This window comes from Mangrovibacillus cuniculi (assembly GCF_015482585.1).
Lineage (GTDB): Bacteria > Bacillota > Bacilli > Bacillales > R1DC41 > Mangrovibacillus > Mangrovibacillus cuniculi.
Genome location: NZ_CP049742.1, coordinates 1,776,616 through 1,891,958, shown reverse-complemented (window position 1 = coordinate 1,891,958; position 115,343 = coordinate 1,776,616). Strand labels below are relative to the sequence as shown.

Here is a 115,343-nt window from a genome sequence, read left to right as displayed (position 1 = left end):
CCATCAAATGACGCCTGATTCCATTGGTTTGTTACTAGGATACTTAACTAATCGATTTACTACTAACTTGGAAACGGTGCGTTTGCTAGACCCTGTAGTTGGAACGGGAAATCTAGTAGTTTCTTTGCTAGAACAATGGAGTGACCGTAGCCAACAAGTTCACGCTGTTGGAATTGATTTAGACGAAGTGCTTCTTCAATTAGCCTACGTAATGGCTAATTTATGCCAACAACCAGTTGAATTAGTAGCTCAAGATACATTAGAAAACTGGTTTATTGATCCAGTTGATTTAGTAGTTGCAGATTTGCCAGTTGGGTATTACCCCAATGATGAAAAAGCAAAAGAATTTACCTTGAAATCAACAAAAGGACATTCCTATGCTCATCATCTGATTATGGAACAGTCCATGCGCCATACCAAAGAAGGTGGCTATCTATTTTTCCTTGTGCCTAACACTTTATTTGAAAGCGAAGAAGCAAAAAAACTGCAAGAGTATCTTCATCATGAAGGACACATTCAAGCGTTTATGCAACTACCACAGACATTATTTACTTCTGAGGCTACTGCCAAAAGTTTGTTAGTCATTCAGAAAAAAGGGGAAGCAATTCAAGCTCCGCAAGAAGTTCTGTTAGCAAAAGTACCGTCTCTTTCTAACCAAACAGCCATGCAACGCTTCTTAGCAGATGTAGAAAATTGGTTCCAGCAATCTAAGCAGTGAGGTTTTTAGGATACTATGTACTATCGATTGATAAAAATCAGAAGAAGGCGCATTCTAATTTAGAGTGCGTCATTTTTATTGTATAATTCAGAAAATAAACACTTATTAAAGGAAGCGTTATCATAACAAGGTCTGTCTTGAAATGGGTAACACTCAATGATTAAATGGTTAGTTGAGAGATAAAATAGTTTTGAACGATATAGATGCATGATGCAAAAGAAGGAGCGAAACACAACATGTCTAAAATTATTGCTATTAACGCAGGAAGCTCTTCACTTAAATTCCAGCTTTTCAATATGCCTGAAGAGTCCGTTATTACAAAAGGACTAATTGAACGTATTGGCTTAAACGATGCGGTATTTAGTATCTCTGTGAACGGAGAAAAGCAAGAAGAAGTAACAGACATCCCGGATCACACTGTGGCTGTTTCATTATTATTAGATAAGCTAGTTACAGCGGGTATTATTTCCTCTTTAAATGAAATCGAAGGAATTGGTCACCGTGTTGTACATGGCGGGGAAAAATTCAATGACTCAGAATTAATTACAGACGAAGTATTAGAGCAAATCAAAGAGTTATCTGACCTTGCTCCTCTTCATAATCCAGCAAACGTTACAGGAATTGAAGCGTTCCAAGCGGTTCTTCCTAACGTTCCTGCAGTTGCAGTATTTGATACAGCTTTCCACCAATCTATGCCAGAAAGCTCATTCTTATATTCTTTACCGTACTCTTTCTACAAAGAATTAGGTATTCGTAAATATGGATTCCACGGTACTTCTCATAAGTACATTTCTGAGCGCGCAGCAGAGTTATTAGGTCGTCCAAAAGAACAAATTCGTTTAATTTCATGCCACCTTGGTAATGGAGCATCAATTGCTGCAATCGAAGGTGGAAAATCTATTGATACTTCAATGGGATTCACTCCTTTAGCAGGTGTAACAATGGGTACTCGTTCTGGTAACATCGATCCTGCATTAATTCCATTCATTATGGAGAAAACAGGGAAGAACGCTGACGAAGTATTAAACGTATTGAACAAAGAATCAGGAATGTTAGGTGTTTCTGGTTTCTCAAGCGATCTACGTGACATTACAGAAGAAGCAGGAAAAGGGAACGAGCGTGCAGAGTTAGCACTTGAAGTATTTGCTAACCGTATTCACAAATACATCGGTTCTTATGCTGCTCGTATGAACGGTGTAGACGCAATCGTGTTTACTGCTGGTATTGGTGAAAACAGTATTGTTGTTCGTGAAAAAGTTCTAAAAGGATTAGAGTTCATGGGAATCTATTGGGATCCAGCTCTTAATAATATCCGCGGGGAAGAAGCATTCATCAGCTATCCTCATTCACCTGTTAAAGTTTTAGTAATACCTACAAATGAAGAAGTAATGATTGCTCGCGATACTATGGACAAAGCTTCTCTATAATTACCTTAGGCTGCCTAGATTTTCTGGGCAGTTTTTTGTTACGTGACGTAACAACTCATCGTTAGCCACGTGACGTGGCTTGTAATTAGATGAGTCTCCTTACCTAACGTAATCAAATAGTGCAAAAGCAGAAAAAGAGGCCAAGGGTCCTTTAATCCACCAAAGTTGCCATTATTCCAACACCAAACCAAAACATATATGCGTCCAATCACCCATTTAAAAAGGGTTTCTCTCATTTATATCGAATTAGAGAAGGGAGACGATATGTTAGGAGGATTCAAATGGAGTGGACGATAGAGGACCAAAAGAATTGGAATAACTTGAAGAAATGGGAAGAATCCCTTTATGAATATGAAAAGAATGATTTTGAAAGGATTTACGAGACAGTCATACAACAAGTGATTGAGCGAGTACCGGAACATATTAAGAAAGAAATTTTCTCTAAGATGGACACATGGATGTTTTATTTACATTCGTATATCCAAGGAAGTCAATATCAACAAGATGCAAAAGCTCGAATCATTCAAGCTGCAAAAATTTTCGATTCTAGTGTAGAGAATATTGAAGATCTTCAACGACTGCCAATCCATCAGTTGCAGTATATTAGAGACCAACAAGTATCTAGGCTACGTTTATACTCTTTAGTGCAAGGTTCTGTTACAGGAACTGGAGATGTACTTGCTCTATTAAGTGATGTGCCAGCAATGATGATTATTAATCTCCGAGCAATTCAACTAACTGCTATGTGTTATGGCGTTAATCCACAGTCTCCTTTTGACATGTCAGCCTCCCTACAGGTGTTTCATGCAGGAACTTTGTCCAAGCGTCATTGTGGTTCTGCTTGGAAAGAATTAGTGGAAGAAGCGGAGAAAGTTGATCATCCATATCTTTATGATGGCCCAGAAGTAATTGCAGATGAAACTTGGTTTGAAAAGCCAATTAAGCAAATCATTAAGAGTTATGGCATCTTCTTGTTCCGTCACCAGCAAGTATCTGGTGCACCTCTTTTATCCATGATGATAGGTGCAACAAGTAATTATCAGTTCACTAGAAATGTTACTGATTTTGCAAAACATTACTATGAATTTAGATATTTACTACAAAAGAAAAAAGCTTTGTTACCTGATTCGGTACCAAAGCCATAAGTCATTTACGATGGAAGCTAAATTCGACAAAGCATCGTTCCATTCACAAGCTTTTTTGAATGATTCTTCTTTCGATAGATATTCTTGTATTCTTTCCATTTTTTGATCCAATGACTTAATTTTAGTAGGGATTTTACCTCTTTCTGTTTCCCAAAATACTTCTATAGCCTTTGTTTCATCATTAGATAATTTTTCCCATGGAATAGTTTTTAATGGTACATGGAGGTCAAGGCGTTGATCATAAACAAAATACTTTTCCATTCTTTACTCCTTTCTGTATAGGAAATGCCTTCTTTTCTCATAATAAGGTGACCAATTATAGGGAGGATGAGAAACATGAAAAAGCGCGAACCAAAAGAATTTTTAACGTACAACGAGCAAGGTGCAGAAGAAACAAGTCGTCAAATTATGGACTCTTACAGCTCTGGAATGGTGCAAGAACCACTTCATGCAGAAGAAAAAAATATGAATGACCTTCATTAAAAAGACAACTTCCAAGGGTGAATAACTCTTGGAAGTTCTTTTGTTTTATCATGTGGTATATGAAATCCTCTAAACAATCTTCGCTATGCACTTACTACATTCTTTTCTGCAAGCCTAAGTTCATTCCTCTTCCCAATTAGATAAAAAGTAAAAGTAATAATAAAGGTTACAAATCCTGGTGAAATAGAATCCGGAAGTAAAATATAAACAACCGCTCCGAATAATAAAGAGAAGACGGAAATCCTTTTAGTTGGTACGTTAGTTGTTAATTGTAATACTTCTTGCTCTGTTAGACGTAGTCTTTTTACAATGCTATATTGGGCAACAATTATTGCGGATACTGGTATGATAACATATCCGAATAATTGAATAATTCCTTGTGCTTCTGTAACAAGAGGAGTATATAAGCTTGTTAACGTAGCAATTATTCCGAAAACAGCTGCAGATGTCATTCGACCAATTTGTGGAAAAATATTCAATAAACTGAAACTTCCAGTGTATGCATTACTAAGGTTAATGGATACCATGGATAATACGGCATAACATCCCAATATTATAATTATCCAAACTGAAGTAGCCTCATCAATTAGGGAAACAAATGGATTGCTAGTTTGATACACCGTTGCACATAAAATTGCGATGACTGCAGTTATCGCAAATCCTATGATATTCCCAATTCCTACTCCAACGGCCCCTTGAGTGGGACTTTTTGCATATCTAGTAATGTCAGAGGAAGCACTTACTCCTGATACATATTGAACAAAAGTCAGACCGACATACAACATAAACATAGACCATGAAAAAGGACCTTCTGAAGCTGAGACAGAAGTTTGGTAGGAAGGAACTAATAAGAATAACATTAAGAGTTGCCCAGTCAATAATAAAGGTAAAAATAATTTTATAGCATTTTTTACTGCATGAAATCCAACAACGGCAAGCACGGACATAATAATCGCTAGTAGAAGAGCAATTGGGATGAAGGGAGCTTTTTTTCCTAATACGATCTCCGTAATAGATTGAATGACATATGTACCACCAATTGTTTGAACACTAAACCAGTATAAAGATGTGATAGATCTAACTGGAGACGCAAAGAAACGAGAAAGCTTAGTACCAAGGAGTAATCGCATTACATATTGTGCTGGTAAACCTAAACGAGAACCAGGTAGAGTTAATAAAGAAACTAGGATAAATGCTAGTGTAGCTCCAATAAAAGTAGAGCCAAAAGCTGCTAATGGAGAAAGGCCTCCATGAAGAACTGCTAAAGCAGGTAATAAGAAATTTCCAGTATTGGCTGAAAAGGATAGTTGCATAATTGCGTATTCGAGCCAAGAAGTAGTTTTTTGTTCTTGAGGCACACGTTCTAGTCCTATTTTTTCTAGTAAAGCTGTTGCCATATTGTGACCTCCTTTTCCTTCACATTTACTTATTTTAAACTAGGGAGGTCCATTTGCGTAAGGGACTAAATAGAAACTTTTGTGAAAACGATTACAAAATTTTATTCCGTTATCGATTTTTTTAATTCATAGTGTTATAGTAAAGATTGAATTTTGACGAAATGAGGGATTCTTCATGCGTATTGGAGTACCAACTGAAATTAAAAATAATGAAAACCGCGTGGCAATGACGCCAGCTGGTGTAGTAAACCTAGTTCGTTCTGGTCACGAAGTATATATTGAAAGTGGAGCTGGATTAGGTTCTGGCTTTACAGACGAAACGTATGTAGCAGCTGGAGCTAAAATAGTTGATACAGCTCAAGAAGCTTGGTCCATGGATATGGTAATGAAGGTAAAAGAGCCATTAAAGAGTGAATATGAATATTTCCGTGAAGGATTAATTTTATTTACCTACCTTCATTTAGCAGCAGAGCCTGAGTTAACAAAAGCTCTAATTGAGAAAAAGGTTATTGGTATTGCTTATGAGACTGTTCAAGTTGGTAATGCGTTGCCTCTTCTAACGCCTATGAGTGAAGTCGCTGGTCGTATGTCAACGCAAATCGGAGCGCAGTTCTTAGAAAAAATCCATGGTGGAAAAGGAATTTTACTTGGAGGAGTTCCAGGTGTTCAGCGTGGAAAAGTTACGATTATTGGTGGGGGAGTTGCAGGTACAAATGCTGCAAAAATGGCTGTTGGTCTAGGTGCAGATGTTACTATTCTAGATTTAAGCCCAGATCGCTTACGTCAGTTAGATGATTTGTTTGGGAAAGATGTTACTACTTTAATGTCTAACCCTTTAAATATCGAACAAGCTGTTAAGCAATCCGATCTTGTGATTGGGGCTGTACTGATTCCAGGTGCAAAGGCGCCAAAACTTGTAACAGAAGATCTTATTAAGCAAATGACTCCAGGATCAGTTGTAGTAGATATTGCTATTGACCAAGGTGGTATTTTTGCGACAACGGATAAGATTACAACGCATGATGATCCTACTTATGTAAAGCATGGGGTAGTGCATTATGCTGTAGCGAATATGCCAGGAGCAGTGCCTCGTACGTCTACGATTGCTTTGACGAACGTAACGGTTCCTTATGCTGTTCAAATTGCATCTAAGGGATATGTTGAAGCGCTTCGTTCTAATGCGGCGTTGTTAAAAGGGTTGAATACGATAAATGGATATGTAACATATCAAGCGGTGGCGGAAGCTCATGATTTATCTTATGCGGATGCTTTAACTCAATTACAACAGGTTTAACACTTATTTAAGTTAGAAAAAATTGAGATAAAGCAGCGTAGTGACTGCAAGGGGATTTCCGCTCCAGGGGGGACGCGTTCCGCGGGGCGGTGCCGAGCCTCCTCGTCGCTAAAGAACGCGCTCCTGTGGGGTCTCGGCTTACCGCTTTTATCCCGCCGGAGTCGCCCCCCTTCCGCTCCAATCCCTAAATAAATTTTTAAGACTTAACGTTATATCTGCAGAAATATGATTTTCATTTTTTAAAAAATCAAAAGCAGGTGCATTCATGATGAATCGCACCTGCTTTTGGTTTTTATACCTATTTTTTTATAATCCTAAGAGATCTATACCAACTTCTTCGGATATTTTGTTAAGATCTCTATGCCGCCCTTTGTTATTAGGATGTCGTCCTCGATTCTTACTCCTGCTACTCCCGGGACATAGATTCCTGGTTCTACTGTTAAAACCATTCCCTCTTCTAGTACTAATTCGTTTGTTGATGTTAATGATGGATACTCATGGACGCTTATACCTAGGCCGTGGCCAAGGCGATGTGGGAAGTAGTCTCCGTAGCCCGCTTTTGCAATGTGTTCTCTTGCAACTAGATCAAGATCTTTTGCCTTCACTCCAGGTTTAGCTATGGCTAGTGCTTTTTCTAGGGCTTCTAGCACAACAGTGTAAATTTCTCGTTGTTTTTCATTTATCTCACCAAAGGGAAGCGTTCTTGTGATGTCAGAGCAATATCCTTTGTACACAACTCCAAGGTCAAATAAGACTAAGTCTCCATTTTTAATTTCTGTGGTCCCAGGAACACCATGTGGAGACGCCGCGTTGGCTCCAGTTAGAACCATTGTAGAGAAGCTCATTTTGTTAATTCCTTTTTTCTTTAATTCATATTCTACCAGTCCAAGAATATCCATTTCTGTTTTACCTTCTGCTAATGCATTTGCTCCTACTTCAATTGCGTAGTCTGCTAGAGCAGCTGCTTCACGTAAATACGACAACTCTTCTTGATCTTTTTTCATACGAAGGATGTTTATTAATTCATCAGAAGAGTATACATTAGTCCAGCTTAATACTTCTTGTAAACGTAGATAGCGTTCAGCGGAGAGTTGCGATAATTCTAAAGAGACAGTTTGGACTGGTACTGTTAATTCAGATGGTAATGCATTTACTAACAATTCAATAGAGTCTTCTGTATCGGAATAACCAATTATGGGTCCAGTAAACCCAACATTTTTTACATCTTCTATTTCCATTGATGGGCACACGAAGTACACTTCATTGCTCGTAACCACTAATGCATTGAGACGTTCATGGGGATCATTTAAGAATCCAGTAAAATAGAATACGGATTCTTTTGATGTAATGATGGATAAATCAACTTTTCTTTCTGTCATCCAATTTCGCAATTTAGTAATTCGGTTTGTTTTCATCATTTTTCCTCCAGGTACCTTTTTTTCTACACTATCAAGCTTTTCATCTGATGTAAACCGATTTCACATGCATATCAAGTGTAGATCATCCTACTTTAGGATAAGATAGATGAGTGAATTATCAAATTTTTTAGGGGGAAACGGTATGAAGGTATCTTTTCATGGACATTCAGTAGTACAAGTCGAAGTAAAAGGAAAGAAGTTGCTTTTCGATCCATTTATTACAGGTAATCCACAAACAGATTTAGTTGCTGATACTGTGGAAGCAGATTATATTCTTTTAACGCATGGCCATAATGACCATGTTGGTGACACCATGGCTATTGCTAAGAGAACTGGCGCAACGGTGATTGCTTGTCATGAACTTGCTACTTATTTAGGAAGACAAGGATTAACAACTCATGGTATGTCTATCGGCGGAGGTTATCATTTTGAGTTTGGTAGAGTAACACTTACTCAAGCTTTTCATGGAAGTGGTTATGAAACCGAAGATGGCCAAATTTTATATATGGGAATGCCTGCAGGAATTATTGTAGAGTCAGAAGGGAAAACGGTCTACCACGCTGGAGATACTGGATTATTTACAGATATGAAATGGTTAGGAGAACGTCATTCTATTGATGTTGCATTCTTACCTATAGGAGATAATTATACAATGGGGCCAGAGGATGCGATGACCGCTGCGAAGTGGTTAAATGCGAAAAAGGTGGTTCCTATGCATTACAATACCTTCCCGCCAATCCAACAAGACCCACAAAATTACGTTTCTTCTTTACCAGAAGGAGTTGGCGTTGTATTAGAAGCTGGACAAGCTTTAGAACTTTAAGCATGAACCTTCCTTGTGTTGCATAGGTTGTTGTATAGGATCTTATGGGACAAGGGGGTATTTTATTGAACAGACGAATTAGGTATTCCATTAGCTTTGTGGCGTTACTCGGTATGGTGTTTTGGTCTTTACCGTATTTAGGATTACAAGCTGGGGGGGTGCAGCAAGTATTCGCAATTTCTTGGGTTTTATTTGCATTCGTTGCTATTGGTGCGAACTTACATGGAATGTTAAATAAACCTTCCGTTGCGGTAGCGAATAACGTTCGTAAGGTAGAAAAGAAAGTAAAAGAGCGTCAGAGAGTATATGGATAATCTACGAAACACAGACAAGTGTTCCATTCTTGTCTGTGTTTCTTCTTTTTGTCCAAAGATATGTAAGACTTAAGACGTAGAGGAATTTCGTACTTCTGATCATTGAGTGGTTTAAGGGATTATCATACAATAAGTGTATAAATTAGGAAAAGAGGAGAAGAGATGAAAAATCTAGGAGCTATTCTCTTGGCAGCTATTACACTTGGTGTATTTTATTTTGTCGTATACGGGGAAGGTATTGGAAAAGAAACGGAACAAGGAAATCCTATTGAGTTGGATAGTAATATAAAATCACTTAATCTGCGTCTAGAAAGTAGCGATACAACCATTATTCCAGTAGAACAAGATTTTATAGAAGTAAAGATTGATGGAAAAGGAGCTTTATATGTAAAAGGTAATAAGAAGGAGCTAATAATAGAAGTAAGACGAAAATGGTATGAACGCTTCGGTTTAAATGCTAAATCAAATGTAACAGTTAATGTCCCGAAGGATTTTCAAGAAAAATTATCTGTATCAATTGGATCAGGAAATCTAACGTTTGATGGCGGAAGGATGGAGCTAGAAGAATTATCTTTGAATCTAAGTTCAGGAGATATGGAGTTAGATAACATTACAGCGAAGACTCTGAAGCACAATGGTTCTTCAGGTGACTTACATGCTAAAAAAGTGATAACAAAAGAAGCAGAGTTAAATATTAGTTCAGGAGATGTACGATTAGAGGACTTTGAAGGGGCACTATCTGGGGATGTAAGCTCTGGTGAACTAAAAGTAACAATCTCTCAACTTCTTGGAGATATAGACCTTGATGTTAGTTCAGGGGATGTTCAGTTAACACTGCCAGATAATGCTGATTTTACTTTGAACGGTAAGTACAGTAGTGGAAATATTGCGAGTAATAAAATATTGAAATTTGAAGATAGTGAAAATGGTGTCATTAAGGGTGTAAGTGGGACTGGTAAATATGAAATAAAGCTTTCTGTTTCAAGTGGAAGTGTTCATCTAAATTAAGTGAAAAAAGTCAGGTACTTTCGCCTGGCTTTTTCCTATGTAATCTGTAGTATAATAGGAAGATAAAGGATGACAAAGGGTGGAATGAAATGCCGACAAAACATGAACAAATACTTGCCTATATTGACGGACTACCAGTTGGAGAAAAAATCTCTGTTCGATCAATAGCCAAAGCCCTTTTGGTAAGCGAAGGGACTGCTTATCGAGCCATAAAAGACGCAGAAAATAAAGGATATGTCAGTACTATAGAACGGGTAGGTACAATTCGAATTGAAAAAAAGAAAAAAGAAAACATTGAAAAGCTAACATTTGCTGAAATAGTTAATATCATAGATGGTCAAGTTTTAGGAGGTAGAACAGGATTACATAAAACGTTAACAAAATTTGTCATAGGTGCCATGCGAATCGAAGCGATGATGCGTTATACCGGTGCTGGTAACTTACTCATTATCGGTAACAGAACAAAGGCGCATGAAGAAGCGCTAAAAGCAGGGGCGGCTGTGTTGATTACAGGTGGTTTTGACACAGATGATGAGGTAAAACAATTAGCAGATCGTTTAGAGTTACCGATTATCTCAACTACATACGATACCTTCACTGTTGCAACAATGATTAATAGAGCAATATATGATCAATTGATCAAGAAAGAGATCTTATTAGTGGAAGATATATTAACACCTTACGAAGATACAGCTTTACTTTTTGATAAGTCTACAATAGAAGATTGGATAAAACTTAATCAACATACGACCCACAGTAGATTCCCAGTAGTAGACTCTTCCAATAAAGTGGTAGGTGTCGTAACGTCAAAAGATATATTAGGGCAGACAAAAGACTCAAAGATAGAACAAGTCATGACGAAACACCCTATTAGTGTTCAACCTACAACAAGTGTGGCATCTGCAGCGCATGTAATGATTTGGGAAGGTATAGAAATGTTACCTGTCATTGATGAACAAGGAAAACTCCTTGGAATCATTAGCCGACAAGACGTGTTAAAAGCGCTACAAATGAGTCAAAGACAACCTCAAGTAGGTGAAACAATAGATGACACGGTGACAAAACAGTTGCAACTAATTTCCTCAGAGGGGGAAGCTCCAATATTTCAATTTGACGTTACACCGCAAATGGTCAATAACATTGGTACCATCTCCAATGGGGTATTTACTACAATAATTACCGAAACAGCTAATAGGACACTTCGAATGTTGAAGAAGGGTGACCTAGTTGTGGAGAATATGACAGTATATCACTTGAAACCGGTACAAATGGAAAGTACATTACTTGTAAAACCACATGTTCTTGATGTAGGAAGAAAATTCGGAAAAGTGGATGTAGAATTATATAAAGATCAACTATTAGTTGGGAAAGCGATGTTAATGTGTCAATTAATTGATCGCCATTAGAAACGAAACTTAAAAAGATTAGGCTAAAGCTGGTCGTTTAAATTGGTCAGGAGATTTAGTTAACAGTAGACCATATTACGTGATGGATGGTTCGTCATGAAGAGGCACAAAAGAAAAACCGCTATCTGTTTCTAGATAGCGGTAATCTGGAGTTAACTCATCTATTATGCCCATTCTGCTTCGGCTTTAGAACGAATTTCTTTAAGGCGTTTAAATGCATAAAAAGCACTAAAAACACCAACTAAGATAAACAAAAGAGAAATAAAAACGGAGACGGTTGTAATTCGTACAAATAATTGGTTAACCCCAAATAGAAACATTGTTAGACCAAGTGAAATACTTGCTTTCGAAGACCAATATAATTTGGTATACGGAAGGGTTGCTCGTATGGTACGTACTTTGTACATGATGTAGGCGAAGAATGATAAAATAATTAAGAACGCAAATATAGGCATAACGTAAGCTCCTTCAAATATAGATAAATCTAATGCATATGTTTATTGTACAAAATTATTCCACTATATTCTACCTAAATAGAAAGGGGTTTCAAAAGAATGAAAAAGAACATTCTAGAAGAAATAAAAAAGCACGATACGATTATCGTACATAGACATGTTAGACCAGATCCAGATGCGTATGGTTCGCAAGGTGGAATGGCGGAAATTATTAAATCCTCCTTTCCAGATAAAACAGTTTATGTAGTTGGGAAAGAAGAGCCTTCTCTATCTTTTTTAATGAGTTTAGATAATATAGAAGATGGCGAATTTGAGAATGCACTAGCCATTATATGTGATACGGCAAACAAAGAAAGAATTTGTGACCAACGTTATGCATTAGCGAAGACAGTCATTAAATTAGATCACCATCCTAATCAAGACCCTTACGGAGATCTACTATGGGTTGATACGACTGCCTCTTCGGCAAGTGAAATGGTTTATGAATGGTATACAAGTGAAAAAGAAAATGGTCTTGTCTTATCTGACAAGGCAGCAAGATTAATTTATGCTGGAATAGTTGGTGATACAGGTAGGTTTTTATTCCCTAGTACATCACAGAGAACTTTTGATGTAGCTGGTGAATTAATTCGTTACGATTTTGATAGAACAGATTTGTATAACCAAATGTATGAAATGAAACCGCATGTCGCTAAATTACAAGGATACGTGTTACAAAACTACGAGATGACTAGTGATGGAGCAGCCTTTATTAAATTGCCTTTACCCGTTTTGAAAGAATACAATGTTGAACCAACAGAAGCTAGTCAATTAGTCGGTTCTTTAGGTAACCTCGCAGGAATGAAAGCATGGTGCTTCTTTATTGAGGAAGAAGATCAAATAAGAGTAAGGCTACGTTCTAAAGGTCCAATCATTAATGAATTAGCATCTCAATACAATGGTGGAGGCCATCCGTTAGCATCTGGTGCTTCTGTTTATTCTTGGGAAGAAGCAGAAGAAGTAAAAGAGAAACTCATGCAGATTTGTGAGGACTCGCGTTAAGGGAAAAGGTAATAATGATTTCGGGAATATCATTACTAGAACTTGTAAGCTGAAAGTAATATCTTCAGAAAGAATTTGGGACAGTACTAAAAAGGTACATTCAAAAAACGAATGTACCTTATTTGCGTTGAATTAACTTTAATAATATTGCAGGATTAATGCTTTTATACAATATATTTTTGGGATTGAAGCGGAAGGGGGCGACTCCTACGGGAAAGGTGGGTTACTGAGACCCCACAGGAGCGCGAACTATCGCGACGAGGAGGCTCAGCAACCCGCCCCGTGGAAAGCGTCCCCCTGCAGCGGAAATCCCTGTGCAGTCACTTTTGTCTTTTGCAACTTCCTCTTCTTTGTTTGGTTAATTTTAGATTAGTTAACTAGCCAACTGCAATTCAAGCGTTATTTGGACCCTCGTATACATGAACATTTCTCTTACAACAAAGGAATAACGGCGATCGTTGATTACTACTGTTTTATTTTCTATCACTCTCTTAACGAGGTCTCTATTTTGATAAACAGTTAACACTCTCTTCGTCAAAAGTGGCTTCAAATCTTCCTTCACTAGATCTTGTGCAACTAGGCTACTATCAAGTGCCAAAATACCGTACTTTTTAGCATTTAAAATCTTCACTTCAATATCTTCCACTAACAAATCTTTCTCTGTTTGCTCATTTATTTTCGTATATTCATCTTGCCATATTGCAATATCATTCGTTAAATCCTGAATCTGATCTTTTTGAAACTGTAGTGTTTTTGTTTGATACTCTTGTAACTCACCATGGATATAGATAAAAATAGCCCAGCTGACAAAACCACCTATAATTGCTCCTGCAAAGAAACGGTGCCACTCTTTTCTTTGATGAACAGAAGGTAGTCTCATGAGATATGCTCCTGTAGCCACCAAGTGAACAATTGATTTGCAACTTGCGCTCCACCCATTGCTGACAAAATTAATAAAAATTGCTTAAACAAATCAATCGTTTCCCCTTGTAAGAAACCTCGCTCGAAACTATACAAAGTATCAAACGTGCCACCAATAGCAGCGATAATCGCCCATATACGAAGCTTAGACACTAACCGTCCCATCTCTGTTAACGGAGGATCTCCTAATAAATACGCAGCTAAGCCACCTAATAAAACCCCTCCAATTAAAACCCCTAGAGCAATAAAAAAACTATAAAAAAATGCAGGGAAAAACCCCTCTGATGCGCTCATCCTATCACCTCATTTAGTCTTCTAATTGATTCATTATATGGTCTAATGTCTACAGTTATGAAAACTTGTCCCAACTTATAAAACAGAAGGAGAAGTTCGAAGTATTTCTTGCATAAGGTGATATACTAGAATTATATGAAAGGGGGAAGTCTTATGGCATTTAAAGGAACTGTACTAGACCTCCAGACTTCCTACAGTCTCTTGTCTAGTACCATAACCATTCCGACATTGATAGATCACTACAAACATCATGGAATAAAGGCCGCGGCAATAGCTGATGAAGGTGTGTTAAGCGGTGTAATTCCCTTTTATAAAGCTTGTAAAGAAGCAACTATTAAACCTTTAATAGGTATGCGGGCAACAGTGCAATGGACAGAAGAATTCTCTGCTTCTACGTTACTTTTTGCTGAAAACAATAGAGGTTACGAGAATTTACTGAAAATTTCTAGTGCCCTTCAAACAATCTCATCTAAAGGTTTGCCATTAAACTGGTTAACAGCTTATAAAGAAGGTCTCCTTTTGGTTGATCCAACGAATAATGGATTGATGATAAATCATCTAAATCAACATGTAGAAAGAGCAATTGTTGAAAAGATAGCAAATGAGTTTTCGTTCTTTGTTGGAGTCCCACCAAAGAACGATGAAGAAAAAGATAACTCCATTCGAACAAGCATACTAACATTAGCCAAGGAATTAAATATTACAACTATTCCTACACCAATTGTTCGTTATACGAACGAAGAAGAGAAGCTCGCGCATTCTGTTTTATCTTGCATTAGAGATAATGAGAAACTTTCGGATCGGCACGCATGGCACCAAATTCCTGACCAACACATGTGGACGGAGCAAGATTGGGAACAAGGTTATTACGATATTCCTGAACTTTTAGAGAACCTACTGGACTTTATAGAAAAATGTGAAGTAGAAATAGATCTAACTAAAACTTATTTACCGAAGTATCCTATTGATAATGACCTGACACCATCGAATCTATTGAGAAATTTATGTCGAGATCGGTTGAGTTCCATCAATTTAGCAGACAAAAAACAATATGAAGAGAGATTAAATTATGAAGTAGAGATTATTGAAGAAATGGGCTTTGTTGACTATTTCTTAATCGTATGGGACTTCATGAAATTTGCAAGAGAATCTTCAATTATCACAGGACCAGGTCGAGGGTCTGCTGCAGGTTCTTTAGTTGCCTATTTGCTGCAAATAACAAAAGTAGATCCACTAAAATATGGTTTGCTGTTTGAAAGGTTCCTTAACCCTGATCGAGTTTCTTTACCAGACATAGATATAGATTTTCCAGATCATAGACGAGACGATGTTATCGAATACGTTGCAAATAAGTACGGAAAAAAACACGTAGCCCAAATTGTTACTTTTGGTACATTAGCTGCTAAAGCTGCCATAAGAGATACCGGGAGAACCTTTGGCCTTTCTACAAAAGAATTAGAACAATGGTCTAGACTCATTCCTTCTAAACCTGGAACAACATTAGAGGACGTTTACCAGCAATCAAAGGAACTACGCAGTTTCATTCAAGAAACAGATCAGAATCAACAAATGTGGCATGTGGCAAAGACAATTGAAGGTCTTCCTAGACATGCTTCTACCCATGCAGCCGGAATTATTATCTCTCCATTCCCTTTAGTCGAGAAAGTACCGTTACTGCATGGCGGTGAAGACATTCCCCTTACGCAGTTTACAATGGATATACTAGAATCAATTGGACTACTAAAGATGGATTTCCTTGGGTTACGAAACCTGTCTTTACTAGAACGAATGCAATCCTTAATTAGACAAACGACCAATACAACTATTAATTGGGACGAGCTTCCACTTGAAGATGAGCGTACGTATAAGCTTTTACAAAGAGGGGACACAACAGGAGTCTTTCAATTGGAATCGGAAGGTATGAGGAAAGCTTTACAATTAATCAAACCAACTGAATTCTCGGATATAGTAGCAGTAAACGCTCTTTACCGTCCTGGTCCGATGGCGCAAATTCCTCTGTATCAAAAAAGGAAAGAAAAGATAGAAAACTATCAAGAAAATGAACCAGTATTGAAGGAAGTTTTACAAGAGACGTATGGAATTATTGTGTACCAGGAACAAATTATGCAAATTGCTCACAAGGTCGCTTGTTTCACACTAGGAGAAGCGGATTTATTGAGAAGAGCTGTTTCCAAAAAAAGCGTACAGGTGTTACAACAACAACGACAAAAGTTTGTGCAAGGTTCTGTAAACAACGGCTACAGTCAAGAAAGGGCTATACAATTATATGATTTAATCGTCCGTTTCGCACAGTATGGATTTAATAAAAGCCACGCTGTAGCATACAGTATGATTTCTTATCAACTTGCATATGCGAAAGCTCATTTTCCATTGGAGTTTTTATCTGTATTGTTAACTACATCTATAGGTAATCAAGATAGATTAGCTATGTTACTTATGGAGGCTAAAGAATCAGATGTAACAATACTTCCCCTTCTATCAACAAAAGTCATTTTCCTTTCATGATAGAGGGGAGGAAGTTGAGATATAGTTTAGGTGCATTAAAGGGAGTGCCATCTTCAGCATTAAAAGAGATACTATCTAAAAGAGAAGATGGTCCTTATAAAAATATATTTGACTTAGTGTTAAGGGTTTCATCTAAATTAGTTAACCGTAAAACACTAGAATCACTAATATTATCGGGAGCACTGGATGAATTCAATTTAAATAGAGCAACACTACTTGCTACGATCGATGTTGCATACGAACACAAAGAATTTGTACAACCTTTTGAAGATGACTTATTCGAAGGAGACGACACTTTTATCCCTGAACCGAAAGTATTGTCAGTCGAGCCCATGCCTCTAATGCATAAACTAGCACATGAAAAAGAAGTGTTTGGATTTTATTTTTCTGATCATCCCATAAAAATGTACGCAAAGGGGTTAAGGAAAAAAGGTGCCAAATCATTGTCAGCAGTTCTAAAAGAAGGGTCAGGTACCGCAGGGGTCTACGTAGTAGATGTAAGGAGAATTCGAACGAAAAAAGGAGATCAAATGGCTTTTCTTCGAATAAGTGACGAATTTTCTGAAGCGGAAGCGGTTGTTTTTCCTGATGTTTATAAAAAAATTGGAACGCACTTAACAGATCAACAACTACTTTTGATTAAAGGAAAAGTAGAAACTAGAAATGACAAGAAACAAATTATTATGCAAGATGCAAACTTACTGACAAATATTCTTGAAGATGACAAAGAAAGTGTTTACATTAATATTAAGGGAGGACATGATGCCTCTGTGAAAGAGAAAGTAAAAGAGCTTATCAACTCTTTTACAGGTCCCCATTCTCTCTACATTAGACAAGAGTCTGATGGCAGGATATATGAGTGGAAAAACGGAGTATCTTTACAAGACTCATTCCTTCAACAATTAAGAAGCTTAATTGGAAATGAAAATGTAGTAGTAAAATAAATCGAAATACTTTACGACTTGGTCTTAATGCTTTATGCTAAGTATAAGTGTGGTCAGACCAATTCAGAGGTATCAGAATGGAGTGTCTTGCATGTCATTACGTGAAGAAGCATTACATATGCACAGAGTAAACAGAGGAAAGCTAGAATCAAAATCAAAGGTAGAAGTTCGTAATGCGCAGGATTTAAGCTTAGCGTATTCACCTGGTGTTGCAGAACCTTGTAAAGCAATCCATGATAAGCCTGAATCTGTATATGAATATACAATGAAAGGAAATATGGTTGCTGTAGTCTCTGATGGGACAGCGGTATTAGGATTAGGGAATATTGGTCCTGAGGCAGCACTTCCAGTAATGGAGGGAAAAGCAGTTCTATTTAAGAGTTTTGCTGGTGTAGATGCATTTCCGATCTGTCTAGGCACTACGGATGTAGAAGAGATTATCCGTACTGTGAAATTATTAGAACCAACATTCGGAGGCGTTAACTTAGAGGATATTGCTGCTCCTAACTGCTTTGAGATTGAAGAGAGACTTAAAAAGGAAACGAATATACCAATATTCCATGATGATCAACACGGTACGGCTATCGTGACGGTTGCTGGATTAATGAACGCTTTAAAATTAGTTGATAAATCCTTATCAGAAATTAAAGTAGTAGCTAACGGTGCAGGAGCTGCAGGTATTGCTATTATCAAATTATTATATCGTTATGGCGTTAGAGATATTATTATGTGTGACACGAAAGGTGCCATCTATGAAGGTAGGCCAACCGGTATGAATGCAACAAAAGCGGAAGTGGCAACTTACACAAATCGTTCAAAAGTTGATGGTACTCTTGCGGATGTTATCCAAGATGCAGATGTTTTTATTGGGGTATCCGTTGCTGGTGCCCTTACAAAAGAAATGGTTGCTTCCATGAAAGAAGATGCCATTATTTTTGCTATGGCTAACCCAGTTCCAGAAATCATGCCAGAAGAAGCGAAAGAAGCAGGAGCAAAGGTGATTGGAACAGGACGTTCAGATTTTCCTAACCAAGTAAATAATGTTCTAGCGTTCCCAGGAATCTTCCGCGGAGCACTAGATGTTCGTGCAACGCATATCAATGAAAAAATGAAACAGGCTGCTGTAGAAGCAATAGCAAGCTTAATCACCACGGAAGAATTGAGTGAGGATTATGTAATTCCTGCACCTTTTGATCCTCGTGTTGCACCTGCAGTAGCAGCGGCAGTGGCTAAAGCAGCAATGGAAACAGGGGTTGCTAGATTAAAAGTAGATCCTGAAGAAATTCGAGAAAAAACAATGAATTTATCTTTAATTGGAAAGAGTGATAGTGAAAGTGGCGCTTGAGAGGACGAATAAAGTTTACTTAGATATTGTAAATCAATTGCGAGATATGATCGCGAAAGACGGCTTAGTTGCCGGAGATAAATTACCTTCCGAAAGAGAGTTATCTGACAGGTTAGAAGTTGGTAGATCATCTGTCCGCGAGGCTCTACGTGCTTTAGAGTTATTAGGTTTAATTGAGACACGAAGAGGTGAAGGTACTTTTTTAAGAGATTTTCGTGATCATCATCTTGTTCGTCTTTTAAGCACTTTTATTTTACAAGATGAGAATGTTGTTTCTGACTTAAGTGAGATGAAAACACTTTTAGAACATAATGCTCTTCGATTGATACTAAATAAACATACTGATTTGAGTGAAGTAGAAAGACTACTTCGCTCCAATCGCTATGGACATGTTGATCATGTATTTAGTGACATCTTAAAAACAGCAGATAATAGACTACTATTTAGAATTTGGACTATTTTATATGATTATGCATTACAAGTTGGTCAACAAAAGTCTTTGACGGAAGAACGTGTAGAAACACTGCTCCAACTATTGCATGCACTTAATCAAAAGGAATCAGCTAGAGTATTTGCATTATATGATCAACTAGTTTAATTTTCGTTTGGAGAATTTTGACGAAAACACCTCGACATGCTTTGACACACACTGAGCAAAAACTTCTGTAAAGTAGATAGATAATCGTTACGAAAAGGAAGGAGTAATAGAGGTGCTAAAAGATTTATTTGTGAAATCTAAGAAAAAGAAATATGCTACGATCCCTTCAGAAGCAGCTAAGCACGATGTTCCAGAAGGTATTATGACGAAATGCCCTTCTTGTAAAAAAATTATGTATTCTAAAGAACTAAAGAAAAACGAGAAGGTTTGTTTGAGCTGTGGCTATCATCATCCGATGTCTTCACGTGAAAGAATAGATTCTTTTGTAGATGCCCATTCCTTTGAAGAATTATACGGAGACTATACCTCCAGCAATCCTTTAGGGTTCCCTGATTATGAAGACAAGGTACGAAAAGACCAACAAAAAACAGGTATTAACGAAGCGGTAGTAGTTGGTTCAGCTAGATTAGGTGGGAACCCTTTGATGATTGCAGTAATGGATAGTCGATTTAGAATGGGAAGTATGGGTTCTGTTGTTGGAGAGAAAATCACACTTGCTGTAGAAGAAGCAGAAAAAAGATCTATACCTTTTATTATTTTTACTGCTTCCGGCGGTGCTAGAATGCAAGAAGGTGTCTTATCTTTAATGCAGATGGCTAAAACAAGTGTTGCCTTACAATCTTTTGGCCAAAAAGGAAATCTCTTTATATCTATAATGACTCATCCAACTACTGGTGGTGTGTCTGCAAGTTTTGCTTCTTTAGGTGATATGAATTTCGCTGAGCCAGGAGCATTGATTGGTTTTGCTGGTCGTCGTGTTATCGAGCAAACGGTTCGAGAAGAATTACCAGAGGACTTTCAAACGGCTGAATTTCTGTTAAAACATGGACAACTTGATGCGGTTATTCCTAGGACAGAATTAAAGGAGACCATCTCTAATATAGTATCCATGCACACAGGGGGAGTAAACCATGGTTAGTACATTAGAATATGAAAAGCCAATTATAGAATTAAAACAAAAAATAGATGAATTAAAGCATTTTACTTCGGAAAGTGATGTTGATCTCACAGCAGAGATTAAGAGGTTAGAAGAGAGATTAACAAAGCTTCAAGAAGAAGTTTATGCATCGATGAAACCATGGGATAGGGTACAAGTTGCAAGACACGCAGAACGTCCTACTACACTTGATTATATTCAATTGTTAATGGAAGATTTTGTGGAATTACATGGTGACCGTTTGTACGGAGATGACGAGGCAATAGTGAGTGGAATTGCACGATTTGATGGTAGACCTGTTACAATTATTGGACATCAGCGTGGTAAAGACACAAAAGAGAATATTAGACGTAACTTCGGAATGCCGCATCCTGAAGGTTACCGTAAAGCGCTTCGGTTAATGAAACAAGCGGAAAAATTTAATAGACCTGTTATCTGCTTTATTGATACAAAGGGAGCATATCCGGGTAAAGCTGCAGAAGAGCGTGGACAGTCAGAAGCGATTGCAAGAAATTTGTATGAAATGGCTGGTCTGACCATTCCTGTCATCTGTGTTGTTATTGGTGAAGGAGGAAGTGGTGGAGCATTAGCCTTAGGTGTTGGAAACCATTTGCATATGTTGGAAAACTCCACGTATTCCGTCATCTCTCCAGAAGGCGCAGCAGCGATTTTATGGAAAGATGCATCAAAAGCAAAAGTAGCTGCAGAAACGATGAAGATCACTGCTCCAGATTTAAAGCAACTTGGAATTATTGATGAAATTATTCCAGAAGTACGCGGTGGAGCGCACTTGGATGTTAAAAGACAAGCGGAGTATATGAGAGAAGTACTTCGTGCATCATTAGCTCAATTAATCTCCATGTCAAAACAAGAGCTTGTACAACATCGTTACGAGAAATTCAAAAAGATCGGTGCATATCAAAGCGAATAGAATATACATTCTAGAAAAGGCACATACTAAATGTGCCTTTTCTTTGTTGAGAGATCTGCAACAACTTGATGTCGGCAACATAACGTATCAAGGACGGAACTGGGCCTTTTTGAAAAGTTATTCATAAGCTAACAGGTAAGCTTGACTAGTTTTAAGTTTACTAAATATGATGTACAGAAATAATATAAAATATCTGTGAAATATTTCACATGATAATATTTGGGAATTTATACTAAGTAAAACGCTTTCACTTGACGGACTATTTTGTCTATTTGTTCAATGTTTCGAGAATAGTTGAGAAGATGCGGGCTTCATGGTATTTTAGAAATATTAGTGAAGACCCGAACATACTACATTTTTTGATAAGTTTCGACATTTCTATTTAATGGGTCATAAGTACTTACTAAATACAAAAGTGTATAAAGAGTTTTCTTCTAAATAGATGCTCATGAGAATACATAATGAGGTGAAAATGTATGGTTAAACGTATTGGTGTATTGACAAGTGGTGGAGACGCACCAGGTATGAATGCTGCTGTTCGTGCTGTTGTACGTAAAGCAATCTATCATAATATTGAAGTCTATGGAGTCTACCAAGGTTACCAAGGATTAATAAGTGGTAACATCAAGAAGCTAGAATTAGGTTCTGTTGGTGATATCATTCAACGTGGTGGAACGATGCTATACTCTGCTCGCTGCGAAGAATTTAAGACACTAGAAGGCCAACTAAAAGGTATTGAACAATTAAAGAAGCATGGCATTGAAGGGCTAGTAGTAATCGGTGGAGACGGCTCTTATATGGGTGCGAAAAAGCTTACTGAGCATGGATATCCATGTGTAGGTGTTCCTGGTACAATCGATAACGATATCCCTGGTACAGAATTTACTATTGGTTTTGATACTGCATTAAATACTGTCCTAGATTCTATCGATCGCATCCGTGATACTGCTACTTCTCATGAACGTACATTTATCATTGAGGTAATGGGACGCAATGCTGGAGATATTGCCTTATGGACTGGTCTTGCTGGTGGAGCTGAAACGATTATCATCCCTGAGGAAGGATTCAGTATGGATGATGTGGTTGCTCGCTTAAACAAAGGTCAAGAGCGTGGTAAAAAACATAGTGTAATCGTAGTGGCTGAAGGTGTAATGAGCGGAACTGAATTTGCTGAGAAATTAAAAGAAGCAACAGATATGGAAACTCGTGTATCAGTTCTTGGTCATATCCAACGTGGTGGCTCTCCAACTGCAGCTGACCGTGTACTTGCTTCTCGTCTTGGTGCTCGTGCTGTGGAACTTCTACTAGATGGCAAGGGTGGACGTGCTGTAGGAATTGAAGCAAATAAGCTAGTAGATTACGATATCATTCAAGCTTTAGCGATGAAACACCAAGTGGATTTAGATATCTACCGTTTATCGAAAGAATTATCCATTTAATATACGAGGGTAAATTTGAGGAGGAAATATAAATGAGAAAAGCAAAGATTGTCGGTACTATTGGACCAGCTAGTGAAAGCATTGAAATGTTAACAAAGTTATTTGAAGCGGGGTTAAACGTAACACGCTTAAACTTCTCACATGGTGATTTCGAAGAGCATGGTGCTCGTATTATTAACATCCGTGAAGCTGCAAAAGCAACGGGTAAGAACGTTGCAATCCTTCTTGATACAAAAGGACCGGAAATCCGTACGCATAGCATGGTAAACGGTGGATTTGACCTTGTTGCAGGTACGAAAACAATCGTATCAATGACGGAAGTGGAAGGAACTCCTGAAAAGTTCTCTATCTCTTATGAAGGTTTAATTGACGATGTAGAAGTAGGATCTAAAATCTTACTTGATGACGGTCTAATTGGACTTGAAGTAACAGAAATTGATAAAGCAAACGGAGAAATCCACACACTTGTAATGAACACAGGAACACTTAAAAACAAAAAAGGTGTTAACGTTCCAGGCGTATCTGTAAAACTTCCTGGTATTACAGAAAAAGACGCTGCTGATATCAAGTTTGGTATCGAGCAAGGTGTTGATTTCATTGCTGCATCTTTCGTTCGCCGTGCATCTGACGTGTTGGAAATCCGTCAACTATTGGAAGAAAACAATGCTACTCATATTCAAATCATCCCTAAGATCGAAAACCAAGAAGGTGTGGATAACATCGATGAGATCTTAGAAGTATCCGACGGCTTAATGGTAGCTCGTGGAGATCTTGGAGTAGAAATCCCAGCAGAAGAAGTACCTCTAGTACAAAAAATGCTTATCAAAAAGTGTAACGTATTAGGTAAACCAGTAATCACCGCTACACAAATGTTAGATTCTATGCAACGTAACCCTCGTCCTACTCGTGCAGAAGCGTCTGACGTAGCGAACGCAATCTTTGATGGTACAGATGCAATTATGTTATCTGGTGAAACAGCAGCAGGTTCATATCCTCTAGAATCCGTAGCAACAATGTCTAGCATTGCAACACGTGCGGAACAAGCTTTGAACCATACAAACCTGCTTTCAGACCGTAGCCGTTCTACTGAACCAAGCTTAACAGATGCAGTAGCTCAATCTGTTGCTCACACAGCGTTAAATCTTAACGTTGCTGCTGTTGTAACACCTACAGAAAGCGGTCATACAGCTCGTATGATTTCTAAGTATCGTCCTAAAGCTCCAATCATTGCTGTAACAGCTAATGAATCCGTATCACGTCGTCTTGCACTTGTTTGGGGAGTATACCCAACTGTTGGACAAGAAACTAGTACTACTGATGAAATGTTAGCTATGGCTGTTGAGCAAGCTGAAAAAACAGATGTAGTTTGCCAAGGTGATACAATTATTATCACAGCTGGAGTACCAGTTGGTGAGTCTGGTACAACAAACATGATGAAAATCCATGTAATTGGTGACAGCATTCTTAAAGCACAAGGTGTAGGTCGTCGCTCTGCATACGGTCGCGTAGTAGTGGCAAAAACTGCTGAAGAAGCGAACAGCCAAGTAAAAACTGGTGACATTCTAGTAACTGTTGGAACAGACAAAGACATGATGCCTGCTTTAGAGAAATGTGCAGCAATCATCACAGAAGAAGGCGGATTAACAAGTCATGCTGCCGTAGTAGGAATTAACTTAGGGGTTCCTGTTATCGTAGGTGCTGACCAAGCAACTTCTGTATTAAAAACAGGTCAAGAGATCACAGTAAACGCACCACGAGGAATCGTTTATAACGGTCGTGCGAGCGTACTATAATTAATAATCTATTTATTAAAAGTGTTAATTGTGCAGTATCAAGATTTAAATAAACTATAAAGATAATACCCAAAAGGTACATTCCAAAACGAATGTACCTTTTGTATTTTCCTAGCATTGTTCTGTTTTCTTTTAATTAGCTCATAAATTAGGTACAATAGTAGTAGGATTCCTTAAAGGAGTTGTATAAATGAGATATTTACTACCATTTTTAATTATTATTCCTGCATTGGAAATTTGGGTGTTATTACTAGCGGGGACAAACATTGGCGTTATGAATACCATTTTACTAATTATTGCTACCGGAGTATTGGGTGCTTACTTGGCCAAACAACAAGGTAAAAAAACATGGATAGCCTTGCAACAATCAATTGCTTCTGGACAACAACCTGCTGACTATATAGTAGATGGTTTATGTGTATTAGTAGGTGGAGTACTTCTATTAACTCCTGGATTTATCACAGACTTCATAGGGTTTTATTTATTGTTACCAGTAACAAGGAAAACATTAAAGAAGCCAATATACACTTTTTTTAGAAATAGAATGCAAAATGGAAACACGATTATTATAAATGGAAATAAAAGGTGGTGACGCATTTGCGTCACCACCTTTTTGTGGCGTTACCAGTAACAACTCATCGTTAGCCACGTGGTGTGGCTTACTCTTAGAAGAGTCCCATACTATCACCTAATATTAGAACCATGATAGATGTAGCTCCATACATTTCCAAAAACATTTGCTCTCCTTAAAGAACTAAATAGGACTAATACAACAGGCCCAGCTACAAGACCCAAAAAACCAAACAATTGAAAACCGACAAAGACAGCAATTAATGTTGCTAATGGATCAAGGCCAATACTAGAAGATAATATCTTAGGCTCCATAATTTGTCTTTGAACAACAATAATTACATATAAAACAGATAACCCTATCCCCAGTGAGATGTTTCCCATAATAAATGAGTAGATAATCCAAGGAACGAATAAAATTCCAGTTCCTAAATAAGGTAAAATATCAACAATTGCACTAATTAGAGCGATTGTAAAGACGTACTCCACCCTTAGAATTAGTAGGCCTACCAACACGATAAAACCAGTAATCGAAACCAATGTTAATTGAGCACGGATGAAACCGAAAAACGCTTTCCTCAAATCTGTCACTACTTGCATCGTTCCACTTTTCGCCTTTACAGGTATCCATCTATGTACTTTTCTTGAGTAAGTGTACCAATCTTTACTAATAAAAAAAGTAGCAAGTATGGCGAAGATAAAAACGGTAGCCACATTAGGGATCCAAGCAAATAGACTAGGTAATTTTTGCAAGAAACCTTGAGTGAATTGGCTTGCTTGAGCAATTACCTGGTTGCTTAAATTTCTTAGTTGGTCATTGAGAGATTGGTCATCAGTAGCAGATAAAACGTTAATTTGATTAAACATTTGTTTGAAAAAGGGTATGACGGTGTTCATAATCCAATCTTCTATAGAATTTACGAGTGTCTCTATATGGACAGGTACCATATGAGAAAGAACATTTGCACCTTCTACAATTTCAGTTATAAGAAAAAATAGTATCCCAATAAGTGAAAAACCTAAAAAGCAAAGAACTACTATGACAGATAACGTTCTCGGTAGTTTTTGTTTTTCTTGTAAGTATGTCACGACAGGATTTACCAAAAACGCTATTCCTAGTGCGATATAAAAAGGATATGCAAGTTTTGCGCTCCAAAAGAATAGATATAAGAGTAGTAGGAATCCCCCTACAACAAGAATTAATCTACCAAGGCGTTGTAGAACAACTGTATTCATTTAATTCCACCTTCCAAACACGAACTATATCAAAAACATTCCACGTAAAAGCGCTGATTCCTCTAGAAGAATTACGACATGCAATGCGTAAAATGATAGTTATTGTCGAAGTTAAGTAGAGAGACAATTCTTATTGCGCGAAAATTTATTGTGAATAATTTGTGTGTTTTCATTCACAAAAATCTGATAATTGTTTATAATAGGAAATGTAAGCGTATCCCTTGAAAGATGGTTCGCTATTATTTATCATTAGTGGTGGTAACGCTTTCAATAATAGTGCTTTGCTAAACTGAGCGAGCGTTCGGTCAGTTAGATGATTTTTGTTAGATCAAGTGGGGAATGTAAGAAAGTGGAGTTAGTTAATAAAATTTAGCTAGTCCATCAAAACTTGGGGAAATTTAGCGGTAAAGGAGAGGTTTTTTATGACAGCAACAAGAGGTTTAGAAGGGATTGTAGCAACTACTTCGTCAATCAGTTCCATTATTGATGATACTCTTACATATGTAGGGTATGACATCGACACATTAACAGAAAATGCTTCTTTTGAGGAAGTCATTTATTTATTATGGAATCGTACACTTCCTACCTTAGAACAACTTGAGGCATTTAAAAAAGAATTAGCTTCTAATGCATCCTTACCTGAACAAGTAATTCAACATTTTAGAACGTATCCTATTAATGATGTTCATCCGATGGCTGCGTTACGTACGGCAGTTTCTTTACTTGGACTATATGATGAAGAAGCGGACGTAATGGAGAAAAATGCAAATGTACGAAAAGCAATTCGTTTACAAGCGAAACTGCCAACTTTAGTTACGGCATTTGCTCGTATCCGTAAAGGATTAGAGCCTGTAGCACCTAAACCAGAATTAGGTTTTGCTGCCAACTTCTTATACATGTTAACAGGTAAAGAACCTGAAGCAATTGCTGTAGAAGCATTTGATAAAGCATTAGTACTTCATGCCGATCATGAATTAAATGCATCTACCTTCACTGCGCGTGTTTGTGTTGCTACTCTATCAGATGTCTACTCGGGTGTTACTTCCGCAATTGGAGCTCTAAAAGGTCCATTACACGGTGGAGCAAATGAGCAAGTAATGAAGATGCTTTCTGAAATTGGTTCTCTAGAAAATGTAGAGCCTTACATTCGTGAGAAATTAGCAAACAAAGAAAAAATAATGGGCTTCGGTCATCGTGTATATCGTAAAGGTGATCCACGTGCAAAACATCTAAGAGCTATGTCAGAAAAATTGACAAGCCTAACTGGTGAGCCGCATTGGTATGAGATGTCAGTGAAGATTGAAGAAATCTTTACAGCAGAGAAAAAACTTCCACCAAATGTGGACTTCTACTCAGCTTCTGTATATCACAGCCTAGGTATTGATCACGATCTATTTACACCAATCTTCGCAGTAAGCCGAGTGTCTGGATGGTTAGCACACATCTTGGAGCAATATGATAATAATCGTCTAATTCGTCCTCGTGCAGACTACAATGGACCAGGTATTCAGACATTCGTTCCAATTCAAGAACGTTAAGCTGATAGTTTACAAGTTTTAAGTTTGTGAGATAAGCTAAAGAAAAGAGGGGAATTTTATGTTCCCCTTTCATTTACATATTCAAGGAGGCCTTTTTATGACGCAAGCAGAAAAAATTTCCGTATCAAATGGTGTACTAAACGTTCCTAACAATCCTATCGTTCCTTTTATCGAGGGAGACGGTATTGGTCCAGATATTTGGGCAGCATCTCAACGCGTATTAGATGCAGCGGTAGAAAAAGCATACGATGGTGAGCGTAAAATTGAATGGAAAGAAGTATTAGCAGGTGAAAAAGCGTTTAACCAAACTGGTGAGTGGTTACCAGAAGCTACGTTAGATGCTGTTCGTGAATACTTTATCGCTATAAAAGGACCTCTAACTACTCCAGTTGGTGGTGGTATTCGTTCTCTTAACGTTGCTTTACGTCAAGAATTAGATTTATTTACATGTCTTCGCCCAGTTCGTTATTTCCAAGGTGTTCCTTCTCCGATTAAACGCCCAGAAGATACAGACATGGTAATCTTCCGTGAGAACACAGAAGATATTTATGCTGGAATTGAGTATGCAAAAGGTAGCGAAGAAGTAGCTAAGCTTATCAGCTTCTTACAAGAAGAAATGGGAGTGAAGAAAATTCGTTTCCCAGAAACTTCAGGTATTGGAATCAAGCCAGTTTCTGAAGAAGGAACTAGCCGTTTAGTTCGTGCTGCTATTAACTATGCAATTAAAGAAGGTCGCAAATCTGTAACATTAGTTCATAAAGGTAACATTATGAAATTTACAGAAGGTGCATTTAAAAACTGGGGTTATGAATTAGCAGAAAAAGAATTCGGAGATCAAGTATTTACTTGGGCTCAGTATGACCGTATTAAGGAAGAACAAGGTACTGACGCTGCAAACACTGCTCAAGCAGAAGCGGAAGCAGCAGGAAAGATTATTGTAAAAGATTCTATTGCAGATATCTTCTTACAACAAATTTTAACTCGCCCTCGTGAGTTTGATGTAGTAGCAACAATGAACTTAAATGGAGATTATATCTCTGACGCTCTTGCTGCTCAAGTAGGTGGAATTGGAATTGCACCAGGTGCAAACATCAACTACGAAACTGGTCATGCAATTTTCGAAGCAACGCACGGAACAGCTCCTAAGTATGCAGGACAAGATAAAGTAAACCCTTCATCCGTTATTCTATCTGGCGTTCTATTACTTGAGCACCTGGGTTGGAACGAAGCGGCTAACTTAATCACTGCTTCAATGGAAAAAACAATTGCTTCTAAAGTTGTAACGTACGACTTCGCACGTCTAATGGACGGAGCAACAGAAGTTAAATGTTCAGAGTTCGGAACAGCATTAATTGAAAACCTATAAGAAATAATTTAGAGGCTGGTACGAACATACAAAACAGGTGCATTCTTTCTAAAAGACGCACCTGTTTTTATAAGTTAGGAAGTGAACCAAGGAGAAAAAATAATAGTTTTGCAGATAAATTGCAATCTCTTTTGGTTTTGTCCCAGCCTCTTACTAAAGGGAGGAAATGCAAATGGCGAATAAACGTAAAAAGGTTTCTGTTATTGGAGCAGGTTTTACTGGAGCGACTACGGCATTTTTATTAGCCCAAAAAGAATTATCTGATGTGGTATTAGTGGATATTCCACAACTAGAAAACCCTACAAAGGGGAAAGCATTAGATATGTTAGAAGCTAGTCCCGTACAAGGGTTCGACGCATCTATTATCGGTACATCTGACTACGCAGATACAAAAGACTCTGACATTGTTATCATTACAGCTGGTATCGCGCGTAAACCTGGTATGAGCCGTGACGATTTAGTCCAAACAAATCAAAAAATCATGAAGAGTGTTACACAAGAAATTGTGAAATATTCTCCTAACACTATCATCATTGTTCTGACAAATCCTGTTGATGCTATGACGTACACAGTGTTTAAGGAATCTGGATTACCGAAAGAAAGAGTAATTGGTCAATCAGGAGTTCTTGATACAGCACGATTCCGTACTTTCGTTGCACAAGAATTAAACCTTTCTGTTAAAGACGTGACAGGATTTGTTCTTGGTGGACATGGTGATGAAATGGTACCACTTGTCCGTTATTCTTACGCAGGTGGAATACCTTTAGAAACACTTATCCCGAAAGACCGCCTAGATGCTATTGTGGAACGTACACGTAAAGGTGGCGGAGAGATTGTAAATCTTTTAGGAAATGGATCTGCTTATTATGCTCCAGCTGCTTCATTAGTGGAGATGGCAGAAGGAATTTTGAAAGACCAACGTCGAGTTCTACCAACAATAGCTTTCCTTGAAGGAGAGTATGGATTTGATGGTATTTACTTAGGAGTACCAACCATTCTAGGTGGTAACGGCTTAGAGCAAATCATTGAATTAGACTTAACAGAAGATGAAAAGGCAGCTCTTCAAAAGTCTGCAGATGCCGTTAAGCAAGTAATGACGGTATTAGCATAAAGTAAGCTGTTTAGGAAAGGTGCATAGATTGATACGTGCACCTTTTTTTATATCTAGATGTAGTTAATCGATCTTTACTTTGAAATCCAAAAAGAAAACGTTTACAATTATAGTGGGGGTGTTGTCAAGATGTTAGGGAAAAAGCGAAAGCTTGGAAGGAAATTTTCTGAAATACAAGTTGGGGAAAAGCTTCAGTTAACAGAAAAAATAGAAGATAAAGATCTTCTGTTGTACCTTGGCCTTACAAATGATTCAAATCCATTATACATCCAGCATGATTATGCTTCGCAAACAGACTTCGGTAAACCAATCGTTCCATCAATTATGCTTACAGGTATTATTACTTCTGCAATCTCAAAATATTTACCTGGACCAGGATCACATCTAACGGAACAACAAATCACTTTTGTGAAACCAGTTTATCACTATGAAACGATACAATATCATTTTGAAGTAAAAGAAAAGATAGACTCTACAAAGAAAGTGATTATTCAAGTTCATGCAAATAATCAAGGCGGAGATCAAATCCTTCATGGAGAATTTGTTGTGATCCCACCAGTCCCTGTGAAACAGTTTACTGGTACGGCCCTAGATAATTTTTAACAAATACATATTAGTGATAGTTTAATCAGCGCAGTGGATTCAGGTAATTGAATTCATGCGCTTTTTTGCTACGTGATAAGTAACAATTCATTGTTGCCACATTATGTGACTTGTACTTAGAGGAATCTCCATAAGTTAATAATGGCGCCGATATTCAGGACGGAAATCTAATTGATGAATTGCATGTGAATTATTTAACGAAAAAAAGTATAATAGAAGCAGTAACTTAAACTGGACAACTATTTCCACTTTGTTTATCTTAAACATGAACGTAAATCCATTTGTACATATCGGAGGTTAACATGAGTAAAAGAATATTAGTAGTTGACGATGAACCGTCTATTGCAACATTACTTCAATATAATTTAGAGCAAGCTGGTTATGAAGTATTTACAGCTGAAGATGGAGAAGAAGGAAGAGAAAAAGCACTTTCCTTAGAACCAGATTTAATTGTGCTAGATTTAATGCTTCCTAAACTTGATGGGATAGAAGTATGTAAACAGTTGCGCCAACAAAAAATAAATACTCCGATTTTAATGTTAACAGCTAAAGATGACGAATTTGATAAAGTTCTTGGCCTAGAATTGGGTGCAGACGATTATATGACAAAACCATTTAGCCCGAGAGAAGTTGTAGCAAGGGTTAAAGCTATATTAAGACGAACTCAGACAATTATATCTGTAAAAGAGACGGTTGAAGAAGAAGTTGATTTTATGCAAGTTGGAGAACTTAAAGTGTTTCCAGAGCATTATGAAGCATATTTTGCATCTAAACACCTTGAGCTAACACCGAAAGAGTTTGAGCTATTAATGTATTTGATAGAAAACAAAGGAAGAGTACTAACAAGAGATCAACTCTTAAGTGCTGTTTGGAACTATGACTTTGCAGGTGATACCCGAATTGTAGATGTTCATATAAGTCATTTACGTGAAAAGATAGAAGCAAACACGAAAAAGCCACTATATATCAAAACGATAAGAGGTTTAGGATACAAACTTGAGGAGCCAAAAGAGTCATGATTCGATTTCGAACAAGGCTTCTATTCGCCCTTGTTACGTTAATTATGGTCGTTCTAATAGGGCTTGGAGTACTTTTAGGACAACTTTTTAAAAGTTATTACTTTACGACGTTTAACGATCGTCTTGAAAAAGAAAGTTATTATTTAGCAGATTTAATCAGAGAAGACGGTGGTTTAGGTAACATTGATGTTCAAAAACTGGATAGTGCTTCCGATAAATTAGACTTACGAATATCCATAGCTCGTGCGGACGGCACAATGCTATATGACAGTGGGTTAGAAGATTCAAGTTCATCTGTTGATCACAAAAAGTTAATAAAGGAAATTCTAACAAATGAAGATAATACACAAACTCATCGAAAAAGTGTAAACAGCGGATATGATCTTCTCTATGTATGGAGAGATATTTCTACAGAGATGAATGGAGAAGAAGGAATACTAGTCCTAAGTACAAAAATATACGCGTTGAAGAAAATCTATAATCAAATATGGATAATATTAGGGATATCATTGGGGTTAGCTTTAGTAGTAATCATTCTACTTGGTACAAGGATTACCTCCCGATACACAAAGCCAATTGAATCTGCTACAAGAGTTGCTATAGAGTTAGCGAAGGGAAACTATCGTGCTAGAACTTATGAAAATCACTTAGATGAAACAGGAATGCTAAGTACCTCCATTAACGTTCTAGCCAGAAACCTTCAAGAGATGGTAAAAGCGCAGGAAATGCACCAGGATCGACTGGGAACACTTGTAGAAAACATGGGAAGTGGACTTGTACTAATTGATAGTAGAGGGTATATAGTCCTGATTAATCGAGCTTACAAAGAGATATTTCAAGTAGATCCTTCAGAATTCCTCTATAAACGTTATCATGAAGCAATGAACCAATCAGATGTTGTTCAATTGGTAGAAGAAATTTTCATGACAGAACAAAAGATTAGAAGACAAATTCATTTATCTATGGGGATAGAGCGCAAGCATTTTGAGGTATATGGTGCTCCTATTATTGGTACAAACGATGAATGGAAAGGGATTTTATTAGTTTTTCATGATATATCTGAATTGAAAAAATTAGAACAAATGAGAAAAGACTTTGTAGCCAATGTTTCGCATGAATTGAAAACGCCAATAACATCTATTAAAGGATTTTCTGAAACTTTGCTAGATGGTGCAATGCACAACGAACAAGCTTTGACTCAATTCCTATCTATTATCTTGGAAGAAAGTGAACGGCTTCAATCTTTAATACAAGATTTATTAGACTTATCTAAAATGGAACAACAAGGTTTTCAAATAAACATAGGTGATGTAAATGTTTCTGGTATGTTAGAAGATATTAAGCTTTTAATGAACGGAAAAGCGGAAGACAAACAAGTGAAATTAGTTGTCGAAGCACCTACTAATATTTTCATCAAAGGAGATACTCACCGATTAAAGCAAGTATTTTTAAACCTAGTCTCTAATGCATTAACGTATACTCCACCAGAAGGTCAAGTAGTAGTTACGGCAAATGACCTAGGAAAGAACATGGAAGTGGTCGTTAGTGATTCAGGGATTGGAATGGAAAAAGAAGAGTTATCTCGTATTTTCGAAAGATTCTATCGTGTAGATAAAGCTAGAAGCAGAAATTCAGGCGGGACAGGACTTGGACTTGCGATAGTAAAACATCTTGTAGAAGCGCATAAAGGGAAAATTGAGGTAAGAAGCACAGTTGGGAAAGGTACAACTTTTACCGTTACTTTTCCAAAAGAGTAAAGGAACGGAGAAATATAGTTAACGATTGCCTTAATTTACAAAACATTTACAACAGGTTTATGATGAGTTAATAATCTATTGATACTATAACTATGAAAACCCCTTCATCCAAGGAGCAACAAGAAGCGAGAACTGACCCCGTTCTCGCTTTTTTCTGTTACGCGAACAGTAACAACTCCATGTTAGCCACGTGATGTGGCTTGCACTTAACGGAGTATCCTTATTATCCTATTTATATTTCCACAATTAAATGTGTGCTAGATTGTAGTCCTAAATATCATAGTAAAAAATACACCCAATAAATATCCTTAATCATAAGAAAAATGAAACTATTTACTTCTCATTCCGTAAATATATACGAGGAAAAGGAGGAGTACAACATGTCCGCAAAACAACTTATGCAAGGAACAGGATTTCTGTTCGGAGCAGTCATTTTAGGTATTATTATTTTTACTTCTTGGTACACGGTAGATGAATCCGATCAAGCTGTTATTTTAACGTTTGGTAAAGTTGATGAAACGCATCAAGAATCTGGTTTACATTTTAAACTACCATGGCCAATCCAATCTGTTGAAAAGGTCTCTAAAGAAACATTTAGTTTACAGTTTGGTTATAAACAAAAAGATGGTGAAGTGGAATCGTTTCCTAGTGAAACAAAGATGATAACTGGTGATGAATATATCGTATTAGCAGATATGGTGGTTCAATGGAAAATTACTGATCCAGAATCATATTTATTTCAAGCAGAAGATCCTGATAAAATTCTTTACGATGCAACATCAGCTTCCCTTCGAAGCATTATTGGTAGCTCCTTAATTGATGATGCACTAACATCAGGGAAAGCAGAAATTGAACAAGAAGTATATAGTCTGCTGTCGGAGCTAATTGATGAGTATGGTATAGGTATCTCTGTGATTACTGTAAAGTTGCAAGATGTAGAACTGCCGAGTGCTGAGGTCAGAAAAGCATTTACGGATGTGACAGATGCACGAGAAACGATGAATACGAAGATTAACGAAGCACAAAAGTACCAGAATAAACGTAAGAACGAAGCAGAAGGGGAAAAAGACGCAATTATCTCTAAGGCGCAAGGAGAAAAAACTGCTCGTATCCAAGCTGCACGTGGGGATGTTGCCGTTTTTAATGAACTTTATGAACAGTATCGTTTAAATCCTGAAATTACACAAGAGCGTTTGGTGCTTGAAACATTGGAGCAAGTATTGCCGAATGCAGAGTTATATATTATGGATGATAACCAAAATACCATGAGTTATTTGCCTATTCGTCCCATTGAAAAACAAGCTCCTAAAGAAAATCAATCTGGAGGTGAAGGCCAATGAGTAACGAACAGGTGGTAAATTTGAACACAAAAAATAAAAAGATTAATAATAGACAATTGGTAAAGTTATCCATCTTCTTCACTTCCGTAATTGCTATAATGCTAATCTTTCTCACAAACGTTTATATAGTAAAAGAAGGTGAATATAAAGTTGTACGTCAGTTTGGAGAGGTTGTACGTATAGATGACCAACCTGGGTTAAAGGTAAAGATACCTTTTATTCAAAGTACGACAACGTTGCCAAAAGTAAAAATGACATACGACGTAACAGAAGAGGAGATAAACACAAAAGATAAAAAACGAATCATTATTGATAACTATTCTGTTTGGCAAATTACAGACCCTAAACTAATGATTACGAATGTTCGTTCCGTTACTGGAGCAGAGTCAAAAATGGAAGAGTATATTTATTCTGTTGTTCGCTCGGAACTTGGAAGCCTAGAGTATAAAGAAATTGTGAATGATGAAAAATCATCTCGCGGAAGTTTGAATGAACAAGTGACACTGAAAGTAAATGAATTACTTCAAAAAAATTCAATTGGTATTACAGTTTTGGATGTGCGTATGAAACGTACAGATCTTCCATCAGAGAATGAGCAGGCGGTGTACACGCGTATGATTTCAGAACGTGAGTCAAAAGCGCAAGAATATCTTTCTAAGGGAGATGCATCGAAGAATAGAATCATTGCAGAAACAGATCGAGAAGTAACGGAGCTGTTAGCACAAGCGAAAGCAGATGCATCTGTTATTCGAGCAGAAGGAGAAGCAGAAGCAGCGTCCATCTATAATCAATCATTCTCAAAAGATCCAAATTTCTATTCCTTATATAGAACGTTAGAATCTTACAAAAAGACAATTAATGACGAAACGGTCATCATGATTCCATCAACTTCATCATTTGCTAAGTATCTTCAAGGGAATAACTAAGAGGATATTGATTGTAAATTTAAAGAAAAACAGATGCATTTATTTAATAAATGTTCATCTGTTTTCTTTTTTTTTTTTGGCCAGTATTTTAATAATAATGTATTGCGAAACAGAGATATTGCAGAAATAATGCTTAAATTAAATAATATTTAGGGATTGGAGCGTAAGGGGGCGACTCCTGCGGAATAGGTGGGTAGCTGAGACCCCACAGGAGCTAAGAGCGTTACTCAGCGACCGCGACGAGGAGGCTCAGATGCCCACCCCGCGGAAAGCGTCCCCCTGTAGCGAAAATCCCATTGCAATCATTTTGCTATTTGCCCAAGCATCTTTTTGTTTCTACATATAAAAAATGTTACTATTAAACCAAAACAAGCGTTCTATTAACGCGTGCAATGGAGGATTTATATGACGAAGAAGTTAGTGTTGATTGACGGGAATTCCATCGCGTATCGTGCTTTCTTTGCACTACCTTTATTAAATAATGAAAAAGGTATTTACACGAATGCTGTTTATGGTTTTACTACCATGCTAAACAAAATTATTGAAGAAGAAAAACCTACACATATGCTTGTAGCATTTGACGCGGGTAAAACCACATTTAGACATGAATCGTACAAAGAATATAAAGGTGGCCGCCAAAAAACTCCACCTGAATTATCAGAACAATTTCCGATGATCCGTGAATTATTAAATGCTTACGATATTAAACAATACGAACTCCCAAACTATGAGGCTGATGATATTATTGGGACACTTTCAAAAGAAGCGGAAGCAGCAGACTATGAAGTAAAGGTAATCTCCGGAGATAAAGATTTAACACAATTAAGCTCGGAAAAAACAACAGTTGGAATCACGAGAAAAGGGATTACAGATATTGAGCCGTATACACCAAGTCATATTCAAGAGAAGTACGGATTAACTGCTGATCAGATTATTGATATGAAAGGTTTAATGGGTGATTCTTCCGATAATATACCTGGCGTACCTGGAGTAGGAGAAAAAACAGCCATAAAATTATTGGCTCAGTTCGGCACTATCGAAAAGATATACGACCATCTAGAAGATGTCAGTGGGAAAAAATTAAAAGAAAAACTAGAAACAAATAAAGAACTTGCGATTCTTAGTAAACAATTAGTAACTATTGAAAGAAATGCACCAATAGAAGTGAAAGTAGAAGACCTTCGTTATATAGGAGCGAATGACGAAAAGTTAATACCGCTGTTAAAAGAACTTGAATTTAACACTATTCTAGAAAAAATGAACGTGGAAGTAGAAGAAGATACACAAGAGTTAACAAACATAGAGGTAACAATACTTTCGAATTTTGAACAAGAGCACTTAGCATCTCCAAGTGCACTTCACATTGAAATAGCGGGAGAAAATTATCATCGTCAAGAAATATTAGGCGTTACCTTACATAATGAAAAAGGTACATTTTTTGTAGGTGGAGATAAGGCATTTGAATCAGAAGCCTTTACCACATGGTTCACAGACGATTCCAAAGAGAAATGGGTATACGACGCAAAGAAAACGTTTGTTGTTGGGAAACGATTTGGTTGTGAAGTAAAAGGTATTACATTTGATTTATTTTTAGCTTCTTATATTCTAAATCCTTCAGAAGCAGCGGCTGAATTTGCCGGAGTCGTTAGTAGACATGGCTTTACTAATATCTCCTCAGATGAGCAGGTATACGGAAAAGGTGCTAAATGGACAGTACCTGCAGAAGATGTGTTAGCAGATCATCTAGGACGAAAAGTGTATGGTGTATTTGCTGTAAAAGGTGAATGTACCGATGAGCTAGTTAAAAATGAGCAAATGGAACTGCTTGAAGAATTAGAGCTGCCACTTGCGCTTGTACTAGGTGCGATGGAATCTTATGGTGTAAAGGTGGATAAAGAACGATTAAATCAAATGGGGACAGAATTGTTATCGCGTTTAAAAGATATCGAGGAGAAAATCTATAGCCTAGCTGGTGATACTTTCAACATCAATTCTCCAAAACAATTAGGTGTAATTCTTTTTGAGAAATTAGAATTGCCTGTTTTGAAAAAAACGAAAACTGGATATTCGACTTCAGCAGATGTTTTAGAGAAATTAGAATCAGAACATGAAATTGTAAAAGAGATTCTTCATTATCGACAGCTATCTAAACTACAATCGACTTATGTAGAAGGATTAACAAAAGTTATAACCGACGACACTTCTAGAATTCATACCAGATATAATCAAGCGCTGACACAAACAGGTCGTTTAAGTTCTATTGACCCTAACTTACAAAACATCCCTATTAGGTTAGAAGAAGCCCGTAAAATTAGACAAGCCTTTGTGCCTTCTACAGAAGGATGGACCATTCTTGCTGCTGATTACTCTCAAATTGAGCTTAGAGTGTTAGCGCATATTGCTGATGATGAGGGGCTCAAAGAAGCTTTCTTAGAAGATCGGGATGTTCATACGAAGACCGCAATGGATGTCTTTGGTGTCAAAGAAGAGGAAGTTACCTCGTTAATGAGAAGACACGCGAAAGCTGTTAATTTTGGTATTGTTTATGGAATTAGCGATTACGGGCTATCACAAAGTTTATCTATTTCGCGTAAAGAAGCAGGAACGTTTATCGAGAAATATCTAAACAGTTTCCCAGGTGTAAAAGAGTATATGGATGAAATTGTGAAGGATGCGAAGAAACAAGGATACGTTTCAACATTACTTCACAGAAGAAGGTACTTGCCAGATATCACTAGCAGAAACTTTAATTTAAAGAGTTTTGCTGAAAGAACGGCTATGAATACTCCAATTCAAGGAAGCGCAGCAGATATTATTAAAAAGGCAATGATTGATATGCAAAATGAATTAGATGAACAAGGATTAACATCTAAGATGCTACTACAAGTACACGATGAATTGGTATTTGAAGTTCCAGAAGAAGAACTAGAACTAATGAAGGAGCTTGTACCAACAGTGATGGAGCGAGCAGCAGAACTATCTGTACCATTAAAAGCAGATGTCAGCTTTGGTCCTTCTTGGTACGAAGCAAAGTAGAAAGGAGCAAATATTTTGCCAGAATTACCAGAAGTCGAGACAGCCAGACGTACACTTCTTCATTTAGTGCAAGGGAAGAAAGTTCAATCTGTTGACGTTAGGTGGCCGAAAATTGTCAAGGAGCCTGAGTTAGACCTATTTCGTTTACAACTAGATGGAGAAGTAATTGAAACAATAGAAAGAAGAGGGAAATTTCTATTATTTGAATTATCCAATTGGACACTTATCTCCCACCTTAGAATGGAGGGGAAGTTTTCCGTTCATGACCAAGGAGATAAAGAAGAACCACACACACACGTTGTGTTCACTTTTACAGATGGAACGGAACTAAGGTATCGAGATGTAAGGAAGTTTGGTACCATGCACCTTGTAAAGAAAGGAATGGCATTACATCATTCCTCTTTAGTAGATTTAGGTCCTGAGCCTTTTTCTGCATTGTTTCAACCAGAAGTTCTACAACAAGCATTTGAAAAAACGTCTAGGTCTATTAAAGCAGTTTTATTGGATCAAAAAGCAGTAGTAGGATTAGGAAATATTTATGTGGATGAAGCATTATTCCGTGCAAAGATTCATCCGTTACGAGAAGCAAAAAGTTTAACAGAAAAAGAAATTGCCTTACTTTATCAAGAAATTATCGATACCCTTCAAGAAGCGGTAGAACTTGGAGGTAGCACGATACGAACATATGTTAATTCTCAAGGGAAAATCGGAACCTTCCAAAAAAGATTATATGTCTATGGAAGAACAGGAGAACCTTGTTTAGTTTGTGGAAAACCAATAGAGAAAATAAAAGTTGCGGGTCGAGGCACACACATATGTCTCTCTTGCCAAATCGTGCCTTAAAAAGGACGCGGAACACCTGCCCAGGCCGTCATCATATACTGGTTTAACATGACGTGCTTGGAAGGGGTTGTAAGTTTTGGCGGTTCTATTAATTTTAGCCTTTGCAGTAAGCTTAGATAGCTTTAGTGCGGGCTTTACGTATGGGTTAAGGGGAATGAAGTTACCGATAAAGTCGATAGCGATTATTGGTTTGTTTTCTGGGATAACATTAATAGTTGCTATGCTTTTAGGAAGATGGTTGAGTCAATTTTTCGACCCTACTATAGGGGAAACTTTAGGAGGGGTAATCCTCGTATTACTTGGGGCTTGGGTATTATATCAATTTTTTAGACCTGAGAAACTAACGGAAGAAAAGTTACCTCATGAAAAAGTGATTGTAAAATTAGAACTAAAGTCTATCGGATTAGTAATTCAAATTTTAAAAAGACCAACGGAAGCTGATTTTGATAAAAGTGGAACAATTACAGGAATTGAAGCAGTAATGCTGGGATTGGCCCTTTCATTGGATGCGTTTGGAGCAGGTATTGGTGCCGCACTGTTGGGTGTCTCTCCTTTAATGCTATCCACATTAGTGGGATGTATGTGTTTTATCTTCCTAGCCAGCGGACTGAAACTAGGGAAATGGTTTTCACACATATCATGGTTACAAAGACTTTCCTTTCTCCCAGGTGTGATACTGATAGTGATAGGAATTTTAAAGTTATAAGAGATAAAGGAGTACGCGAATGATTATAGGTATTACTGGTGGAATTGCTTCTGGTAAGTCTACTGCGTCTAATTATTTAGAGGATCAAGGGTACCCTGTGGTAGATGCTGATAAAATTGCAAAAGAAATTGTAGAGCCTAACAAGCCAACGTTAACCCAAATTGCAGAGCATTTTGGCCAAGGGATGCTTCATGAAGATGGTAGTTTGAATAGAGAGAAATTAGGATCTATAGTGTTTCAAAATGAAGAGGCAAGGCTTACTCTTAACTCCATTATGCACCCAGCTATTAGAAGAGAAATGCTCTTTCAAGCAGATGAATACCTAAAAGAGGGAAACCAAATAGTTTTTTTAGATATACCATTACTATTTGAAAGTAAATTAACTTCTATTGTAGATCAAACGTTATTAATTTATGTTCCAAAGGAGATACAGCTAGAGAGATTGATGCGAAGAAATGGCTATTCTCAAGAAGAAGCGCTAAGTAGAATTGCATCTCAAATGCCAATTAATGAGAAAAAGAAATTGGCAAATGTGACGATAGATAATTCAGGAAGTAAGGAAGATTTATCTATTCAATTAGATAAATACTTAAGCAACTTAAGGTACTAAGTTCAGTCTTGTCATTTAAGTTAAAGCTGCACGTTGTATGAGCGAAAGCCACTACACGATGCAGCTTTTTTGTTGTAATTAGGTACAACACAAGGGCATTCACATGATGTGGTTTGTACTGGATGAGTCTCGATTAGTACAACAGAAATATTCAGTAATTTTGCAAAAATAGATGAAAATATAGAAATATTTAAGCGCTTTCAAAATATTCTATATAGTATAGTCAAAAAAGTCCTAATGTGATATACTAATTACATATTAAGGGGTATATATGTGTTACACTAAAAGGGGGAGCAATCATGAGAATAGCGATAAACGGTTTTGGGCGTATCGGAAGAATGGTATTTCGTAGAGCGATGACAGAAGGTGACATGAACATTGTTGCAATTAATGCAAGTTACTCTGCAGAGACGTTAACACACTTGTTAAAATATGATTCCACACATGGTCCGTTTATAGGGTCTGTTGAACCGTGTTCAGAAGGTTTGCTTGTAAATGGAAAAGTGATTACATTGGTAAACGAACGAAATCCAGCCCTTCTTCCTTGGAATGAATTAGAGGTAGATATAGTTATTGAAGCTACTGGTAAATTCAACGATCGCAAAAATGCGGCACTTCACTTGGAAGCTGGAGCACAAAAAGTAATCCTTACTGCACCTGGGAAAGAAGAAGATATCACCATTGTTATGGGAGTTAATGACGAAAAGTTAAATATAGAACAACATGATATTATTTCAAATGCATCGTGTACGACAAACTGTCTGGCACCTGTGGTAAAAGCGTTACACGAAGAGTTTGGAATTGTAAATGGTTTAATGACTACAGTTCATGCTTACACGAATGATCAAAAAAATATCGATAATCCGCATAAAGATCTACGTCGTGCAAGAGCGTGTGGTCAATCCATCATCCCAACATCAACAGGAGCTGCAAAAGCTTTAGCTCTAGTACTGCCTGAATTAAAGGGGAAATTACATGGAATGGCATTACGTGTTCCAACACCAAATGTGTCATTAGTTGATCTAGTTGTAGATGTAGAAAGAGAAGTTACTGTTGATGAAGTAAACAGCATGTTTAAACGCATGTCTAGAACTTCCTTAAACGGTGTGCTAGAAGTCTGCGATGAGCCATTAGTATCCATTGACTTTAATACAAACCCTCACTCCGCTATTATTGATTCTTTATCAACAATGGTTATGGAAGGGACAAAAATCAAAGTATTAGCATGGTACGACAACGAATGGGGCTACTCATGCCGTGTAGTAGACCTAACGAAAAAAGTAGCAAGTGAAATGGGTTTGCTGGCTAAGGTGAAGATTAGTTAAAATTACTTGTGATATGAGCATTTGGAACAAACGTACGAAAGACAGGTAGATGGATGAATCTACCTGTCTTTGTTTTGTTTATAGAAATTATGGGTTAAGAAATAAAGGATTGCAGAAACCTAATCTTTGATTTAATGTTTTGTTCTAAAATTTAACAAAGGTTTTTATTAACAGTGTACACACTTGATTTTTAGGGGATGCTTCAAAAGGACATATAACAAATTGAAAAAACTCATTGCAATTCAATTTTAAACAAAGTATACTATGATTCGTGAACTTAGCGCTCACGTAGTTGAATATAGTATCATAACTACTTAAAGGGTTAGGACCTCTTCGGACTAACTTTCCCCCGTGGTAGTTATACAAAACCCAATGTCGATTGTCTTTATATTTAATTCTAGTAAAGGGGGAAACAATCAATGGAAACAATGGGTCGTCATGTCATCTCAGAGCTTTGGGGCTGTGATTTTGACAAGTTAAACGATGTTGTAGGAATTGAAAAAACGTTTGTAGATGCCGCTTTAAAGTCTGGTGCTGAAATTCGCGAGGTAGCATTTCATAAATTTGCTCCTCAGGGTGTAAGTGGTGTCGTCATTATTTCTGAATCACACCTTACGATTCACAGCTTCCCAGAACACGGCTATGCAAGCATCGATGTGTATACATGTGGAGATTTAGATCCGAACATTGCAGCGAACTACATTGCTGATGCATTAGGAGCTGAAACACGTGAAACAGTAGAGATTCCACGTGGTATGGGTCCAGTTCAAGTAAAAGCAAATTCAGAAGCTAAAGCTCTTTAAGAGTAAAAAGCTCCCCGTTAATGGGGAGCTTTTTTGTGCATTATGCATAATTGTTTTACAATTGTGTGATACGTTTTAAACTAGAATCTATTTCTTTACTTGAACTAATCGCTTATTAAATTTATCATTAAGAGAACAATATAGAACGAAAGCAGGGTTGACTGATGGGGATTTTTAAACGATTTTCAAAAGAGTGTGAAACGAGCGATGCACATGAAGATGTAACGCTACAAACACGTTATTATAAAGAATCAGGCAGAAAAATGGTGGAAGAAATAAAAGGATTAATTGAAAAGGTAGGATACAGAGTAATTTCTGTTTCTGTGGATCGCGGTGAAATCATGGCTCAAAGACCAAGAGATAAATCTGGGTTATTGGTGGTTTCTGTTGTCCAACTTACACCGATAAAAACAGCTGTAGATGTAAAGAACTCCACAGATCTCTTTATTCCAACTGGTGCTCAGCCAAAACTTAAACAAGAGATACTTTCTATATATGCAGAATTGAAAAAGAAATTTCAAGAGATTGATGGATAAGAGAATTGTTCTAAAAGGAGGTATGGAAAGTGAAGTGTCCTAGTTGCTTTCATAACGGAACAAAAGTAGTTGATTCACGCTCTACAGAAGAAGGACGTGTTACTAGACGACGAAGAGAATGTGAATCTTGTAGCTACCGATTTACAACATTTGAAAAAGTAGAAGAAGCTCCTTTAATTGTTGTGAAAAAAGAGGGAACAAGAGAAGAATTTAGTCGAGAAAAGATGTTGCGTGGATTAATAAAAGCTTGTGAGAAAAGACCGGTACCTCTTCAAGAGCTAGAAAACTTAGTTTACCAGGTAGAAAATGATTTAAGAAATCGAGGTTTATCGGAAGTAAAGTCCGTGGAAGTTGGCGAACTTGTCATGGATCGGTTGGCTAAAATTGATGAAGTTGCGTACGTTCGCTTCGCTTCTGTCTATCGTCAATTTAAAGACGTACACGTATTTATCGAAGAATTAAAAGAACTAATGAAAAAGGACTAACAGTAGAGCTAAGACACCTTAAGAGACGTCTTGGCTCTTCTCGTTCCTTTGAAGGAGAGAGCAGGACATGATTTGGAAAGACATTCAGCCTTCTGATACATATGAAGTATATCTATCCGGTTTTCTACAACCAGAACACTATCGATTGCTTACGTTATTATATCAACCTCTAATTGGTTCACTTAGTGCAGCGTTATTTCATCACCTTTCGTATGAACCTTCAATGAATCGATTGCGTAGTGAACCAACGATGCATTATTCCTTATTAGATATTCTGCAAGTCCCGTTAAGTGAATTAATATTGGCAAGAAACCGGTTAGAAGCGACGGGACTTGTGAAAGTATTTGAGAAAAAAGAAGATCAAAAAAGACATTTTCTCTATCATCTTCATGCCCCTTTACAAGCTAAGGATTTTTTTGAAGAACCAATATTGAGCGTACCGTTATATCGGAAAGTAGGACAAAGTAGATTCCAAACGTTAAAATCTCTACTTACGGACCAAGCTCCAATGAGAAAAGATTGGCAAGAGGTTACAAGATCGTATGACGATGTGTTTTCCATTGATGTTTCCAGGACGATATTAGACCCTGTCTTTCAACAAGTATCTTCTTTGGAAAAAGAGCAAAGATTTGTAACAGAAGCACAAAAAGGATCGGTTCAGTTGACGGACCAGCATATAGATCTAGATTTGTTACGATCAGGCCTAAAAGGTAACTTACTTTCGGATAAAGCAATTACATCTCAAGTATTAGCGCATGTGCAGAAGCTTGGCTTTTTATATGGAATAGATACTTTATCCATGAAAGATGAAATTTTACACAGTGTTACAGAAGAAGGGGCCATTGACTTAGAGATTTTATCTAGAAACGTGAAAGAATGGTATCGATTTAATCATAAAAAATCAGAACCATCCATGGTTGAAAAAGTTCAAAAGCCTACTAATCGTACAGTCGAGAAAGAACCAATGACACCTGAAGAAAAGCATATTCAATATTTAGAAACTGTTTCTCCTAGAGAATTATTACAAGCTCATGCAGGAGGAGGAACTCCAACTCCAGAAGATTTATCCTTGATTGCAGAAGTGATGGACTCACAAAAACTAGAACCTGGAGTAATGAATACACTAATTGAATTTGTTTTATATCGAACGAATATGAAATTAAACCGCAACTTTTTAATTAAAATTGCCTCTCACTGGGCTAGAAAACAAATAAAAACAGTTCCAGAAGCGATGAATTTGGCGAGAGAGGAACAAAAGAAATACCAAGAATGGGCAACACAGAAGAAAGACACTACTATGAAGCAACCTAGAAGGTCCAAAGCCCCTATAAGAGAAGAAAAACTTCCAGAGTGGTTAAAAGAGTATAACGAACAAAAAACGAGTCCTTCAGAACATGCAGTGATCTCAAATGAAGAACTAGAACGTAAAAAACAATTAGAAGAAAGATTGAAGAAATATAAGAAATAAGGAGGTGTCCAAATGGAGCCAATTCAACGTTCCCTACAAAAGATGATGACAGAAGATCGTTTTCAAAAACGTCTTCAGGCAATGAAAGAAGAATTATTCGAGAACGAAGATGTAAGAAAATTTCTAGAGGAAAACCAAGGCAATGTGACGATGACCATGGTGAATCAACAAATGTCTAAGCTTTATGAGTACGGTCAGGCGTCAAAAAAGTGCGAAAAATGTCCTTCATTAGGAGAGTGTATTAACACACTCCCAGGATATGCACCTACTGCTAAAATACGAAATGAATCCATCGAGCTTGATTATCGACCGTGTCCGCGACAAGAACAGGCAGTCAAATCAAGGAAGTTAGAAAAGTTAATTCAAAGTTTTCATATGCCAAAAGATATCGTGCAAGCGAATATGGCTGATTTAAAAATGGATTTTGCAGGACGATATGATGCAATTGAAGCGGCAGAAGCTTTTATTTCACAATACGAAAAAGGTAAATCAGTAAAAGGGCTTTACCTATTTGGTCAATTTGGTGTAGGTAAATCCTATTTATTGGGAGCTATTGCAAATGAACTTGCGGAAAGAAAACAGGCATCATCCCTAATGGTCTATGCACCTGAATTTTTCCGAGAAATGAAACAATCATTAGCGGATAAGACCGTAGATGTAAAAATGGATGCGCTAAAAGAAGCAGAAATTCTCCTGTTAGACGATATTGGAGCAGAATCGATGTCCAGTTGGATTCGCGATGAAATTTTAGGTCCTATATTGCAGTACCGAATGAATGAAAAACTTCCAACGTTGTTCTCTTCTAACTTTAACTTTGAAGAGCTTTTACATCATTTAACCTACTCTCAACGTGGAGAAAAAGAAGATATGAAAGCTAGAAGAATTATGGAGCGTATAGAGTATTTATCGGAACCTGTACAAGTCTCGGGTCCAAATTTACGTTCTCGTAAATAATTTTGTTCACTCAGACGTCTAAATGGTCCAAGCTTCCCATATATATCAAGTAGATTGACCTTGATTCTACAGGGAGGGATTCGTTTGGATCTATTATTAAAAGACGTTCGTGATGTCGAATGGTTTCAATCGAAGCTCTCAATTCAAAGCATTCCCTACCAATTAGATTCATCCGTGTTATATGCTAAAACACAAATGCTTTTGTCATTTCAACATAGAGATCTTGGCTGGGACGGATTAACGGATTTGTTAACTTCGTTTATCCATGAGCGTAAACGCTTGGATTGGGTTCTTCACATTATTAAAGATGTTTTCCTTTACAAAGATGAATTAGAAATAGAGAGAATTTTTTCTATAACTGATGAATTAATGACTGGTGAAAGAGAAGATTTGCTCCCTTTTATTAAAAAGAAATTCCCAAAAATTCCAGAAGAGATTATTACGTTTCTTTGGTCATACGAGGGCGCTTTATCTCTTGATTCTTTCTTTTCCTTTAGAGGTAGACCTTTTTTAGACTCGGTTACACAATATGTAGAAGTAGCGATTGACGAATATAAAATGGAGCAGGAATATCAAAATTATTTGGATTGGATTAGAAGGTATGTTGCCGATAAATCTTCTGTGGAAGAGACAGTCCATGTGCACTTAACGGGAAGTCCTGTTTTATACGACGCAAAAGGTAATTATTTTAAAGAATCTGATTTACAAAAACACATTGATAGAAGGTTGATGAGTCATCATCCTATCTATGTTGATTCTCAATTAATTGCGCCTTTATTAAGCCTATCGCCTAAAAGAATCTATTTTTACACGGATTCACCTAATCAGCCGATAATTCGAACATGTTTAGCTATTTTCGAGGAAAAATTAGAAGTATTAGCTATGGAGTCTTTTCCTTTTCGTTTAGATATATCAAAAGCAAATTTTTAGGTGAATGACTATTGCATTTTAGTGGCAACCTCTCTATAATACGTTACATAACATTATCTAATCTCAATGTAATGATGAGGACATGATAGCGATGTACGGTTTCTAGAGAGGGAAGCATTTGGTGAAAGCTTCCTAACACGACATATGCTGTTACCACCTTTGAACACTAGCCCGAAATGTATAGTAGGCGCTAGCGGCTGCAGACCGTTATCTGAACTGGAGTCAAACAGCTTAGTCTGTTTGAAAACTAGGGTGGAATCACGATTTCAAACTCGTCCCTTTTATAGGGGCGGGTTTTTTATTATTTATTGGGTTAAATTCCCAATTATTCTGAAGGAGGCTACCGAAAATGGCAGAAAACATTCAATTAGTATTTCCAGACGGCGCGGTAAAGGAGTTTCCTGTAGGGACAACAACAGAAGAAGTTGCTGGATCTATCAGCCCTGGACTAAAGAAAAAAGCATTAGCTGGTAAAGTAGATGGTGAGTTATTTGATTTACGTACTGCTTTATCAAAGGGCGGAGCATTTGAAATTGTGACACCTGATCATGGAGATGCATTAGAAATTCTTCGTCACAGTTCTGCTCACCTTTTAGCACAGGCACTTAAACGTTTATATGGGAATGTAAACTTAGGAGTAGGGCCTGTAATTGAAAGTGGCTTCTATTATGATGTTGATGTAGAAGAAGTAATTTCTGCAGAAGACTTCCCTAAGATTGAAAAAGAGATGAAGAAGATTATTTCTGAAAATATCTCTATTGAGCGTATTGAAGTATCTCGTGATGAAGCGGCAAAACGCTTTGAAGAAATGGGAGATCCGTACAAAATTGAATTGCTTGAAGCGATTCCAGCAGATGAAACAGTAACACTTTACGAGCAAGGAGAATTCGTTGACCTTTGCCGCGGTGTACACGTCCCATCAACAGGCAAATTAAAAGAGTTCAAACTGTTAAGCGTTGCAGGTGCTTACTGGCGTGGAAACAGTGACAATAAAATGCTTCAACGTATTTACGGAACTGCTTACTTCACTAAAGATGATCTAAAAGAACATCTTCGTTTGTTAGAAGAAGCGAAAGAGCGTGACCACCGTAAATTAGGAAAAGAACTTTCCTTATTTACAAACTCTCAAAAAGTAGGGCAAGGTTTACCGCTTTGGTTACCAAAAGGAGCAAAAATCCGTCGTGTTATCGAGCGCTACATTGTAGACAAAGAAGAAAAACTTGGTTACGACCACGTTTATACTCCAGTTCTAGGTAGCGTTGAGCTATACAAAACAAGTGGTCACTGGGATCACTATCAAGATGGAATGTTCCCAGCAATGTCAATGGACAATGAAGACTTAGTACTTCGTCCAATGAACTGTCCACACCATATGATGATTTATAAAAATGACATTCACAGCTATCGTGAACTTCCAATCCGTATCGCAGAATTGGGAATGATGCACCGTTACGAAATGTCTGGAGCACTTGCTGGATTACAGCGTGTACGTGGAATGACGTTAAATGATGCACATATCTTCGTTCGTCCTGATCAAATCAAAGCAGAGTTCCAACGTGTGGTTCGCTTAATTCAAGAAGTGTACAAAGATTTCGGTTTAGAAAACTACTCCTTCCGTTTATCTTACCGTGATCCAGAAGATACTGAGAAATACTTTGATGACGATGCGATGTGGGAACGCGCGCAATCGATGATCAAAGAAGCGATGGATGAGCTAGATCTTGACTACTTTGAAGCAGAAGGCGAAGCGGCATTCTACGGTCCAAAACTAGACGTGCAAGTTCGTACTGCTTTAGGAAAAGACGAAACTCTATCGACTGTTCAATTAGACTTCTTGTTACCAGAGCGTTTCGACTTAACTTACGTTGGAGAAGATGGAAAGCAGCACCGTCCGGTAGTAATCCACCGAGGTGTTGTATCTACAATGGAACGTTTTGTAGCCTTCTTAATTGAAGAATACAAAGGTGCACTTCCAACTTGGTTATCACCAGTTCAAGTAGAAATCATTCCGGTATCGTTGGATGTTCATGGTGACTATGCAGAGCGTGTTCGTGAACAACTTCAGGCGGCAGGATTACGAGTAGAAGTTGACGTGCGTGATGAAAAATTAGGATACAAAATCCGTGAGGCGCAAATGCAGAAGATCCCTTACATGCTAGTAGTAGGAGATCAAGAAGTAGAAGGAAACGCAGTAAACGTCCGTAAATACGGAGAACAAAAATCAGAAACAATTTCATTTGATGCATTCCTTGAGCAACTTTTAGCTGAAGTGAAGCGTGGATAATGATTGATAGGTGACCCTCCAGCTTGGCTGGGGGGTTATTTTTTGTGTGGGCTGATAAAAAGTGAGCATAAGTCGACGAAAGTGTGCAGAGGCAAAGGAAAAGTGAGCAGAAGTCCATAAAAGTGTGCAGAGGCAAAGGAAAAGTGAGCAGAAGTCCATAAAAGTGTGCAGAGGCAAAGGAAAAGTGAGCAGAAGTCCACGAAAGTGTGCAGAGACGAGGGAAAAGTGAGCAGAAGTCCACGAAAGTGTGCAGAGACAAAGGAAAAGTGAGCAGAAGTCCATAAAAGTGTGCAGAGACGAGGGAAAAGTGAGCAGAAGTTCACGAAAGTGTGCAGAGACGAGGGAAAAGTGAGCAGAAGTCCACGAAAGTGTGCAGAGGCAAAGGAAAAGTGAGCAGAAGTCCATGAAAGTGTGCAAAAGCAAGAAAAAAGTGACCACATTTCCCAAATAGTGTGCAGATACTACCTTTCATATAAAATATAGTAAACCTAGCAGGAGTTTTGACAAATTTCACGAATCCATACAAAAAAGGAGTGATCATTATTATTAGAAAAAAACCCTACGCACTTCAATATCTAGAAGCACTGTCTAGAAGAGTTCCAGAAGACTACAAGTTAACAAAGGAGCTAATGAACGAACTAAGGAACAGAGAATCAGGTTATATAGGTGAGAAAAATATGGACTTTTACGTAGCGAGGCTTCCTTTTCAACATACGTACTTAATTGATTTGTATTTACCTTCGCTTGGACTGACACAAATTGATGGGCTGCTGATTTTCGAACAATTTATTCTTGTGCTAGAATCTAAACATATAAGTGGAGTAGTTTCATATAACCCATCTACTCGTCATCTTATCAGAGAATATGCCAACCAAGTGACACACTTTTCAGACCCGATAGCACAAGCTGAATTTGCTGCAGTTCAAGTTCAAAAGATGTTGAGTAAAGTGACGGATAAAGAAATTGTTGTTGAACATTTGGCGTTATTAACTTCTAAACATTGCGTGGTTACAAGTGAGCTTCCAGAGAACATTTGTCGTGTAGAACACTTATATCAGAAAGTCATGAGTTATCTAGTCAAACACAAAGATAAGCTGATATTAAATGAAAGTGAGATAAAAGCAAGTTTACTTCAGTTAAATCGACCTTTTGAAAATAACCTCAGTAATGCCTTTCCCATAGATCCCCAAAACTTACGCAAAGGAATTATTTGTCCCCTGTGCAAAAAGATTGTTAAACAGATCCCATATAAAATTTACCAGTGTAATTCATGTGATAACTCTGAGGATAATCTATTTCTTCTAGCCATAAAAGATTATGCACTGCTTATAGATAAGCAACCAATTAACCTTCATTTACGTCAATTCCTTCAAATTCCATGCAGATCAAAATTTCGACGTACACTCCAAAAATATAATGTCCCTAAAACAGGTCACTCACATGCAACTCGAGTAAATCTCACTCAACTATTAAAATTGTAAAATTCCTCTTGTCAGACACCAACAATCATGCTATTATTATTTTTGTTGCGAAAGACATGCTATTGACAGGCCCAGCCTGTTATGATAAAGTTACTAAGGTATAATTGAATACTACTTGGTTATCCAAGAAGGAGCACCCGCTTCTCACCTTAATTGACGCCTTTGGTTGTTGATAGGTAGAAAAACCAGTTCGACTTTTTACATTTACGTATTTGGTATGAACATACGCGGGTTCCGGTTGTGGGCTCGCTTTTTTTATGCGTGCATAAGCAATTTGGATGCTACTAACGTATTCTTGATTAAACCTTGGAGGTGGCTAATTATTAGCAAAGACATGTTCGTTAACGATGGTATTCGTTCTCGTGAAGTTCGCCTGATTGATCAAAATGGAGAACAGCTTGGTGTCAAGTCAAAGAACGAAGCACTTGAGATTGCTGCTCGTGTTAACTTAGATCTTGTTCTTGTTGCACCGAATGCGAAACCACCAGTAGCACGTATTATGGACTACGGTAAGTTCCGCTTCGAACAACAGAAAAAAGAAAAAGAAGCACGTAAGAATCAAAAGGTCATCAATATCAAAGAAGTACGCTTAAGCCCAACAATTGATGAACATGATTTCAATACGAAACTTCGTAATGCTATCAAGTTCTTAGAAAAAGGCGACAAAGTTAAAGCGTCTATCCGCTTTAAAGGACGCGCGATTACACACAAAGAGATTGGTCAACGTGTACTAGATCGCTTTGCGGAAGAATGCAAGGGCGTGAGTACGATTGAATCCAAACCAAAAATGGATGGTCGTAGCATGTTCTTAGTATTAGCACCTATTAACGAAAAGAAATAATCGGAGGAGGAGTCCCCAATGCCAAAAATGAAAACGCATCGCGGTTCTGCGAAACGATTCAAGAAAACGGGTTCTGGTAAATTAAAACGTTCACATGCTTACACAAGTCACTTATTCGCTAACAAGTCTACTAAAGCGAAACGTAAACTTCGTAAAGCAGCTGTAGTTTCTAAAGGCGATTTCAAACGTATTCGCCATATGTTAGACAACATTAAGTAATATTGAAGGAAAGATTAGGAGGGAACTAATATGCCACGCGTAAAAGGCGGTACAGTTACACGCAGACGTCGTAAGAAAGTTATAAAATTAGCAAAAGGTTATTACGGTTCAAAACATACATTATTCAAAGTAGCTAACCAACAGGTTATGAAATCTCTAATGTATGCATTCCGTGACCGTCGTCAAAAGAAACGTGATTTCCGTAAGCTATGGATCACACGTATCAATGCGGCAGCACGTATGAACGGACTATCTTATAGCCGTTTAATGCACGGTTTAAAACTTGCAGGTATCGAAGTTAACCGTAAAATGCTTGCTGAGCTTGCAGTTAGCGATGAGAAAGCATTCGCTGAATTAGCAAACCAAGCAAAAGCAAAACTTTCTTAATGAACAGTAAAAACCACCTAGAAATAGGTGGTTTTTTTGCCATTACATTAAAGGAGCCAAGCACATGATTTTATTAGTTTATATCATGGCATTAAGCTATGTTGGAAATATCTTGATGAAACAAGATAAAAAGAAAGCCATGAATAAGGAATGGCGTACTTCTGAAAAGACACTTTGGACGGTAGCAATACTTGGTGGAGCATTTGGTATGTGGATAGCTATGCGAGTAGTTAGACATAAAACAAACCATACCTCCTTCAAATTGGGAATCCCATTTTTGACCGTGGTATGGTTTTTAATTTGGTTATGGGCTGAGCAAAATAACCTACTTGGATGAATCCAATAAGTCATCCCAACGTTTATTTTTTGACGCTAGGAAATCTTGAATAGGCTTTTTCCAATCGAGCTTTGCGTTAGGATATACACTTTTGATTTGCGCTTCCATGAAGGTAAAATCATCATACGTAAATCCTTTTAATTTCTCTGTTTTATGAGGCCATATGAAAATAGAGACTACATCAAAAGCATTTTTAGTGGTGCCGAGGTATTTTTCTCCTTCAAATAAACAACCTTTGTACGTCATCAAGAAATTATGGCGTACATTTTTTTCATCATCATAAAAGTAAAATGCACCTGATTCGACAGCTGCTTCAAGCTTTCTTTTGGGATGAAAGAAATACCGAATTCCAAGATAAATAAAATAGCAAAAAGCGATAAATAGTATGAACCTTAAAATCATATACACCATCCTTCCTAAGGTTCCCAAAATGTTTGCATAAGGGTAGTTACTTATTTACGTATGTGAGAGTAAAAATGTTTCATTTTTTTATCAACTATTTTTAGGAGGAGTAAAAGTGACGCTAAAAAATTGGTTTGAAAAGCAAAGAAAATTAGACCATTACATCGAAACAACTCAAGCTGTTACACAAGATTCTCTTTTTACAAAAAAACAAGTTGCCTTTCTAGTAGAATTAGGTGAACTAGCAAACGAAACAAGGTGTTTTAAATTTTGGAGTAAGAAACCTGCTTCTGAAAAAAGTATTATTTTAGAAGAGTACATAGATGGATTTCACTTTCTTCTTTCACTAGGAATAGAACTTGGTTTCGAAAATGAAACAGAGTGGAAAGAGGAACAAGTAGACACTGACCTGACTTCCCTATTTAAAGGAATGTATCAAGAATTAGCTGTTTTATCACCAGAAGTTAATATAGAAAAGTACCAACACTTATTCAGTATGTACATATCTTTAGGCTCAGCTTTAGGTTTTACTAGAGCGGAAATGGAAGCTGCATACGATGAAAAAAATGCAATAAACTATCAGAGGCAAGAGAGCGGTTATTAGAATATTTGTGCAACTAGGGTGTAGTTCGATATAATAGTATCTATACATAAAAATAAGCTTTTGGAGGGGTCTCAATGACGACAAATAACGAAACGTTAACAATGTTAAAAGAGTTAACGGATGCTAATGGTGTTCCAGGTAATGAGCGAGCAGCTCGTGAAGTGATGAAAAAGTGGATTGCTCCATATGCTACTGAAATAGAAACGGATGGATTAGGAAGCCTAATTGCTAAGAAAATTGGAGAGGAAAATGGACCAAAAATCATGGTAGCAGGACACCTTGATGAAGTTGGTTTCATGGTTACTTCTATTACAGATAAAGGATTTGTTCGTTTTCAAACAGTTGGAGGCTGGTGGTCCCAAGTTATGCTAGCACAACGTGTAACTATTACTACTCGCTCTGGTGAGGAGATTACTGGTGTTATAGGATCAAAACCACCTCATATCTTGCCTCCAGAAGCTCGTAAAAAGCCTGTAGATATTAAAGATATGTTTGTAGATATTGGTGCAACTTCTAAGGATCAAGTGTTGGAGTGGGGCGTACGTCCTGGAGACATGGTTACTCCATACTTTGAATTCACAGTGATGAAAAACCCTGACATGCTTCTTGCGAAAGCGTGGGATAACCGCATCGGTTGTGCTATTGCAATTGATGTATTAAAACAATTAAAAGACGAGAAACATCCAAACGTAGTTTACGGCGTTGGAACTGTTCAAGAAGAAGTTGGTTTACGAGGAGCGCGCACATCTGCTTCACAAATTAAGCCAGACATAGCATTTGGAGTAGACGTAGGTATCGCTGGTGATACTCCAGGTGTAACAGAGAAAGAAGCGCTAAGTAAGATGGGGGACGGTCCACAAATCGTTCTTTACGATGCGTCTATGGTATCTCATAAAGGTCTTCGTGATTACGTAACGGATGTAGCGGATGAGCTGAATATCCCTTATCAATTCGATGCAATGCCAGGTGGAGGAACGGACTCTGGTGCGATTCACATTACGGCAAACGGAGTACCTTCTCTTTCTATCACGATCCCAACTCGTTACATTCACTCCAATGCAGCAATGTTGCACAAAGGTGACTACGAGAAGGCAGTTAAGTTGATTGTAGAAGTAATTAAGCGTCTAGATCGCAAAGCGGTTGATACAATTACATTTGATTAATGAAAAAGAGGCGGATAACTCCGTCTCTTTTGCTGATTTAGTGGGGATGCTGATGATAAGTGCAGAATATCTTAAAACGTGATTAACCTTCTGAAAAAACGACCGAACTTAGGAGAAAGCGACCAAACTTCGGGGAAAGCGACCAAACTTCGGGGAAAGCGACCAAACTTCGGGGAAAGCGACCGAACTTTGAAGAAAGCGACCAAACTTCGGGGAAAGCGACCGAACTTTGAAGAAAGCGACCGAACTTCGGGGAAAGCGACCGAACTTTGAAGAAAGCGACCAAACTTCGGGGAAAGCGACCAAACTTTGAAGAAAGCGACCAAACTACGGGGAAAGCGACCGAACTTTGAAGAAAGCGACCAAACTTCGGGGAAAGCGACCGAACTTTGAAGAAAGCGACCGAACTTCGGGGAAAGCGACCGAACTTCTGAGAAAGCGACCGAACTTAGAGGAAAGCGACCGAACTCCGAGGAATGCGACGACCCTCCAAGAGAAACACCATCAAAAACAAACACCATAGAACAACAAGTCCTACGGTGTCAGCATAAAAGATTTACTTCACTTGGTCTGCAATCGTCTCTAATACAGCTGTTTTCTCGTCTTGAGGTGCGCTGTTCCAGAAGATTTCAAATAGAACGCCAAGACCAGGTAGCATTTTTTCTTCGCCACTTTGGATTGCATCTACAATAGTTTCTTGTAGTTGGCTTTCGTTATTTCCAGAAATGTTGTTTAATATAGCTTGACGTAAATTTAAATTCATGGAAAATCCTCCTTTTAAAATATAGGGTCAATCATTAGTAGTTTTACCCGAGTCTTGAGGATTATGTGAGGAAAGAGAGGGTATTATGACCACGGTTATACGATCTGCACAAAATGAAAAGTTAAAACAATGGAAGAAACTAACACAACGAAAAGAAAGAGAAAAAAGGCAACAATATATACTAGAAGGATTTCATCTTGTGGAGGAAATGCTACTACATGCTAAAGATGAAATCGTAACGTTATTAGTTTCAGAAGAAATCCGTATCCCAAGCAAATGGAATGTAGATGGAGTCGAGATTACCTATCTTTCTGCTATTGCAGCAGAGTCACTAGCAGAAACGGAACATTCACAAGCTGTATTTGCTGTTTGTGAAATGCCAAAACAAAACAAGTATCAAACAGCTTGGAAAAAAATCTTACTACTTGATTCTGTTCAGGATCCAGGTAACGTTGGGACATTGATTAGAACAGCTGATGCAGCAGGCTTTGATGCAATTGTTTTAGGAAAAGGTTCTGCGGATTTATACAATGGAAAAGTGTTGCGTTCTGCCCAAGGAAGTCACGTACATTTACCAATAATACGAGAAGATTTAGAAGCGCTACTAGATGACTTACAGGAGAACGATGTTCCTACTTTTGGAACGTCTTTACAAAACGCTACTTCTGTATTTTCTGTTACACCTCCAGAGAAGTTTGCATTAATTGTAGGGAATGAAGGTCAAGGTGTGAAAACAGAAATTTTAGAGAAGACAACTGCCAATGTCTATATACCTTTAGCTGGTAAAGCAGAATCCTTAAACGTAGGTGTAGCAGCTGGCGTTTTAATGTTCCATTTTACAAAATAAAATGGATTTTTATCCAACGACTAGACATTGTACAGCTTTTAACATACAATGTCCGTAGGTAAAACATATACAGGTAATACGTAGACGGAGAAAAGTACGTTGTGTTTATCTTTTTAGGGAATGAACGCCTTGACTGGAAGCGTTCTAAAGATTAAACAATGGAAGTTCACCTCCAGAGTGAGTTCCGGGACCTCTTTTTAAAAGGGTAAAGGAATTCCGACTTGCCTCGTTAACGGCAATCGAGTGAAGGCTATTTACTAGCCTTAACAAGGGTGGTACCGCGAATTCAAACCTCGTCCCTTTTTTGGGAGGAGGTTTTTTATTGTTTTCCAAAGGTTGATAAGGAGGAATTTACATGGAAATGCAACAAAAGTTAGACCAGCTTAAGCAAGAAGCTCTGGCAAGTATTGAACAATCTACAACATTAAAAGAACTAAATGATGTTCGTGTTGCTTATTTAGGGAAAAAAGGACCGATCACGGAAGTACTTAGAGGAATGGGCAAACTTTCTGCAGAAGAGCGTCCGAAAATGGGAGCTTTGGTAAATGTCGTTCGTGAAGAAATCACAGAAAAGTTAGAAGCGAAAAAAGAATTGTTAGAAGAAGAAGAAGTAAAAGCACAACTTGCTTCTGAATCGATTGACGTTACTTTACCAGGTCGTCCGGTTTCAAAAGGTTCTCGTCACCCACTAACGCAAATTGTTGAAGAGATGGAAGATCTATTTATTGGAATGGGCTACAGCGTAATGGAAGGACCAGAAGTGGAAAAGGATTACTACAACTTTGAAGCGCTAAATCTTCCAAAAGGTCATCCTGCTCGAGACATGCAAGATTCTTTCTATATCTCAGATGATTTATTAATGCGTACACATACTTCTACCGTTCAAGCAAGAACAATGGAAGGAAATGTAGAAAAAGGACCAATTAAAATTATTTGTCCTGGTAAAGTGTATCGACGTGATAGCGATGATGCTACGCACTCACATCAATTTATGCAAATTGAAGGGTTAGTAATCGGAAAAGACATTTCGATGGCGAACTTAAAAGGGACGTTAGAAGTTTTTGCGAAGAAAATGTTTGGAGAAGAGCGTGAAATTCGTCTTCGTCCAAGTTTCTTCCCATTCACTGAACCATCAGTAGAAATTGATATTTCTTGTAAGATGTGTAATGGAAAAGGTTGTTCCGTTTGTAAAAACACTGGATGGATTGAAGTGTTAGGCGGAGGAATGGTGCATCCAAACGTACTAGAGATGAATGGATACAATGCAAAAGAATTATCTGGGTTCGCTTTTGGTATTGGAGTGGAGCGAATTGCGATGCTTCGATATGGTGTAGATGATATTCGTCATTTCTATACAAATGATAGCAGATTCTTACAACAGTTCTCGGTACACGAATAAGGAGGAGTTCACATGTTTGTTTCATATAAATGGCTACAAGAATATGTAGATGTGCAAGAAGTTTCTGCCGAAAAACTGGCTGATTTAATTACTCGTGCTGGTGTTGAAGTGGAAGGTGTGGAAGTTCGTAATGAAGGTATATCTGGTGTCGTGGTCGGTCACGTGTTAGAAAAAGAACAGCACCCAGATGCCGATAAATTAAATAAATGTCTTGTGGATATCGGTGCAGAAGAGCCAGTGCAAATAATTTGTGGTGCTCCGAATGTCGATAAAGGACAAAAGGTTGCTGTAGCTACTGTAGGCGCAGTGCTACCAGGTAACTTTAAAATTAAAAAAGCAAAATTACGCGGGGAAGCTTCGCACGGAATGATTTGTTCTCTTCAAGAGCTAGGAGTAGAAGGAAAATTAGTTCCAAAAGAATATGCAGAAGGAATCTATGTTTTCCCAAGTGATGCTCCAGTCGGGGAAGATGCATTAGAGCAATTGCATTTAAATGATGCTGTATTAGAGTTGGGTCTTACACCTAATCGTTCGGATTGCTTAAGTATGCTAGGGGTAGCGTACGAAGTCGCAACAATTCTAGGTAAAGAAGTGAAGTTGCCTGAGTTTACTATTAGAGAAGCAGCGGATCAAGCAAATGAAGCGGTAAAAGTAATGCTTCAAGACCATGAGTCTAACCCACATTACGTTGCGAAAGTAATTAAAAATGTAACAGTAAAACCTTCTCCAGTATGGATGCAAGCTCGTTTAGCAGCTGCTGGAATTCGTCCTATCAACAACGTAGTAGACATTACAAACTATGTATTGATGGAGTACGGTCAACCACTTCATGCATTTGATTATGATCGTTTTGGTTCTACTATTGTAGAAACTCGTAAAGCAAATGCTGGAGAGACGATTGTTACATTAGACGGAGAAGAGCGTAAATTGACGGAAGAAGACTTCGTTATCACAAATGGTAAAGAAGCTGTGGCGTTAGCTGGTGTCATGGGCGGGGAAGCGACAGAAGTATCTGATAGCACAACTACAGTTTTACTAGAGTCTGCTTACTTTAATCCACAATTAATTCGTCAAGCGTCTAAGCGCCATGGTTTACGCAGTGAATCAAGTGCTCGCTTTGAAAAAGGTGTAGATCCTAATCGCGTGAAAGCAGCTGCAAATCGTGCGGCATACTTATTACAAGAGCTTGCAGGTGGAACAGTTTTAGCTGGAGAAGCAGAAGTACAAGTAGAGCAGCCGGTAGAAGCTACGGTTCAAGTTACGATGAACCATATCAACTCTTTATTAGGAACAAGTTTAACAGTAGATGAAGTGAAGGACATCTTTACACGTCTTCAATTCACGGTGAAAGAATCAGATGGTACGTTTGACATTACGGTTCCTACTCGTCGTGGAGATATTACTATTCCACAAGATCTAATTGAAGAAGTGGGACGTATCTATGGGTATGACGTGATTCCTTCCGTATTACCAACAATGGTTGCGACAACTGGACAGCTTTCCAAGCGTCAACGTTTACGTAGAGAAATTCGTTCCACATTTGAAGGAGCGGGTTTAAAGCAAGCTATTACGTATTCTTTAACAAGTGAGTCGAAATCTCTTCAGTTTGCTCTAGAGAAAAGAGAGCCAGTGAAATTAGCTTTACCAATGAGTGAAGAGAGAAGTCGACTTCGTTTAAGTATCGTGCCACAATTGTTAGAAGTCGTTGCCTATAACCAAGCGCGTCAGCTAGAATCTGTTGCTGTCTATGAGTTAGGTTCTGTGTTCTTATCAACTGGAGCAAACCAGTTACCAGAAGAAAAAGAGCGTCTAGCAGTAGCAGTATCAGGTAACTGGCATGAACATGCGTGGCAAGGTGAGAAGAAAGCTGTTGATTTCTACGTTGTAAAAGGAATTGTGGAAGCATTATCCACTAGATTACAACTAGGAAATCGTATTAGCTTTGTTGCAAACACTTCACTAAAAGAATTGCATCCTGGTAGAACAGCAGATATTCTTTTAGACGGTGAAGTGATTGGTTATGTGGGGCAAGTACACCCAATTGTCCAAAAAAATATCGGTCTAAAAGAAACGTATGTGGTGGAAATGGATGTAACGGCGTTAGAATCAGCAGCGGTTGAAGCTTTATCTTTCACAACTGTGCCAAGATATCCTTCTATCACACGTGACATTGCATTGGTTGTAGAAAGTGATGTTACAGCTGGTTCCTTACAATCGATTATTTTAGAAGCAGGGAAATCACTTCTTAAAGAAGTGAAACTGTTTGATTTATATGAAGGAGAAAAAATGGAAGAAGGCAAAAAGTCTTTAGCATTCTCTCTTAAATATATGGATCCAGAAAGAACGTTAACAGATGAAGAAGTAGTAAAAGCGCATGACCGCGTGCTTACTGCCCTTCAAGAAAAAGCAAACGCAGTGTTAAGAGGATAAGTATGGAAGCCCACCTAACGAAACTTGATTCGTTAGGTGGGCTTTTTGTTACGTGACAGTGGGAGAGCATTCCTACTAAATTTTATAAATCTAGTAATAACCCTCATCAAGCTCTCATACGTTGTAGAGAGGTACATTGCTGATAGGCTGTGGACTTATTTTACTAGAAAAGGTGAGAGACGATGAAAGTAATTTCCTACGTAGAAAACCGAGTTGTACTATTATGCCAACTAACGAAGCAGGTTCCTGCTACAGGTGCGACTGTAAGAATCAAAGGGAGAAATGCAATAGTTGAGCAAGTTTTAGAATTGGATGAAAAGACAGTACAAGTGCAAGTGATAAGAGAAGCTATAGTAAAAAGTAAAGTTGCGCTTGATAACTCTAAAAAGAAAAAGCGATAAAACCACGGACTCACGTGGTTTTATCGCTTTTTATATAATAAATTCTTCGCTTTTTGTGTATTGGCAAAATGGACTTTGGCGTATCGCCACAAAGCTTCTTCCCCATGTTTCCGTATTAATTTAGCTGCAGCTTCATCCACCTTGTTACTTGCTCCCTTCGGTAAAATGATACCAGCTTTTTCACTTAACTCATCCCAATGTTTTAAAAATGCGTAACGAGCAATAATGGAAGCAGCTGCAACTGATAAATGTAACCCTTCCGCTTTTGTTGAGAAATAAACATTTTCTCTCACTATTTCTTTTTCTGTTTGAATATGACGGTAGTAAATATTTTTTTCCGCAAATTGATCTATTAAAATGGCTTCTGGTTTCACAGGAGATATTTTTTGTAAGACATTCCTCAAAGCTCGATTATGTAGCAGTGCTTTAATTTTTCCTTGAGAATATCCTTTTGCTTGAATTTCATTGTATTTATCATTTGGTAATACTAACAAGCTATAGGGAATTACATGAATTAATTCTTTGGCAATCGTAATAATTTGTGGATCTTTTAAGTCTTTAGAATCTTTTACTCCGAGTTCTTTTACAAGTGCCAATTTATCTTTTGGGACATAGGCGGCTACAACTGTTAATGGTCCAAAATAATCTCCTGTCCCAACTTCATCAGATCCTATCACGGACCAACCTTCGAATCCTTTCGGTAAAGAAGCAGAAGCAGTAGAAGCTTTTGCTTGAGAAGGTTCTACCTTTCCCCATTTACTCGCTTCGACTTCAGCGCCAGATCCTTGGAACATGACTTTCCCAGATTGATAAGCAGTGATCGTGCAAGAACCAACCTTTGCTGAAAAAGCAGTGTAAGGTGGAGAAGGTGACTTTAACGATTTTTGATAATACTCTTTCATTTCTTTTATTGTATTGGTAGATACTTTTAATACTAAGTTCCCCATTTTGTCGTTCCTTTCCATTTATGGATTTAATAGTTAGAATTTTTTGTTTTCATAGACAATCATTTTCAAATCATGCTAAGATAAATTGAACCTTTTGTCGCATTTAGTCGTGTGGTGTTTAGGTTTCGCGAAAGTTTTTCGTAAAGGACTGAAAATTATGGTAGATATTGGTTTATTGGTGTTACTTATTATGGGATTCCTCATTGGATTAAAAAGAGGATTTATCCTTCAGTTTATACATATGACTGGTTTTATCATTGCATTTATTGTTGCTGCTGTCTATGATGAGCGTATTATTCCTACTCTTCAGTTATGGATTCCTTATCCATCCTTTGGTTCATCTGAAGTGGAAATGCTTCTAGGTAATGGTTCATTCGAAGATGCTTATTATCGCGTCATCGCATTTTTCCTCATTTTTGTGTTAGTAAGAATTGTATTACAAATTATCGGTTCTGCTTTAGACTTTGTCACGCACATCCCAATCGTTCGAGGAGTAAATGTATGGGCAGGTGGTGTATTAGGATTTATCGAAGTCTATTTACTAACATTTATCGTACTATATGTAGCCGCATTATTGCCAATTGAGCCTATACAAGTTGGTCTACAAAGTTCAAATGTAGCAGCGTGGATATTAGAACATACCCCAATTCTCTCTAACCAGGTAAAGGAATGGTGGATTGACAACGTCCAATAAATGCTTAAGACTGTCCAGCAGGTGTGAGTTGCCGGACAGTCTTTTTTTACATGATCTGTAATAGCTCCGTGTTGTGTCATCCTCTTAACCGAGTCTCCTTGTTCAGTGTCTTATCTTCACATTTTTACTACTCTATTCTCTCGGCTTTTAATCCCTAATTAACTCCGATATAATAACTATATATGACATAATGTACGGTAGGTGGAAACATGAACAAAAAAGAAGTAATTAAGCACTTGGAATCTATTGCAATTTATATGGAATTGAACGGGGAGAATGCATTTAAAACATCTGCATTTCGTAAAGCAGCAGCAGCCCTTGAAAATGATGATAGGTCATTGGATATGATTGACGATGTTACTAAATTATCGGGTATTGGTAAAGGAACTGCTGCTGCTATTAATGAGTTTATTTCTACAGGAACTTCTTCTGTATTAGAGGAATTAAAAGAGAAAACTCCTAAAGGGCTATTACCATTATTACAGTTACCAGGTCTTGGTGGAAAAAAGATTGCGAAACTTTATCAAGAATTAGGGATAACTTCTATGGAACAACTAAAAGAAGCGTGTGAACAGAACCGTGTTCAGACCCTTGCAGGCTTTGGAGCAAAAACAGAAGAAAAAATACTAGCGGCTATTGAAAAGGTTGGACAAAGACCAGATCGATATCCGTATTATGCGGCGTTGCCGGTAGCGACGTTAATAGAAGAAGCTTTGCAACGCATGGAAGATATAACTCGCTATTCTAGAGCTGGAAGCTTACGAAGAGTAAGAGAAACAGTAAAAGATTTAGATTTCATTATCGCAACTAATCATCCGGAAAGAGTTCGCGATCAATTAGTGAAAAAGCTACCAGTTCAAGAAGTTATCGCTGCAGGTGATACAAAAGTATCAGTAGTAATGGAAGTGGAAGACGTCAGTATATCCGTCGATTTCCGCTTAGTAGAACCTAAGGCGTTTATTACGACACTTCACCATTTTACTGGTTCAAAAGATCACAATGTTAGAATGAGACAACTGGCAAAAGAGAGAGATGAAAAGATTAGTGAGTATGGAGTAGAGGTACTAGAAACGGGAGAGGTCTTAACGTTTGAAACAGAAGAAGCGTTTTATGAACATTTCGGCTTACCTTTTATTCCACCAGAAGCTCGTGAGTCAGGAAAAGAAGTGGATGAAAAGCTGGGAGAAGACAAATTAATTAAGCTTTCAGATATTCGCGGCGATGTTCATATGCATACTACTTGGTCTGACGGTGCGTATTCGATAAGAGAGATGGTAGAGGCTTGTAGAGCAAAAGGGTATGAGTACATTGCCATAACGGATCATTCGCATTATTTAAAAGTCGCAAACGGCCTTTCACCAGAACGTCTTCGTGCGCAAATGGAAGAGATCCGTCAACTGAACGAAGAATTCGATGACTTTCATATATTTACAGGAACAGAGATGGATATTTTACCAAATGGAGACTTAGACTTTGATGAAGATTTACTTTCCGAAGTAGACTTTGTTATTGCGTCCATTCATTCCTCTTTCCAACAGCCTGTGGAGACAATTATGGAGCGATTAAAGAATGCGTTACAGAATGTACATGTGGACTTAATTGCACATCCAACTGGTCGAATCGTTGGGAAAAGAGAAGGCTACTCCGTTGATATTGACCAACTATTACAATTAGCGAAAGAAACAAATACGGCTGTTGAATTAAATGCAAACCCATATCGTTTTGACTTAAACGACGAAGTTTTACGCAAAGCGAAAGAACTAGGTGTTTCCGTCATGATTAATACGGATGCACACGATACTACTCATCTTGACTTTATGGAACTAGGTGTTTCCATTGGTAAAAAGGGATGGTTGTCTAAAGATAATGTTATCAATACAAAATCAAAAGATGAATTCCAAGCTTATTTAAATAGACATCTTACGTAAAGAGATACGGGCAAAAGAAAGTAGGGAATACAATGCATGCAAAAATGTTACGAACGTTAGAATTCGATAAAATGATTCAATTATTATCTTCACATGCTTCCTCCTCCATTGCAGAGGAGGCTAGTAAGAAATTGATCCCTTCCACTAATTTAGAAGAAGTGGAAAAACGTTTAGCAGAGACGGATGAAGCGGTACGAGTATTAAGAATTAGAGGGAATGTACCTCTTTCAGGGATATACGCAATTAAACATCATGTAAAGCGAGCGGAAATTGGTGGGATGTTAAATCCGATGGAACTTCGCCAGATTGCTAGTACATTAGCTGTCTCCAAAAATTTGCGCTCTTTTGTGGAAGGGTTAGTCGAAAATGAAGTAGATATTCCTTTCTTAGAAGAGCAAGTAAATACTTTACCAATCTTAACTGCTTTAGAGCATACGATTAAAGATGCTATAGATGAAGCGGGGGATGTATTAGATTCAGCGAGTGACGTGCTTCGTGCTATACGTCAACAAATTCGTCAAAATGAATCAAAAATTAGAGAGAAGTTAGATTCCTATGTACGTTCGAGCAATGCAGCCAAAATGCTATCTGATGCAATTGTAACAATTCGTAATGATCGATATGTTATTCCAGTTAAGCAAGAGTACCGATCTCATTTTGGTGGAATTGTACATGATCAGTCCTCTTCTGGACAAACATTATTTGTTGAGCCACAAGCGGTTGTACAATTAAACAATCAATTGAGAGAAGTGCGTGCAAGAGAATCGGTCGAAATCGAACGTATTCTAATGGAACTATCCAATGAAGTTGCGCTTGTCGGACCAGAAGTTATGTTAGTTCAAGATATTGTTGGTCATATTGACTTTGTATTTAGTAAAGGGAAACTAGCCCACGTCATGAAAGCTTCTTTACCTTCTGTGAACCAAGAAGGTAAAATTAACCTAAAGCGTGCAAAACATCCGTTATTAGACCAAGATACTGCTGTGGCTAATGACATATATCTTGGAAACCCACATTCATCTATGGTTATTACAGGACCAAACACAGGAGGTAAAACAGTTACGTTAAAAACGGTTGGACTGTGTACCTTAATGGCGCAAGCGGGTCTCTTTGTTCCAGCGTTAGATGGCTCTGAAGTTGCAATCTTTGAACAAGTATTTGCCGATATAGGTGACGAACAATCAATTGAACAAAGTTTAAGTACGTTTTCTTCTCACATGGTAAACATCGTAGAAATCATGAAACAGGTAAATAATCGTAGCTTAGTTCTTTTTGATGAGTTAGGAGCAGGTACAGACCCACAAGAGGGAGCAGCGTTAGCCATCTCTATTTTGGATGAAGTGTATAGCGCAGGTGCGACCGTTATTGCGACTACCCATTACCCTGAGCTAAAAGCCTACGGATATAACCGTGAAGGAGTGGTAAACGCTAGCGTGGAATTCGATGTTAACACATTAAGTCCTACGTATCGTTTACTAATAGGCGTTCCGGGTCGAAGTAATGCATTTGAAATATCTAAGCGACTTGGCTTATCTGATACCTTAATTGAACGTGCAAAAGGAATGGTTGGATCAGACCGTCATGAAGTAGAAAACATGATTGCATCGCTAGAAGAAAACCGCCTTCGTGCAGAAAAAGAAGCGGATGATGCACATGATCTTCTAACGGATGCACAGAGATTCTACGATGACATGCAAAAACAAATGATGGAATACTATGAATACAAAGATCAGCTGTTTGAAAAAGCAAAAGTAAAAGCTGCTAAAGTAGTGGAAAAAGCACAAGAAGAAGCGGAAGAAATTATGTCAGATTTACGTTTCTTAAAACAACATCGTTTAACAGATGTCAAAGAGCATGAGTTAATTGATATCCGGAAACGACTAGAAGAAGCGGCACCAAAGAAACCAGAGAAGCAACAAGTAGAAGTGAAGAAAACGAATCGTGTTCTCCGTGAAGGAGATGAAGTGAAAGTACTTTCGTTTGGACAAAAAGGTACTTTACTAGAGAAAGTCTCTGAAAAAGAATGGAACGTACAAATTGGTATTATGAAAATGAAGGTAGAAGAGAAGCAACTCGAGTTTATTAAGGGAGAAAAGAAGGCTGAACCAAAACCTTTAGCTACGGTGAAAGGAAAAGACTTTCATGTTAGTTTAGAGTTAGATTTACGTGGTGAGCGCTATGAGTCAGCTCTAATGAGAGTGGAAAAATATATTGATGATGCAGTACTTGCTGGATATCCTCGAGTAAGTGTTATTCATGGTAAAGGAACTGGTGCACTTCGAACTGGTGTGCAGGAGTACTTGAGAAATCATCGCTCGGTTAAAAAGATTAGATTTGGTGAAGCGACAGAAGGTGGTACAGGTGTTACCATCGTGGAACTAAAGTAAGGGGGAAATAGTTTGGCGGAATTTTGGGGAAATCCTTACGTAGAAACAGCCGGTTATTTTAGTGTCGTCATTTTATCAGTAGTTCTATTCCTTGCTTTGTTTGAGTTAGTGACAAAGTATAAGAATTGGGAAGAGATAAAAAAAGGAAACCTGTCCGTTGCAATGGCAACTGGTGGAAAGATCTTTGGGATTATGAATATTTTTAGGGCTTCAATTGCACAACATGATGAGTTAGTAACGATGCTCGTTTCTGGAGTGTATGGTTTCTTTTTATTAATGATTGGGTATTTCATTTATGAGTTTTTAACTCCAGCGTTTAAAATTGATGAAGAGATAGAAAAAGATAATCGAGCTGTAGGATTTATATCGCTAACTATTTCCGTAGGCTTATCCTTCGTCATTGGTGCAGGGATCTGAGGTGAGTGCAAGTGGAGACATTAGCAAAAGTGTTATTGGTAGTCTGTAGTTTGTTTTTAATATTTGGTGTTTATTTTTGGATAACTAACACGTAAGAAGAAAGAGTTATGTTTATTTAAATAGGAATTATATTTAGTGAGAATTAACCCTCTGTTCTAATTGGAAACAGGGGGTTATTTGCGTTTGGAGCATGAGCTTGTAGAGTGTGGTCACATTTCCGAAGTTCCGCACACATTTTGGAGGAGTCCGGTCACATTTCCAGAGATCTGCACACATTTTGGAGGAGTCCGGTCACATTTCCGGAGTTCTGCACACATTTTGGAGGAGTCCGGTCACATTTCCAGAATTCTGCACACAAATTCGCGGAGTCTGCACATATTTCCAAAAAGTTATGTATTTTCCTTAAAAATGAGCACTCCACCTAAATCTAGGACAATAGTCATTATCTTTTTGTTGTTTACTAGAATGTAAGCGCATACTATAATGTAGAAGAGACGTAATTTTCAAAATTTTTTCATGACGAGGGGGAGAGTTATGACGAAAGTATGGTTAGATCAATACCCACCCGAGATACCTACGGAGCTTTCATTGCGTTCTGTACCAGTACACACGTATCTAACGGAAGCTGCTGAGTTATATGGGGACAAAGTAGCGGTTCACTTTATGGGCTTTGAAATGACGTATAAAGAATTACATCAACAGGCATTGCAATGCGGTAGAGCACTTGTAGATAGTGGGATAAAACAAGGAGACAGAGTCGCAATCATGCTACCAAACTGTCCACAGTCCATTATTTCTTATTATGGCATTCTCTATGCTGGTGGAATTGTTGTGCAAATGAATCCACTTTATGTAGAGAGAGAAATTGAGTACCAGTTAAAAGATGCAGGGGCAAAAGCTATAATTACATTGGATATTCTGTATCCAAGGGTAATGTCTGTTAAAGCACAAACGGATGTGAAACAAGTAATTGTAACTGGTATCAAAGATTACTTACCATTTCCGAAAAACATGTTATATCCATTTGTGCAAAAGAAACAATACGGCATTGTTGTGAAAGTGACGCACGGTGAAGAATCAAAAGTTTGGAAGACCTTCTTAAAAGAAGGAAAAGGGGAACTTCCGAAATTAGATTTAAATTTTGAAGAAGACCTAGCACTACTTCAATATACTGGTGGAACAACTGGTTTTCCAAAGGGTGTAATGTTAACGCATAAAAATTTAGTTGCTAATGCTTCTATGTGTGACGCTTGGTTGTACAAATGTAAAAAAGGGGAAGAAGTTGTACTAGGATTACTACCGTTTTTCCATGTATACGGAATGACTGCGGTACTAATTTTGTCCGTCATGCAAGGATACAAAATGGTCCTATTACCTAAATTTGATCCTGAAACGACGTTAAAAACAATTCAAAAACAGAGAGCTACTTTGTTCCCAGGTGCACCAACAATCTATATAGGACTGTTAAATCACCCTAATTTAAAAGAGTATGATATTACATCAGTTCATTCGGGTATAAGCGGTTCTGCTCCATTACCAGTGGAAATTCAAGAGCAATTCGAAAAAGTGATTGATGGACGTTTGGTGGAAGGCTATGGGTTAACAGAGACTTCACCAGTTACTCATTCTAACTTTTTATGGGGAGATAATCGTAGAAAAGGTAGCATTGGTGTTCCATGGCCAAGTACAGATGCTCAAATTTGGAGCCTTGGTGGAACAGAAGTTTTACAACCGAAGGAGATTGGAGAAATTGTGGTAAGTGGACCGCAAGTAATGAAGGGGTATTGGAACAGGCAAGAAGAGACGGACGCTGTTCTATTTGATGGATGGTTACGCACAGGGGACATTGGATACATGGACGAAGATGGTTTCTTCTATGTTGTTGATAGAAAGAAAGATATGATTATTGCTGGTGGGTACAACATTTACCCGCGTGAAATAGAAGAAATATTATATGAGCATGAAAGTGTGCAAGAAGTAGTGGTTGCTGGTGTTCCAGATCCATATCGAGGTGAAACAGTTAAAGCTTACGTTGTGGTGAAGAAAGGACATTCCGTAACGGAACAAGATCTAGATGCATTTACTAGGAAAATGTTAGCTGCATACAAGGTTCCAAGAATTTATGAATTTAGAGAAGAGCTTCCGAAAACAGCTGTAGGGAAAATCCTCAGACGAGTGTTAATCGATGAAGAGAAAAAGAAATTGACGGAAGAAGAAATCAAATCATCTTGATTTACACTAGTACAAAAGTAGTTACGGATTGATGTTGCGTATAAATGTAGAAGTATAATTGATATCAACTCAGCTCCGGCTATGAAAGAAGGCGGGTATATAGCTGGGTTTTTCTTTGCATCTTATTCGGACAAGCGGTATGATGAAAAAAATGTCTTTTACTCGTTGACATAACAGTATTTCGGTATTATTATTGAATTATGAATGAATCATCATTCATAATTTAATACACGGCAGGTGACCACACCATTGAATAAAACAAAACCTAAATATAAACAAATTATTGATGCTGCCGTGGTAGTCATTTCAGATAATGGATACCATCAAGCTCAAGTATCTAAAATTGCCAAACAAGCCGGTGTAGCCGACGGTACAATCTATCTTTATTTTAAGAACAAAGAAGATATATTAATATCTATGTTCAGAGAGAAGATGGCGGTATTTAGTGAAAGTGTTCAGCCACTTATTGAAAAAGAAACAAAAGCTGCTAATAAACTACTCAAGCTAATTCAAAATCATTTTTCCATTCTAGCTCAAGACCCAAATCTAGCGATAGTAACCCAGTTGGAATTGAGACAATCTAACAAAGAAATCCGTTTACTAATTAATGAAGTATTAAAAGAATACTTGAAATTAGTAGATACTATATTAAAAGATGGTATGGAGACAGGGGAATTTGCTCAGGACTTAGACGTTCGTCTAGCACGTCAAATGATTTTTGGCACAATAGACGAGACAGTTACTACTTGGGTAATGAATGAACAAAAATATGATTTAGAAGAATTAGCACCTAAAGTACATCAATTATTACTAAAAGCTTGTCAATCATAGTGAGTATAGGTAAAGGAGGAAGTCCATTGGGAGAATTACTAAGATTAGAGAAAGAACAAGGTGTAGCGACAATTATTTTTGACCGACCGCCTGCTAATGCTTTAGCTTCTTCAGTTTTACTTGCTCTAGCAGAACACTTAAACAGCATTGAAAACGATGAAGAAGTTCGAGTAATTGTTATTCGAGGAGAAGGCAGATTCTTTTCTGCTGGTGCAGATATTAAAGAGTTTACTACTATTGAATCCAAAGAAGGCTTTTCTAATCTAGCAAGACAAGGACAGCAGTTATTCGAAAGGATGGAAACGTTCTCCAAACCAATTATTGCTGCAATACACGGCGCAGCATTAGGTGGCGGATTAGAACTTGCTATGGCATGCCATATGAGATTTGTCACCAAAACGGCAAAGTTAGGTTTACCAGAACTTCAACTGGGCTTGGTACCAGGATTTGCAGGTTCTCAACGTCTTCCAAGATACGTTGGGATGGCAAAAGCAACAGAAATGCTCCTAACAAGTGATCCGATTACAGGGGAAGAAGCAGTGAAGTGGGGATTAGCTAACGCTGCTTTAGAAGAAGATCAACTAGTAGAATATGTTTCAAAGATTGCTAGAAAGATAGCTTTAAAAGGTCCACTTGCTGTAAAACATACACTTAATTTAGTGAATTATAGCAAGCATGAACGCTACGCAGAGGGTGTTGAGCAAGAAGCTGATGCGTTTGGGAAAGTTTTCGTCTCAGAAGACGGACAAGAAGGAATTAAAGCGTTTATCGAAAAGCGTCAACCAGTTTTTAAGGGGAAATAAATTCGAACAAATATGGGATTGGGGGAAATATAGATGAACATTTATGTTTTACTAAAACGCACGTTTGATACTGAGGAAAAAATCACACTTTCTGGTGGCAAAATAGCAGAAGACGGTGCTGAGTTTATTATTAATCCGTATGATGAATATGCAATTGAAGAAGCGATTGTTCAACGCGATCAACATGGGGGAGAAGTAACTGTTATTACAGTTGGTTCGGATGAGAGTGAAAAACAACTTCGTACAGCGCTAGCAATGGGTGCTGACAAAGCAGTTTTAATTAACATTGAAGATGATGTAGAAGACGGCGATGAGTTCACGACTGCAAGAGTTCTTCAGCAATACCTAAAAGAGCAAGAAGTAGATTTAATTCTTGCAGGTAATGTAGCGATCGATGGTGGATCAGGGCAAGTAGGTCCTCGTGTAGCGGAGTTATTAAACATTCCATACATCACTACTATTACAAAACTTACAATCAACGGTGATCAAGCAGAAGTCGTCAGAGACGTAGAAGGAGATAGCGAGACAATCCAACTATCTTTACCACTTTTAGCTACTGCTCAACAAGGATTGAACGAGCCTCGTTATCCATCACTACCAGGAATAATGAAAGCGAAGAAAAAGCCATTAGAAGAATTAGAATTAGATGATTTAGATCTTGAAGAAGATGATGTCGAAGCAAAAACAAAAACGATTGAAATCTTCCTACCACCTAAAAAAGAAGCGGGTCGCGTGTTAACTGGAGATGTATCAGAACAAGTACAAGAACTAGTAACATTATTACAAAAAGAAGCGAAAGTAATCTCGTTTTAATTACAGGGGAGGAGATCAATCATGACAAGAAAAGTATTAGTTTTTGCAGAGGTAAAAGATCAGCAGTTACGTAACGTATCATTTGAAGCTATCGCAGCAGGTAAGACAGTTGCAGAGGGCGGAGAAGTGGTTGTCGCACTTCTTGGTCAAGGAGTAGATGGACTTTCTGAATCCTTATTCCAATATGGAGCTGACCGAGTGGTGGTAGTGAACCATGAATTATTAGCTCAATATACAACAGATGCGTATACTCAAGCGGCTCTAGCTACTATTGAAGCAGAGCAACCAGAAGGGATTGTAATTGGTCACACTTCTATCGGGAAAGATGTAAGTCCTCGTTTAGCAGCACGCTTACAATCTGGATTAATATCTGATGTAACTGCTATTGAATTAGCTGGTGGTAATGTAGTTTGTACACGTCCAATCTATTCAGGTAAAGCTTTTGAAAAGAAAATTGTAACGGATGGTAAACTGTTTGTTTCTATACGTCCTAACAACGTTCCTGCATTAGAACTTGATACATCTCGTTCTGGTCAAGCAGAAGTATTGTCAGTAGAAATTACAAATTTACGCACAATTATTAAAGAAGTAGTAAGAAAAGCTACGGATGGTGTGGATCTGTCTGAAGCAAAAGTAGTAATCGCTGGTGGACGTGGAGTGAAGAGTGAAGATGGATTTGCTCCATTAAAAGAACTTGCAGATGTATTGAATGGTGCTGTAGGAGCTTCACGAGGAGCTTGTGATGCAGAGTACTGTGATTATTCGCTACAAATAGGTCAAACAGGTAAAGTTATTACTCCAGATCTATACATTGCTTGTGGAATTTCCGGTGCTATTCAACATTTAGCGGGAATGTCTAACTCTAAGGTAATCGTGGCAATCAATAAAGATCCAGAAGCGAACATCTTTAAAGTGGCAGATTACGGTATCGTAGGCGACTTATTCGAAGTAATTCCTCTATTAACAGAAGAATTCAAGAAATTAAAAGTAGCCACTTCATAAGGGAAAGCATAAAGATGAAGTATCAATTGATGCTTCATCTTCTTTTTGTCGCGTGACGCGACAACTAGGCGTTGGCCACGTGATGTGGCCTGCCCTTAGCGTAGTGCCCTCTAATGTCTAAGATTTACGGCGACAACTAGGCGTTGGCCACGTGAAGTGGCCTGCTCTTAGCGTAGTGCCCTCTAATGACTACGGTTTAACGACGCGACAACTAGGCGTTGGCCACGTGAAGTGGCCTGCTCTTTGCTTAGTCTAAGCAACAAAATGTCGCGGAGCACTTATCTAGCATTTCTACTTAACAATGCTTAAACTAATAAAAAAACGGGTAAAGTAACATGAAGACTTTAAGATAGTGGTTACAAAATGTGAGCAAAATTGTCGCATAGGAAAAAAAAATAATGGTATACTGTAACCAGTTTCAATTCAAGGAGGTAACGTAAAATGGCAATTACAAATGCAACGGATCAAACATTCACAACAGAAACAAACGAAGGTTTAGTACTAGCGGATTTCTGGGCACCTTGGTGTGGACCTTGTAAAATGATCGCTCCAGTACTAGAAGAATTAGATGCGGAACTTGGTGAAAAAGTTAAAATCGTAAAAGTCGATGTAGACGAAAACCAAGAAACTGCAGGGAAGTATGGTGTTATGAGTATTCCAACGTTAATCCTTATGAAGGATGGCGAAATCGTTGATAAAGTTATTGGTTATCAACCAAAAGAAGCATTAGCGGAACTTGTTTCTAAACACGCATAATTCAAAAAAGCTACTAGGGGCATTTGCTTCTAGTAGCTTTTTCTTTCTGTTTATTTTAGTTAGTAAAAAATAGTAGGCAACCAAATCCTATTGTGAAAATCCACTAAATCAGGCACAATATAAGAACATATATTTGGTAATGAAGAGGTGAGTTTTGTGAATGAACACCTGAAAAATAAATTAGCGATTCTTCCTGATCAACCAGGTTGCTACCTCATGAAGGATCGTCAGGGAACGGTTATATATGTTGGGAAAGCCAAAGTATTAAAGAACAGAGTTAGATCTTATTTCACAGGAAGTCACGATGGAAAGACGCAACGACTGGTTAGTGAAATAGAAGATTTTGAATACATTATGGTCTCTTCTGATATTGAAGCACTAATACTAGAAATGAACTTAATTAAAAAGTACGATCCTCGTTATAACATTATGTTAAAGGACGACAAAAGCTATCCTTTTATAAAAATTACCAATGAACGACATCCTAGACTAGTTACAACACGGAAGGTAAAAAAAGATAAGGCACGATACTTCGGACCATACCCAAATGCGCAATCCGCTAATGAAACAAAAAAGTTATTAGACAGACTATATCCACTTCGTAAGTGTACTACACTACCAGATAAGGTTTGTTTGTATTATCATATTGGTCAATGTTTAGCTCCTTGTGTAAAAGACGTAGAACAAACAACATACAAATCTATGATTGATGAAATTGCAAGGTTTCTGAATGGTGGGCATACAGAAATTAAAAAAGAACTACAAACCAAAATGCAATCAGCAGCGGAAAATTTAGAGTTCGAACGAGCAAAAGAATATCGTGACCAAATTGTGCATATAGAGGCAACAATGGAGAAACAAAAAATGACGATGACAGACTTAGTAGATCGTGATGTATTTGGTTTTGCGGTCGACAAAGGATGGATGTGTGTACAAGTATTCTTTGTTAGACAAGGAAAGCTCATTGAAAGAGATGTTTCTGTTTTTCCGATATATGATGAGCCAGAATCTGAATTCTTAACATTTTTAGGTCAATTCTACACAAAAGCAAATCATATTAAGCCTAAAGAGATCTATCTTCCTAAAACAATTGATAAAGAGCTTGCGGAGAAGTTTATGGAAGTAAAAATAGTTCAACCGCAAATTGGGAAGAAAAAAGAACTGGTGGAACTTGCGATTAAAAATGCACAAGGTGCTCTATCTGATAAATTCTCTCTTATTGAGCGAGATGAGGAACGAACGATTAAAGCAATAGACACACTTGGTGAAAAAATGGGTATTGCAACACCAACCCGAATTGAAGCATTTGATAATTCTAATATCCAAGGTTCTGATGCTGTTTCTGCTATGATTGTATTTTTAGATGGTAAACCAGCAAAGAGTGATTATAGAAAATTTAAAATTAAAACGGTGGAAGGGCCAGATGATTACGGTTCTATGCGAGAAGTTGTTCGAAGAAGGTACTCTAGGCTTTTAAAAGAAGAAAAACCCTTGCCTGATTTAATCCTAATTGATGGTGGGAAAGGACAAATCGAAGCTGCACGAGAAGTAATAGAAGATGAGTTAGGGCTCTGGATTCCTATTGCTGGGCTAGCCAAAGATGATAAACATCAAACTTCTCAATTATTGTTTGGAAACCCATTAGAAATTGTACCCTTGGATAGAAACAGCCAAGCGTTTTATTTACTTCAACGTATACAAGATGAAGTGCATCGATTTGCGATTACTTTTCACCGACAAGTTCGAGGTAAATCAGCATTTCAATCTATCCTAGACGATATTCCAGGTGTGGGACCAACTCGTAAAAAGCAGCTCCTAAAAACCTTTGGATCCATTAAGAAAATGAAGGAAGCGACTTTAGAAGATTTACAGCGAGCAGGACTGCCTACAAATGTTGCAGAAAAAGTTTTTGAGAAACTTCAGGATTAGCATTGTCAGTTAATTTTATCCGTGCTATAATCAAACACAAATTTCATATAACATTTACACATTTGTGTAGATAGAGGTGCGAGAAATGAAAAGTACTTGTTTGGAGAAGGATAAGCTTCGAAGAAAAACAGGGAAAGGCATGATCGCCGAAGAAACAAAGAACTTATCACTACTGTTTCTGGTAAAACGCTGAATAAGCTATTTACTGTCAAGGGCTGACCTTGGAGTGCTATCACACCTGACAATAGATTTTATCATTCAGGCCATGAGTAGCGCATACTCATGGCCTTTTCTATTGGGAAGTGACCAGGATAATTTTAGTACCCTTTGTTTATAAAAACGTTAGCACGGTTGAAATGAGATGGGAAAGTATCGAGGAGGAGAAATAATGGGACTTATTGTTCAAAAGTTTGGCGGAACTTCTGTTGGGTCTGTAGAAAGAATCCAAAATGTGGCACGTAGAGTAATACAAGAAAAACAAAATGGTCATGACGTAGTAGTTGTTGTGTCTGCGATGGGAAAGACAACAGATGAACTGGTATCGCTAGCACAACAAATTACAGACCAACCTTCGAAAAGAGAAATGGATATGCTTCTAATGACAGGGGAGCAAGTGACAATTTCCTTACTAACAATGGCATTGCAACAAATGGACCAAGATGCGATTTCTTTCACGGGATGGCAAGCAGGTATGCGAACAGAGGCGGTACATGGTAATGCTCGAATTTCCTCAATTGAGCCAATCCGTATACAAAATGCTCTAAAGGAAGGGAAAGTGGTAGTTGTAGCTGGTTTCCAAGGGATGACGGAACAAGCGGAATTAACTACATTAGGACGTGGTGGTTCGGATACAACAGCAGTTGCACTGGCTGCAGCACTAGAAGCTGACAGGTGTGACATTTATACAGATGTTACCGGCGTTTACACAACCGATCCTAGATATGTTGCAAAAGCACGTAAATTAAGTCAAATTTCGTATGATGAAATGTTAGAACTAGCTCATCTTGGTGCGGGCGTTTTACATCCAAGAGCAGTGGAATATGCAAAGAACTACGATGTAACGTTAGAAGTTAGATCTAGTATGGTGGAAGAAGAAGGAACGAAGATTAAGGAGGAAGCGGAAATGGAACAGAATTTAGTCGTTCGTGGGGTAGCGTTTGAAAAAGATATTACTCGTGTAACAGTGAGAGGACCTAAAGCTCAGTGGAGTGGAATTTCCTCCATCTTTAGTTTGTTAGCAAAACATTTCATCAATGTTGATATCATTATTCAGAGTTTAACAGAAAAAGAAGAAGCGAGTGTTTCTTTCTCTATCAAGTCAGAAGACCTTGAAGAAGTGCAGTCGATTCTGAAAACTGCTGAGAATGAAATTGGATTTACAGGATTAGAATTAGAATCTGGTTTAGCAAAAGTGTCTATCGTTGGTTCTGGTATGGCATCCAATCCTGGAGTTGCTGCACAAATGTTTGATGTGTTAACGGAAAATGGCATGGTGATTAAGATGGTTAGTACATCTGAAATTAAAGTATCTACTGTTATTGATGAGCACGACATGCTTCGAGCTGCAGGAGTGTTACATACTGCATTCGGATTAGATATGTTTGTGGAAGAGACAGTATGAATTAAATAAAATTTAAAAATTCCGGGGCTAAAGCCAAAAGTGACTGCACAGGGATTTCCGCTGCAGGGGGACGCTTTCCACTACGAAAAGCGAAAGGCGCGCGTTCAGCCGCGGCAGAAAAGTTTGGAAGACCGAGGAGGCAGCTCTTCAGCCACCGGAGGGCTTTTGGACTTTTCCGAGCGGTTGCGCACCTGCAGCTGGACACGGCATCACTTTGCGAACGCTCCTGGGGGGTCTCAGTAACCCACCTTTCCTGTAGGAGTCGCCCCCTTCCGCTCCAATCCCAAAGTTATAATCTACAAAGTTGCTAATTCTGCAGTTTTATAAATTAAAATTCGACGCACAAAAGGTACATTCGTTTTTTTGAATGTACCTTTTGTGTTATGTACAAGCATTATGTACTTTTCTTATGTAAGAAAGAAATTTATTTAACGAATTCTTCCCACTTCAACGTGAATGTTACTTTTTTCTTGCGCTTTTCAATCGTATACGTTGATTCTGTTCTTCGTTTCACTTGTTGCTCGACCTGCAACGCTAAGAAACCCGCTTCTAACGAGAAGGACGGTGTCTCCTTTAAGGAAAGTCTCTTTTCTATGTATTCACCTGAACATTCAAAAACAACACCCGTTCGACTTTCGGATTGTTTTGTTAAATATCCCCAAGTTGCTTCATGAAAAAATGAGACCAATTCTGCTTCGTCTGCTACGGGGAATTTTCTTGCTAGATGTTTTCCAGACCAATACATTACTTCTTCCGAGTGTTTACCTAAGATTTCAGGTAATAAAACGTCGCGAAGTAATTCTACTCCAAAAGTAGAAACTTGATGCGAGGTAACCTCTTGTTTTTCTTCTACTGTCATTGTATATGCCCCTCTCTTCCAACCATAGTATACACGATATGTGTTTTAAGCTTAAGCCATAACTTATTGGAAGAAATAAATAGGGAATATGCTCTAGACTATGGAAAGATATGTTTGTGAATGAATACTCATTTTAGTAAGATATAAAATTTGTGATATAGCCTCATAATTGATAAGGTTTTTCAATTAAATAATATGTTATCAGTATATTAAAAATAGTTAGCACATAATAATTATTTTATGTATACGTTTTCTTGACGGTACCAGCAAGTGGGAGTACAATGAACATGACAAAGAAAATGGCTTCATCTCAACGCTCGTTTTACTAGATTAAGAGGGGAATATTTCTAGTAGGGATTGAGAATTGCTGAACAATAGGGGGTAAATCATGGCTGGTAATCGAGAGTTTTGGCTTCGTAGAATTCACTCTTTACTCGGAGTCATTCCAGTTGGTCTGTTTCTTACACAGCACTTAGTAGTTAACCACTTTGCTACAAAGGGTGAACAAGCATTTAATGATGCTGCGCATTTTATGGAAAGTCTTCCATTTAGGTACGCATTAGAAATTTTCATCATTTTTCTTCCTCTTCTTTTCCACGCGGTTTACGGAATTTACATTGCATTTACTGCGAAAAATAATACATCTCGTTTTGGTACATTTCGAAACTGGATGTTCGTTTTTCAACGAATTACAGGTGTTCTACTTGTTATTTGGATCACATGGCATGTATGGGAAACGCGTGTAGCTGCCGCTTTTGGAGCAGAAGTTAATTTCCAAATGATGGAGAATATCTTGAGTAATCCATTAATGGTTGTATGGTATGTAATCGGAGTGATTGCAGCAATCTTCCACTTTGCAAATGGATTGTGGTCTTTCGGGGTAAGTTGGGGATTAACGTTATCACCAAAATCTCAATTAATCTCGACTTATGTAACTATGGGTCTTTTCGTAATATTGAGTGTAGTTGGACTTAGAGCAATTTTCGCATTCGTGTGATAGATAGAGAGCATGAATGTTTGGTAGTCAGAAAAGGGAGTGAGAGAATTGGGTAAACAAAGAGTAATCGTTGTAGGTGGCGGACTTGCTGGACTAATGGCCACGATTAAAATAGCAGAAACTGGTACACCAGTTGATTTATTCTCACTTGTACCGGTGAAACGTTCCCACTCAGTTTGTGCGCAGGGTGGTATAAATGGAGCGGTAAATACAAAAGGGGAAGGCGATTCTCCGTGGGAACACTTTGACGATACAGTTTATGGAGGAGATTTCTTAGCGAATCAGCCCCCTGTAAAAGCAATGTGTGAAGCTGCACCTGGAATTATTCATTTATTAGACCGTATGGGAGTTATGTTTAACCGTACTCCAGAAGGGTTGTTAGACTTCCGTCGTTTTGGTGGAACACAGCATCACCGTACAGCATTTGCTGGTGCTACTACTGGGCAGCAGTTGTTATATGCACTAGATGAACAAGTTAGAAGATATGAAGTTGCTGGTCTTGTTTCTAAATATGAAGGCTGGGAATTCCTTGGGGTTGTTTTAGACGACGAAGGAGTAGCACGCGGTATCGTAGGTCAAGATCTACGTACGATGGAAATTAAAACGTTCAAAGCAGATGCTGTTATTATGGCAACTGGTGGACCTGGAATTATTTTCGGAAAATCAACTAACTCTGTCATCAATACAGGAGCTGCAGCTTCTATCGTATACCAACAAGGTGCTTACTATGCAAATGGAGAATTTATTCAGATTCATCCAACTGCTATTCCTGGTGACGATAAGCTACGCTTAATGAGTGAATCTGCTCGTGGTGAAGGTGGTCGTGTTTGGACTTACAAAGACGGTAAGCCTTGGTATTTCTTAGAAGAAAAATACCCTGCCTATGGAAATTTAGTACCACGTGATATTGCTACTCGTGAAATTTTCCATGTGTGTGTAGATTTAAAGCTAGGTGTTAACGGCGAAAACATGGTTTACTTAGATCTTTCTCATAAAGATCCAAAAGAACTAGATGTTAAGCTTGGCGGAATCATAGAGATTTATGAGAAGTTTATGGGTGATGATCCTAGAAAACTTCCAATGAAAATCTTCCCTGCAGTTCACTATTCAATGGGTGGTATTTGGGTAGATTATAACCAAATGACAAATATCCCAGGATTATTTGCTGCTGGTGAATGTGATTATTCACAACATGGTGCAAACCGACTAGGAGCAAACTCTCTATTATCAGCTATTTACGGTGGTATGGTCGCTGGACCTAACGCGGTTAAGTATATCAAAGGACTAGATAAGACTGCAGAAGATATTTCTTCCACTGTTTTTGATCGTCATGTGAAAGAAGAAGAGCAAAAATGGAATGATATTATGACGCTTGATGGAACAGAAAACGCATACGTTCTTCATAAAGAATTAGGAGAATGGATGACGGATAATGTGACAGTAGTTCGTTATAACGACAAGTTAAAGAAGACGGACGAAAAGATTCAAGAGTTAATGGAGCGTTTTAAAAATATTAACATTCATGATACTTCTAAGTGGAGTAACCAAGGTGCAACATTCACTAGACAATTAGATCACATGTTACAGCTTTCTCGTGTAGTAACAATCGGTGCTTTAAACCGTGATGAAAGTCGTGGAGCACACTACAAGCCTGAGTTCCCTGAGCGTAATGATGAGGACTTCTTAAAAACAACGATGGCTCGTTTTGATGCAGAGAATAATACACCTGTTTTCCATTATGAAGAAGTTGATACTTCTTTAATTTCACCACGTAAGCGTGACTATTCTAAAGCGAAAGGGGATAACTAATCATGGCGACGGAAACGAAAAAGACGGTTGAATTTATTGTTGTTCGTCAAGACACACCTGATTCAGCCCCTTATGAAGAAAAATTCGTTTTACCTTACAGACCTAACATGAACGTAATTTCTGCATTAATGGAAATTCGTCGTAATCCAGTGAACAAGGATGGAAAAGAAACAACTCCGATAAACTGGGAAATGGGATGTTTAGAAGAAGTTTGTGGTGCTTGTTCGATGGTGATTAATGGCAAACCTCGTCAATCTTGTACTGCACTAATTGATAAGTTAGAACAACCTATCCGTTTAGAACCAATGAAAACGTTCCCTGTTGTTCGTGACTTACAAGTAGATAGAAGTAGAATGTTTGATTCACTTAAGAAAGTGAAGGCTTGGATTCCTATTGATGGGACGTATGACCTTGGACCTGGACCTCGTATGCCAGAGAAAAAGCGCCAATGGGCTTATGAACTTTCTAAGTGTATGACTTGTGGTGTGTGTTTAGAGGCTTGTCCAAATGTAAATGAGAAGTCTAATTTCATTGGACCTGCTCCTTTATCACAAGTTCGTTTGTTCAATGCACATCCAACCGGTGCAATGAATAAAGACGAGCGCTTAGAGGCAATTATGGGAGACGGAGGACTAGCGAACTGTGGTAACTCTCAAAACTGTGTTCAAGCTTGTCCGAAAGGTATTCCTTTAACAACTTCTATTGCAGCACTAAATCGTGATACGACGTTCCAAATGTTCCGTAACTTCTTTGGAAGTGACAATAACGTATAAAAAGTACTCCTTACGATCCATTCGTGTTCGTAAGGAGTTTTCTAAAAATAAATATGAATGAATGTTCAGTCATAATTTAAGGAGGGGTAGTATGTCTAGAATTAGCTATATTCAAGATCAGGAGAAATGGGCAAGTGAATTTAGGTATTTTCATCCTATTACGGTAAGGTTCTCTGAAACGGATATGTTTGGTCATTTGAATAATACGGTTCCATTTGTGTATTTTGAAGAGTCGCGAATTGCCTATTTAGAAAAGGTTGGATTTATGGGAGACTGGTTAAAATCTCGAGAATGTATTCCAGTTGTTGCGGACCTTCAATGTGATTTTGTACAACAAGTCTATTTTGGGGAGAAGTTAACGATTGGAGTTAAAGCGAACTCTTTAGGTCGTTCATCTGTAGATATTCATTATTGGGGTAGGAAAGAAGATGGTTCCACAGCTTTTACTGGAAGAGGGACGATGGTGCAGGTTCATGCAAAAACCGGTAAAAGTGTGGAATGGGATGAAAAATCAAAGGAAGTATGGGCTTTGTCATCTTGTTGAATTTCGTGTGAAGTATTTTCGGATGTAGCTAGTAACAAAAACAGGAATAATTAGTGCGGGTATATACAAAATCCAGTGTGCGTCTAGGTACATGATAAGTCCTACAAAAACTAGTACAAAGAATAGTCTAGTTAGTTCAAAAATGGCATTGAATGCTTGTCGAGACATATATAGTTCCTCCTAGAAGGCTTTTTGCTATTATACCATATACTCGTCTAGAACGTTTTGAGAGGCTTTGGATGGACTTTTAGAAAAAATCATTAATAGAGGAGTTAGCAGAGAAAATTATATTGTATGATAGAGGGAATATAGTATTCTCTCTTTTTTTTGATTATTTCATAGATAGGAGACACTCGTATGACAAAACTAGCCATCGGAGTAGATATTGGCACAACAAGTACAAAAGCAGTCCTTTTCACAACAACAGGACAAATACGTGCTCAACACGCCGTTGAATATCCACTTCATACACCGAATCCACAAACAGCAGAACAATCTCCTGAAGATATTTATCAAGCGGTTTTAGAAACAATAAAAGAAACCATCATTAAAGCTGAAATTGATACAAGTCAGTTACTTTTTATCTCCTTTAGTTCAGCCATGCATAGCCTAATTGGTGTGGATAAGGAAGGGAAGCTCCTCACAAATAGTATTACATGGGCAGATAATCGAAGCGCTAAGTGGGCAGAAAAAATCAAAAATGAATGGAATGGCCATGACATTTATAGAAGAACGGGAACCCCTATTCATCCCATGTCTCCTTTATCCAAGTTAGTGTGGTTAAAACATGAACACAAGGATTTATTTGCAACAGTTGATAAATGGATATCCATTAAAGAATATATATTATGGAAAATGTTTGGAGAGTTTGTTGTTGACTATTCCATTGCATCAGCAACAGGGCTATTCAACTTAGAACAATTAAATTGGGACAGAGAAGCGTTAGAGTTAGCAGGGGTAAAAATTACTCAGTTATCTACACCAGTACCCACTACCCATCAATTAAAGGGTCTAAAAGAAAACCTTGCAGAGCATTTAGGTATACCCGCTAGCACTCCATTCGTGGTGGGTGCTTCAGATGGTGTGCTTTCTAACTTGGGAGTAAATGCTATTGGCAAAGGGGAAGTAGCAGTAACAATAGGAACGAGTGGGGCTATTAGAACTGTTGTGGACAAACCTATAACAGACCCAAAAGGAAGGATTTTTTGTTACGCACTTACGGAAAATCATTGGGTTCTTGGAGGACCTGTCAATAATGGTGGTGTCATTTTTCGTTGGATAAGAGATGAATTAGGTCAACCTGAAATAAATACAAATAAAGAAGATCCTTATGATGTCTTAACTAGGATAGCAAGCACCATATCTCCCGGTGCAGACGGCTTACTTTTTCATCCTTATTTTACGGGAGAAAGAGCACCTTTGTGGAATGCTCATGCAAAAGGTTCTTTTATCGGTTTAACACTACATCATCAAAAAGCTCATATGATTAGAGCAGCTTTAGAAGGAATTTTGTTTAACTTATACACTGTCTTACTAGCACTAGAAGAGTTAACAGGTGAATCTGTAAGAATTAAGGCTACAGGTGGATTTGCTAAATCAGCGTTTTGGAGACAAATGATGTCAGATATCTTTCAAAGGCCTTTAACAGTTCCTCAATCAGTAGAAAGCTCTTGTTTAGGTGCAGTAGTAGTAGGATTGTATGCATTAGGAGAAATAGCCGCCTTAGAAGAGGTAAGTAGCTTGATGGAGGAGTCGTTCGAACACATTCCAGTAGAAGAAGCGTCTAATAAATACCGAGAATTAGTTTCAATTTTTATTCGATTATCTAAGTTGTTGGAGGAAGAATACAAAGCATTATCCGAATTTCAAACGGTACATGTTCAATAAAATGTAAGTAAATTGAAAAGTATAGTCTGTTTTCTTCTTAAACAAAACTATTTTCATTCCATTCTAAAAAAACACTGCCTAAATTAAGGTAACAATGTGTTTCGCAGTCACTCTCACCCTTGTCTAAACATATGATGTTTTGACGACCAATACCCATCCCCGCGGTCATCAGCTGGCGAAGGCAAGGAGGGTTACAGTACTTGAAGGACAACGATTATACACACAAACCACTTCTCACTAAACGAGAAAAAGAAGTATTTGAACTACTGGTCCAAGACAAAACGACGAAAGAAATCGCAGGTGAACTGTTTATTAGTGAAAAAACAGTGAGAAACCACATTTCCAACGCCATGCAAAAGCTTGGAGTCAAGGGGCGTTCTCAAGCAGTCGTGGAATTAATACGTAGAGGAGAACTCAAGCTTTAACGTAAAACCGGCAACCTTTCGGGGGAAGCCGGTTTTTGGTTTGGATGAAGAGACATATAAGGAAGAGGTAGCACTTAATTCTTCGAGTTTCGTAAGATTTACCTGAATACTTACTTGAATTTTTTTCAGAAAACGTAGACAATATGAACAAGACACTGGAACGAATTAAAGGAGTGCACGCTTTTTATGGAAAACGAAACGCCAATTACAAAAGAACAAATAGCTGATATTGAGCGAGACTTACGATACATATCTGCAATTATTAAGCAAAAAGGCCGAGAAATTTTGAGTCAATATACCATTACACCACCACAATTTATTGCGTTACAATGGTTATTTGAAGTAGGTGATATGACAATAGGAGAACTCTCTACAAAAATGTATTTAGCATTTAGTACTACGACGGACCTAGTAGACCGAATGGAAAAGAATGAATTAGTCCAAAGAGTAAGAGATACTAATGACCGCAGAGTAGTTCGGATACATTTGTTAGAAGAAGGGGAACGAATTATTGAAGAGGTTATTAAGCAGAGACAAGATTATTTGGAATCATTATTGTCTACACACTCTCAAGATGAAGTTCGTAACCTCCACAAAAGTCTTCACAACCTACACCATGAAATGAAAGAGGATTGAATAGTGTGAACCAACCAATTGGTGTATTAGATTCCGGAGCTGGCGGCCTAACCGTGGTAAAGGAACTAACAAGACAGTTACCAAACGAAAAAATTATTTACATAGGGGATACAGCAAGGTGCCCTTATGGACCAAGATCGGTAGATGAAGTAAGAGCATTTACATGGCAGCTCGTACATTTTCTACTAAAAAAGGACGTAAAAATGATTGTCATTGCTTGCAACACGGCAACTGCAGTTGTATTAGATGAAATTCAAGCTGCACTAGATATACCAGTAATGGGAGTAATTGACCCTGGGGCAAGAGCAACAAGGATGATGACACAAAACGGGAAAATTGGTGTGCTTGGTACGCTAGGTACAATAAAAAGTAAAGCATATGAAGAGGCACTAAAAGCCATCGATCATACAATAGAAATTTATCCTCTTTCTTGCCCAAAGTTTGTTCCTTTGGTAGAAAGTAACGAGTTTAACAGTGAAATAGCCAGTAAAGTAGTAGAGGAAACACTACAGCCGCTGAAAAAAGAGCCAATTGATTCTGTTATTTTAGGATGCACACATTATCCTCTATTAGCACCCCTAATAAAAAATGTCTTGGGTAAAGAAGTGGCAATTATCTCTTCAGGAGATGAAACGGCAAGAGAAGTAAGTGCTATATTAGGCTTTCAAAGAAAATTAGCTACGAAAGCAAATCCAAGCCATGAATTTTATACAACAGGATCTCCAGCTTTATTTCGGGTGCTAGTGACAGAGTGGCTTTCCATTCATGAACCTTTAGTGATGAAAGCCTCTATTGAAAAGTTTCCTATTGCTAGTCTATAAGTTTTTTAGATAGCTTGGTCTATTTGTACAACCCCTCTCGTATATATAAACTACAAACGAGCATGGGGGGAAATTAGAATGTCCAAAAAACGTCAAGTCGCAGTTGTATCTGTATTAGCATCAAGTGTGTATCTAGCAGGCTGTGGCCTATTTGAAAGTAATGAAGCAATTGATCCACCACAAACGGTCTCTTATTTAGAAGATGGTGAGGCAGTAGAAACAACTGGAGAAGAGGCGAATCCCACTTCTTCCATTTCCACCGAAGCACCTGAAGGAAGCGTGCGTACAGACCTGTTCTTAATCAGTGCAGATGGATACGTTGTTCCGCAATCATTTGACTTACCTGAAGGAGAAAATGCAGCACAACAAGCATTAGACTATTTAGTTGACGGCGGCCCAATCACTAATTTACTTCCAAACGGTTACAGAGCAGTTCTACCAGCCGATACAGAAGTTACAGTTAAAATGGATGGAGAAACAGCTGTAGTAGATTTCTCAAACGAATTTGCTACATACGCACCAGAAGATGAGCAACATATTTTACAATCTATCACTTGGACGTTAACGCAATTTGATGGAGTGAAAAATGTAAAACTGTCGTTAAATGGGGAAGAATTAACGGAAATGCCGGTAGATGGCACTCCGATTGCGGCAAACGGAACATCTAGAGGGATGGGAATCAACTTGTTAGCAAGTGATTTAGTGGATATTACGAATACCAAGCCTGTAGTTGTTTATTATTTAACGCAAACTGCAGGGGGATATGACTATGTTCCTGTTACGACACGTATCTCATCTGAATCTACCAACGCATCTACTGAGATTGTTCAAGAACTAATCGAAGGACCTGCATTCACTTCTTCTTTAGTTTCTGATTTTATGCCTGGAGTAGCATTGGTGTCAGAACCGACAATTGCGGATGGTACGTTAACTCTGAATTTTAATGAAGGCATACTAATGAATATGGAAGATCGCATTGTTTCTTCTCATACGTTAAATGCACTGACACTTTCTTTAACGGAACAACCAGGTATAGAACGTATTACTATCCAAGTAAATGGTGAAATGGTGGAAGCTACGGATGATGGTACATCACTCATTTCTCCTGTAACTCGTCCCGAAAATGTAAATACAGGGAGTTATTAAGAAGAAAATTTGATATACTACTACTAAATCCAAGAGGATGGTCAAAGACCTCCTCTTTTTCTTTGGATAAAGGAGAGTATATTTTATGAGACATGATCAAAGACAAGCAAATGAATTGCGAACTGTACATATGGAAACAAACTATTTAAAACATCCAGAGGGATCTGTTTTGATTTCTGTTGGAGATACAAAAGTTATTTGTACTGCAACCGTTGAAGACCGTGTTCCCCCTTTTTTAAGAGGTCAAGGGAAAGGGTGGGTTTCCGCTGAATACTCTATGTTACCTCGTGCGACAGAACAACGAACCATCCGTGAATCTTCCCGTGGTAAGGTGCAAGGAAGAACAATGGAAATCCAACGCCTAATTGGACGCGCATTACGTTCTGTTGTTGATTTAGAAAAACTAGGTGAGAAGACAATATGGTTAGACTGTGATGTCATTCAAGCAGACGGTGGAACAAGAACGGCTTCTATTACAGGTGCATTTGTAGCGATGGTGTTAGCTCTTGAGACACTTTCAGAAGAAAAAGGCTGGAAGAAGTTGCCTGTTAAGCATTTTATTGCTGCTACGAGTGTTGGGGTAAGTGAAGGAAATCCGATTCTTGATTTGAATTATATGGAGGATAGCTCAGCGGAAGTAGATATGAACATTGTTATGACGAGTAACGAAGAGTTTGTTGAACTACAAGGTACAGGTGAAGAGGCGACGTTTAGTCATCAACAACTTTTAGACATGCTTGCACTTGGTAAAAAAGGTATTCAAGAGTTGATGGAGATGCAGCGTGAAGCACTTGGGGAAGTAGCGTCTAAGATTGGAGGAGAGTAATAATGAAAACGGTCATTATTGCTACGCACAATCAAGGGAAAGCCAAAGAATTTGTTACTTTATTTGGGGAGTTCGGATACGAGGTAAAAACATTAGTAGATTTTCCTGACGCACCAGATGTAGAAGAAACGGGAACGACATTTGAGGAAAATGCCATTTTAAAAGCAGAGGCGATCTCCTCTCTTTACAACACCATGGTAATTGCAGATGACTCTGGCCTGAGTATTGATGCCCTAGATGGTCGACCAGGCGTTTATTCTGCTAGATATGCTGGAGAAGAAAAAAGTGACGAGGCAAACATTGTAAAGATTTTAGAAGAACTAAGAAATGTATCAGCAGAAAAACGTTCCGCTAGCTTTGTGTGTTGCTTAGCTGTTGCATCACCTAATAAAGAAACATTCACGGTAAGAGGTACATGTGATGGAATAATTACAGAAGCGCCACAAGGGACAAACGGATTTGGATACGATCCGATTTTCTACATAGAAGAATTGCAAAAAACGTTTGCGGAAGCTTCTAGTCAAGAGAAGAATGAACGAAGTCATCGTGGGAATGCCCTTAAGAAGTTAAAGGGATTACTACCGGAACTACTGGGGGAATAATCATGAAATGGGTTGTAGTTAGCGACAATCATGGAGATTCTAGTGTATTAGAGGAAATCGTGAAAGAACATAAGGCGACAGCTGATACTTTCATTCACTGTGGAGATAGTGAGTTGTTGAAATCATCGCCTATTATGGAACACTTTCATGCTGTAAGAGGAAATTGTGATATGGATCGCGAATTTCCTCTTCATATCACAGAAGAAGTACAAGGAAAAAAGTATCTAGTTGTTCATGGTCACATGGAGAATATCAAAATGTCGTTGTTGCCTTTAACGTATAAGGCTAAGGAAGCGGGAGTGTCATTTGCTTTTTTCGGTCATTCCCATTTATTAGGGGTAGAGAAGATGGACGAAGTTATTTATTTGAATCCTGGAAGCATTTCTTTACCACGTGGTGGAAATCCGAAGACATATGCAGTGATAACGTTTGATGACCTTGAAATACAGGTAACGTATTTGGATGAAAAACATAGAGAAGTGAAGAAAGTAAACTTTTCTTAAACACTTTAAAATTTTTCTACAAAAGTATTGACACTTTAGCAAGGTTTACCTATAATAAATCTTGTCCTTAAGATTTCTGGATATGTCTCAGTAGCTCAGCAGGATAGAGCAACGGCCTTCTAAGCCGTCGGTCGGGGGTTCGAATCCCTCCTGGGACGTAAAAATGATTTTTTAGGTCAAGATGACTAAATGAAAAAATGCTCTGAACCGTTGATATATCAAGGTTTGGAGCTTTTTTCTTTTCTAAGACAAAAAGATAAATAAAGATATGTTTTATTTTTTTACTACACATTACACTACACATTAATGCACAATCTTTAATAAGATATCTTTTGTTCTTTGGACTTCTGATTCCTGGAGTTCTTCAATTACATGTGCGTAAGTAGACAACGTGATATTTGTATCTGCGTGACCAGCCCGTTGAGAAACATATAAAATATTCACGCCTTTATACAACAAAATAGAAATATGCGTGTGACGTAACCCGTGAACGTTAACTGGATCCACACCAATTCGTTCTAAACTCTCTTTTAAGACACGATTAGCTCGTTCGTTACTGAAAGTACCGGAAGAGGAATGAGGGTTAAAAAAGACCAATCCTTGTATGTTTGAGGGTACCTTCTTGAAATAGTCTTTAAATAAATCCATAGTCCAGGTATCCATTTCAATTTTGCGTTCCGAATGCTCCGTCTTAAGTGGTCCTAAACCAGTCCCTTTTTTATAGTCCATCGCCCGTTCTACATTTATTGTGTTGCTTCTAAAATTAAAATCCGTTCGTTTTAGACCTAGCAGTTCACTGTACCTCATTCCAGACTGGACAGCCAAGATAAGAAGCAAGTAAAGAGGGCTTCGATCAATGTGCTCAACTAGTTCTTTCAGTAGCTTTTTTGTCTCGTTATAACTCAAATGCTTTTCGGCAGTTGATTTTTCTTTCACCTTACCAATGAATTCTACTCCTCGAGTGAAATCTACCCGTATTTTTCCCTCGTCTATCGCTTCTTTCACACAAGCCCTAATATGAGTATTCAACTTCCTAACTGACCCTTTAGTATGAGACTCCCCAAATGCGTTTAAAAATTGCTGGTATTTCCGTTTTGTGATGTCTTGGATATAAGTTGCTCCAAATTCCTTTTTAACGACATTGAGGCTATTTTGATAACGCTCAACGGTAGTACGAGCTTTAGTGGACTTAAAATCTTTTATCCAATCCTCAAAATAGTCTGCAAAAACATCAGACTTATAAGAAGCTGCAAAACCTTTTGATAAATCTAATTCCACTTCGTCTGCAGCTAATTTAGCTTCTTTTTTAGTCGTGAATCCTCCTTTTCGAATAGGTGTATATTTTCCATCAACATATCTACTGACTGTGAATTGCCAAGTCTTACCTCTCTTTGTGATACTAGCCATTATTTCTCCTCCTTATAGAAACGTATGTTCGGTTATTGGGTTAAAAAAATATATGTGAAGACCTGAGTAGTTTTTGAGGGATGCCGTATTTGTTCATAGCAAGCTCAAGAGTAAGAGGGCTACTAAGGTCGTTCTCAAAGAATAATAATGAAAGTGCAAAAGCGTTAGCTTCTTGCTCAATTCGATCTGTTGAAAATAGAGTGTTTTTCTTCATAAAAGGTGTATTGGAATCTGGGTGACAAACAGCATGTCCTAATTCATGTGCACAAACAAATGATTGCTGTTCTTGATCCAGTTGTTCGTTAATATGGATTACTTTAATTCTAAAGTGTTTGCTATAGTATCCTAGTGTTTTTCCAAGGGGTTCAAATACCACTTGGATTCCTAATGACTTAGCCATTAGAAGAGGATTATTTGTATCATGCTTTTTTATAAGTGATTGAACTTTTCTCTCTATATGTTCCATCCCTAGTTCCCCTTACTCTTTATCTTGATACTTCTTAGGAGTGAACTTTTCTTTCGATAATCTTTTAGCAAGGCGCAAAGAATTTTCTAATGAAGCAATAAGTAGCTCCTTATCTTCTTCGTCTAAGTCATCTAGAGTCCCTCCGTCAAACGCTGCATATCCATTTTTTCCTTCTAACCCATCAATCATTTTTTGAAGCTCTTTTTTAATATCTCTTTCATCTTTTAAGTTAAGTTTAGAGCTTAAATCTAAATTTATATTCTCCTCAATTCCAAGTAAAAAGTCAGAAGAAACTTTAAAATAGTCAGCAATTACTCTTACATTTTCCATTTTAGGATCTGATTGACCGTTCTCGTACCTCGAGATCATACTTTTACTTATCGTTGTGTTATATGTACTGTTTAATTTAATAACTAACTCATCAATTGATAAGTCTTTGTTTTGTCTAAGTTCTCTTAATCTATCTCCAAAGTTATTCATTATTGTACTCTCCCCGTCCAATATTCCTAATATAGGAACATAATACGATAATAGTTCCTCTAATGCAACAATAAGAAATAAATATTCCGTTTTAGGAACAAAAGTATTGACTTAGGGATATAGGGTAGATTATGCTTAATTTGTTCCTAAAAAGGAACTAAAAGGAGGTGAGCACCTTGGATAAAAGAAACAGGCAACCTTATAATAAGATAAAAGCTTACCTAGTTGAAAAAAACATTAAACATCGTGACGTGGCCAAATTATTAAGTATACAACCCAATACTGTAAGTAAAAAATTAAATGGTTTTGGTGGAGATTTTTCCTTAGAAGATGCTTGGCAAATGCACAATGAACTCGGCGTACCTATCGCCTATTTTTTTGAACCAAGTGTTCCTAAAAAGGAACATAGAATGATCTCATAATGGGGGTGCTGTAATGTGATTAATACTCTGAACTTGGTAAACGACTTACTTTTCTTAAGTCGTTTACACTTTTAACATTAATAAAGGAGTGATAACTATGCAAAGTTTACAGGTTTCGTTATCAGTTGCAATACCAGAAAATATGGTCCTAGTTCAAAAAGTTGAGTTAAAGGAATTGAGAGAGCAAGGCTTAAAGGGCGTTTATTGGTCTATGAAAGATTTAGAGCAGAGAACTTCTAAAAAACATGAATGGATTAAAGAGAACATCTTATATCCATCAAGGTTTAGAAAGATACTTGATGTTGAGAATGGGGGATTTGTTTACTATCCGAAATCTAAAGGTCAAACTTGGTCGTTTCAAGCAACTAAAATGGCAGATTTCTTAGATAAACATTTTAAAGATATTTATTCAGTTTAAAAAAAGAGTGATTCTTCTCTTTTTTAACAAGAATGCAGAATTTGATGAAAAACCTAGAATATTGGAGGGAAGCGAATGAGAAAGAATTTAGTTTTTGTGCAGTCAGACAAGGTTGTAACAGATAGTTTAATGGTTGCTGAGGTATTCGGTAAAGAGCATGCAAGAGTAATGCGAGACATTAGAGAACTTGGTTGTAGCAAAGAATTTAGAGTCGGCAATTTCGCCGAGTCCTCCTATGTAAATCAACAAAACGATGCCTAAGTATTTCATGAGTAAAAAAGGTTTCACCTTGTTGGCTATGGGTTACACAGGACCGAGTGCTATGGAATTCAAAGAACAATACATTGAGTTATTTGAACAAATGGAAGACGAACTAAAACGACCAAGAGTACTGAGTGAAAGAGAACAACTAATGGCATCTATGAAACTCTCTTTAGAAACTGCCGAAGAAATTGGAGCTGTAAAAAACGAAGTGAAAGAGATTCGTGGAATGGTAGAAAATCAGATTACTTTAGATCATGGAGAGCAACGAAGACTGCAAAAGGCTGTAGCACAGAGAATATACTTACAAACTAGAGATCCAGTGCTTAGAAACAGGTTCTTTAGAGAGTTGTACAGGGAATTAAAAGATCGTTTTGGGACTGCGAGCTATAAGGACATTAAGAGAAAAGACATGTTAGCTGCTATTAGATATATCGAAGGTTGGATACCGAGAAAGGTGTCATGAGGAGGGGCAAATTTGAAGGGGAAAGTAGAATTTATTGCGGAACGTTTAGCACTTAGACAAGAAGATGTACCAAATGCGGTGATCCACGCTAACAGTGTTTTGTACTACATAAAGAAACTTGCACCAACATTCATCAGCCTAGATTTTGGTGAGGTAAGACGATGTATGACAATGATTGATATTCACTTACAGGCAATAGAACGACTACAAAGAATGCAGAGGGAGGTAAGGAAACGTGAACATTCAAACCGATTACACTAACCCAACTTGGAGAGAATTTCAACGGCTGCTGTTAACAGAGGCACGAATGACAGAGGATATTGAGGTATGGACCAATGCCGGATACTCAGCAACTGCTAGGAGTTTAAAACGCCAAAGGACATTCGTAAGCATCCGTCGCAGGATTATGAAAGTAGCGATAAATGAGCATAAAAAAACAGCAAGCGGTGCAACGCTTACTGCTTAACATTCTAGATCAAGGATCAGCTTGATACGAAAATCATATCATGTAGCTGTTTTCTTGTCTATCGATGAGCACTTGGTGCTCATCAAAATGAGTAAGAAGTTTGGTTTCCCCCTTTCCCCATTTCTTCTTGCTCAGTTTGATGAGGTATCACTTCATCGTAAATAATTTTTAGGAGGTTACTAGTATGAAAGCTACAGGTGTAGTAAGAAAGATTGATCAGCTTGGAAGAGTAGTCCTTCCAATGGAGCTACGTAGAACAAGAGGAATTGAAGAAGGCAATCCTATAGAGATTTTTGTCGATGGGGAGAGTATCATCTTGCGAAAATATGCTCCTGTTACTACAGAGAAATCTAAAGTGATTTCAAGTATGAGAGCGTTAGTTAAAAGTGAAAAAGATCCAAATGTAAAAGAAACTCTAGAACAAGCTCTTGTGTTTTTAGGTAAGGAATAAAGGGGGATTATCTTGGACCATCCGGTTGTAAAGAATCTAGAATCCATCGGACATGCTAGTTTAGAAGATTTTAAGAACGAAAGTGTCGGTAATGATTATTTCGGTAATGAAATCATGTTTGGTGACGAGATAGTGTTAGACCCAATGACTGGGGGAACGGTTTTACGAGAGAGTTTAAGTGAGTATTTAGAAGAGCAATATGGATTTGCTTTTCGAGAAGCAAAATAAAAAAGTCCGTGTTGGAGCACGGACTCAGTAAAAAAAATTTAATTAACTACATTGTAAGACAAATGTATCCACTAATCAATAAGGAGCGTGTTACATGTCAGCAATTACTTTGTATTCCACCGTCAATATGACTCGTGAGCAATGGCTACAAGCAAGAACAGAGGGTATCGGTGGATCTGATTCATCGATTATTCTCGGTATAAACAAATGGAAAACACCTTTTGAATTATGGTTAGAGAAAACTGGACAAGTACTGCCAGCTGAAATAGAAAACGATGTGATTTACTTCGGAAATGTTTTAGAAGATTTAGTAGCGGAAGAGTTTACACGCCGTAGTGGAAAGAAAGTAAGGAAGAAAAACGCTATTCTTCAACATCCCGAGCATTCATTTATGTTAGCAAATGTGGACGGGGTAATCGTTGGAGAAAAAGCAGTATTAGAGTGTAAAACTACTTCTGCCTATAACGCGAAGGAATGGGAAGATGACGAAATTCCAGCTGCTTACCTCATTCAAATACAGCATTATCTAGCAGTGTTAGGTCCAGAATACGAAAAAGCCTATATTGCAGTACTCATAGGTGGACAAAAGTTCGTTTGGAAAGAGATTGCTAGAGACGAAGAGTTAATCACCATTATTACTAATGAAGAAAAATATTTTTGGGAGCATCATGTTCTAGCCAACAATCCACCAAAGTTAGATGGATCTAGTGCAGCGGAAAAATACATTAAAGAAAAATATGATCGAGCTGCCGAAGGAAAAGTCATTGATTTAGGAACAGATGACAAGCAGGCCATTGATGACTATTTGCATTTAAAGGAGTCTATTGATGCTCTCCAAAAGCAAATGAAAGAATACGAGAATCAGATAAAGCTGTCCCTTGGTGATGCAGAGCTTGGTCAAGTACAAGACAAGCTAGTTACATGGAAAAACGTTGTTTCAAACCGTGTAGATAGCAAACAGTTGAAAGCAAACTATCCGGATATTTATAAAGCAGTTACAAAGGAGAGCTACTCACGTCGTTTTACTATAAAGGACATTGGTTAAGGAGGAAGTCATGGCTACTAATTCATCAGTAAAAAACCAACTAGTAAACAAGCAATCTACAAATGTGCAAGGTGCAACTTTAAAAGGACTACTTGCATCGCCAGCGGTGTTAAATCGTTTTGAAGAAGTGTTAGGGAAACGGGCAAGCCAATTCACTGCATCCATCTTAAGTCTATACAACAGTGAATCTATGCTGCAGAAGTCGGAGCCAATGTCTGTGATTTCATCAGCAATGATAGCTGCTACATTAGATCTTCCAGTAGATAAGAATCTTGGATATGCCTGGATTGTTCCATACAAAGGGAAGGCACAATTTCAGTTGGGTTATAAGGGATACATTCAGTTAGCTCTTAGAACAGGTCAGTATCGTTTTATCAACGTCACTCCTATTCATGAAGGTGAATTAGTCAAATGGAATCCACTAACCGAAGAAATAGACATTGATTTTGAAATGAGGTCTTCTGATAAGGTCATTGGTTATGCTGCTTTCTTTGAATTACTAAATGGATTTAAGAAAACCGTGTACTGGACAAAGGAACAAGTTGAAAAGCATAAACAGAAATTTAGTAAATCAGATTTCGGTTGGAAGAATGACTGGGATGCCATGGCTATGAAAACCGTGCTAAAAGCCATCCTCTCTAAATGGGGAATCTTATCTATCGAAATGCAAACAGCAGTAGTAGAAGATGACCGAGAACCGGAAATGAAAGATATTACGGAACAAGTAGATAACACGATAGAGTATCCGTTTGATTTAGATGCAACAGAGATGAAAGAAGCAGCTCAAGAAGCTTTAGACATGGACTTTGATGTTAAAGAGTGATGTACCCTTTAAAGTTCTCCTTCCTAAGAGTATTTGGGAGGGAGATCCTGAAAAGGAAGAACTAAAGAAGAGGATTTTGCGATATATGATTCGTTATCCAAATTATAGAGTTACTTCTGTCAAAGACGGATTTGCAGTGTGTGATAAGAAATTCTACAACAATTGAGGTGAGACGATGAACTACGTGAAGGAATTGAACGCATTTTATGAATGGTTGGAGACAAATCCTTTAAACAGCGGGGCTATTGTACTCTGGTATACATTGATGGCAGTGAATAATAAAACAGGCTGGAAGGGTGAGTTTACAATCGCTAATATGGCGCTTCAAGCTAAAACTGGTTTGTCTCGCCAACAGCTGGATAGAGCGAGAACGGAACTTATTACTAGTAACCGAATTATCTACAAGAAGTCCGGGAAAGCAAACAAAGCTGGATCGTATTCGATTGTTAGTTTTGATACACAGAACGCGCACAAAGCGGACACAGGACGGACACACGACGAACACGAAGTAACCACATTAGTTAAACATAAACAAAACAAAACTAAATTAGATGATGAGGATAAAGCGCGCACTCGCGACTCTCAAAATCCATTTATCTTTTTTGAACAAGAAGGATTTGGAACGATTAGTAGTTTTACTGCAGAAAGACTCGGATCACTTATCGACGACTTTGGAGAGGAAAAAGTCTTACGTGCGATGCAAGAGTCTGTGCTTAACGGAGCTAGGAATCTAAAGTACGTGCAAGCAATCTTAAACAATCCAAAGGCGAAAGGAGGGAAAGCAAATGAGCAAAAGTATCGCAGAGGTGTTGCAGCAACTACAGAACCGCGTACAGACCCACTCCTTGGAGACAGAGTTGGCTGGATCAAACCAACGACCAGACGTTAACTGTACCAAGTGTGAAGATAGACTAGGTTTCATTTACCGCAACGAAGACGGCATTGAGGTTTGGAGAAAATGCGATTGTATCAACCAGTTCCGTGTTCGAAAGCTGATGAAGTCCAGTCACATCACCGAAGAATTTAAACGGCTAAGTTTTAAAAGTTTTATCACAGAAGGTAAACCACAAATCATCCAAGATGCCTTTGAATGTGCCATGTTTTATGGTCGTGACTTTCAAGAGATTCGTAGTTTACGAGGAAACAGTGTTGCCTTGTTAGGGCAGCCAGGCGCAGGGAAAACACATTTACTCACAGCATTGTCAAATGCACTCATGAAGCGTTATCACGCGCCAGTACTCTATTTTCCTTTTGTAGAAGGATTTAATGATTTACGTGATGACTTTAATGCACTGGAAGAGAAAATCGGACACATGAAACGAGTAGATGTTTTGTTTATCGATGATCTTTTTAAGTCAGCAGCAGGAAAACCACGAGCAACAGACTGGACCATCGAGCAAATGTACGCGGTAATCAATCACCGGTACCTAAACCACTTGCCTATCCTCATTTCATCAGAGCTGACCATTGGAGAAATTACATCTATTGACGAAGCGCTAGGTTCAAGGATTTACGAAATGTGTCGGAGTTACATGGTGCTCATTCGTGGAGATAAAAAACAATTAAATCACCGATTAGAGGGGATGTTTGACGATGTGTAATGTCTGTCGTGGTAAAGGGGTACTGTACGTTGATTCGGCAATTGGAATGACTCTTATTCAATCGTGTGAATTTTGTTCCGTTGAAGAAAGAGCAGCCATTGTGGAAAGATGTGAGAAACGTATGAGTGAGATCAAAAACATTATTCAATCCTGGAGAGAGGAGCAAGCGTATGCAAAGAGTGGATGAGTCACAGAACAAACAAGATGTAAGACGAAGCTATTTAACAGATTGGCTAATCAAACACCAATTTATCAAGCATCCAGATGGTAGGCAGTTATTTGAACTTTCTTTAGTGGAATTAGAACAGAACTACATACACCTAAGATGCCAAAAAGGGAAACAGCTAGCCATTCGACAATCGGAAGACCGTTTTAAATTTGTAGCAGTCAACTAGAGGGGAGAATGAGGATGATTTCATTTACGGTTTACGGTGAACCTGTTGCCCAAGGAAGACCAAGAGCAAGTACAATTGCTGGTCGTGTGCGTATGTATGATCCAAAGAAGTCTCGAGACTTTAAGCAATATGTGAAGTTAGTTGCTGCTGAGCACAAACCTGCGGAACTGTTAGAAGGTCCTTTAATGCTAACGGTTCACATATACAAACCAACACTTAAAAGTTTTAGTAAGAAGAAAAAAGAAGCAGCTGAAAGAGGTCAAATTAGACCGATTACTAAACCAGACGTAGATAACTATGTAAAAGGGATCAAGGATGCGTGCAACAAGGTCCTGTGGAACGATGATAGTCAGATTGTTGACCTATCGATATCGAAGTATTACAGCGTGAATCCAAGAATTGAAGTTTCAGTGTGTAAGAGTATAAAACCTTTGGAGGTAACTACATGAAACAAATAGTTGATTTAAATAGTTTTGCAGATGGAGCAGTTGCAGAGCGTTTCAATATTGAATTGCAACGAGTATTAGAGAATTTCGCGGACCTTAATACGGATCCTAAAGCAAAAAGGAGAATTAACCTGGTAGTCACCTTGGTCGGTGATGATGCAAGAGACGTTTTGCTGGCTAACGTAGAAGCAAAAACAACTCTCGCTTCTGCAAAGAAACTAGAGGCTAAGATCATCATGGACTTGGACGATATTGGCCGTATTACAGGTAAAGAACTAAAGTCAGGTATTAAAGGCCAAACGAGGATTGATGTGGATACTGGAGAGATTCAAGAAGATAACGGTAATAAAATCTATAGCTTTAGAAACGTGAAGGAGGAAGCGTAATGATTAAATCAGCATTGGAATATATCGTAGGTCTTGGCGAGGTAGAACTGTTTCGTGAGAATGGACAAACATTGTCCGATAAAAAGCTATATCCAGTCGAAGCACCTATTGCTTCCAGATTATCAGTCCACAGCTTAACTGGAGTGGTTGACTATTTAAAATCCAATCTTGATGTTGTTGGTAAAACAATCGTGCATGTAAAATCACCAACTCATGTGGTTGTGTTCGGTGCCTTAAACATGGATAAGAATCGTGAGTATTTCATCGAAGCTACAGCTATGCTCCCAGAGTATCGTTTTGAAAGCTGGTATGATGCAGAATCATTCAATATCAAGTTGCAGTCTGCTTTCGTGAAGAATGCTGATCGTGACGTCATGCTAAAAGTGGTAGGTAACATCAAGGAAGAAGATGTGAAAACTTACGGTGACAATGGAGTAAGTCAGTCCGTTACGGCAAAAGTGGGAGTAGCGACAGTTGGACAAGTAGAAGTTCCTAATCCTGTTTCACTGGCACCTTACCGAACATTTGTAGAGGTGCAGCAACCATCTAGTGACTTTGTATTTCGCATGCAAAATGGACCACGTTGTGGACTATTTGAAGCTGATGGTGGAGCTTGGAAGTTGGAAGCAATGGAGAATGTGAAGAAATACTTAAGTGAGGCATTAGCAGATATTATTGAACAAGGTCAAGTGCCTGTGATTGCTTAATGAAAATTGTCATCACAGTTGCTCGTAAGCCCTGGATGATTGAGGAAGACAATAGGTCAGCGTGTCAAATGCGCTGTCCTAATTTTAAAAGATGTTCTACGAGAGTTGGTTATAGTTGTAAGCTCCTTGGAGGAAATGAAATACATAAACTTAATAATAATAGAAAGGGGAGAAAACGTTGAGTAGTGCAGTGACTGTTTGGCACATGACCGAAGAAGAAAGATTAAAGTATATTGAAAAACATCCCATAAGATCTGGCAAGAAGCATAAAAGGATAATCGAGAATGAACGTTTTATAGGTGATCAGATTGATTACAAATGGAGAATTAGAAAAGCTAACAAAGCTAGATGGTGTAACTAATAAAGAGGAGGAACCAACCATGGAACAATTACAATTCAAACTTCCTGAAATAGATCGAGAAATAACGAGAGCAGCTGTCGAGGCTGCGCTTGAGAAGTATCGTTTTTACCTTCTGACTGTTCCAGATGAGAGATTGCCTAAAGTGACGACTACGTTCTCATTGGTTCCTCCTACTTTAACGTATGCTTTTCATTCAAGTACGGAAGAAGTCGCCATTGCTAGAGTGGATTTTGAAAGAGAACGTGATGCTTACATTGAGAAAATTCGTAGGGCAGTTAACCGCTTGAATGGAAGAGAAAGAGAGGTGATTATTAGAAAATATTTACAAGAAGATTGTATTTATGATTATGAGGTATATAACGAAATGGGATTAAGTGAAAGATCTTACTACCGCATAAAAGGTGAAACTTTGCTTAGATTGGCATTCATATTAAGAGTGGAACAATATATAACAGCCAATTAGATTACAAATAAAAATTTTATGTTAGGAGATACACTTATAGGAAATATATAGTAAAATTAAAACTGATTGTGTATCTACTTTCAAAAAATAAACGTGAGGTAATAACAATGAAAAAAATGCAATTAGCTGAAATGTTATTTTGGAGTGTAATAATCTTTTTTGCATTCATGATTGTGGCAATAAAAACAAATGTACTACCCTTGCAATTAATTATAATTGTAAAATATTCTTATTTAGGTTTTCTTGTTGCATTTGGCGGAGTTTTATTTTTCTTATATCAAAAATACTCCAAAAATGTATTTTTTAATCCAATAAGCAATATAGTAGAACTTCATATTGGGAGAAGAGGAACTTCTATGAAATTGTTTAGGTGGATTCGGGAATCTGAGAATCTTGCAAAAGAGAAAAATACTAGCGTAATATTTTATACAAGTCATTTTTCAGAAGATCGAATACTAAAGAAGTTTGGAGATAGAGTTGTGATTTCGCAAACTACCTTAATACAACAAATTGTTTATTGGTCAACATATTATCTTATAACTTTTGGTCAAGTTAAAGGGAAGAGATACCCCTTGTTAAAATGTGAAATCGTTTGTAATTAAAAATATACATATTCTTAATGCCAAACTTAATCACTACTTTCAGTAGTGATTTTTATTTAAATATACAGTTATCCATAAATCAATAGTGATGTAACTCGAAAATATATTTGAAGTGAAACCTTGATATTACTTGTAGTGTTAAGAATCGGGAGTTAAACAAATTCTATGTTTTGGATAACTTGTTTACAGTTGTATCCAGGTGAAATATATTTAAGTTATTAAGAAAATAAAATGAAGATAAAAGGAGAGTTGAAGATAAAAAAAGAGTATTTATGTTCCAATCACATTGAAATGTTATTAAAATTTAAATGCAAAGATGAGGAATTTATTGAACAGTTTTTGAAAAACGAAGCCCTCAGTCTAACCGAAAAAAATTTAATTCAAACTGTGTTATTTATAAAAGGTGATAATATAGTTGGGTTTTATTCATTATTTAATGATTCTATATCAATTGATGGAACCAAAAGAAGAGAATTAAAAATTAAACTACAACAAGGTAAGAGCGTAGTCCCTACAGTTAATCTACATTATTTAGCAACTAATGAAGACTTTAGAGGTATAGGGATTGGAACTATGTTACTGGAAGATGCCATATTAACAGCAGCTAAAGTGTCTGTTTTATCAGGTATGCCTATAATAATCCTAGAATCTACTAATAGTGCTAAAGGATTTTATCAAAAAAATAATTTCATTCATATTCGAAAGTCACAGTGCGGAAGGTTATCCATAATGGCTAAAAATCTTAGTGAATATAAAGATTATTTATTTAAAAGATTTGGGAGAGATTTTCTGCTTTTAGATGCCGATTAATAAATATCTAAATAATATTAACGAGATCTTATTATTCTAAAAAGGGATGATAAAATGAACATTGTATCAGCATTTTTTATACTTGAAGTTAATTTAAACAGAATTTGGAATTAATTGGATTGTGTTGAAACAACAGACTTTCATAAAAGTAATGACATTTATTTTAAAGCGGATCAAGATTTAATTTAGAAATTAAGAGTTTATAAAATAGATCAACGTAAAACTAGGCTTAAACAACTCTCTAATAATGAACAAAGTGGCAAGACTGCATTCCTGATAAAAGAGATTAGCAGTTGGGGGTTTAGAAATAAAGAAGCTGAAGTATGTGAATTTAATCAGTCGGAAACTTACAAGGAAAAAATTGAATATGAAATTAATTGTTAGCAGACCCTATACAGAATGTAAACAAGTTATTACAAGGGCTATATACAAGGTGGTAATATCTTGGATATATAACATGATAAAGGATCCTGGTTATACAGTCGGACATTAATAATAAAAAGAGCACTCAATTTATGAGAGCTCTTTTTATTTTATGTGATTTGGTAGTTGGGCTTGTTTAAAACAAACATGTCGTTCTTTTCCTTTAGGAGGATACGTATCATTTCAATAGCTTTTAAGATCACGTATTTTTTCGTCTATATCATGAATAATAAAAACGGCTTTTTGATTAATAGCGATACTTTTTGCAGATTTAATGGCTTCTTTCTGAGTGCCGAGTATTGATGTTGTTATTGATTTCCTTCTCCTTTAACATTCCAAAAACCATCTGCGTTTCGTATTACATGTTGATGTTACGTATTCTTATCTTTTTTATTTACATATTTCAACAAAATAAAAGGAATTTTTACCTGTTTGTCGAAGTTATTGCATATAATTCCTAGGAGGTATTTAAATGCTTTATCACTTAGATCTTTTATTTCTTGAGATTAATCTACAAGGTAAATGGATTGAAGTTGGACCAGTAGACATGTTTGATTTTGTGGAAGATGAGGAAGTTTATTTTAATCCAAGAAAAGAAATCGTGCAATTCTTATTAATTCACAAAGATGAGCAACCAAAAATTAGGTTAAAGCATGTAATTTATAGTGAAAGAGGAATTGATTTTATTACTTATAATCAGTTCTCCAAATGGGGGATAAGAAGAGGAGTTACTAAAGTTTATGCTTCTAATCCTCGTATGACTTATAAGAAAGAGGTAATAATGCCGGAGTACTTGTAACAAAAAGCAAATAAACGAAACTTCAATACTGTAATAACGTATTACACATAGAGGAGGTGTAAAATGTTACAAGATATTCAATTATTTGAACTAGTAAATTTGTTAAAACCAATGATTGAAGTTATATTACCATTTTTGGTCAGTATGGCATTACCAGGTTTGATTGCCGGAAGTTTATTTGGTAAGGATGCAGGGACAATAGCTAGTGGGGCTGGATTATTTCTATACGCTAGTTACATATCCTAAAAATAACATCAAAAAATCATCTCGAAAATTAATGTATTGGCTTCATTGTATATGATTAATACAGATTATAGGAGTGGAAAGTGTGGATAAAGACTTTGAAATTTTAAATGTAAAAGACGTTAGTGAAGTTAAGAGGTTAGTAAATCAATATGCACTGTTCATTGGAGATCAAAATGTAGGGATAAAAATATACCTTGGGGCAGATGGATTTTATCAAATGAGTACTAGCCATTATTATAGAGGGAAAGACAAAGCTGGTGTATATATAACATCAGCCGCTAATTTTAATAGTGAGCACGAGGCACTGACTAATGCCATAAGACAGTTAACTATGTTTTATGATGGCGAGGGAGAATGGAGAAAAAACGAAGATTTTAATATCTAAAGAAATTTGTCAGACTAATGGCAGAATGTCGGCAGGTTATTCCAGTAATTCAGAGATATCATAGTAACATGAGAATACTAGAAAGCAGGTTAATTTATGTTGTCCTACTTAGGGAGCACGTTAAATATTGATTGGACTTCACTTAGTGAGCCCCTAAACAAGATAGCTTTACAATTATTACTTTTATCAATTGTATTTATATTGGTAGCTCTAGTTATAAAATTTTGTCTTGTAAAGGTGAAGGTACCTAACCAATTAGCAAGTGGGATTGCATGCATCTGTGGTCTACTTGCGATTTATCAAACATTCGTATGTTTGTTTTAACTCAGGGAGTACTCTATTTTAGAGTACTCTTTTTGCTTTGTTTAATAAGTGGTGGTGATAAAGATGGATAAGGTATCTGATGCAATGAAAAGAAAGTTTTATGATAGCAAGGCCTGGAAGAACCTAAGAGAAGAAATAAAACAAAGAGATAATTACGAATGCCAAGAGTGTAAACGTAATGGTTATGTCTCTACTGATACAAACAATTACAGCGAGAGTGCTAAGAGGAAGAAGATTCAACTTGTGGTCCATCATATAAAAGAACTGGAAGACTATCCAGAACTTGCTCTTGAAAGAGACAACTTAGAAACGGTTTGTGTGAAGTGTCATAACATTATTCATGGTAGAGACTTTGAATATAAGGTGCCTAAATGGAACGATGAAAGGTGGTAATCCCCCGGGTAAAAGGTTTTGTTTATATGTTAAATTGGGGCACCGGTGAGGGGGAGTGTACTGTCGGATTTTTTGAGAAATTTCTCACGTAAGGGGGTGGGGGGATGGCAGTCAGCATGCCAGTACTAAAAAAGCAGTTACTTGAAAGAATTGATACAAGCGATATGGTCCAGGTAGAAAAAGTGGAACGGTATATTGATCTTGTGAAGTCCTTTAGAAAGATTACCAAGATTGTAAGCAGCGAAGGTGAATCAATCACCACGGAAAATGGTGCACAGAAATTCACTAAGGCCCACCCTCTGATTAGTGAGCGTAATAAATTGAATGCCCAGATCATCGCACTAGGAAAAGATATAGAAGTGCATGTTGAAAGGAAAGCGAACAACCTAGATCAAGGTGGGTATAGCGATAGTGATTTAATATGATTCAACAGAAGTATGTGGACGAATACATTCGTCTATATGAACAAGGGAAAATAAAACTGAATAAAGAACGAATCCTCTTAGTGGAATACATCCAACGAGATGTGCTCACTAGAGACGATTTGTATTTTGATGACGAAATGATTGAGAACTGTATCAAGTTTGGAGAACGATGGTATTTCCCACTAACCATCTTCCAACGGTTCTTGATTGCTTTCGTTTTTTTGTTTTTCAAAGAAAATGGCCGTGTATTTTATCGTAAGCATTTATGGATGTTTGGCCGTGGCGGTGGGAAAAACGGTCTTATTTCAGTGGTCACACATTTTTTAATTAGTCAGCTGCATGGAATCCAAGATTACAACATATCAATTGTTGCTAACAGTGAAGAACAGGCAAAAACTTCTCCAGATGAAGTGCATAAAACCATCAAGAGAAATCCAATATTGCAGAAGGCTTTTAAAACCACCCTGACGCAAACTGTCTCGAAAGTAACGGGAAGTATATTAAAGTTTCGAACGTCAAATGGAGAAACGAAAGATGGTTTGCGAGATGGGGCAGTTGTATTTGATGAGATACATCAATATGAAAGTAACAAAGATGTACGGGTTCATATATCTGGTTTAGGTAAAAAGAAAAATCCACGTGAGTTTTATATTGGAACGGATGGATATGTTCGTGATGGTTTTCTAGATAAGTTAAAAGAAAAAGCATTGAAAGTTGTTCAAGGTGAAGCGAGAGTAAATGCTTTATTCCCTTTTATCTGCAAGTTAGATGATGAAAGAGAAGTAGATAATTTTCACAACTGGGAAAAAGCTAATCCGATGCTATGTCACCCTCTTAGTGAGTATGCTCAAGGGTTGTTGGAAACCATCAAAGAAGAATATGAGGACTTAGAAGACGATCCGACCAACCGTGAAGAGTTTATGACCAAACGTATGAACCTGCCGGTAACAGACCTCGAGCGTTCCGTTGCTAAGTGGGAAGAAATCGAGGCAACGAATCAACAGATGCCAGAACTACTTTACCGTGAATGTATCGGTTGTTTGGACTATGCCAGTATTCGTGACTTTGCTGCATGCGGTCTTTTATTCAAAGATCAAGGTAAATATCCTTTTATTACGCATTCATTTGCTAGGAAACAATTTGTAGACCGAATATACAGCTACTCCAAGAAACATGATGCAGAAATGGCAGGTAAAAAGAAATTTGCTCCAATCAAAGAATGGGAACAACAAGAATTGCTAACGGTTCTAGAAGGAGAAACAATTGATCCTCATAAGATAGTGGCTTGGTTCGTAGAGAAACGGAAGTACTATTACATTAAGAAAATTGTAGGTGATAACTTCCGAATGGAGATCCTCAAACCTCTTTTTGAAGCAGAAGGGTTCGAGGTAGAAGTGATACGGAATCCAAGAGCAATTCATAGCTTAATGGCCCCTAGAATTGAAATCGGTTTTGCAAACAATCAATTTATCTTTGGAGATAATCCATTGATGCGGTGGTACACAAACAACGTTCTAGTCTTAGTTAAGAAGGATGGAAATAAAGAGTATCAGAAGAAGGAACCAATTCGTCGAAAAACAGATGGATTCCAAGCATTTGTATGTGGGCTTTATAAGATAGATGAAATAAGTGATGCATCAATAGATGATTCTCTAGATATGTTAGAAGCTATTGATTTCTAGTGAAGGAGGTGAACGGATGTAATGGGGTTACTAGATAGTGTTTTAAGACGGAATAGCGAATTAGAATGGATGTTTGATCTTGATATCGTGATGGAATCTACACATCGCGCATATCTAAAACGGATTGCATTAGAGACGTGCATTAACTTTATTGCAAGGAGTATAAGTATGTCGGAGTTTCGAGTACTGAAAGATGGAAAACGGCAGCTAAACGACTGGCACTACTTACTAAATATACGGCCAAACACAGACATGTCTGCTACTGACTTTTGGCAAAAGGTAATACATGAGCTTATCTATGAGAATGAAGTGCTGATAGTTCTATCAGACAATAATGATCTTCTAATTGCAGATAGTTTTACTAGAAATAACTTCGCCGTATATGAGGACGTATTTACGGATGTTTTAGTAAATGACTATACGTTTAAGAGGTCTTTTCGAATGAATGAGGTTCTTTACATGACCTATAACAATGAAAAGCTCACGAGTTTTCTTAGTGGGATGTTTGATGACTATGCGGAATTGTTTAGTAGGATGATGGAAAATAGTTTAAGAGCAAACCAGATACGAGGAACGGTTAGTATTGATGCCACACAGAACTTAGGGGCTGAAACACAAACTAGGCTTCAAAACTTTATTAACAAACTGTTTAAAGCGTTTAAAAGTAATTCTGTTGCTATTGTTCCTAAATTAAAGGGATTTGAATATGACGAGGTAGCAAACGGATCGGATAATGGTAAGTCTGTAGAAGAATTAAGCACATTAAAACGTTCGCTCATCAATGATGTTGCGGACATTTTAGGGATTCCTTATGCTTTAATTCATGGAGAGTTAGCAGAATATGAGACGAGTATTAAGGCATATGTTAGATTCTGCAACAGTCCGTTAGTGAAGAAAATTCAAGATGAGTTAAACGCAAAGTTGTTTACTAGAGAAGAATACCTTTCTGGACATAAAGTTGAAGTGTTTGGTTTAACGACGAAGGACTTAGTTGATCATGCAGAGGCAGTAGACAAGCTAGTTGCTTCCGGAGCTTTTACACGAAACGAAGTTAGGGAGCTATTTGGCAAAGAACGTTCGGAAAATCCGGAGTTAGACCGTTTCGTCATTACAAAGAACTATCAATCTGCTGATTCTGTTGAAGGAGGTGAAAAATAATTGCGTAACCTAACAAAAGAAGATTTCTATAGGATGTTTAAAAATCAGTCCTATGTGAACCAGTTGCAAGAGATCCCGCAAAAGTTTAATGTAGCTCACAATGAAGAAACTAAAATTACAGAGATAACTATCTACGGTATCATTGGGAACTCTTATTGGGGTGATAGTTTTTCCGCTAATGACATTGATCGTGCGCTTAAGGAAGCTAACGGAAATAATCTTGAGGTACATATCAATAGTCCTGGTGGAGATGCATTCATGGGAATTGCCATTTATAATCGCTTAAAGCGATACCCTGGTAATGTAAAGGTGTATGTTGACGGTTGGGCTTGTTCTGCTGCATCAATTATTGCAATGGCTGCCGATGATTTAGTTATGGGTATGGGATCTATGTTGATGATACATGAAGCTAGTAACATTGTATGGGGAACTAAAACTGCTATGAGGAAAGAAGCAGAGATACTGGATGAATTAGAAGAAGGTATTATTGATATTTACATGACAAAAGCAACAGTTAGTCGAGAAGAAATTCGTACCAAGGTGGATGCGGAAACGTGGTTTAGTGCCAAGAGTGCTCTGGAAATTGGTTTTGCTACGCAATCCGAAAGTGTAGAGGAAAGTAACGAAGAATCACCTTCTAATAATGCATTAGATGGAAGTCAAAAACGTCAGATTATGAATGAGCTTAGAGCTACTTTAACTAATAAAGAGACATTAAAAGAACCTATTCCGGTAGAAGACTATCCTTCAACTAATGGAAAAGGTTCTTTTAATATGCTTAAAAAATGGAGGTAAGAATATATGCCAATTAAATTAAATAATGGTATGCAAAACTTTACGGAAAAGAAAAAAGCTTATATGAGCACTATGAAAGATGAAAATGCAACTGCAGAACAGATAGAAGCTGCTTTTGATGAAATGTTTAGTGCATTACAAACCGATCTAACAGAACAGGTTTCTAATGAAGCAAGAAATGAAGTACATGATGCACAGATTCTAGCTGCGCGTGGACAAAATGTATTAACCTCTACAGAACGTAAATTCTTTAATGAGGTCATTGCGAGTGGTGGGTTCGCAGAAGATACTATTCTTCCAGTTACCACTCAAGAGCGTGTTTTTGAGGACCTAGTGTCTGAGCATCCATTATTATCTGTCATTGGTCTTCGAGACTTAGGAGCAATAACCCGTTACATTTACTCCGATGGGAATAAAGCATATGCATGGGGCGCACTATTTGGTGAAATTAAAGGTCAAGTATCTGCAGCATTTCGTGAAGAGCAAATTGGTCAATTAAAACTAACGGCATTCGCTGTTATTCCTAAAGATATGTTGGTATTAGGTCCTGAGTATGTCGAGCGCTATGTTCGAACTCTATTAGTAGAATCCTATTCTATAGGTTTAGAATACGGTTTAGTAAATGGCCGTGGACCTGCTAATAATGAACCGATTGGCTTAATGAAAGATGTGAATGCAGAAACTGGTGCTGTTACAACCAAGACTTCTTCTGGAACCTTAACATTTGCACCATCGGCTAGAGGAGAAGTTGTAGCAAAGGAACTTGGTGGAGTAATTGTTGCATTATCCAAAGATGCCAAAGATAAAGCAAGAAAAGTAGCGAACAAAGTAATGATGGTTGTGAATCCGATTGATGCTATTAAAGTTCAAATTGGGAATACCATTCAAACCCCGAACGGTCAGTGGGTGACGACGTTGCCTTACAATATTACATCAGTAGAGTCTGAGGAAGTTCCAGAGGGTAAAGCATTATTCTTTGTACGTGATACTTACTTAGCAGCCATTGCTGGAGGTTACAAGATTAACAAATTTGATGAGACTCTAGCGATTGAAGATGCTCGTTTATATACGATGAAACAATTCGCTAATGGTAAACCGAAAGACAACAAGACGGCCCTAGTCTATGACTTAAACATCGACTTTCAACCAACAGTAGAAACTCCTTAATAAAGGGGTTTCTTTCTTCTAAGGAGGAATGACAATGTATAAAGTAACACGTCGATTTAAAGATGTTAAACATGATAACCACGTCTATGAAATTGGGGATGTCTACCCAATGCAAGGAAAGAAAGCTACTAAAACGAGATTAGAAGAATTAGCAACGACGAAGAATAAATACGAAAAGGTTTTTATTGAGGCAACAGAAGCTAAGGATGACGAAACATGATTACACCAGAAATTCTTACAGCGTTTAAAGAACGTATGCATCTTGGGGATGATGAAGACGATAATCTCTTAAGGATCCTAAATGCTTCTCATGAAGACCTACAAAAACGTTGTGGTAACTATAGTATGGAACAAAGTGATTCATTCAAAGAGCTAGTCTTTGAGAGGGCGAGATACGCTTATAACGATGCACTCGAGTACTTTTACTTCAACTTCTTAACGCAAATGAATAATCTCAGTTTAGATTCAGCTCTAAAGGACCCATTGTATGAAGAAGAATAGTTATAACCCCAAACAGAATACTGGTTCATTTAGAAACAGAATTACTATCTTATCTGCAGAGTCCATTATGGATAATTTAGGTCAAATTCGTAGTATTAGTTGGACGGAGTATAAACGTGCTTGGGCAATGATTAAGACTGTAAAAGGTTCTGAGTACATTAGTGCGGGAGCAAATCGCAGGGAAGTAATCTATCGATTTATTGTCCCATATACAGCTGGTATTACAAATGAAATGAGAATTAAGTATCAAAATAGGTACTTTGATGTTATTGAGCCACCAATAAATGATGATGAGTTAGGTAAAACGCTAACTATCTTAACTAGGGAGGTTTTACCTCATGGTTAAAGATTTTACTAAAGAACTTTTACTAGAAATTCAACACTACACAGACGAAGTAAGGGAATCTGTAGAGGTAGCAAAAGAAGAAGAAACGAATGAAGCTGTCAAACTACTAAGAGGAGCGCCAAGTCCTAAATTAACTGGTGATTATCAAAGAGGTTGGGGAAGAAAAAAAGTTGGAAAAAGCATCATTGTCCATAACCGTACTAACTATCAACTTACTCATTTATTAGAATATGGCCACCAAAATACGGACGGTACACGAACAGCACCGGTACCACATATCCGTCCAGTTGAAGAAAAAGTAATTCAATCGTTTGTAGAAAAAGTAGAGAGAGCGATAAAAGGATGAGTTTAGGTGAACTAAAAAAGATTTTAGAAAAAACGACATATCCAGTAGCCTATCGTAATTTCACAAGTGTTCCCGAACCTCCATATATCTGTTTTCTAGTAGCATTCTCTCCCAACTTTTACGCTGATAACACCACATATCAAGAGTTTGATAGTGTTCAAATAGAGTTATATACAAAGTTTAAAGATGAAGTAGCAGAGCAGAAAGTGAAAGAAGTGTTAAACGCTGCTATGCTTCCTTTTGATAAAAGCGAAACATTCATTGAGCCACTAAACCTATACCAAATTCTTTACGAAGTGAGGTTAATCAAATGACAAACAAAGTTACTTACGGTTTATCAGGAGTTCATTTTGCTCCCATTACAGAAACAAACGGAACATACACATATGATACACCCGTTCCTATTCCTGGTGGTGTTTCATTGACAATTAATCCAGTAGGAGAACGTTCAGAGTTTTTTGCGGACAACATTGCCTATCACATTGAAGAAACAAACAATGGTTATGATGGAGAGTTAAATGTTGCTGCTATTCCGGATGTCTTTAAGACAGATGTTTTAGGTGAAACATTAACAGACGGCGTGATGTATGAAAAAGCAGGGCAAAAAGGGAAGAAATTCGCGTTGTTGTTTCAATTTGAAGGTGACAAAACAGGAAAACGTCATGTTCTATATAGTTGTACTGCTGCGCGTCCGACAGTGGGAAGCACAACAAAAACGACAACAACCGAAGTACAAACCACTACATTAACGTTCTCTGCACGTCCAAGACCAAGTGATAACATGGTAAAAGCGAATACGACAGCAGACGTTTCACCTACGGTTTATGATACATGGTTTACAGAGGTCCACGAGCCTACTCCGGTGGTGTAATAGATGGAAAAGACACTCATTATAGATGGTCGGCCAGTGCGGTTTAAGTGCGCTGGTTCGACTCCTGTTATTTATAAATCGCAATTCGGTAGAGAATTTTTTGTAGAAACAATAGAGGTCAACAAACAACTAGTCTTATATGCTGGACTTCAAACAGAAGAGATTGATAAATTCCCGTTACACGATTTACAAAAGATAGATTTCGATGTTTTTTATCGGATGATATGGACGTTGGCCAAAACAGCCGATAAAGGGATTCCAGATCCATTACTATGGTTAGACTCATTTGAAGACTTTCCAATTTTAGATACAATCCTGGAACTAGCTGAATTAATTACTGCTGCATTAACATCAAAAAAAAACTCCAAAATGAAGATACCATTGAACCAGTAGACAAAAACCAGACACCTATGACATCTGATGAGTTCCTGGTTCTTTGTTATAAGTGCAAATTAACATACATGGATTTACAAGTAATGACACCGGGTATGTGCTTAGACTATCTTACTCAATACCTGGACAAAGGCGAGAAAAGAGAAGAACCTACTACTCGTAAAGCCACACAACAAGACTTTGATAACTTCTAATAAGTGAGGTGAGAAAATGTCAAAGCGTATCAAAGGTATAACAATAGAAATCGGCTCGGACACCGTAGGGCTTCAAAAAGCATTATCGGATGTAAATAAAAAGAGTACTGCGTTACGTACAGAATTAACGGATGTCGAGCGGCTGCTTAAGTTTAATCCAGGTAATGTAGAAGCACTCGCTCAAAAACAAAAGCTTCTAACAGAACAGGTAGGGGCAACAACAGAAAAGCTCAATCAACTAAAAGAAGCAGAGAAACAAGTGCAAGATCAGTTCGAAAAAGGAAAAATTACCGAAGAACAGTATCGGAATTTCCGTCGAGAAATTGAGTTTACAGAAGGCTCTTTAAACAGCCTCAACAACAAGATTAAGAACATGAAAGAAGAACAACAGAACGCAGAAGCAGCCACTAAGACATTAGGTAATTTGTTGCGTGCTACAGGCACAGATGCGGAAGGTCTAGCAAAAGTGGTTGGAGATAGGATTGCTACAGCCTTTAAAAATGGGACAGCTTCGACTAAAGACTTGGAACGTGCCATTGATCTAATGGCAAAAGAAGCGTTGGGTGCCGATTTGGACCTAGAGAAGCTAAAAAAGTCTCTGAGTTCCTTAGATATCGGAAGTTCGATTAAGAAGGTAGAAAAGGAATTAAAAGGACTAGCGAAAGAAGCTAAGAACGCAGAACAAGAGGTCTTTGACTTAAAAGTGGGTATAGAAAATGTTGCCGGCGCCTTGGTAGCTGGTGGAGGAATTGCTGGTACCATTAGCCAAGCATTAGACATTTCTACATTAGAAAGAAAGATTGATATCTCTTTTGAAGTCCCTGAAGCATCCAAAAACTCCATTAAACAAGCCGTTCGAGATATGGAGGCTTACGGTGTAGATGCAGAATCTGCTTTGGAAGGAGTCAGAAGGCAGTGGGCATTAAATAAAGATGCCTCGGATGATGCCAACAGATCAGTTGTAAACGGGGCTTCTATTATCGCATCGAACTATGCAGGTATAGACTTTACAGAGCTTATTCAAGAGACAAACGAAATTTCTAACTCATTAAAGATATCTAACGAGGAATCTCTTGGACTAGTAAACTCTCTTTTAAAGATGGGTTTTCCTCCAGAACAGTTAGATATCATCGCGGAATATGGGACTCAACTTGAAATGGCTGGGTACAATGCAGAAGAAATTCAGTCACTGTTTGCTGCTGGTGTTGAAACAGGAACTTGGAACATTGATAACTTGCTGGATGGACTAAAAGAAGGACGTATTCGGATGGCAGAGTTTGGCGATGAAGTGCCAAAAACAACGGCCAACCTTTTAAAGAATACGAATATATCTGAACAACAACTGATGAAGTGGGGAAAATCAGTCGCAAAAGGTGGTAAAGAAGGCTCCAAAGCCATGGAAGAAGTATCAAAAGCTCTACTAGGAGTAGAAGATGAAACAACTAAAAACCTTTTAGGTGTACAGATATTCGGAACCATGTGGGAAGACCAAGGAGAAAACATTCTGGACACTGTGTTAGGAGCAAGTGAACAACTATCCAACCTAAAAGACAATCAAGATTCCCTGAATGATTCGGTCACAAGAATGGATGCAGATCCACTCGTACAACTGAAACAAGCTGGAGCAGATGTCAAGGAAGCGTTAGAACCCTTACTAGGGGTTATCGCAGAATCAGCTGGTGCTATTGGAGAGTGGGCGAAAGAAAATCCTAAACTCGCTTCAACCATAACCGCCATTGCAGTTGCGATAGGTGTTCTAATAGGTGCAGCCGCAGCTATAGCCCCTATTGTTACCGCAGTCGCAGCAATGGGTGGAGCAACTGCCGCAGCTGGTGCCGTACTCGCAGCACTTACAGGACCAGTAGGAATTGCCATTGCAGCAGTAGCAGCTTTGGGATTCGCAGCGTATAAGACATCAGAAGAGTTAAAGAAACCAGCTCTAGAAATCGAAGGGTTTGGCGATAAGGTGTCCGAGGAAACACAGAAAGCTGTTGGCAGTTACTTAGACCTTAATGACCAAGCAACAGTGGCCATAAACCAGTTAGCGTGGAGTCAACAAACAGTGACAGAAGAAATGGCAAATAACCTCACTGCTATCTACGGCGAAATGGGCGATGCTATCCTTTCTGAAATGAAAGCAGATCATGAAGCACAACTTGCGGAAACGTCTAATTTCTTTAGTCGTACAAGCTCACTCACAGAGGAAGAAGAGGCCAAGATCCTAGCAAACCTCCAAGCCAACCAAGAGGAACAACAAGCAAAGGTAACAGAAGGGCAATCGAGGATATCGGAAATTCTGACAACTTCCAAAGATGAAAAAAGAGCCATCACCGAAGCCGAACAAATGGAGATAGCTGCTATCCAAGAGGAAATGAAAGTAACTGCAGTAAGAGTTATGTCTGAAAGCGAAGCCGAACAAGAAGCGATCTTAGAGAACCTAAAAACCAACGCAACAGAGATTACCGCACAACAAGCTGCAGAAGTCGTCCAGAATGCCACAAAGCAAAAAGATGATGTCGTAAAAGAAGCAGAAGATCAATACAACAATGCTATTGCGGAAATCGTT

General features: G+C 37.8%; 126 protein-coding genes, 1 tRNA gene, 2 pseudogenes, 1 riboswitch and 2 other annotated features (2 of these 132 only partly in view). Of the genes and pseudogenes, 113 read left to right on the top strand and 16 right to left on the bottom strand.

Features of this window, described 5'->3' with window-relative positions:
• From G8O30_RS09730 to G8O30_RS09720, 3 genes are all read left to right on the top strand, one after another.
• A protein-coding gene (locus G8O30_RS09730) for a class I SAM-dependent methyltransferase (protein WP_239671893.1) crosses the window boundary here: on the top strand, window positions 1-718 show its 3' portion. The gene continues 284 nt to the left of window position 1, outside the view; 718 of the gene's 1,002 nt are visible here — the last part of the coding sequence; its start codon lies off the left edge, out of view; it ends in the stop codon at window positions 716-718.
• A gap of 236 nt (window positions 719-954) precedes the next feature.
• Window positions 955-2,145 carry an acetate kinase gene (locus tag G8O30_RS09725; RefSeq protein WP_239671892.1) on the top strand — a complete coding sequence of 397 codons (1,191 nt, stop codon included), beginning with the start codon at window positions 955-957 and terminating at the stop codon, window positions 2,143-2,145.
• Window positions 2,146-2,426: 281 nt separating this feature from the next.
• Window positions 2,427-3,290 carry an EcsC family protein gene (locus G8O30_RS09720; RefSeq protein ID WP_239671891.1) on the top strand — a complete coding sequence of 288 codons (864 nt, stop codon included), beginning with the start codon at window positions 2,427-2,429 and terminating at the stop codon, window positions 3,288-3,290.
• Here G8O30_RS09720 and G8O30_RS09715 read toward each other — a convergent pair.
• Window positions 3,264-3,551 carry a hypothetical protein gene (locus G8O30_RS09715; protein WP_239671890.1) on the bottom strand — a complete coding sequence of 96 codons (288 nt, stop codon included), beginning with the start codon at window positions 3,549-3,551 and terminating at the stop codon, window positions 3,264-3,266. The two genes, G8O30_RS09720 and G8O30_RS09715, sit on opposite strands and share 27 nt — an antisense overlap.
• A 75-nt stretch (window positions 3,552-3,626) precedes the next feature.
• On the opposite strand from G8O30_RS09715, the gene G8O30_RS09710 reads away from it, so the two are divergent.
• Window positions 3,627-3,773 carry a hypothetical protein gene (locus G8O30_RS09710; RefSeq protein WP_239671889.1) on the top strand — a complete coding sequence of 49 codons (147 nt, stop codon included), beginning with the start codon at window positions 3,627-3,629 and terminating at the stop codon, window positions 3,771-3,773.
• 83 nt (window positions 3,774-3,856) lie between these two features.
• On the opposite strand, the gene G8O30_RS09705 is transcribed toward G8O30_RS09710, so the two are convergent.
• Complete coding sequence (locus tag G8O30_RS09705; protein WP_239671888.1) at window positions 3,857-5,170, bottom strand: cytosine permease; 1,314 nt, start codon at window positions 5,168-5,170, stop codon at window positions 3,857-3,859.
• Between the two features lie 175 nt (window positions 5,171-5,345).
• On the opposite strand from G8O30_RS09705, the gene ald reads away from it, so the two are divergent.
• Window positions 5,346-6,464, top strand: coding sequence for an alanine dehydrogenase (gene ald, locus G8O30_RS09700; RefSeq protein WP_239671887.1), 1,119 nt, complete (start codon window positions 5,346-5,348; stop codon window positions 6,462-6,464).
• 323 nt (window positions 6,465-6,787) lie between these two features.
• On the opposite strand, the gene G8O30_RS09695 is transcribed toward ald, so the two are convergent.
• Window positions 6,788-7,879, bottom strand: coding sequence for a M24 family metallopeptidase (locus G8O30_RS09695; protein ID WP_239674534.1), 1,092 nt, complete (start codon window positions 7,877-7,879; stop codon window positions 6,788-6,790).
• A gap of 145 nt (window positions 7,880-8,024) precedes the next feature.
• Between G8O30_RS09695 and G8O30_RS09690 the strand changes: the two genes are divergently transcribed.
• The 4 genes from G8O30_RS09690 to G8O30_RS09675 all read left to right on the top strand — a co-directional run bounded on the left by G8O30_RS09690 (window position 8,025) and on the right by G8O30_RS09675 (window position 11,433).
• Window positions 8,025-8,705, top strand: coding sequence for a metal-dependent hydrolase (locus G8O30_RS09690; protein ID WP_239671886.1), 681 nt, complete (start codon window positions 8,025-8,027; stop codon window positions 8,703-8,705).
• A 65-nt stretch (window positions 8,706-8,770) separates the two neighbouring features.
• Window positions 8,771-9,019 (top strand): hypothetical protein, encoded by a 249-nt coding sequence (locus G8O30_RS09685; protein ID WP_239671885.1) that lies wholly within the window; start codon window positions 8,771-8,773, stop codon window positions 9,017-9,019.
• Window positions 9,020-9,181: 162 nt separating this feature from the next.
• The gene (locus G8O30_RS09680; protein ID WP_239671884.1) at window positions 9,182-10,027 is read left to right on the top strand and encodes a DUF4097 family beta strand repeat-containing protein; all 846 of its coding nucleotides are present in this window, start codon (window positions 9,182-9,184) and stop codon (window positions 10,025-10,027) included.
• A gap of 89 nt (window positions 10,028-10,116) precedes the next feature.
• On the top strand, window positions 10,117-11,433 hold the full coding sequence (locus G8O30_RS09675; protein ID WP_239671883.1) for a DRTGG domain-containing protein: 1,317 nt from the start codon (window positions 10,117-10,119) through the stop codon (window positions 11,431-11,433).
• Window positions 11,434-11,597: 164 nt separating this feature from the next.
• Here G8O30_RS09675 and G8O30_RS09670 read toward each other — a convergent pair whose 3' ends face one another.
• Window positions 11,598-11,888 carry a YtpI family protein gene (locus tag G8O30_RS09670; RefSeq protein ID WP_239671882.1) on the bottom strand — a complete coding sequence of 97 codons (291 nt, stop codon included), beginning with the start codon at window positions 11,886-11,888 and terminating at the stop codon, window positions 11,598-11,600.
• A 99-nt stretch (window positions 11,889-11,987) separates the two neighbouring features.
• Here G8O30_RS09670 and G8O30_RS09665 point away from each other — a divergent pair, with 99 nt between their 5' ends.
• Window positions 11,988-12,929 (top strand): DHH family phosphoesterase, encoded by a 942-nt coding sequence (locus tag G8O30_RS09665; protein WP_239671881.1) that lies wholly within the window; start codon window positions 11,988-11,990, stop codon window positions 12,927-12,929.
• A 373-nt stretch (window positions 12,930-13,302) separates the two neighbouring features.
• Here the strand turns inward: G8O30_RS09665 and ytrI are convergent, their stop codons facing one another.
• Together ytrI and ytrH are read right to left on the bottom strand one after the other, a co-directional pair.
• Window positions 13,303-13,809: a sporulation membrane protein YtrI gene (gene ytrI, locus G8O30_RS09660; protein ID WP_239671880.1), complete on the bottom strand. Its 507-nt coding sequence runs from the start codon at window positions 13,807-13,809 to the stop codon at window positions 13,303-13,305.
• Window positions 13,806-14,144 carry a sporulation membrane protein YtrH gene (gene ytrH / locus G8O30_RS09655; RefSeq protein ID WP_239671879.1) on the bottom strand — a complete coding sequence of 113 codons (339 nt, stop codon included), beginning with the start codon at window positions 14,142-14,144 and terminating at the stop codon, window positions 13,806-13,808. Before ytrH ends, ytrI begins: the two co-directional genes overlap by 4 nt.
• Window positions 14,145-14,297: 153 nt before the next feature.
• On the opposite strand from ytrH, the gene G8O30_RS09650 reads away from it, so the two are divergent.
• The 9 genes from G8O30_RS09650 (at window position 14,298) to G8O30_RS09610 (ending at window position 25,309) form a co-directional block, all read left to right on the top strand.
• Window positions 14,298-16,670 carry a DNA polymerase III subunit alpha gene (locus G8O30_RS09650; RefSeq protein ID WP_239671878.1) on the top strand — a complete coding sequence of 791 codons (2,373 nt, stop codon included), beginning with the start codon at window positions 14,298-14,300 and terminating at the stop codon, window positions 16,668-16,670.
• A gap of 14 nt (window positions 16,671-16,684) precedes the next feature.
• Window positions 16,685-17,614 (top strand): helix-hairpin-helix domain-containing protein, encoded by a 930-nt coding sequence (locus tag G8O30_RS09645; protein ID WP_239671877.1) that lies wholly within the window; start codon window positions 16,685-16,687, stop codon window positions 17,612-17,614.
• 91 nt (window positions 17,615-17,705) lie between these two features.
• Entirely contained in the window at window positions 17,706-18,959 is a 1,254-nt protein-coding gene (gene ystJ, locus G8O30_RS09640) for an NADP-dependent malic enzyme (RefSeq protein ID WP_239671876.1), read from the top strand.
• The gene (locus tag G8O30_RS16115; protein ID WP_275576479.1) at window positions 18,949-19,557 is read left to right on the top strand and encodes a FadR/GntR family transcriptional regulator; all 609 of its coding nucleotides are present in this window, start codon (window positions 18,949-18,951) and stop codon (window positions 19,555-19,557) included. Before ystJ ends, G8O30_RS16115 begins: the two co-directional genes overlap by 11 nt.
• Before the next feature lie 112 nt (window positions 19,558-19,669).
• The gene (gene accD, locus G8O30_RS09630; RefSeq protein ID WP_239671875.1) at window positions 19,670-20,536 is read left to right on the top strand and encodes an acetyl-CoA carboxylase, carboxyltransferase subunit beta; all 867 of its coding nucleotides are present in this window, start codon (window positions 19,670-19,672) and stop codon (window positions 20,534-20,536) included.
• Window positions 20,529-21,485, top strand: coding sequence for an acetyl-CoA carboxylase carboxyl transferase subunit alpha (gene accA, locus G8O30_RS09625; RefSeq protein ID WP_239671874.1), 957 nt, complete (start codon window positions 20,529-20,531; stop codon window positions 21,483-21,485). Before accD ends, accA begins: the two co-directional genes overlap by 8 nt.
• 476 nt (window positions 21,486-21,961) lie before the next feature.
• On the top strand, window positions 21,962-22,924 hold the full coding sequence (gene pfkA, locus G8O30_RS09620) for a 6-phosphofructokinase (RefSeq protein ID WP_239671873.1): 963 nt from the start codon (window positions 21,962-21,964) through the stop codon (window positions 22,922-22,924).
• Between the two features lie 32 nt (window positions 22,925-22,956).
• A complete protein-coding gene (gene pyk / locus G8O30_RS09615) occupies window positions 22,957-24,717 on the top strand; it encodes a pyruvate kinase (RefSeq protein ID WP_239671872.1) in 1,761 nt (586 codons plus the stop codon).
• Window positions 24,718-24,907: 190 nt separating this feature from the next.
• Window positions 24,908-25,309 carry an FxsA family protein gene (locus tag G8O30_RS09610; protein ID WP_239671871.1) on the top strand — a complete coding sequence of 134 codons (402 nt, stop codon included), beginning with the start codon at window positions 24,908-24,910 and terminating at the stop codon, window positions 25,307-25,309.
• 92 nt (window positions 25,310-25,401) lie between these two features.
• Here the strand turns inward: G8O30_RS09610 and ytvI are convergent, their stop codons facing one another.
• On the bottom strand, window positions 25,402-26,523 hold the full coding sequence (gene ytvI / locus G8O30_RS09605) for a sporulation integral membrane protein YtvI (protein WP_239671870.1): 1,122 nt from the start codon (window positions 26,521-26,523) through the stop codon (window positions 25,402-25,404).
• Window positions 26,524-26,945: 422 nt separating this feature from the next.
• Between ytvI and citZ the strand changes: the two genes are divergently transcribed.
• The 25 genes from citZ to G8O30_RS09480 all read left to right on the top strand — a co-directional run bounded on the left by citZ (window position 26,946) and on the right by G8O30_RS09480 (window position 53,428).
• Window positions 26,946-28,061: a citrate synthase gene (gene citZ / locus G8O30_RS09600; protein ID WP_239671869.1), complete on the top strand. Its 1,116-nt coding sequence runs from the start codon at window positions 26,946-26,948 to the stop codon at window positions 28,059-28,061.
• Window positions 28,062-28,158: 97 nt separating this feature from the next.
• Entirely contained in the window at window positions 28,159-29,427 is a 1,269-nt protein-coding gene (icd, locus tag G8O30_RS09595) for an NADP-dependent isocitrate dehydrogenase (RefSeq protein ID WP_239671868.1), read from the top strand.
• A gap of 172 nt (window positions 29,428-29,599) precedes the next feature.
• Window positions 29,600-30,538 carry a malate dehydrogenase gene (gene mdh / locus G8O30_RS09590; protein WP_239671867.1) on the top strand — a complete coding sequence of 313 codons (939 nt, stop codon included), beginning with the start codon at window positions 29,600-29,602 and terminating at the stop codon, window positions 30,536-30,538.
• Between the two features lie 129 nt (window positions 30,539-30,667).
• Window positions 30,668-31,141, top strand: coding sequence for a MaoC/PaaZ C-terminal domain-containing protein (locus G8O30_RS09585; RefSeq protein ID WP_239671866.1), 474 nt, complete (start codon window positions 30,668-30,670; stop codon window positions 31,139-31,141).
• Between the two features lie 302 nt (window positions 31,142-31,443).
• On the top strand, window positions 31,444-32,160 hold the full coding sequence (locus G8O30_RS09580) for a response regulator transcription factor (RefSeq protein WP_239671865.1): 717 nt from the start codon (window positions 31,444-31,446) through the stop codon (window positions 32,158-32,160).
• Window positions 32,157-33,917 (top strand): two-component system histidine kinase PnpS, encoded by a 1,761-nt coding sequence (pnpS, locus tag G8O30_RS09575; protein ID WP_239671864.1) that lies wholly within the window; start codon window positions 32,157-32,159, stop codon window positions 33,915-33,917. The genes G8O30_RS09580 and pnpS overlap by 4 nt, the downstream gene beginning before the upstream one ends.
• A gap of 380 nt (window positions 33,918-34,297) precedes the next feature.
• Entirely contained in the window at window positions 34,298-35,257 is a 960-nt protein-coding gene (gene hflK / locus G8O30_RS09570; RefSeq protein WP_239671863.1) for an FtsH protease activity modulator HflK, read from the top strand.
• Window positions 35,254-36,183, top strand: a complete 930-nt coding sequence (gene hflC / locus G8O30_RS09565; RefSeq protein ID WP_239671862.1) for a protease modulator HflC — start codon at window positions 35,254-35,256, stop codon at window positions 36,181-36,183. The genes hflK and hflC overlap by 4 nt, the downstream gene beginning before the upstream one ends.
• A 405-nt stretch (window positions 36,184-36,588) precedes the next feature.
• Window positions 36,589-39,219, top strand: coding sequence for a DNA polymerase I (gene polA, locus G8O30_RS09560; protein ID WP_239671861.1), 2,631 nt, complete (start codon window positions 36,589-36,591; stop codon window positions 39,217-39,219).
• 15 nt (window positions 39,220-39,234) lie between these two features.
• Window positions 39,235-40,062: a DNA-formamidopyrimidine glycosylase gene (gene mutM, locus G8O30_RS09555; RefSeq protein WP_239671860.1), complete on the top strand. Its 828-nt coding sequence runs from the start codon at window positions 39,235-39,237 to the stop codon at window positions 40,060-40,062.
• 76 nt (window positions 40,063-40,138) lie between these two features.
• Window positions 40,139-40,768: a sporulation membrane protein YtaF gene (gene ytaF, locus G8O30_RS09550; RefSeq protein WP_239671859.1), complete on the top strand. Its 630-nt coding sequence runs from the start codon at window positions 40,139-40,141 to the stop codon at window positions 40,766-40,768.
• Between the two features lie 19 nt (window positions 40,769-40,787).
• Window positions 40,788-41,378 carry a dephospho-CoA kinase gene (coaE, locus tag G8O30_RS09545; protein WP_239671858.1) on the top strand — a complete coding sequence of 197 codons (591 nt, stop codon included), beginning with the start codon at window positions 40,788-40,790 and terminating at the stop codon, window positions 41,376-41,378.
• 299 nt (window positions 41,379-41,677) lie between these two features.
• Complete coding sequence (locus G8O30_RS09540) at window positions 41,678-42,703, top strand: glyceraldehyde-3-phosphate dehydrogenase (protein ID WP_239671857.1); 1,026 nt, start codon at window positions 41,678-41,680, stop codon at window positions 42,701-42,703.
• A gap of 419 nt (window positions 42,704-43,122) precedes the next feature.
• Entirely contained in the window at window positions 43,123-43,506 is a 384-nt protein-coding gene (gene speD, locus G8O30_RS09535) for an adenosylmethionine decarboxylase (RefSeq protein ID WP_239671856.1), read from the top strand.
• A gap of 164 nt (window positions 43,507-43,670) precedes the next feature.
• On the top strand, window positions 43,671-44,042 hold the full coding sequence (locus tag G8O30_RS09530) for a hypothetical protein (RefSeq protein WP_239671855.1): 372 nt from the start codon (window positions 43,671-43,673) through the stop codon (window positions 44,040-44,042).
• A 29-nt stretch (window positions 44,043-44,071) separates the two neighbouring features.
• Entirely contained in the window at window positions 44,072-44,527 is a 456-nt protein-coding gene (gene nrdR / locus G8O30_RS09525; RefSeq protein ID WP_239671854.1) for a transcriptional regulator NrdR, read from the top strand.
• 67 nt (window positions 44,528-44,594) lie between these two features.
• A complete protein-coding gene (locus G8O30_RS09520) occupies window positions 44,595-45,995 on the top strand; it encodes a replication initiation and membrane attachment family protein (RefSeq protein WP_239671853.1) in 1,401 nt (466 codons plus the stop codon).
• A gap of 12 nt (window positions 45,996-46,007) precedes the next feature.
• Window positions 46,008-46,949, top strand: a complete 942-nt coding sequence (dnaI, locus tag G8O30_RS09515; RefSeq protein WP_239671852.1) for a primosomal protein DnaI — start codon at window positions 46,008-46,010, stop codon at window positions 46,947-46,949.
• An 84-nt stretch (window positions 46,950-47,033) separates the two neighbouring features.
• On the top strand, window positions 47,034-47,879 hold the full coding sequence (locus G8O30_RS09510; protein ID WP_239671851.1) for a putative sporulation protein YtxC: 846 nt from the start codon (window positions 47,034-47,036) through the stop codon (window positions 47,877-47,879).
• 62 nt (window positions 47,880-47,941) lie between these two features.
• Window positions 47,942-48,162, top strand: a binding site (T-box leader).
• Window positions 48,163-48,228: 66 nt separating this feature from the next.
• Window positions 48,229-50,163: a threonine--tRNA ligase gene (gene thrS, locus G8O30_RS09505; RefSeq protein ID WP_239671850.1), complete on the top strand. Its 1,935-nt coding sequence runs from the start codon at window positions 48,229-48,231 to the stop codon at window positions 50,161-50,163.
• 500 nt (window positions 50,164-50,663) lie between these two features.
• Window positions 50,664-51,644 carry a nuclease-related domain-containing protein gene (locus tag G8O30_RS09500; RefSeq protein WP_239671849.1) on the top strand — a complete coding sequence of 327 codons (981 nt, stop codon included), beginning with the start codon at window positions 50,664-50,666 and terminating at the stop codon, window positions 51,642-51,644.
• Window positions 51,645-51,978: 334 nt separating this feature from the next.
• Window positions 51,979-52,485 (top strand): translation initiation factor IF-3, encoded by a 507-nt coding sequence (gene infC, locus G8O30_RS09495; RefSeq protein WP_239674533.1) that lies wholly within the window; start codon window positions 51,979-51,981, stop codon window positions 52,483-52,485.
• Between the two features lie 18 nt (window positions 52,486-52,503).
• Entirely contained in the window at window positions 52,504-52,704 is a 201-nt protein-coding gene (rpmI, locus tag G8O30_RS09490) for a 50S ribosomal protein L35 (protein WP_071411100.1), read from the top strand.
• 30 nt (window positions 52,705-52,734) lie between these two features.
• Window positions 52,735-53,091 carry a 50S ribosomal protein L20 gene (rplT, locus tag G8O30_RS09485; RefSeq protein WP_239671848.1) on the top strand — a complete coding sequence of 119 codons (357 nt, stop codon included), beginning with the start codon at window positions 52,735-52,737 and terminating at the stop codon, window positions 53,089-53,091.
• Window positions 53,092-53,155: 64 nt separating this feature from the next.
• The gene (locus tag G8O30_RS09480) at window positions 53,156-53,428 is read left to right on the top strand and encodes a DUF1294 domain-containing protein (protein WP_239671847.1); all 273 of its coding nucleotides are present in this window, start codon (window positions 53,156-53,158) and stop codon (window positions 53,426-53,428) included.
• Here G8O30_RS09480 and G8O30_RS09475 read toward each other — a convergent pair.
• Entirely contained in the window at window positions 53,417-53,830 is a 414-nt protein-coding gene (locus G8O30_RS09475; protein ID WP_338040614.1) for a sigma-w pathway protein ysdB, read from the bottom strand. The two genes, G8O30_RS09480 and G8O30_RS09475, sit on opposite strands and share 12 nt — an antisense overlap.
• Before the next feature lie 115 nt (window positions 53,831-53,945).
• Between G8O30_RS09475 and G8O30_RS09470 the strand changes: the two genes are divergently transcribed.
• Complete coding sequence (locus G8O30_RS09470) at window positions 53,946-54,434, top strand: dUTP diphosphatase (RefSeq protein WP_239671845.1); 489 nt, start codon at window positions 53,946-53,948, stop codon at window positions 54,432-54,434.
• Window positions 54,435-54,508: 74 nt separating this feature from the next.
• Complete coding sequence (locus G8O30_RS09465; RefSeq protein ID WP_239671844.1) at window positions 54,509-55,597, top strand: M42 family metallopeptidase; 1,089 nt, start codon at window positions 54,509-54,511, stop codon at window positions 55,595-55,597.
• 556 nt (window positions 55,598-56,153) lie between these two features.
• Here the strand turns inward: G8O30_RS09465 and sspI are convergent.
• Window positions 56,154-56,360, bottom strand: coding sequence for a small acid-soluble spore protein SspI (gene sspI / locus G8O30_RS09460; RefSeq protein WP_239671843.1), 207 nt, complete (start codon window positions 56,358-56,360; stop codon window positions 56,154-56,156).
• An 85-nt stretch (window positions 56,361-56,445) separates the two neighbouring features.
• On the opposite strand from sspI, the gene G8O30_RS09455 reads away from it, so the two are divergent.
• The 4 genes from G8O30_RS09455 (at window position 56,446) to G8O30_RS09440 (ending at window position 61,437) form a co-directional block, all read left to right on the top strand.
• A complete protein-coding gene (locus G8O30_RS09455) occupies window positions 56,446-57,207 on the top strand; it encodes a TrmH family RNA methyltransferase (protein ID WP_239671842.1) in 762 nt (253 codons plus the stop codon).
• 72 nt (window positions 57,208-57,279) lie between these two features.
• Window positions 57,280-57,511: a binding site (T-box leader), on the top strand.
• Window positions 57,512-57,568: 57 nt separating this feature from the next.
• Complete coding sequence (gene pheS / locus G8O30_RS09450; protein WP_239674532.1) at window positions 57,569-58,606, top strand: phenylalanine--tRNA ligase subunit alpha; 1,038 nt, start codon at window positions 57,569-57,571, stop codon at window positions 58,604-58,606.
• Window positions 58,607-58,618: 12 nt separating this feature from the next.
• Window positions 58,619-61,036 carry a phenylalanine--tRNA ligase subunit beta gene (pheT, locus tag G8O30_RS09445; RefSeq protein ID WP_239671841.1) on the top strand — a complete coding sequence of 806 codons (2,418 nt, stop codon included), beginning with the start codon at window positions 58,619-58,621 and terminating at the stop codon, window positions 61,034-61,036.
• 182 nt (window positions 61,037-61,218) lie between these two features.
• Window positions 61,219-61,437 carry a hypothetical protein gene (locus G8O30_RS09440; RefSeq protein WP_239671840.1) on the top strand — a complete coding sequence of 73 codons (219 nt, stop codon included), beginning with the start codon at window positions 61,219-61,221 and terminating at the stop codon, window positions 61,435-61,437.
• Between the two features lie 20 nt (window positions 61,438-61,457).
• On the opposite strand, the gene rnhC is transcribed toward G8O30_RS09440, so the two are convergent.
• The gene (rnhC, locus tag G8O30_RS09435; RefSeq protein ID WP_239671839.1) at window positions 61,458-62,384 is read right to left on the bottom strand and encodes a ribonuclease HIII; all 927 of its coding nucleotides are present in this window, start codon (window positions 62,382-62,384) and stop codon (window positions 61,458-61,460) included.
• A 157-nt stretch (window positions 62,385-62,541) separates the two neighbouring features.
• On the opposite strand from rnhC, the gene G8O30_RS09430 reads away from it, so the two are divergent.
• From G8O30_RS09430 to G8O30_RS09375, 12 genes are all read left to right on the top strand, one after another.
• Window positions 62,542-63,078, top strand: a complete 537-nt coding sequence (locus tag G8O30_RS09430; RefSeq protein WP_239671838.1) for a CvpA family protein — start codon at window positions 62,542-62,544, stop codon at window positions 63,076-63,078.
• Window positions 63,079-63,287: 209 nt separating this feature from the next.
• Entirely contained in the window at window positions 63,288-65,006 is a 1,719-nt protein-coding gene (polX, locus tag G8O30_RS09425) for a DNA polymerase/3'-5' exonuclease PolX (protein WP_239671837.1), read from the top strand.
• Between the two features lie 32 nt (window positions 65,007-65,038).
• On the top strand, window positions 65,039-67,393 hold the full coding sequence (locus tag G8O30_RS09420; RefSeq protein WP_239671836.1) for an endonuclease MutS2: 2,355 nt from the start codon (window positions 65,039-65,041) through the stop codon (window positions 67,391-67,393).
• A 12-nt stretch (window positions 67,394-67,405) separates the two neighbouring features.
• Window positions 67,406-67,810 carry a DUF350 domain-containing protein gene (locus tag G8O30_RS09415; protein WP_239671835.1) on the top strand — a complete coding sequence of 135 codons (405 nt, stop codon included), beginning with the start codon at window positions 67,406-67,408 and terminating at the stop codon, window positions 67,808-67,810.
• A gap of 534 nt (window positions 67,811-68,344) precedes the next feature.
• Complete coding sequence (locus tag G8O30_RS09410; RefSeq protein WP_239671834.1) at window positions 68,345-70,042, top strand: AMP-binding protein; 1,698 nt, start codon at window positions 68,345-68,347, stop codon at window positions 70,040-70,042.
• 249 nt (window positions 70,043-70,291) lie between these two features.
• On the top strand, window positions 70,292-70,873 hold the full coding sequence (locus tag G8O30_RS09405) for a fatty acid metabolism transcriptional regulator FadR (RefSeq protein ID WP_239671833.1): 582 nt from the start codon (window positions 70,292-70,294) through the stop codon (window positions 70,871-70,873).
• A 26-nt stretch (window positions 70,874-70,899) separates the two neighbouring features.
• On the top strand, window positions 70,900-71,676 hold the full coding sequence (locus G8O30_RS09400) for an enoyl-CoA hydratase (RefSeq protein ID WP_239671832.1): 777 nt from the start codon (window positions 70,900-70,902) through the stop codon (window positions 71,674-71,676).
• Between the two features lie 33 nt (window positions 71,677-71,709).
• Window positions 71,710-72,489, top strand: coding sequence for an electron transfer flavoprotein subunit beta/FixA family protein (locus G8O30_RS09395; protein ID WP_239671831.1), 780 nt, complete (start codon window positions 71,710-71,712; stop codon window positions 72,487-72,489).
• A gap of 21 nt (window positions 72,490-72,510) precedes the next feature.
• Window positions 72,511-73,491 (top strand): electron transfer flavoprotein subunit alpha/FixB family protein, encoded by a 981-nt coding sequence (locus tag G8O30_RS09390; protein WP_239671830.1) that lies wholly within the window; start codon window positions 72,511-72,513, stop codon window positions 73,489-73,491.
• Window positions 73,492-73,932: 441 nt separating this feature from the next.
• A complete protein-coding gene (gene trxA / locus G8O30_RS09385) occupies window positions 73,933-74,247 on the top strand; it encodes a thioredoxin (RefSeq protein ID WP_239671829.1) in 315 nt (104 codons plus the stop codon).
• Between the two features lie 156 nt (window positions 74,248-74,403).
• Entirely contained in the window at window positions 74,404-76,176 is a 1,773-nt protein-coding gene (uvrC, locus tag G8O30_RS09380; protein ID WP_239671828.1) for an excinuclease ABC subunit UvrC, read from the top strand.
• A 63-nt stretch (window positions 76,177-76,239) separates the two neighbouring features.
• Window positions 76,240-76,416: riboswitch (Lysine riboswitch) on the top strand.
• Window positions 76,417-76,564: 148 nt separating this feature from the next.
• Window positions 76,565-77,797: an aspartate kinase gene (locus tag G8O30_RS09375; RefSeq protein WP_239671827.1), complete on the top strand. Its 1,233-nt coding sequence runs from the start codon at window positions 76,565-76,567 to the stop codon at window positions 77,795-77,797.
• A gap of 424 nt (window positions 77,798-78,221) precedes the next feature.
• On the opposite strand, the gene G8O30_RS09370 is transcribed toward G8O30_RS09375, so the two are convergent.
• Complete coding sequence (locus G8O30_RS09370) at window positions 78,222-78,656, bottom strand: YslB family protein (RefSeq protein ID WP_239671826.1); 435 nt, start codon at window positions 78,654-78,656, stop codon at window positions 78,222-78,224.
• A gap of 388 nt (window positions 78,657-79,044) precedes the next feature.
• On the opposite strand from G8O30_RS09370, the gene G8O30_RS09365 reads away from it, so the two are divergent.
• The 4 genes from G8O30_RS09365 (at window position 79,045) to G8O30_RS09350 (ending at window position 82,779) form a co-directional block, all read left to right on the top strand.
• Window positions 79,045-79,653: a succinate dehydrogenase cytochrome b558 subunit gene (locus G8O30_RS09365; protein WP_239671825.1), complete on the top strand. Its 609-nt coding sequence runs from the start codon at window positions 79,045-79,047 to the stop codon at window positions 79,651-79,653.
• Window positions 79,654-79,701: 48 nt separating this feature from the next.
• The gene (sdhA, locus tag G8O30_RS09360; RefSeq protein ID WP_239671824.1) at window positions 79,702-81,462 is read left to right on the top strand and encodes a succinate dehydrogenase flavoprotein subunit; all 1,761 of its coding nucleotides are present in this window, start codon (window positions 79,702-79,704) and stop codon (window positions 81,460-81,462) included.
• A gap of 2 nt (window positions 81,463-81,464) precedes the next feature.
• The gene (sdhB, locus tag G8O30_RS09355; protein WP_239671823.1) at window positions 81,465-82,235 is read left to right on the top strand and encodes a succinate dehydrogenase iron-sulfur subunit; all 771 of its coding nucleotides are present in this window, start codon (window positions 81,465-81,467) and stop codon (window positions 82,233-82,235) included.
• Between the two features lie 91 nt (window positions 82,236-82,326).
• Window positions 82,327-82,779, top strand: a complete 453-nt coding sequence (locus G8O30_RS09350; protein ID WP_239671822.1) for an acyl-CoA thioesterase — start codon at window positions 82,327-82,329, stop codon at window positions 82,777-82,779.
• On the opposite strand, the gene G8O30_RS09345 is transcribed toward G8O30_RS09350, so the two are convergent.
• Window positions 82,768-82,947 carry a hypothetical protein gene (locus G8O30_RS09345; protein WP_239671821.1) on the bottom strand — a complete coding sequence of 60 codons (180 nt, stop codon included), beginning with the start codon at window positions 82,945-82,947 and terminating at the stop codon, window positions 82,768-82,770. The genes G8O30_RS09350 and G8O30_RS09345 overlap by 12 nt on opposite strands.
• A gap of 189 nt (window positions 82,948-83,136) precedes the next feature.
• Between G8O30_RS09345 and gntK the strand changes: the two genes are divergently transcribed.
• From gntK to G8O30_RS09300, 9 genes are all read left to right on the top strand, one after another.
• A complete protein-coding gene (gene gntK / locus G8O30_RS09340; RefSeq protein WP_239671820.1) occupies window positions 83,137-84,666 on the top strand; it encodes a gluconokinase in 1,530 nt (509 codons plus the stop codon).
• A gap of 200 nt (window positions 84,667-84,866) precedes the next feature.
• On the top strand, window positions 84,867-85,091 hold the full coding sequence (locus G8O30_RS09335) for a helix-turn-helix domain-containing protein (protein ID WP_239671819.1): 225 nt from the start codon (window positions 84,867-84,869) through the stop codon (window positions 85,089-85,091).
• A gap of 186 nt (window positions 85,092-85,277) precedes the next feature.
• Window positions 85,278-85,727 carry a MarR family winged helix-turn-helix transcriptional regulator gene (locus G8O30_RS09330; RefSeq protein ID WP_239671818.1) on the top strand — a complete coding sequence of 150 codons (450 nt, stop codon included), beginning with the start codon at window positions 85,278-85,280 and terminating at the stop codon, window positions 85,725-85,727.
• 5 nt (window positions 85,728-85,732) lie between these two features.
• Complete coding sequence (racE, locus tag G8O30_RS09325; RefSeq protein ID WP_239671817.1) at window positions 85,733-86,548, top strand: glutamate racemase; 816 nt, start codon at window positions 85,733-85,735, stop codon at window positions 86,546-86,548.
• Window positions 86,549-86,626: 78 nt separating this feature from the next.
• Window positions 86,627-87,694 (top strand): GerMN domain-containing protein, encoded by a 1,068-nt coding sequence (locus G8O30_RS09320; RefSeq protein WP_239671816.1) that lies wholly within the window; start codon window positions 86,627-86,629, stop codon window positions 87,692-87,694.
• Window positions 87,695-87,779: 85 nt separating this feature from the next.
• Window positions 87,780-88,520 (top strand): ribonuclease PH, encoded by a 741-nt coding sequence (gene rph, locus G8O30_RS09315; RefSeq protein ID WP_239671815.1) that lies wholly within the window; start codon window positions 87,780-87,782, stop codon window positions 88,518-88,520.
• A 2-nt stretch (window positions 88,521-88,522) separates the two neighbouring features.
• On the top strand, window positions 88,523-89,122 hold the full coding sequence (locus tag G8O30_RS09310) for an XTP/dITP diphosphatase (RefSeq protein WP_239671814.1): 600 nt from the start codon (window positions 88,523-88,525) through the stop codon (window positions 89,120-89,122).
• A 2-nt stretch (window positions 89,123-89,124) separates the two neighbouring features.
• On the top strand, window positions 89,125-89,625 hold the full coding sequence (locus G8O30_RS09305) for a metallophosphoesterase (RefSeq protein WP_239671813.1): 501 nt from the start codon (window positions 89,125-89,127) through the stop codon (window positions 89,623-89,625).
• A gap of 84 nt (window positions 89,626-89,709) precedes the next feature.
• Window positions 89,710-89,783, top strand: a tRNA-Arg gene (locus G8O30_RS09300).
• 145 nt (window positions 89,784-89,928) lie between these two features.
• On the opposite strand, the gene G8O30_RS09295 is transcribed toward G8O30_RS09300, so the two are convergent.
• The 3 genes from G8O30_RS09295 to G8O30_RS09285 are packed head-to-tail and all read right to left on the bottom strand — an operon-like array spanning window position 89,929 to window position 91,978.
• On the bottom strand, window positions 89,929-91,032 hold the full coding sequence (locus tag G8O30_RS09295; protein WP_239671812.1) for a site-specific integrase: 1,104 nt from the start codon (window positions 91,030-91,032) through the stop codon (window positions 89,929-89,931).
• A 40-nt stretch (window positions 91,033-91,072) separates the two neighbouring features.
• Complete coding sequence (locus G8O30_RS09290) at window positions 91,073-91,498, bottom strand: ImmA/IrrE family metallo-endopeptidase (RefSeq protein ID WP_239671811.1); 426 nt, start codon at window positions 91,496-91,498, stop codon at window positions 91,073-91,075.
• Between the two features lie 12 nt (window positions 91,499-91,510).
• Complete coding sequence (locus tag G8O30_RS09285; protein WP_239671810.1) at window positions 91,511-91,978, bottom strand: helix-turn-helix domain-containing protein; 468 nt, start codon at window positions 91,976-91,978, stop codon at window positions 91,511-91,513.
• Window positions 91,979-92,154: 176 nt separating this feature from the next.
• On the opposite strand from G8O30_RS09285, the gene G8O30_RS09280 reads away from it, so the two are divergent.
• The 21 genes and pseudogenes from G8O30_RS09280 to G8O30_RS09180 all read left to right on the top strand — a co-directional run bounded on the left by G8O30_RS09280 (window position 92,155) and on the right by G8O30_RS09180 (window position 102,329).
• Window positions 92,155-92,400 (top strand): helix-turn-helix domain-containing protein, encoded by a 246-nt coding sequence (locus G8O30_RS09280; RefSeq protein ID WP_239671809.1) that lies wholly within the window; start codon window positions 92,155-92,157, stop codon window positions 92,398-92,400.
• A gap of 97 nt (window positions 92,401-92,497) precedes the next feature.
• Window positions 92,498-92,818: a DUF771 domain-containing protein gene (locus tag G8O30_RS09275; protein WP_239671808.1), complete on the top strand. Its 321-nt coding sequence runs from the start codon at window positions 92,498-92,500 to the stop codon at window positions 92,816-92,818.
• A 75-nt stretch (window positions 92,819-92,893) separates the two neighbouring features.
• A pseudogene (locus G8O30_RS16210) lies at window positions 92,894-93,140 on the top strand (Rha family transcriptional regulator); the annotation flags it as partial.
• Window positions 93,141-93,545: an ORF6C domain-containing protein gene (locus tag G8O30_RS09265; RefSeq protein WP_239674531.1), complete on the top strand. Its 405-nt coding sequence runs from the start codon at window positions 93,141-93,143 to the stop codon at window positions 93,543-93,545.
• 12 nt (window positions 93,546-93,557) lie between these two features.
• Window positions 93,558-93,806 carry a hypothetical protein gene (locus tag G8O30_RS09260; protein ID WP_239671807.1) on the top strand — a complete coding sequence of 83 codons (249 nt, stop codon included), beginning with the start codon at window positions 93,558-93,560 and terminating at the stop codon, window positions 93,804-93,806.
• Complete coding sequence (locus G8O30_RS09255; RefSeq protein ID WP_239671806.1) at window positions 93,781-94,011, top strand: hypothetical protein; 231 nt, start codon at window positions 93,781-93,783, stop codon at window positions 94,009-94,011. Before G8O30_RS09260 ends, G8O30_RS09255 begins: the two co-directional genes overlap by 26 nt.
• Before the next feature lie 184 nt (window positions 94,012-94,195).
• Window positions 94,196-94,346: pseudogene (locus G8O30_RS16275) on the top strand (AbrB/MazE/SpoVT family DNA-binding domain-containing protein); the annotation flags it as partial.
• Between the two features lie 128 nt (window positions 94,347-94,474).
• Window positions 94,475-94,690: a YqaI family protein gene (locus G8O30_RS09245; protein ID WP_239671804.1), complete on the top strand. Its 216-nt coding sequence runs from the start codon at window positions 94,475-94,477 to the stop codon at window positions 94,688-94,690.
• A gap of 94 nt (window positions 94,691-94,784) precedes the next feature.
• Window positions 94,785-95,735 carry a YqaJ viral recombinase family nuclease gene (locus tag G8O30_RS09240; RefSeq protein ID WP_239671803.1) on the top strand — a complete coding sequence of 317 codons (951 nt, stop codon included), beginning with the start codon at window positions 94,785-94,787 and terminating at the stop codon, window positions 95,733-95,735.
• A 10-nt stretch (window positions 95,736-95,745) separates the two neighbouring features.
• On the top strand, window positions 95,746-96,558 hold the full coding sequence (locus G8O30_RS09235) for a recombinase RecT (protein ID WP_239671802.1): 813 nt from the start codon (window positions 95,746-95,748) through the stop codon (window positions 96,556-96,558).
• A 175-nt stretch (window positions 96,559-96,733) separates the two neighbouring features.
• Window positions 96,734-97,447, top strand: a complete 714-nt coding sequence (locus tag G8O30_RS09230; protein WP_239671801.1) for a DnaD domain-containing protein — start codon at window positions 96,734-96,736, stop codon at window positions 97,445-97,447.
• The gene (locus tag G8O30_RS09225; protein ID WP_239671800.1) at window positions 97,344-98,159 is read left to right on the top strand and encodes a DnaA ATPase domain-containing protein; all 816 of its coding nucleotides are present in this window, start codon (window positions 97,344-97,346) and stop codon (window positions 98,157-98,159) included. Before G8O30_RS09230 ends, G8O30_RS09225 begins: the two co-directional genes overlap by 104 nt.
• Window positions 98,152-98,346, top strand: a complete 195-nt coding sequence (locus G8O30_RS09220; protein ID WP_239671799.1) for a hypothetical protein — start codon at window positions 98,152-98,154, stop codon at window positions 98,344-98,346. Before G8O30_RS09225 ends, G8O30_RS09220 begins: the two co-directional genes overlap by 8 nt.
• A complete protein-coding gene (fbpA, locus tag G8O30_RS09215; protein ID WP_239671798.1) occupies window positions 98,330-98,554 on the top strand; it encodes a Fur-regulated basic protein FbpA in 225 nt (74 codons plus the stop codon). Before G8O30_RS09220 ends, fbpA begins: the two co-directional genes overlap by 17 nt.
• Before the next feature lie 14 nt (window positions 98,555-98,568).
• On the top strand, window positions 98,569-99,003 hold the full coding sequence (locus tag G8O30_RS09210) for a RusA family crossover junction endodeoxyribonuclease (protein ID WP_239671797.1): 435 nt from the start codon (window positions 98,569-98,571) through the stop codon (window positions 99,001-99,003).
• On the top strand, window positions 99,000-99,386 hold the full coding sequence (locus tag G8O30_RS09205; RefSeq protein ID WP_239671796.1) for a replication terminator protein: 387 nt from the start codon (window positions 99,000-99,002) through the stop codon (window positions 99,384-99,386). The genes G8O30_RS09210 and G8O30_RS09205 overlap by 4 nt, the downstream gene beginning before the upstream one ends.
• Entirely contained in the window at window positions 99,386-100,093 is a 708-nt protein-coding gene (locus G8O30_RS09200; protein ID WP_239671795.1) for a hypothetical protein, read from the top strand. The genes G8O30_RS09205 and G8O30_RS09200 overlap by 1 nt, the downstream gene beginning before the upstream one ends.
• Window positions 100,094-100,271: 178 nt before the next feature.
• Complete coding sequence (locus G8O30_RS09195; protein WP_239671794.1) at window positions 100,272-100,454, top strand: hypothetical protein; 183 nt, start codon at window positions 100,272-100,274, stop codon at window positions 100,452-100,454.
• A 19-nt stretch (window positions 100,455-100,473) separates the two neighbouring features.
• Complete coding sequence (locus tag G8O30_RS09190) at window positions 100,474-100,917, top strand: ArpU family phage packaging/lysis transcriptional regulator (RefSeq protein ID WP_239671793.1); 444 nt, start codon at window positions 100,474-100,476, stop codon at window positions 100,915-100,917.
• Window positions 100,918-101,024: 107 nt separating this feature from the next.
• Window positions 101,025-101,519, top strand: a complete 495-nt coding sequence (locus G8O30_RS09185) for a hypothetical protein (protein ID WP_239671792.1) — start codon at window positions 101,025-101,027, stop codon at window positions 101,517-101,519.
• A 249-nt stretch (window positions 101,520-101,768) separates the two neighbouring features.
• Window positions 101,769-102,329 carry a GNAT family N-acetyltransferase gene (locus tag G8O30_RS09180; protein ID WP_239671791.1) on the top strand — a complete coding sequence of 187 codons (561 nt, stop codon included), beginning with the start codon at window positions 101,769-101,771 and terminating at the stop codon, window positions 102,327-102,329.
• A gap of 606 nt (window positions 102,330-102,935) precedes the next feature.
• Here G8O30_RS09180 and G8O30_RS16270 read toward each other — a convergent pair.
• Entirely contained in the window at window positions 102,936-103,052 is a 117-nt protein-coding gene (locus G8O30_RS16270; RefSeq protein ID WP_420844619.1) for a DUF2188 domain-containing protein, read from the bottom strand.
• Between the two features lie 172 nt (window positions 103,053-103,224).
• Here G8O30_RS16270 and G8O30_RS09175 point away from each other — a divergent pair, with 172 nt between their 5' ends.
• The 17 genes from G8O30_RS09175 to G8O30_RS09095 form a co-directional block, all read left to right on the top strand.
• On the top strand, window positions 103,225-103,551 hold the full coding sequence (locus tag G8O30_RS09175; RefSeq protein ID WP_239671790.1) for a hypothetical protein: 327 nt from the start codon (window positions 103,225-103,227) through the stop codon (window positions 103,549-103,551).
• Window positions 103,552-103,614: 63 nt separating this feature from the next.
• Window positions 103,615-103,797, top strand: a complete 183-nt coding sequence (locus tag G8O30_RS09170) for a hypothetical protein (RefSeq protein ID WP_239671789.1) — start codon at window positions 103,615-103,617, stop codon at window positions 103,795-103,797.
• A gap of 82 nt (window positions 103,798-103,879) precedes the next feature.
• On the top strand, window positions 103,880-104,182 hold the full coding sequence (locus G8O30_RS09165) for a hypothetical protein (protein ID WP_239671788.1): 303 nt from the start codon (window positions 103,880-103,882) through the stop codon (window positions 104,180-104,182).
• A 387-nt stretch (window positions 104,183-104,569) separates the two neighbouring features.
• Window positions 104,570-104,899 carry an HNH endonuclease gene (locus G8O30_RS09160; protein WP_239671787.1) on the top strand — a complete coding sequence of 110 codons (330 nt, stop codon included), beginning with the start codon at window positions 104,570-104,572 and terminating at the stop codon, window positions 104,897-104,899.
• A 104-nt stretch (window positions 104,900-105,003) separates the two neighbouring features.
• Window positions 105,004-105,324: a P27 family phage terminase small subunit gene (locus G8O30_RS09155; protein WP_239671786.1), complete on the top strand. Its 321-nt coding sequence runs from the start codon at window positions 105,004-105,006 to the stop codon at window positions 105,322-105,324.
• Window positions 105,321-107,006 carry a terminase TerL endonuclease subunit gene (locus G8O30_RS09150; protein ID WP_239671785.1) on the top strand — a complete coding sequence of 562 codons (1,686 nt, stop codon included), beginning with the start codon at window positions 105,321-105,323 and terminating at the stop codon, window positions 107,004-107,006. Before G8O30_RS09155 ends, G8O30_RS09150 begins: the two co-directional genes overlap by 4 nt.
• 21 nt (window positions 107,007-107,027) lie before the next feature.
• Window positions 107,028-108,164 carry a phage portal protein gene (locus G8O30_RS09145; RefSeq protein ID WP_239671784.1) on the top strand — a complete coding sequence of 379 codons (1,137 nt, stop codon included), beginning with the start codon at window positions 107,028-107,030 and terminating at the stop codon, window positions 108,162-108,164.
• Complete coding sequence (locus G8O30_RS09140; protein WP_239671783.1) at window positions 108,165-108,959, top strand: head maturation protease, ClpP-related; 795 nt, start codon at window positions 108,165-108,167, stop codon at window positions 108,957-108,959.
• Between the two features lie 6 nt (window positions 108,960-108,965).
• Window positions 108,966-110,126, top strand: coding sequence for a phage major capsid protein (locus G8O30_RS09135; protein WP_239671782.1), 1,161 nt, complete (start codon window positions 108,966-108,968; stop codon window positions 110,124-110,126).
• Between the two features lie 34 nt (window positions 110,127-110,160).
• Window positions 110,161-110,346: a termination factor Rho gene (locus tag G8O30_RS09130; protein WP_239671781.1), complete on the top strand. Its 186-nt coding sequence runs from the start codon at window positions 110,161-110,163 to the stop codon at window positions 110,344-110,346.
• Entirely contained in the window at window positions 110,343-110,627 is a 285-nt protein-coding gene (locus G8O30_RS09125) for a hypothetical protein (RefSeq protein WP_239671780.1), read from the top strand. The genes G8O30_RS09130 and G8O30_RS09125 overlap by 4 nt, the downstream gene beginning before the upstream one ends.
• Window positions 110,614-110,973, top strand: coding sequence for a phage head closure protein (locus tag G8O30_RS09120; RefSeq protein ID WP_239671779.1), 360 nt, complete (start codon window positions 110,614-110,616; stop codon window positions 110,971-110,973). Before G8O30_RS09125 ends, G8O30_RS09120 begins: the two co-directional genes overlap by 14 nt.
• Window positions 110,966-111,319, top strand: coding sequence for an HK97 gp10 family phage protein (locus G8O30_RS09115; protein WP_239671778.1), 354 nt, complete (start codon window positions 110,966-110,968; stop codon window positions 111,317-111,319). Before G8O30_RS09120 ends, G8O30_RS09115 begins: the two co-directional genes overlap by 8 nt.
• Window positions 111,316-111,633 carry a hypothetical protein gene (locus G8O30_RS09110; RefSeq protein ID WP_239671777.1) on the top strand — a complete coding sequence of 106 codons (318 nt, stop codon included), beginning with the start codon at window positions 111,316-111,318 and terminating at the stop codon, window positions 111,631-111,633. Before G8O30_RS09115 ends, G8O30_RS09110 begins: the two co-directional genes overlap by 4 nt.
• Entirely contained in the window at window positions 111,630-112,190 is a 561-nt protein-coding gene (locus G8O30_RS09105) for a major tail protein (RefSeq protein ID WP_239671776.1), read from the top strand. The genes G8O30_RS09110 and G8O30_RS09105 overlap by 4 nt, the downstream gene beginning before the upstream one ends.
• 3 nt (window positions 112,191-112,193) lie before the next feature.
• Entirely contained in the window at window positions 112,194-112,583 is a 390-nt protein-coding gene (locus G8O30_RS09100; protein WP_239671775.1) for a hypothetical protein, read from the top strand.
• Between the two features lie 210 nt (window positions 112,584-112,793).
• Window positions 112,794-115,343, top strand: partial view of a phage tail tape measure protein gene (locus G8O30_RS09095; protein WP_239671774.1) — the 5' portion only. The gene runs 786 nt beyond the window's last position; the window shows 2,550 of its 3,336 coding nt (coding positions 1-2,550); the start codon lies at window positions 112,794-112,796; the stop codon falls past the right edge of the window.

Bases quoted from the DNA above. Each gene is read 5' to 3' on its own strand.
- G8O30_RS09725 (WP_239671892.1), top strand. From the start codon at position 955: ATGTCTAAAATTATTGCTATTAACGCAGGAAGCTCTTCACTTAAATTC.
- G8O30_RS09720 (WP_239671891.1), top strand. From the start codon at position 2,427: ATGGAGTGGACGATAGAGGACCAAAAGAATTGGAATAACTTGAAGAAA.
- G8O30_RS09715 (WP_239671890.1), bottom strand. From the start codon at position 3,551: ATGGAAAAGTATTTTGTTTATGATCAACGCCTTGACCTCCATGTACCA.
- G8O30_RS09710 (WP_239671889.1), top strand. From the start codon at position 3,627: ATGAAAAAGCGCGAACCAAAAGAATTTTTAACGTACAACGAGCAAGGT.
- G8O30_RS09705 (WP_239671888.1), bottom strand. From the start codon at position 5,170: ATGGCAACAGCTTTACTAGAAAAAATAGGACTAGAACGTGTGCCTCAA.
- ald (WP_239671887.1), top strand. From the start codon at position 5,346: ATGCGTATTGGAGTACCAACTGAAATTAAAAATAATGAAAACCGCGTG.
- G8O30_RS09695 (WP_239674534.1), bottom strand. From the start codon at position 7,879: ATGAAAACAAACCGAATTACTAAATTGCGAAATTGGATGACAGAAAGA.
- G8O30_RS09690 (WP_239671886.1), top strand. From the start codon at position 8,025: ATGAAGGTATCTTTTCATGGACATTCAGTAGTACAAGTCGAAGTAAAA.
- G8O30_RS09680 (WP_239671884.1), top strand. From the start codon at position 9,182: ATGAAAAATCTAGGAGCTATTCTCTTGGCAGCTATTACACTTGGTGTA.
- G8O30_RS09675 (WP_239671883.1), top strand. From the start codon at position 10,117: ATGCCGACAAAACATGAACAAATACTTGCCTATATTGACGGACTACCA.
- G8O30_RS09670 (WP_239671882.1), bottom strand. From the start codon at position 11,888: ATGCCTATATTTGCGTTCTTAATTATTTTATCATTCTTCGCCTACATC.
- G8O30_RS09665 (WP_239671881.1), top strand. From the start codon at position 11,988: ATGAAAAAGAACATTCTAGAAGAAATAAAAAAGCACGATACGATTATC.
- ytrI (WP_239671880.1), bottom strand. From the start codon at position 13,809: ATGAGACTACCTTCTGTTCATCAAAGAAAAGAGTGGCACCGTTTCTTT.
- ytrH (WP_239671879.1), bottom strand. From the start codon at position 14,144: ATGAGCGCATCAGAGGGGTTTTTCCCTGCATTTTTTTATAGTTTTTTT.
- G8O30_RS09650 (WP_239671878.1), top strand. From the start codon at position 14,298: ATGGCATTTAAAGGAACTGTACTAGACCTCCAGACTTCCTACAGTCTC.
- ystJ (WP_239671876.1), top strand. From the start codon at position 17,706: ATGTCATTACGTGAAGAAGCATTACATATGCACAGAGTAAACAGAGGA.
- accA (WP_239671874.1), top strand. From the start codon at position 20,529: ATGGTTAGTACATTAGAATATGAAAAGCCAATTATAGAATTAAAACAA.
- pfkA (WP_239671873.1), top strand. From the start codon at position 21,962: ATGGTTAAACGTATTGGTGTATTGACAAGTGGTGGAGACGCACCAGGT.
- pyk (WP_239671872.1), top strand. From the start codon at position 22,957: ATGAGAAAAGCAAAGATTGTCGGTACTATTGGACCAGCTAGTGAAAGC.
- G8O30_RS09610 (WP_239671871.1), top strand. From the start codon at position 24,908: ATGAGATATTTACTACCATTTTTAATTATTATTCCTGCATTGGAAATT.
- ytvI (WP_239671870.1), bottom strand. From the start codon at position 26,523: ATGAATACAGTTGTTCTACAACGCCTTGGTAGATTAATTCTTGTTGTA.
- citZ (WP_239671869.1), top strand. From the start codon at position 26,946: ATGACAGCAACAAGAGGTTTAGAAGGGATTGTAGCAACTACTTCGTCA.
- icd (WP_239671868.1), top strand. From the start codon at position 28,159: ATGACGCAAGCAGAAAAAATTTCCGTATCAAATGGTGTACTAAACGTT.
- mdh (WP_239671867.1), top strand. From the start codon at position 29,600: ATGGCGAATAAACGTAAAAAGGTTTCTGTTATTGGAGCAGGTTTTACT.
- G8O30_RS09585 (WP_239671866.1), top strand. From the start codon at position 30,668: ATGTTAGGGAAAAAGCGAAAGCTTGGAAGGAAATTTTCTGAAATACAA.
- G8O30_RS09580 (WP_239671865.1), top strand. From the start codon at position 31,444: ATGAGTAAAAGAATATTAGTAGTTGACGATGAACCGTCTATTGCAACA.
- pnpS (WP_239671864.1), top strand. From the start codon at position 32,157: ATGATTCGATTTCGAACAAGGCTTCTATTCGCCCTTGTTACGTTAATT.
- hflK (WP_239671863.1), top strand. From the start codon at position 34,298: ATGTCCGCAAAACAACTTATGCAAGGAACAGGATTTCTGTTCGGAGCA.
- hflC (WP_239671862.1), top strand. From the start codon at position 35,254: ATGAGTAACGAACAGGTGGTAAATTTGAACACAAAAAATAAAAAGATT.
- polA (WP_239671861.1), top strand. From the start codon at position 36,589: ATGACGAAGAAGTTAGTGTTGATTGACGGGAATTCCATCGCGTATCGT.
- coaE (WP_239671858.1), top strand. From the start codon at position 40,788: ATGATTATAGGTATTACTGGTGGAATTGCTTCTGGTAAGTCTACTGCG.
- G8O30_RS09540 (WP_239671857.1), top strand. From the start codon at position 41,678: ATGAGAATAGCGATAAACGGTTTTGGGCGTATCGGAAGAATGGTATTT.
- speD (WP_239671856.1), top strand. From the start codon at position 43,123: ATGGAAACAATGGGTCGTCATGTCATCTCAGAGCTTTGGGGCTGTGAT.
- G8O30_RS09530 (WP_239671855.1), top strand. From the start codon at position 43,671: ATGGGGATTTTTAAACGATTTTCAAAAGAGTGTGAAACGAGCGATGCA.
- G8O30_RS09520 (WP_239671853.1), top strand. From the start codon at position 44,595: ATGATTTGGAAAGACATTCAGCCTTCTGATACATATGAAGTATATCTA.
- dnaI (WP_239671852.1), top strand. From the start codon at position 46,008: ATGGAGCCAATTCAACGTTCCCTACAAAAGATGATGACAGAAGATCGT.
- thrS (WP_239671850.1), top strand. From the start codon at position 48,229: ATGGCAGAAAACATTCAATTAGTATTTCCAGACGGCGCGGTAAAGGAG.
- infC (WP_239674533.1), top strand. From the start codon at position 51,979: ATGTTCGTTAACGATGGTATTCGTTCTCGTGAAGTTCGCCTGATTGAT.
- rpmI (WP_071411100.1), top strand. From the start codon at position 52,504: ATGCCAAAAATGAAAACGCATCGCGGTTCTGCGAAACGATTCAAGAAA.
- rplT (WP_239671848.1), top strand. From the start codon at position 52,735: ATGCCACGCGTAAAAGGCGGTACAGTTACACGCAGACGTCGTAAGAAA.
- G8O30_RS09480 (WP_239671847.1), top strand. From the start codon at position 53,156: ATGATTTTATTAGTTTATATCATGGCATTAAGCTATGTTGGAAATATC.
- G8O30_RS09475 (WP_338040614.1), bottom strand. From the start codon at position 53,830: ATGATTTTAAGGTTCATACTATTTATCGCTTTTTGCTATTTTATTTAT.
- G8O30_RS09465 (WP_239671844.1), top strand. From the start codon at position 54,509: ATGACGACAAATAACGAAACGTTAACAATGTTAAAAGAGTTAACGGAT.
- sspI (WP_239671843.1), bottom strand. From the start codon at position 56,360: ATGAATTTAAATTTACGTCAAGCTATATTAAACAACATTTCTGGAAAT.
- G8O30_RS09455 (WP_239671842.1), top strand. From the start codon at position 56,446: ATGACCACGGTTATACGATCTGCACAAAATGAAAAGTTAAAACAATGG.
- pheS (WP_239674532.1), top strand. From the start codon at position 57,569: ATGCAACAAAAGTTAGACCAGCTTAAGCAAGAAGCTCTGGCAAGTATT.
- pheT (WP_239671841.1), top strand. From the start codon at position 58,619: ATGTTTGTTTCATATAAATGGCTACAAGAATATGTAGATGTGCAAGAA.
- G8O30_RS09440 (WP_239671840.1), top strand. From the start codon at position 61,219: ATGAAAGTAATTTCCTACGTAGAAAACCGAGTTGTACTATTATGCCAA.
- rnhC (WP_239671839.1), bottom strand. From the start codon at position 62,384: ATGGGGAACTTAGTATTAAAAGTATCTACCAATACAATAAAAGAAATG.
- G8O30_RS09430 (WP_239671838.1), top strand. From the start codon at position 62,542: ATGGTAGATATTGGTTTATTGGTGTTACTTATTATGGGATTCCTCATT.
- polX (WP_239671837.1), top strand. From the start codon at position 63,288: ATGAACAAAAAAGAAGTAATTAAGCACTTGGAATCTATTGCAATTTAT.
- G8O30_RS09420 (WP_239671836.1), top strand. From the start codon at position 65,039: ATGCATGCAAAAATGTTACGAACGTTAGAATTCGATAAAATGATTCAA.
- G8O30_RS09410 (WP_239671834.1), top strand. From the start codon at position 68,345: ATGACGAAAGTATGGTTAGATCAATACCCACCCGAGATACCTACGGAG.
- G8O30_RS09395 (WP_239671831.1), top strand. From the start codon at position 71,710: ATGAACATTTATGTTTTACTAAAACGCACGTTTGATACTGAGGAAAAA.
- G8O30_RS09390 (WP_239671830.1), top strand. From the start codon at position 72,511: ATGACAAGAAAAGTATTAGTTTTTGCAGAGGTAAAAGATCAGCAGTTA.
- trxA (WP_239671829.1), top strand. From the start codon at position 73,933: ATGGCAATTACAAATGCAACGGATCAAACATTCACAACAGAAACAAAC.
- G8O30_RS09375 (WP_239671827.1), top strand. From the start codon at position 76,565: ATGGGACTTATTGTTCAAAAGTTTGGCGGAACTTCTGTTGGGTCTGTA.
- G8O30_RS09370 (WP_239671826.1), bottom strand. From the start codon at position 78,656: ATGACAGTAGAAGAAAAACAAGAGGTTACCTCGCATCAAGTTTCTACT.
- G8O30_RS09365 (WP_239671825.1), top strand. From the start codon at position 79,045: ATGGCTGGTAATCGAGAGTTTTGGCTTCGTAGAATTCACTCTTTACTC.
- sdhB (WP_239671823.1), top strand. From the start codon at position 81,465: ATGGCGACGGAAACGAAAAAGACGGTTGAATTTATTGTTGTTCGTCAA.
- G8O30_RS09350 (WP_239671822.1), top strand. From the start codon at position 82,327: ATGTCTAGAATTAGCTATATTCAAGATCAGGAGAAATGGGCAAGTGAA.
- G8O30_RS09345 (WP_239671821.1), bottom strand. From the start codon at position 82,947: ATGTCTCGACAAGCATTCAATGCCATTTTTGAACTAACTAGACTATTC.
- gntK (WP_239671820.1), top strand. From the start codon at position 83,137: ATGACAAAACTAGCCATCGGAGTAGATATTGGCACAACAAGTACAAAA.
- G8O30_RS09330 (WP_239671818.1), top strand. From the start codon at position 85,278: ATGGAAAACGAAACGCCAATTACAAAAGAACAAATAGCTGATATTGAG.
- G8O30_RS09320 (WP_239671816.1), top strand. From the start codon at position 86,627: ATGTCCAAAAAACGTCAAGTCGCAGTTGTATCTGTATTAGCATCAAGT.
- rph (WP_239671815.1), top strand. From the start codon at position 87,780: ATGAGACATGATCAAAGACAAGCAAATGAATTGCGAACTGTACATATG.
- G8O30_RS09310 (WP_239671814.1), top strand. From the start codon at position 88,523: ATGAAAACGGTCATTATTGCTACGCACAATCAAGGGAAAGCCAAAGAA.
- G8O30_RS09305 (WP_239671813.1), top strand. From the start codon at position 89,125: ATGAAATGGGTTGTAGTTAGCGACAATCATGGAGATTCTAGTGTATTA.
- G8O30_RS09295 (WP_239671812.1), bottom strand. From the start codon at position 91,032: ATGGCTAGTATCACAAAGAGAGGTAAGACTTGGCAATTCACAGTCAGT.
- G8O30_RS09290 (WP_239671811.1), bottom strand. From the start codon at position 91,498: ATGGAACATATAGAGAGAAAAGTTCAATCACTTATAAAAAAGCATGAT.
- G8O30_RS09285 (WP_239671810.1), bottom strand. From the start codon at position 91,978: ATGAATAACTTTGGAGATAGATTAAGAGAACTTAGACAAAACAAAGAC.
- G8O30_RS09275 (WP_239671808.1), top strand. From the start codon at position 92,498: ATGCAAAGTTTACAGGTTTCGTTATCAGTTGCAATACCAGAAAATATG.
- G8O30_RS09265 (WP_239674531.1), top strand. From the start codon at position 93,141: ATGGAATTCAAAGAACAATACATTGAGTTATTTGAACAAATGGAAGAC.
- G8O30_RS09240 (WP_239671803.1), top strand. From the start codon at position 94,785: ATGTCAGCAATTACTTTGTATTCCACCGTCAATATGACTCGTGAGCAA.
- G8O30_RS09235 (WP_239671802.1), top strand. From the start codon at position 95,746: ATGGCTACTAATTCATCAGTAAAAAACCAACTAGTAAACAAGCAATCT.
- G8O30_RS09230 (WP_239671801.1), top strand. From the start codon at position 96,734: ATGAACTACGTGAAGGAATTGAACGCATTTTATGAATGGTTGGAGACA.
- G8O30_RS09225 (WP_239671800.1), top strand. From the start codon at position 97,344: ATGAGCAAAAGTATCGCAGAGGTGTTGCAGCAACTACAGAACCGCGTA.
- G8O30_RS09220 (WP_239671799.1), top strand. From the start codon at position 98,152: ATGTGTAATGTCTGTCGTGGTAAAGGGGTACTGTACGTTGATTCGGCA.
- fbpA (WP_239671798.1), top strand. From the start codon at position 98,330: ATGCAAAGAGTGGATGAGTCACAGAACAAACAAGATGTAAGACGAAGC.
- G8O30_RS09210 (WP_239671797.1), top strand. From the start codon at position 98,569: ATGATTTCATTTACGGTTTACGGTGAACCTGTTGCCCAAGGAAGACCA.
- G8O30_RS09205 (WP_239671796.1), top strand. From the start codon at position 99,000: ATGAAACAAATAGTTGATTTAAATAGTTTTGCAGATGGAGCAGTTGCA.
- G8O30_RS09200 (WP_239671795.1), top strand. From the start codon at position 99,386: ATGATTAAATCAGCATTGGAATATATCGTAGGTCTTGGCGAGGTAGAA.
- G8O30_RS09190 (WP_239671793.1), top strand. From the start codon at position 100,474: ATGGAACAATTACAATTCAAACTTCCTGAAATAGATCGAGAAATAACG.
- G8O30_RS09185 (WP_239671792.1), top strand. From the start codon at position 101,025: ATGAAAAAAATGCAATTAGCTGAAATGTTATTTTGGAGTGTAATAATC.
- G8O30_RS09175 (WP_239671790.1), top strand. From the start codon at position 103,225: ATGCTTTATCACTTAGATCTTTTATTTCTTGAGATTAATCTACAAGGT.
- G8O30_RS09170 (WP_239671789.1), top strand. From the start codon at position 103,615: ATGTTACAAGATATTCAATTATTTGAACTAGTAAATTTGTTAAAACCA.
- G8O30_RS09160 (WP_239671787.1), top strand. From the start codon at position 104,570: ATGGATAAGGTATCTGATGCAATGAAAAGAAAGTTTTATGATAGCAAG.
- G8O30_RS09155 (WP_239671786.1), top strand. From the start codon at position 105,004: ATGGCAGTCAGCATGCCAGTACTAAAAAAGCAGTTACTTGAAAGAATT.
- G8O30_RS09150 (WP_239671785.1), top strand. From the start codon at position 105,321: ATGATTCAACAGAAGTATGTGGACGAATACATTCGTCTATATGAACAA.
- G8O30_RS09145 (WP_239671784.1), top strand. From the start codon at position 107,028: ATGGGGTTACTAGATAGTGTTTTAAGACGGAATAGCGAATTAGAATGG.
- G8O30_RS09135 (WP_239671782.1), top strand. From the start codon at position 108,966: ATGCCAATTAAATTAAATAATGGTATGCAAAACTTTACGGAAAAGAAA.
- G8O30_RS09130 (WP_239671781.1), top strand. From the start codon at position 110,161: ATGTATAAAGTAACACGTCGATTTAAAGATGTTAAACATGATAACCAC.
- G8O30_RS09125 (WP_239671780.1), top strand. From the start codon at position 110,343: ATGATTACACCAGAAATTCTTACAGCGTTTAAAGAACGTATGCATCTT.
- G8O30_RS09120 (WP_239671779.1), top strand. From the start codon at position 110,614: ATGAAGAAGAATAGTTATAACCCCAAACAGAATACTGGTTCATTTAGA.
- G8O30_RS09115 (WP_239671778.1), top strand. From the start codon at position 110,966: ATGGTTAAAGATTTTACTAAAGAACTTTTACTAGAAATTCAACACTAC.
- G8O30_RS09110 (WP_239671777.1), top strand. From the start codon at position 111,316: ATGAGTTTAGGTGAACTAAAAAAGATTTTAGAAAAAACGACATATCCA.
- G8O30_RS09105 (WP_239671776.1), top strand. From the start codon at position 111,630: ATGACAAACAAAGTTACTTACGGTTTATCAGGAGTTCATTTTGCTCCC.
- G8O30_RS09100 (WP_239671775.1), top strand. From the start codon at position 112,194: ATGGAAAAGACACTCATTATAGATGGTCGGCCAGTGCGGTTTAAGTGC.